Source organism: Hydrogenophaga taeniospiralis (genome assembly GCF_020510445.1).
In the GTDB taxonomy this organism is placed as follows: domain Bacteria; phylum Pseudomonadota; class Gammaproteobacteria; order Burkholderiales; family Burkholderiaceae_C; genus Hydrogenophaga.
Map to the genome: position 1 here is coordinate 3407193 of NZ_JAHBAG010000001.1, position 113594 is coordinate 3520786.

The 113594-nt window shown below is 65.4% G+C and carries 106 protein-coding genes, 2 tRNA genes and 1 pseudogene (1 of these 109 only partly in view); 47 read left to right on the forward strand and 62 right to left on the reverse strand.

Features of this window, described 5'->3' with window-relative positions; all coding sequences use genetic code 11:
- The 14 genes from KIH07_RS16275 to KIH07_RS16340 all read right to left on the reverse strand — a co-directional run.
- Positions 1–343: the start of a DMT family transporter gene (locus tag KIH07_RS16275; RefSeq protein WP_226492969.1), read on the reverse strand. The gene continues 680 nt to the left of window position 1, outside the view; 343 of the gene's 1023 nt are visible here — the first part of the coding sequence; it begins with the start codon at positions 341–343; its stop codon lies beyond the left edge, outside the window.
- Between the two features lie 66 nt (positions 344–409).
- Positions 410–2233 carry a translational GTPase TypA gene (gene typA, locus KIH07_RS16280; RefSeq protein ID WP_226492970.1) on the reverse strand — a complete coding sequence of 608 codons (1824 nt, stop codon included), beginning with the start codon at positions 2231–2233 and terminating at the stop codon, positions 410–412.
- The gene (truB, locus tag KIH07_RS16285) at positions 2230–3216 is read right to left on the reverse strand and encodes a tRNA pseudouridine(55) synthase TruB (protein ID WP_226492971.1); all 987 of its coding nucleotides are present in this window, start codon (positions 3214–3216) and stop codon (positions 2230–2232) included. The genes typA and truB overlap by 4 nt, the downstream gene beginning before the upstream one ends.
- 2 nt (positions 3217–3218) lie before the next feature.
- On the reverse strand, positions 3219–3593 hold the full coding sequence (rbfA, locus tag KIH07_RS16290) for a 30S ribosome-binding factor RbfA (protein ID WP_068168954.1): 375 nt from the start codon (positions 3591–3593) through the stop codon (positions 3219–3221).
- Between the two features lie 5 nt (positions 3594–3598).
- Positions 3599–4285, reverse strand: coding sequence for a signal peptidase I (gene lepB, locus KIH07_RS16295; protein WP_226492972.1), 687 nt, complete (start codon positions 4283–4285; stop codon positions 3599–3601).
- Between the two features lie 20 nt (positions 4286–4305).
- A complete protein-coding gene (infB, locus tag KIH07_RS16300) occupies positions 4306–7185 on the reverse strand; it encodes a translation initiation factor IF-2 (protein ID WP_226492973.1) in 2880 nt (959 codons plus the stop codon).
- Positions 7186–7216: 31 nt separating this feature from the next.
- Positions 7217–8716: a transcription termination factor NusA gene (gene nusA, locus KIH07_RS16305; protein ID WP_226492974.1), complete on the reverse strand. Its 1500-nt coding sequence runs from the start codon at positions 8714–8716 to the stop codon at positions 7217–7219.
- A gap of 79 nt (positions 8717–8795) precedes the next feature.
- The gene (gene rimP, locus KIH07_RS16310; RefSeq protein ID WP_226492975.1) at positions 8796–9386 is read right to left on the reverse strand and encodes a ribosome maturation factor RimP; all 591 of its coding nucleotides are present in this window, start codon (positions 9384–9386) and stop codon (positions 8796–8798) included.
- Positions 9387–9550: 164 nt separating this feature from the next.
- Entirely contained in the window at positions 9551–9772 is a 222-nt protein-coding gene (locus KIH07_RS16315; protein ID WP_226492976.1) for a DUF2788 domain-containing protein, read from the reverse strand.
- Positions 9773–9789: 17 nt separating this feature from the next.
- Positions 9790–10587 carry a DUF2189 domain-containing protein gene (locus KIH07_RS16320; RefSeq protein ID WP_226492977.1) on the reverse strand — a complete coding sequence of 266 codons (798 nt, stop codon included), beginning with the start codon at positions 10585–10587 and terminating at the stop codon, positions 9790–9792.
- Positions 10588–10688: 101 nt separating this feature from the next.
- Positions 10689–12374, reverse strand: coding sequence for an ABC transporter ATP-binding protein (locus KIH07_RS16325; protein WP_226492978.1), 1686 nt, complete (start codon positions 12372–12374; stop codon positions 10689–10691).
- Positions 12371–13399, reverse strand: a complete 1029-nt coding sequence (locus KIH07_RS16330; RefSeq protein WP_226492979.1) for an ABC transporter permease — start codon at positions 13397–13399, stop codon at positions 12371–12373. The genes KIH07_RS16325 and KIH07_RS16330 overlap by 4 nt, the downstream gene beginning before the upstream one ends.
- Before the next feature lie 5 nt (positions 13400–13404).
- Positions 13405–14430, reverse strand: coding sequence for a microcin C ABC transporter permease YejB (locus tag KIH07_RS16335; protein WP_226492980.1), 1026 nt, complete (start codon positions 14428–14430; stop codon positions 13405–13407).
- Positions 14431–14587: 157 nt separating this feature from the next.
- The gene (locus tag KIH07_RS16340) at positions 14588–16435 is read right to left on the reverse strand and encodes an extracellular solute-binding protein (RefSeq protein ID WP_226492981.1); all 1848 of its coding nucleotides are present in this window, start codon (positions 16433–16435) and stop codon (positions 14588–14590) included.
- A gap of 38 nt (positions 16436–16473) precedes the next feature.
- On the opposite strand from KIH07_RS16340, the gene fabI reads away from it, so the two are divergent.
- The gene (gene fabI / locus KIH07_RS16345) at positions 16474–17271 is read left to right on the forward strand and encodes an enoyl-ACP reductase FabI (protein ID WP_226492982.1); all 798 of its coding nucleotides are present in this window, start codon (positions 16474–16476) and stop codon (positions 17269–17271) included.
- 17 nt (positions 17272–17288) lie between these two features.
- Complete coding sequence (locus tag KIH07_RS16350; RefSeq protein ID WP_226492983.1) at positions 17289–18173, forward strand: DNA ligase; 885 nt, start codon at positions 17289–17291, stop codon at positions 18171–18173.
- 17 nt (positions 18174–18190) lie between these two features.
- Here KIH07_RS16350 and KIH07_RS16355 read toward each other — a convergent pair whose 3' ends face one another.
- Together KIH07_RS16355 and KIH07_RS16360 are read right to left on the reverse strand one after the other, a co-directional pair.
- Positions 18191–18406: a YdcH family protein gene (locus KIH07_RS16355; protein ID WP_226492984.1), complete on the reverse strand. Its 216-nt coding sequence runs from the start codon at positions 18404–18406 to the stop codon at positions 18191–18193.
- A gap of 37 nt (positions 18407–18443) precedes the next feature.
- Complete coding sequence (locus KIH07_RS16360; protein ID WP_226492985.1) at positions 18444–20729, reverse strand: arginine/lysine/ornithine decarboxylase; 2286 nt, start codon at positions 20727–20729, stop codon at positions 18444–18446.
- Positions 20730–20920: 191 nt separating this feature from the next.
- Here KIH07_RS16360 and KIH07_RS16365 point away from each other — a divergent pair, with 191 nt between their 5' ends.
- The 8 genes from KIH07_RS16365 to KIH07_RS16400 all read left to right on the forward strand — a co-directional run bounded on the left by KIH07_RS16365 (position 20921) and on the right by KIH07_RS16400 (position 27601).
- Positions 20921–21346 (forward strand): NfeD family protein, encoded by a 426-nt coding sequence (locus KIH07_RS16365; RefSeq protein ID WP_226492986.1) that lies wholly within the window; start codon positions 20921–20923, stop codon positions 21344–21346.
- Between the two features lie 105 nt (positions 21347–21451).
- The gene (locus KIH07_RS16370; protein ID WP_226492987.1) at positions 21452–22366 is read left to right on the forward strand and encodes an SPFH domain-containing protein; all 915 of its coding nucleotides are present in this window, start codon (positions 21452–21454) and stop codon (positions 22364–22366) included.
- Positions 22367–22410: 44 nt separating this feature from the next.
- A tRNA-Ser gene (locus KIH07_RS16375) sits at positions 22411–22500 on the forward strand.
- A gap of 105 nt (positions 22501–22605) precedes the next feature.
- Complete coding sequence (locus KIH07_RS16380) at positions 22606–24729, forward strand: hypothetical protein (RefSeq protein WP_226492988.1); 2124 nt, start codon at positions 22606–22608, stop codon at positions 24727–24729.
- Entirely contained in the window at positions 24710–25663 is a 954-nt protein-coding gene (locus KIH07_RS16385) for a UDP-glucuronic acid decarboxylase family protein (protein WP_226492989.1), read from the forward strand. The genes KIH07_RS16380 and KIH07_RS16385 overlap by 20 nt, the downstream gene beginning before the upstream one ends.
- Positions 25660–26607 (forward strand): glycosyltransferase, encoded by a 948-nt coding sequence (locus KIH07_RS16390; RefSeq protein WP_226492990.1) that lies wholly within the window; start codon positions 25660–25662, stop codon positions 26605–26607. The genes KIH07_RS16385 and KIH07_RS16390 overlap by 4 nt, the downstream gene beginning before the upstream one ends.
- Positions 26607–27008, forward strand: coding sequence for a GtrA family protein (locus KIH07_RS16395; RefSeq protein ID WP_226492991.1), 402 nt, complete (start codon positions 26607–26609; stop codon positions 27006–27008). The genes KIH07_RS16390 and KIH07_RS16395 overlap by 1 nt, the downstream gene beginning before the upstream one ends.
- Positions 27005–27601, forward strand: a complete 597-nt coding sequence (locus tag KIH07_RS16400) for a hypothetical protein (RefSeq protein WP_226492992.1) — start codon at positions 27005–27007, stop codon at positions 27599–27601. The genes KIH07_RS16395 and KIH07_RS16400 overlap by 4 nt, the downstream gene beginning before the upstream one ends.
- A 28-nt stretch (positions 27602–27629) precedes the next feature.
- On the opposite strand, the gene KIH07_RS16405 is transcribed toward KIH07_RS16400, so the two are convergent.
- Complete coding sequence (locus KIH07_RS16405; protein ID WP_226492993.1) at positions 27630–28484, reverse strand: hypothetical protein; 855 nt, start codon at positions 28482–28484, stop codon at positions 27630–27632.
- Between the two features lie 112 nt (positions 28485–28596).
- Positions 28597–29751: an acyl-CoA dehydrogenase family protein gene (locus KIH07_RS16410; RefSeq protein WP_226492994.1), complete on the reverse strand. Its 1155-nt coding sequence runs from the start codon at positions 29749–29751 to the stop codon at positions 28597–28599.
- Between the two features lie 200 nt (positions 29752–29951).
- Here KIH07_RS16410 and KIH07_RS16415 point away from each other — a divergent pair, with 200 nt between their 5' ends.
- From KIH07_RS16415 to KIH07_RS16440, 6 genes and pseudogenes are all read left to right on the forward strand, one after another.
- Positions 29952–31157, forward strand: a complete 1206-nt coding sequence (locus KIH07_RS16415; RefSeq protein WP_226492995.1) for an acetyl-CoA C-acetyltransferase — start codon at positions 29952–29954, stop codon at positions 31155–31157.
- Positions 31158–31176: 19 nt separating this feature from the next.
- Positions 31177–33336 (forward strand): 3-hydroxyacyl-CoA dehydrogenase NAD-binding domain-containing protein, encoded by a 2160-nt coding sequence (locus KIH07_RS16420; protein ID WP_226492996.1) that lies wholly within the window; start codon positions 31177–31179, stop codon positions 33334–33336.
- 119 nt (positions 33337–33455) lie between these two features.
- Positions 33456–33923, forward strand: a pseudogene (locus tag KIH07_RS16425) (GNAT family N-acetyltransferase); the annotation flags it as partial.
- The gene (locus KIH07_RS16430) at positions 33920–34819 is read left to right on the forward strand and encodes a DMT family transporter (RefSeq protein ID WP_226492997.1); all 900 of its coding nucleotides are present in this window, start codon (positions 33920–33922) and stop codon (positions 34817–34819) included. The pseudogene KIH07_RS16425 and the gene KIH07_RS16430, both read left to right, overlap by 4 nt.
- 77 nt (positions 34820–34896) lie before the next feature.
- The gene (locus KIH07_RS16435) at positions 34897–35514 is read left to right on the forward strand and encodes a chromate transporter (RefSeq protein ID WP_226492998.1); all 618 of its coding nucleotides are present in this window, start codon (positions 34897–34899) and stop codon (positions 35512–35514) included.
- Complete coding sequence (locus KIH07_RS16440; RefSeq protein ID WP_226492999.1) at positions 35511–36107, forward strand: chromate transporter; 597 nt, start codon at positions 35511–35513, stop codon at positions 36105–36107. The genes KIH07_RS16435 and KIH07_RS16440 overlap by 4 nt, the downstream gene beginning before the upstream one ends.
- Before the next feature lie 37 nt (positions 36108–36144).
- Here KIH07_RS16440 and KIH07_RS16445 read toward each other — a convergent pair whose 3' ends face one another.
- The 4 genes from KIH07_RS16445 to rlmB form a co-directional block, all read right to left on the reverse strand.
- The gene (locus KIH07_RS16445) at positions 36145–37383 is read right to left on the reverse strand and encodes a Yip1 family protein (protein ID WP_226493000.1); all 1239 of its coding nucleotides are present in this window, start codon (positions 37381–37383) and stop codon (positions 36145–36147) included.
- Positions 37384–37430: 47 nt separating this feature from the next.
- Positions 37431–37784 carry a hypothetical protein gene (locus KIH07_RS16450; RefSeq protein WP_226493001.1) on the reverse strand — a complete coding sequence of 118 codons (354 nt, stop codon included), beginning with the start codon at positions 37782–37784 and terminating at the stop codon, positions 37431–37433.
- Complete coding sequence (locus KIH07_RS16455) at positions 37785–38444, reverse strand: SIR2 family NAD-dependent protein deacylase (RefSeq protein WP_226493002.1); 660 nt, start codon at positions 38442–38444, stop codon at positions 37785–37787.
- A gap of 388 nt (positions 38445–38832) precedes the next feature.
- Entirely contained in the window at positions 38833–39579 is a 747-nt protein-coding gene (gene rlmB / locus KIH07_RS16460) for a 23S rRNA (guanosine(2251)-2'-O)-methyltransferase RlmB (protein ID WP_226493003.1), read from the reverse strand.
- 51 nt (positions 39580–39630) lie between these two features.
- Here rlmB and KIH07_RS16465 point away from each other — a divergent pair, with 51 nt between their 5' ends.
- Both KIH07_RS16465 and KIH07_RS16470 read left to right on the forward strand, forming a co-directional pair.
- Positions 39631–40002, forward strand: a complete 372-nt coding sequence (locus tag KIH07_RS16465) for a thioredoxin domain-containing protein (RefSeq protein WP_226493004.1) — start codon at positions 39631–39633, stop codon at positions 40000–40002.
- Between the two features lie 50 nt (positions 40003–40052).
- Complete coding sequence (locus tag KIH07_RS16470; RefSeq protein ID WP_226493005.1) at positions 40053–40307, forward strand: thioredoxin; 255 nt, start codon at positions 40053–40055, stop codon at positions 40305–40307.
- Positions 40308–40311: 4 nt separating this feature from the next.
- Here the strand turns inward: KIH07_RS16470 and KIH07_RS16475 are convergent, their stop codons facing one another.
- A complete protein-coding gene (locus KIH07_RS16475; RefSeq protein ID WP_226493006.1) occupies positions 40312–40998 on the reverse strand; it encodes an ABC transporter ATP-binding protein in 687 nt (228 codons plus the stop codon).
- A gap of 15 nt (positions 40999–41013) precedes the next feature.
- On the opposite strand from KIH07_RS16475, the gene KIH07_RS16480 reads away from it, so the two are divergent.
- Both KIH07_RS16480 and mnmH read left to right on the forward strand, forming a co-directional pair.
- The gene (locus KIH07_RS16480) at positions 41014–41679 is read left to right on the forward strand and encodes an arylesterase (protein ID WP_319004812.1); all 666 of its coding nucleotides are present in this window, start codon (positions 41014–41016) and stop codon (positions 41677–41679) included.
- Positions 41680–41685: 6 nt separating this feature from the next.
- Positions 41686–42762 carry a tRNA 2-selenouridine(34) synthase MnmH gene (gene mnmH / locus KIH07_RS16485; RefSeq protein WP_226493007.1) on the forward strand — a complete coding sequence of 359 codons (1077 nt, stop codon included), beginning with the start codon at positions 41686–41688 and terminating at the stop codon, positions 42760–42762.
- A gap of 46 nt (positions 42763–42808) precedes the next feature.
- On the opposite strand, the gene KIH07_RS16490 is transcribed toward mnmH, so the two are convergent.
- From KIH07_RS16490 to KIH07_RS16595, 22 genes are all read right to left on the reverse strand, one after another.
- A complete protein-coding gene (locus KIH07_RS16490) occupies positions 42809–43012 on the reverse strand; it encodes a hypothetical protein (RefSeq protein ID WP_226493008.1) in 204 nt (67 codons plus the stop codon).
- Between the two features lie 33 nt (positions 43013–43045).
- The gene (locus KIH07_RS16495; RefSeq protein ID WP_226493009.1) at positions 43046–44236 is read right to left on the reverse strand and encodes a cystathionine beta-lyase; all 1191 of its coding nucleotides are present in this window, start codon (positions 44234–44236) and stop codon (positions 43046–43048) included.
- 5 nt (positions 44237–44241) lie between these two features.
- Complete coding sequence (locus tag KIH07_RS16500) at positions 44242–44766, reverse strand: phosphoribosyltransferase (RefSeq protein WP_068168848.1); 525 nt, start codon at positions 44764–44766, stop codon at positions 44242–44244.
- Between the two features lie 100 nt (positions 44767–44866).
- Complete coding sequence (locus KIH07_RS16505; protein ID WP_413465755.1) at positions 44867–46255, reverse strand: adenylosuccinate synthase; 1389 nt, start codon at positions 46253–46255, stop codon at positions 44867–44869.
- Positions 46256–46268: 13 nt separating this feature from the next.
- Positions 46269–47435 (reverse strand): ATP phosphoribosyltransferase regulatory subunit, encoded by a 1167-nt coding sequence (locus tag KIH07_RS16510; RefSeq protein ID WP_226493010.1) that lies wholly within the window; start codon positions 47433–47435, stop codon positions 46269–46271.
- Positions 47436–47547: 112 nt separating this feature from the next.
- Complete coding sequence (locus tag KIH07_RS16515) at positions 47548–47736, reverse strand: DUF2065 domain-containing protein (RefSeq protein WP_226493011.1); 189 nt, start codon at positions 47734–47736, stop codon at positions 47548–47550.
- A gap of 12 nt (positions 47737–47748) precedes the next feature.
- A complete protein-coding gene (gene hflC, locus KIH07_RS16520; RefSeq protein WP_226493012.1) occupies positions 47749–48636 on the reverse strand; it encodes a protease modulator HflC in 888 nt (295 codons plus the stop codon).
- A 38-nt stretch (positions 48637–48674) separates the two neighbouring features.
- Entirely contained in the window at positions 48675–49994 is a 1320-nt protein-coding gene (hflK, locus tag KIH07_RS16525; protein ID WP_226494733.1) for an FtsH protease activity modulator HflK, read from the reverse strand.
- A gap of 133 nt (positions 49995–50127) precedes the next feature.
- Positions 50128–51312: a GTPase HflX gene (gene hflX, locus KIH07_RS16530; protein WP_226493013.1), complete on the reverse strand. Its 1185-nt coding sequence runs from the start codon at positions 51310–51312 to the stop codon at positions 50128–50130.
- An 81-nt stretch (positions 51313–51393) separates the two neighbouring features.
- Positions 51394–51645, reverse strand: coding sequence for an RNA chaperone Hfq (gene hfq, locus KIH07_RS16535; protein WP_413465756.1), 252 nt, complete (start codon positions 51643–51645; stop codon positions 51394–51396).
- 85 nt (positions 51646–51730) lie between these two features.
- A complete protein-coding gene (gene der, locus KIH07_RS16540) occupies positions 51731–53065 on the reverse strand; it encodes a ribosome biogenesis GTPase Der (protein WP_068168833.1) in 1335 nt (444 codons plus the stop codon).
- Positions 53066–53172: 107 nt separating this feature from the next.
- Positions 53173–54330, reverse strand: coding sequence for an outer membrane protein assembly factor BamB (gene bamB / locus KIH07_RS16545; protein ID WP_226493015.1), 1158 nt, complete (start codon positions 54328–54330; stop codon positions 53173–53175).
- On the reverse strand, positions 54327–55001 hold the full coding sequence (locus KIH07_RS16550; RefSeq protein WP_226493016.1) for a YfgM family protein: 675 nt from the start codon (positions 54999–55001) through the stop codon (positions 54327–54329). The genes bamB and KIH07_RS16550 overlap by 4 nt, the downstream gene beginning before the upstream one ends.
- 61 nt (positions 55002–55062) lie before the next feature.
- On the reverse strand, positions 55063–56376 hold the full coding sequence (hisS, locus tag KIH07_RS16555) for a histidine--tRNA ligase (protein WP_226493017.1): 1314 nt from the start codon (positions 56374–56376) through the stop codon (positions 55063–55065).
- Between the two features lie 80 nt (positions 56377–56456).
- Positions 56457–57770, reverse strand: a complete 1314-nt coding sequence (gene ispG / locus KIH07_RS16560) for a flavodoxin-dependent (E)-4-hydroxy-3-methylbut-2-enyl-diphosphate synthase (protein ID WP_413465757.1) — start codon at positions 57768–57770, stop codon at positions 56457–56459.
- Entirely contained in the window at positions 57767–58732 is a 966-nt protein-coding gene (locus KIH07_RS16565) for a RodZ domain-containing protein (RefSeq protein WP_226493019.1), read from the reverse strand. The genes ispG and KIH07_RS16565 overlap by 4 nt, the downstream gene beginning before the upstream one ends.
- Positions 58725–59585: a type IV pilus biogenesis/stability protein PilW gene (pilW, locus tag KIH07_RS16570; RefSeq protein WP_413465758.1), complete on the reverse strand. Its 861-nt coding sequence runs from the start codon at positions 59583–59585 to the stop codon at positions 58725–58727. The genes KIH07_RS16565 and pilW overlap by 8 nt, the downstream gene beginning before the upstream one ends.
- The gene (gene rlmN / locus KIH07_RS16575) at positions 59582–60733 is read right to left on the reverse strand and encodes a 23S rRNA (adenine(2503)-C(2))-methyltransferase RlmN (protein WP_226493020.1); all 1152 of its coding nucleotides are present in this window, start codon (positions 60731–60733) and stop codon (positions 59582–59584) included. Before rlmN ends, pilW begins: the two co-directional genes overlap by 4 nt.
- A 7-nt stretch (positions 60734–60740) precedes the next feature.
- Entirely contained in the window at positions 60741–61166 is a 426-nt protein-coding gene (gene ndk, locus KIH07_RS16580) for a nucleoside-diphosphate kinase (protein ID WP_068168814.1), read from the reverse strand.
- Between the two features lie 135 nt (positions 61167–61301).
- Positions 61302–62657, reverse strand: coding sequence for a pseudouridine synthase (locus tag KIH07_RS16585; protein ID WP_226493021.1), 1356 nt, complete (start codon positions 62655–62657; stop codon positions 61302–61304).
- The gene (gene scpB / locus KIH07_RS16590) at positions 62623–63348 is read right to left on the reverse strand and encodes an SMC-Scp complex subunit ScpB (RefSeq protein WP_226493022.1); all 726 of its coding nucleotides are present in this window, start codon (positions 63346–63348) and stop codon (positions 62623–62625) included. Before scpB ends, KIH07_RS16585 begins: the two co-directional genes overlap by 35 nt.
- A 212-nt stretch (positions 63349–63560) precedes the next feature.
- On the reverse strand, positions 63561–64577 hold the full coding sequence (locus tag KIH07_RS16595) for an RluA family pseudouridine synthase (protein ID WP_413465759.1): 1017 nt from the start codon (positions 64575–64577) through the stop codon (positions 63561–63563).
- 55 nt (positions 64578–64632) lie between these two features.
- Here KIH07_RS16595 and KIH07_RS16600 point away from each other — a divergent pair, with 55 nt between their 5' ends.
- On the forward strand, positions 64633–65436 hold the full coding sequence (locus KIH07_RS16600) for an outer membrane protein assembly factor BamD (protein WP_226493023.1): 804 nt from the start codon (positions 64633–64635) through the stop codon (positions 65434–65436).
- Here KIH07_RS16600 and KIH07_RS16605 read toward each other — a convergent pair.
- The gene (locus KIH07_RS16605; protein ID WP_226493024.1) at positions 65399–67429 is read right to left on the reverse strand and encodes an ATP-dependent DNA helicase; all 2031 of its coding nucleotides are present in this window, start codon (positions 67427–67429) and stop codon (positions 65399–65401) included. The genes KIH07_RS16600 and KIH07_RS16605 overlap by 38 nt on opposite strands.
- A 189-nt stretch (positions 67430–67618) precedes the next feature.
- Here KIH07_RS16605 and KIH07_RS16610 point away from each other — a divergent pair, with 189 nt between their 5' ends.
- Positions 67619–68377 carry a PP2C family protein-serine/threonine phosphatase gene (locus KIH07_RS16610; RefSeq protein ID WP_226493025.1) on the forward strand — a complete coding sequence of 253 codons (759 nt, stop codon included), beginning with the start codon at positions 67619–67621 and terminating at the stop codon, positions 68375–68377.
- Positions 68378–68407: 30 nt separating this feature from the next.
- On the opposite strand, the gene zapE is transcribed toward KIH07_RS16610, so the two are convergent.
- From zapE to KIH07_RS16645, 7 genes are all read right to left on the reverse strand, one after another.
- Positions 68408–69505 (reverse strand): cell division protein ZapE, encoded by a 1098-nt coding sequence (gene zapE, locus KIH07_RS16615; protein WP_226493026.1) that lies wholly within the window; start codon positions 69503–69505, stop codon positions 68408–68410.
- A 13-nt stretch (positions 69506–69518) separates the two neighbouring features.
- Positions 69519–70946: a dihydrolipoyl dehydrogenase gene (lpdA, locus tag KIH07_RS16620; RefSeq protein ID WP_226493027.1), complete on the reverse strand. Its 1428-nt coding sequence runs from the start codon at positions 70944–70946 to the stop codon at positions 69519–69521.
- Between the two features lie 63 nt (positions 70947–71009).
- Positions 71010–72266: a 2-oxoglutarate dehydrogenase complex dihydrolipoyllysine-residue succinyltransferase gene (gene odhB / locus KIH07_RS16625; protein WP_226493028.1), complete on the reverse strand. Its 1257-nt coding sequence runs from the start codon at positions 72264–72266 to the stop codon at positions 71010–71012.
- Between the two features lie 95 nt (positions 72267–72361).
- On the reverse strand, positions 72362–75253 hold the full coding sequence (locus tag KIH07_RS16630; protein ID WP_226493029.1) for a 2-oxoglutarate dehydrogenase E1 component: 2892 nt from the start codon (positions 75251–75253) through the stop codon (positions 72362–72364).
- Between the two features lie 261 nt (positions 75254–75514).
- A complete protein-coding gene (locus KIH07_RS16635; RefSeq protein WP_068168788.1) occupies positions 75515–75889 on the reverse strand; it encodes an ArsR/SmtB family transcription factor in 375 nt (124 codons plus the stop codon).
- 108 nt (positions 75890–75997) lie between these two features.
- Positions 75998–77899: a propionate--CoA ligase gene (locus KIH07_RS16640; RefSeq protein WP_226493030.1), complete on the reverse strand. Its 1902-nt coding sequence runs from the start codon at positions 77897–77899 to the stop codon at positions 75998–76000.
- A gap of 216 nt (positions 77900–78115) precedes the next feature.
- On the reverse strand, positions 78116–78721 hold the full coding sequence (locus tag KIH07_RS16645; RefSeq protein WP_226493031.1) for an isochorismatase family protein: 606 nt from the start codon (positions 78719–78721) through the stop codon (positions 78116–78118).
- Between the two features lie 185 nt (positions 78722–78906).
- Between KIH07_RS16645 and KIH07_RS16650 the strand changes: the two genes are divergently transcribed.
- Positions 78907–79479, forward strand: coding sequence for a C40 family peptidase (locus tag KIH07_RS16650; protein WP_226494736.1), 573 nt, complete (start codon positions 78907–78909; stop codon positions 79477–79479).
- A gap of 113 nt (positions 79480–79592) precedes the next feature.
- On the opposite strand, the gene KIH07_RS16655 is transcribed toward KIH07_RS16650, so the two are convergent.
- The 3 genes from KIH07_RS16655 to KIH07_RS16665 form a co-directional block, all read right to left on the reverse strand.
- Complete coding sequence (locus KIH07_RS16655; RefSeq protein ID WP_226493032.1) at positions 79593–80780, reverse strand: branched-chain amino acid ABC transporter substrate-binding protein; 1188 nt, start codon at positions 80778–80780, stop codon at positions 79593–79595.
- Between the two features lie 189 nt (positions 80781–80969).
- Positions 80970–81404: a DNA polymerase III subunit chi gene (locus KIH07_RS16660; RefSeq protein WP_226493033.1), complete on the reverse strand. Its 435-nt coding sequence runs from the start codon at positions 81402–81404 to the stop codon at positions 80970–80972.
- Between the two features lie 28 nt (positions 81405–81432).
- Positions 81433–82935 carry a leucyl aminopeptidase gene (locus tag KIH07_RS16665; RefSeq protein WP_226493034.1) on the reverse strand — a complete coding sequence of 501 codons (1503 nt, stop codon included), beginning with the start codon at positions 82933–82935 and terminating at the stop codon, positions 81433–81435.
- A gap of 25 nt (positions 82936–82960) precedes the next feature.
- Between KIH07_RS16665 and lptF the strand changes: the two genes are divergently transcribed.
- From lptF to KIH07_RS16690, 5 genes are all read left to right on the forward strand, one after another.
- Positions 82961–84085 (forward strand): LPS export ABC transporter permease LptF, encoded by a 1125-nt coding sequence (lptF, locus tag KIH07_RS16670; RefSeq protein WP_226493035.1) that lies wholly within the window; start codon positions 82961–82963, stop codon positions 84083–84085.
- A complete protein-coding gene (gene lptG, locus KIH07_RS16675) occupies positions 84082–85200 on the forward strand; it encodes an LPS export ABC transporter permease LptG (RefSeq protein WP_226493036.1) in 1119 nt (372 codons plus the stop codon). The genes lptF and lptG overlap by 4 nt, the downstream gene beginning before the upstream one ends.
- 11 nt (positions 85201–85211) lie before the next feature.
- Positions 85212–85568 (forward strand): sirohydrochlorin chelatase, encoded by a 357-nt coding sequence (locus KIH07_RS16680; protein WP_413465760.1) that lies wholly within the window; start codon positions 85212–85214, stop codon positions 85566–85568.
- A complete protein-coding gene (locus KIH07_RS16685; protein ID WP_226493038.1) occupies positions 85565–86509 on the forward strand; it encodes a CysB family HTH-type transcriptional regulator in 945 nt (314 codons plus the stop codon). The genes KIH07_RS16680 and KIH07_RS16685 overlap by 4 nt, the downstream gene beginning before the upstream one ends.
- Before the next feature lie 115 nt (positions 86510–86624).
- Positions 86625–87803 (forward strand): pyridoxal phosphate-dependent aminotransferase, encoded by a 1179-nt coding sequence (locus tag KIH07_RS16690; protein ID WP_226493039.1) that lies wholly within the window; start codon positions 86625–86627, stop codon positions 87801–87803.
- 41 nt (positions 87804–87844) lie between these two features.
- Here KIH07_RS16690 and KIH07_RS16695 read toward each other — a convergent pair whose 3' ends face one another.
- Both KIH07_RS16695 and hrpA read right to left on the reverse strand, forming a co-directional pair.
- On the reverse strand, positions 87845–88561 hold the full coding sequence (locus KIH07_RS16695; protein ID WP_226493040.1) for a twin-arginine translocation signal domain-containing protein: 717 nt from the start codon (positions 88559–88561) through the stop codon (positions 87845–87847).
- A 155-nt stretch (positions 88562–88716) separates the two neighbouring features.
- Positions 88717–92637, reverse strand: coding sequence for an ATP-dependent RNA helicase HrpA (gene hrpA, locus KIH07_RS16700; protein WP_226493041.1), 3921 nt, complete (start codon positions 92635–92637; stop codon positions 88717–88719).
- Between the two features lie 337 nt (positions 92638–92974).
- Here hrpA and KIH07_RS16705 point away from each other — a divergent pair, with 337 nt between their 5' ends.
- Genes KIH07_RS16705 through argA form a run of 3 tightly spaced genes read left to right on the forward strand, consistent with a single transcriptional unit; the run spans position 92975 to position 96620 of the window.
- Complete coding sequence (locus tag KIH07_RS16705) at positions 92975–93223, forward strand: hypothetical protein (RefSeq protein WP_226493042.1); 249 nt, start codon at positions 92975–92977, stop codon at positions 93221–93223.
- A gap of 2 nt (positions 93224–93225) precedes the next feature.
- Positions 93226–95223: an AAA family ATPase gene (locus KIH07_RS16710; RefSeq protein WP_226493043.1), complete on the forward strand. Its 1998-nt coding sequence runs from the start codon at positions 93226–93228 to the stop codon at positions 95221–95223.
- Between the two features lie 56 nt (positions 95224–95279).
- Positions 95280–96620 (forward strand): amino-acid N-acetyltransferase, encoded by a 1341-nt coding sequence (argA, locus tag KIH07_RS16715; RefSeq protein ID WP_226493044.1) that lies wholly within the window; start codon positions 95280–95282, stop codon positions 96618–96620.
- Between the two features lie 54 nt (positions 96621–96674).
- On the opposite strand, the gene KIH07_RS16720 is transcribed toward argA, so the two are convergent.
- The 3 genes from KIH07_RS16720 to KIH07_RS16730 form a co-directional block, all read right to left on the reverse strand.
- The gene (locus tag KIH07_RS16720; RefSeq protein ID WP_226493045.1) at positions 96675–97205 is read right to left on the reverse strand and encodes a disulfide bond formation protein B; all 531 of its coding nucleotides are present in this window, start codon (positions 97203–97205) and stop codon (positions 96675–96677) included.
- A 242-nt stretch (positions 97206–97447) separates the two neighbouring features.
- Positions 97448–98221: a ferredoxin--NADP reductase gene (locus KIH07_RS16725; RefSeq protein ID WP_226493046.1), complete on the reverse strand. Its 774-nt coding sequence runs from the start codon at positions 98219–98221 to the stop codon at positions 97448–97450.
- A gap of 208 nt (positions 98222–98429) precedes the next feature.
- Positions 98430–98894, reverse strand: a complete 465-nt coding sequence (locus tag KIH07_RS16730) for an Lrp/AsnC family transcriptional regulator (RefSeq protein ID WP_226493047.1) — start codon at positions 98892–98894, stop codon at positions 98430–98432.
- Positions 98895–99171: 277 nt separating this feature from the next.
- Between KIH07_RS16730 and KIH07_RS16735 the strand changes: the two genes are divergently transcribed.
- From KIH07_RS16735 to KIH07_RS16760, 6 genes are all read left to right on the forward strand, one after another.
- Positions 99172–99957 carry a transporter substrate-binding domain-containing protein gene (locus tag KIH07_RS16735; RefSeq protein ID WP_226493048.1) on the forward strand — a complete coding sequence of 262 codons (786 nt, stop codon included), beginning with the start codon at positions 99172–99174 and terminating at the stop codon, positions 99955–99957.
- Between the two features lie 68 nt (positions 99958–100025).
- The gene (locus KIH07_RS16740; RefSeq protein WP_226493049.1) at positions 100026–100706 is read left to right on the forward strand and encodes an ABC transporter permease; all 681 of its coding nucleotides are present in this window, start codon (positions 100026–100028) and stop codon (positions 100704–100706) included.
- Positions 100703–101404, forward strand: coding sequence for an ABC transporter permease (locus KIH07_RS16745; protein ID WP_226493050.1), 702 nt, complete (start codon positions 100703–100705; stop codon positions 101402–101404). The genes KIH07_RS16740 and KIH07_RS16745 overlap by 4 nt, the downstream gene beginning before the upstream one ends.
- A gap of 120 nt (positions 101405–101524) precedes the next feature.
- On the forward strand, positions 101525–102514 hold the full coding sequence (gene mmuM, locus KIH07_RS16750) for a homocysteine S-methyltransferase (protein ID WP_226493051.1): 990 nt from the start codon (positions 101525–101527) through the stop codon (positions 102512–102514).
- Positions 102515–102755: 241 nt separating this feature from the next.
- Positions 102756–103034, forward strand: a complete 279-nt coding sequence (locus KIH07_RS16755) for an oxidative damage protection protein (protein WP_068168709.1) — start codon at positions 102756–102758, stop codon at positions 103032–103034.
- A 45-nt stretch (positions 103035–103079) separates the two neighbouring features.
- Positions 103080–104282: an FAD-dependent oxidoreductase gene (locus KIH07_RS16760; RefSeq protein WP_226493052.1), complete on the forward strand. Its 1203-nt coding sequence runs from the start codon at positions 103080–103082 to the stop codon at positions 104280–104282.
- A gap of 24 nt (positions 104283–104306) precedes the next feature.
- On the opposite strand, the gene KIH07_RS16765 is transcribed toward KIH07_RS16760, so the two are convergent.
- Positions 104307–105116 (reverse strand): hypothetical protein, encoded by an 810-nt coding sequence (locus tag KIH07_RS16765; protein ID WP_226493053.1) that lies wholly within the window; start codon positions 105114–105116, stop codon positions 104307–104309.
- A 191-nt stretch (positions 105117–105307) separates the two neighbouring features.
- Between KIH07_RS16765 and KIH07_RS16770 the strand changes: the two genes are divergently transcribed.
- The 10 genes from KIH07_RS16770 to KIH07_RS16815 all read left to right on the forward strand — a co-directional run bounded on the left by KIH07_RS16770 (position 105308) and on the right by KIH07_RS16815 (position 113551).
- Positions 105308–106099 (forward strand): sulfite exporter TauE/SafE family protein, encoded by a 792-nt coding sequence (locus KIH07_RS16770; RefSeq protein ID WP_226493054.1) that lies wholly within the window; start codon positions 105308–105310, stop codon positions 106097–106099.
- 35 nt (positions 106100–106134) lie between these two features.
- Positions 106135–107916, forward strand: coding sequence for a nitrite/sulfite reductase (locus KIH07_RS16775; protein WP_226493055.1), 1782 nt, complete (start codon positions 106135–106137; stop codon positions 107914–107916).
- A 20-nt stretch (positions 107917–107936) separates the two neighbouring features.
- A complete protein-coding gene (locus tag KIH07_RS16780; RefSeq protein ID WP_226493056.1) occupies positions 107937–108323 on the forward strand; it encodes a DUF934 domain-containing protein in 387 nt (128 codons plus the stop codon).
- 14 nt (positions 108324–108337) lie between these two features.
- The gene (locus tag KIH07_RS16785; protein WP_226493057.1) at positions 108338–108961 is read left to right on the forward strand and encodes a phosphoadenosine phosphosulfate reductase family protein; all 624 of its coding nucleotides are present in this window, start codon (positions 108338–108340) and stop codon (positions 108959–108961) included.
- A gap of 19 nt (positions 108962–108980) precedes the next feature.
- Complete coding sequence (gene cysD / locus KIH07_RS16790; protein ID WP_226493058.1) at positions 108981–109925, forward strand: sulfate adenylyltransferase subunit CysD; 945 nt, start codon at positions 108981–108983, stop codon at positions 109923–109925.
- A gap of 137 nt (positions 109926–110062) precedes the next feature.
- Positions 110063–111385: a sulfate adenylyltransferase subunit 1 gene (locus KIH07_RS16795; protein WP_226493059.1), complete on the forward strand. Its 1323-nt coding sequence runs from the start codon at positions 110063–110065 to the stop codon at positions 111383–111385.
- A gap of 104 nt (positions 111386–111489) precedes the next feature.
- Entirely contained in the window at positions 111490–111819 is a 330-nt protein-coding gene (gene fdxA, locus KIH07_RS16800; RefSeq protein ID WP_226493060.1) for a ferredoxin FdxA, read from the forward strand.
- A 3-nt stretch (positions 111820–111822) separates the two neighbouring features.
- The gene (locus tag KIH07_RS16805) at positions 111823–112923 is read left to right on the forward strand and encodes an NAD(P)/FAD-dependent oxidoreductase (protein ID WP_226493061.1); all 1101 of its coding nucleotides are present in this window, start codon (positions 111823–111825) and stop codon (positions 112921–112923) included.
- A gap of 91 nt (positions 112924–113014) precedes the next feature.
- Positions 113015–113090, forward strand: a tRNA-Asn gene (locus KIH07_RS16810).
- 140 nt (positions 113091–113230) lie between these two features.
- Positions 113231–113551, forward strand: a complete 321-nt coding sequence (locus tag KIH07_RS16815; protein WP_226493062.1) for a hypothetical protein — start codon at positions 113231–113233, stop codon at positions 113549–113551.
- Positions 113552–113594: the final 43 nt, after the last annotated feature.

Here is a 113594-nt window from a genome sequence, read left to right on the forward strand (position 1 = left end):
GCATGAAGGCGGTGAACATCACGCTCCAGCACACGCCGGAAATCCAGAAGGACCTGGATTCCGGAATCAGGCCCCAGTGGCGCTTGAGCCAGAGGCGCCACGGCCCGGTGTCGGTGCGCTCCGGTGGCAGCAGGCCCTGGCTGCGGTCCATGTGGCGCCAGACCGGCAGGATCACCAGCAGCGAAAGTGCGGTGAAAGCGCTGCGCCAGAACGTCACTTCAAAACGCGCGGCCGATTCCAGCTGGCGCGAAACCACGCCGGCGATGGACCACATGAGGGTCACCGCCAGCATGAGGAAAACCGCCTGGGTGTGGGTCAGTCGGTTCAGGGCCTTGAAGGGCATGGTGGGTGTTGCGCAAGGGGCCCGTCACCCCACCAGGCGTTTCCGCCCGGTGGTGAAGCGTGGAGCTCAGTCGCGGCTGGCGCGCTTGCGGTCCTGCTCTTTCAGGTGGCGCTTGCGCAGACGCACGGACTTGGGCGTGATCTCCACCAGTTCGTCGTCCTCGATGAATTCCACACCGTATTCCAGGTTCAGATCGATCGGGGGCGTGATCTTGATGGCATCTTCCTTGCCGGAGACACGGAAGTTGGTCAGTTGCTTGGTGCGTGTGGCGTTGACCACCAAGTCGTTGTCACGGCTGTGGATGCCGACGATCATGCCTTCGTACACCGGATCACCGGCCTTGACGAACATGCGGCCGCGGTCGTCCAGCTTGCCCAGGGCGTAGGTGAAGATTTCACCGTCGTCCATGGAGATCAGCACGCCGTTCTTGCGGCTGGCGATGTCGCCCTTGTGCGGCTCGTAGCTGTCGAAGATGTTGGAGATCAGGCCCGAACCACGGGTCAGGTTCAGGAACTCGTTGGTGAAACCGATCAGGCCACGCGCCGGAATGCGGTACTCCAGGCGCACGCGGCCGCGGCCATCGGGTTCCATGTTCACCAGCTCACCCTTGCGCTCGCCCAGGGCCTGCATCACGCCACCCTGGTGCTGCTCTTCGATGTCGGCCGTCACCAGCTCGATAGGCTCATAGCGCACGCCATCCACGTCCCGGAACACCACACGCGGCTTGGACACGGCCAGCTCATAGCCCTCGCGGCGCATGTTTTCCAGCAGGATGGTCAGGTGCAGTTCACCACGGCCCATCACTTCGAAGATGCCGTCTTCGTCGGTTTCCTTCACCCGCAGCGCGACGTTGTGCTGCAGTTCCTTTTGCAGACGGTCCCAGATCTGGCGGCTGGTGACGTACTTGCCTTCGCGGCCGGCCAGCGGGCTGGTGTTGACGCAGAAGTTCATGGTCAGCGTCGGCTCGTCGACCTTGAGCATGGGCAGCGGTGCGGGGTTGAGCGGGTCGGTCACGGTCACGCCGATGCCGATGTCGGGAATGCCGTTGATCAGCACGATGTCGCCCGGACCGGCTTCGGTCACCTGCACACGGTCCAGCCCCTGGAACGTGAGCACCTGGTTGACACGGCCCTTGAAAGACTTGCCGTCCGGACCTTCCATGACCAGCACGTCCATCGAAGGCTTGATGGTGCCCGCGCTGATGCGGCCCACGCCGATGCGGCCCACGAAGGTCGAGAAGTCGAGCGCGGAAATCTGCAGTTGCAGCGGTGCCGCCGGGTCGCCCTGCTGGGCCGGCACGTGCTTGAGCACGGTGTTGAACAGGGCCGACATGTCCGGGCCCCACTGTTCACCGGGCGCGCCCTCTTCCAGCGAGGTCCAGCCGTTGATACCGGAGGCGTAGACCACGGGGAAGTCCAGCTGTTCGTCGTTCGCGCCGAGCTTGTCGAACAGGTCGAAGGCGGCGTTGATGACCTTGTCGGGGTTGGCGCCGGGCTTGTCCACCTTGTTGACCACCACGATGGGCTTGAGGCCCAGGGCCAGCGCCTTCTTGGTGACGAAGCGGGTCTGCGGCATCGGGCCTTCCTGGGCGTCGATCAGCAGCACCACGCCGTCCACCATGGACAGCGCGCGCTCCACTTCACCACCGAAGTCCGCGTGGCCGGGGGTGTCGACGATGTTGATGTGGGTGTCCTGCCAGCTGACCGCGCAGTTCTTGGCCAGGATGGTGATGCCGCGCTCGCGTTCGATGGCGTTGTTGTCCATCACGGTGTCGACCACTTTTTCGTGCTCGGCGAAGGTGCCGGACTGGCGCAGCAACTGGTCAACCATGGTGGTTTTTCCATGGTCAACGTGGGCGATGATGGCGATGTTGCGGATTTGTTTGCTCATGTTGCGGTTTCCAGGATTTGCTGTATTTCGATGGGGCTCAGCAGCCGCCCCGGGATCAGTTCACCACCTTGGGTGTGGCCACTGCCCAGCAGGACTGGCCTGGGCGATGGTTCGTTTTCGCGGGGTTCGGCGCCGGGCCCTGGGCCGAACACGGCCACCTGCTCCTGATCGGGCCAGTGGCCGCGGCGGCGAACGCCACTGAGAAAGCGTCCGGCGCCTTCTGCATCGAGCGCCACCGGCGTGTGCCCGCCCAGCAGGATGTCCACAGGCAAGAGCCGGGCCATGCGTTGCGCCTCGTTGTCAGCCTCCAACGCTTCGAGCGTGGTGCACCGTGATTCGTCAAACGGGCCGGTGGCGGTACGGCGCAACATGATGAGGTGCCCGCCACAGCCCAGCGCTTCGCCGATGTCTTCGCCCAGCGTGCGGATGTAGGTGCCCTTGCTGCAGCGCACGCGCAGCCGCAGCTGGGGGGCATCGCCGTGGAGTTGCATGTCGAGCAACTCCAGTTCGTGGATCACCACATGGCGTGCCTCGCGCTCGACCGTCTCGCCATCGCGGGCGTATTCGTAGAGCGGCTTGCCGTCTTTCTTCAGAGCGCTGTGCATGGGCGGCACCTGCTCGATCGGGCCGGTGAAACGGTCCAGCACCTCGACCACTTGGCCCACGCTGCAGGTCACGGGCCGGGTCTCGATCACATCGCCTTCGGCGTCCCCGGTGCGGGTTTTCACGCCCAGCCGCACGGTGGTCTCGTAGGTCTTGTCGGCATCCAGATGGAGCTGACTGAACTTGGTGGCGGCACCGAAACACAGGGGCAACACGCCGGTGGCCAGTGGGTCCAGTGTGCCGGTGTGGCCAGCTTTTTCGGCGCGCAGCAGCCATTTGGCCTTCTGCAGCGCCTGATTGCTGGAAAGACCCAGCGGTTTATCGAGCAACAGCACCCCATGCACAGGGCGCCGTTGCACCCTGGTGCTTTGGCGCTGCATGGTCAATCTCCGTCTTTGGAACGAGAGGCCACCGCCTTGGAAATCAGGGCGTTCATGTCGGCCGCGCGCTCGGTGGTGCGGTCGAACACGAAGTGCAGCGTGGGCACGGTGTGGATGTGCAGGCGTTTGAACAGGCCACTGCGCAGAAAACCGGCCGCGGTGTTCAGGCCCTGCAGGGTTTCGGCCGGATCGCCGGTGAGCAGGCTGAAAAACACCTTGGCGTGCGCGTAGTCGGGCGTGACCTCGACCGCGTTGATCGTGACCATGCCCACCCGCGGGTCCTTGAGCTCGCGCGCGATCAGCTCGGACAGATCGCGCTGGATCTGGTCGGCCACGCGGAAGCCGCGGTTGGGTGTGGAAGATTTCTTGACGGCCATGGTCTTCAGACTCCGCTTTCCAGCAGCAACCACCAGCGCTGAGCGCGGGGCACATAGAAGCGCTGCGGATTGTGCGACAGGGCCACGCGCTCGGCGCGGCCCGTGACGCGGTGGACGTCGATGAACCCGATGAAACGCGAGTCCCGGCTGTTGTCGCGGCTGTCGCCCAGCACCAGCACATGCCCTTCGGGCACCTGTACCGGGCCAAACGCGCGGAAATGGTTGAGCGACGGAATCAGCGCGGTCTCGTGCCGGCGCTGGCCGAGGCTTTCAAGCCAGACCTCGACCGACAGCGGCCCCTGTTCGGTGGGCACGGTGCGGGCGCTGTCCAGCAACGACCGCTGTTGCGCGTGGCCGTTGACGATCAGGGTGTTGTCGACCATCTCGACCGTGTCACCGCCGACCGCCACCACGCGTTTGATCAGGTTCAGACCATCGGCGGGTGAGTCGAACGTGATCACATCGCCCGCCTTGGGTTCGGCCCAGCGGGTGATGTGGGCCAGTGTGAAGGGCACGCGCAGGCTGTAGGCCAGCTTGTTCACCACGACACGATCGCCCGCCACCAAGGTGGGGTTCATGGACGAGGACGGCACGTAGTTCCAGTCGGCCACGGCCGAGCGGAACACGAGCATGAAGCCGATGAACAGCATCAGCCCCTTGTACTCTGGCCAGAAACCTTTGGACGGGCGCATGGTGTCTTGTGCTCCAGGCATCAAAGCGTGCGGGCCACTTCTTTGACTTCGAAGAACTCCAGCTGATCACCCTCGCGGATGTCGTTGTAGTTCTTGAGCTTGATACCGCACTCGAAGCCTTCCTTGACTTCGCGCACGTCGTCCTTGAGGCGCTTGAGGGTGTCGATCTCGCCGGTGTAGACCACCACGTTGTCGCGCAGCAGGCGGAAGTGGGCGTTGCGGGTGACCATGCCCGAGGTGACCATACAGCCGGCCACGGTACCGATCTTGGAGGCCACGAACACGGTGCGGATCTCGGCCGAGCCGATGACCTCTTCGCGCTTCTCCGGCGCCAGCATGCCCGACATGGCCGCCTTCAACTCGTCCACGGCGTCGTAGATGATGTTGTAGTAGCGCAGGTCAACGTCGTTGCCCTCGGCCAGCTTGCGTGCGCCCACGTCGGCGCGCACGTTGAAGCCGATGATCACCGCCTTGGAGGCGATGGCCAGGTTGACGTCGGATTCGCTGATGCCGCCGACGCCCGAGAACACCAGCTGCACCTTGACCTCGTCGGTCGAGAGCTTGAGCAGCGAGGCGCCCAGCGCTTCCTGCGAACCCTGCACGTCGGCCTTGACGATGATCGGCAGCACCTTGACTTCGCCGGCGGACATGTCGGTGAACATGTTTTCCAGCTTGGCCGCCTGTTGTTTGGCCAGCTTGGTGTTGCGGAACTTGCCGGCACGGTAGGTGGCGATCTCGCGCGCACGGCGCTCGTCGGTCATCACCATGAAATCGTCGCCGGCCTGAGGCACTTCGGACAGACCCTGGATTTCCACCGGGATGGACGGGCCGGCGGACTTGATGGTCTTGCCGTTCTCGTCGAGCATGGCGCGCACGCGGCCCGAGGTCTGACCGACCAGGATCACGTCGCCGGTCTTGAGCGTGCCGCTCTGCACCAGCACCGTGGCCACCGCGCCGCGTCCTTTGTCCAGACGTGCTTCGATCACCAGACCCTTGGCCATGGCGTCCACCGGCGCTTTGAGCTCCAGCACTTCGGCCTGCAGCAGCACCTGTTCGAGCAACGCGTCCACGCCCTCGCCGGTCTTGGCCGACACGCCCACGAAAGGCACGTCACCACCGAACTCTTCGGGCACGACCTCTTCGGACACCAGTTCCGAGCGCACCTTCTCCAGGTTGATGCCAGGCTTGTCGATCTTGGTCAACGCAACCACCATCGGCACACCCGCCGCTTTCGCGTGCTTGATGGCTTCCTTGGTCTGCGGCATGACGCCGTCGTCGGCCGCACACACCAGAATCACGATGTCGGTGGCCTGTGCACCGCGGGCCCGCATGGCGGTGAACGCCTCGTGACCCGGGGTGTCGAGGAACGAGATCACGCCGCGCGGGGTTTCCACGTGGTAGGCACCGATGTGCTGCGTGATGCCGCCGGCTTCGCCCGCGGCCACTTTGGCGCGGCGGATGTAGTCCAGCAGCGAGGTCTTGCCGTGATCGACGTGACCCATGACAGTGACGACCGGTGCCCGCGGCAGCGACTCGGCTTCGTGTTGGGAGGCGTCCTCGTCGGTGAAGGCTTCCGGGTCGTCCAGCGCGGCCACGACGGCCTTGTGGCCCAGCTCTTCCACCACGATCATGGCGGTGTCCTGGTCCAGCGGCTGGTTGATGGTGACCATCTGGCCGAGCTTCATCAACTGCTTGATGACCTCGGACGACTTCAGACTCATCTTGTGCGCCAGCTCGGCCACCGTGATGGTTTCCGGCACGTGCACTTCGATCACCTTGAACTCGGTCGGCGCCACGAAACTGCTCTGGCCTGCATCACGGCTATCGCGGTCGTTGCGACGGCCACTGCCACCGCGCGGACCACCGCGCCAGTTGGAGCGGCCGGCGCTGGTGTCGCCGCGGGTCTTGATCTCTTTCTTCTTGGCCGCATCGTCCTTCCAGGTGGAGGACAGGTTCTCGGACTTGACTTCCTTCTTCCCGGCCGCGCCCGGCGCAGCCACCGCGCCGGCCGCTGCGGGAGCGGGCTTGCCGGGCGTCCCGGCGGGCTTGTGCAAGGTGCCTTTGATGCCCGCCTTGGGGTCGGGCGTCGGCTCGGGCTTCTTGGCCACCAGGGTCTTGGCCGGGGCGGCCATCATGGCGCGGATGTTCGCGGCTTCGGCCTCGGCCTTGCGGCGACGCTCCAGCAGATCCTGGGCGCGCAGGTCCTCGGTCTTCTTGGCCTCGGCGTTTTTGTCGGCCAGCACACGGGCGGCCGATTCGCGCTCCAGCGAAGCGGTCTTGGCCTGGGTCTGCTTGGCCGCGCGTTCGGCTTGCGCAGCCTCGTCGCTGACGACGGCTTCTTCCGGCTGTGCCGCGGCGGCCAGGGCCGCCGCTTGCGCTGCCTCGGCCTCAGCCGCAGCGCGGGCCCGTTCGGCCTCGGCCTGGCGGGCCTCTTCGGCTTCGCGCTCCATGCGCTTCTGGGTCAACTCTTCTTCCTGACGGCGCAGCAACTCGGCCTGCCGGCGAGCGTCTTCCTCGCGCCGGGTCAGCTCTTCCGAATCCACCACCGGTGCAGGAGCGACCGGCTCCGCGACCGGTTCGGGCGCGGCAGCGATCTCGTCATCGCGCTTGATGAAAGTGCGCTTCTTGCGCACCTCCACCTGGATCGTGCGGGCACGTCCGGTGGCATCGGCCTGCTTGATTTCAGAGGTCGATTTCTTGACGAGGGTGATCTTCTTGCGCTCACCGCCGCCCGTGCCATGGCTGGCCTTGAGGTGGCCCAGCAACATCTGCTTGTCGGATTCGGTGACCGGATCGGTCCCGGACGTCTTGGGAACCCCGGATGCGGAGAGTTGCTCCAGCAAAACGGAGGTGGGCTTGTTCAGCTCGGCAGCCAATTCGGCGACGGTGGTACTTGTCATAGGTTCTTTTCTCCGCTGGGGCCTCCGCTGGTCAATTCGTGGATTGCGCTTCGTCACCGGTGAACCAGTGCGCGCGGGCCAGCATGATCAGCGCGGTGGCCTCTTCAGGCGTCTGTGCGGTGATGTCGGTCAACTCGTCGGTGGCCAGGTCGGCCAGTTCGTCGCGGGTGTGGATGCCCGCATCGGCGAGTTTGCCGATCAGCTCGGGGGTCACGCCTTCGAGGTCGCGCAGGTCCTGCGAGACTTCCTCGACGCTTTCTTCCCGGGCAATTTCCATGGTCAGCAGGGCATCCTTGGCGCGGGTGCGCAGCTCGTTGACCGTGTCCTCGTCAAAGGACTCGATCTCCAGCATTTCCTGCAGCGGCACGTAGGCCACTTCTTCGAGGCTGGTGAAGCCTTCCTCGATCAGGATGTCGGCGATTTCCTGGTCCACGTCCAGCTTGGCCATGAAAATCTTGCGGATGCCGTCGGCCTCTTCGGCCTGCTTCTGGGCCGACTCGTCGGCCGTCATGATGTTGATGCGCCAGCCGGTCAGCTCGGACGCCAGGCGCACGTTCTGGCCGCCGCGGCCAATGGCGATGGCGAGGTTTTCCTCGTCCACCACCACGTCCATGGCGTGGCGCTCTTCGTCGACCACGATGGACTGCACATTGGCCGGCGCCAGGGCGCCGATGACGAACTGGGCCGGGTCTTCGCTCCAGAGCACGATGTCCACGCGCTCGCCGGCGAGTTCGTTGGTCACGCCATTGACGCGAGAACCCCGCACACCCACGCAGGTGCCAATGGGGTCAATGCGCTTGTCGTTGGTGTGCACCGCGATCTTGGCGCGCGAACCGGGGTCGCGGGCGCAGGTCTTGATCTCGAGCAGGCCCTGTTCGATCTCGGGCACTTCCTGGCGGAACAGTTCGATCATGAACTCGGGCGCCGAGCGCGAGAGCAGGATCGGCGCGCCACGCAGGGTGAGGTCGACCTCCATGATCATGGCGCGCACGCGGTCCCCGGTGCGGAAATTTTCCTTGGGAATCATCTCGCCGCGCTTCAGACGCCCTTCGACACGGCCGCTTTCGACGATCAGGTCGCCCTTGTCCATGCGCTTGACGGTGCCGACGAAAATCTTGTCGCCGCGCGACATGAAGTCGTTGAGCAGCATCTCGCGCTCGGCATCGCGGATCTTCTGCAGGATCACCTGCTTGGCGGCCATGGCGCCGATACGGCCGATCGGCACGCTCTCGACCGGCTTTTCGATGTAGTCACCCTCTTCGATGTCGGCGATCTCGTCGCGCGCATCGGTCAGCAGCTCTTCGGCGTCCGGGTTCTGCAGACCGGCCTCATCGGGCACGACGAGCCAGCGACGGAAGGTCTCGTAGGCGCCGGTGTCCGGGTCCATCGCGACACGGATGTCCACATCGCCTTTGTAGAGTTTCTTGGTGGCCGAGGCCAGCGCCAGTTCCACGGCGCCCAGCACCACGTCGCGTTCGACGTTTTTCTCGCGCGAGATGGCATCGATCAGCATCAACATTTCGCGGTTCATATCACTCGCCCACCTTTCCGGATATCGTTTTCAAATTCAAAACAGTTGCTTCCATGCATTTCCACGCTGCGTGCGCCATTCAATGGGGCTCCGCCGCACCTGGGGCCTGCCGGCCCTTGAAATTCACAATGGGCGCCAACCGTGCCTGCTGGACATCGTCCAGCGCAAAGGTCAGCGCCTGCAGGGGCGGCGGCACGCGCTTCTTGCTCACGCGCTGCCCGGGCTTGGGTTCTGGCGCATCGCTCCAGACCACCTGCCACTGCACCCCATCGGCGGCGCGCTCCAGCGTGCCGCGAAATTTTTTCCGATTGGCCGAAACGTCCGTTCCCGTGGCACCGATCGGCGCTCTCAGGGTGATGTCCACCACGTGGCCAACGAAGCGGACGTAATCGATCTCGCGCTTGAGCGGCCGGTCAATGCCCGGCGACCCCACTTCCAGCCTCCGGTACTCCAGCCCCTCAACCTCCAGCAGGTACTGCAGCTGGCGGGTGATTTTCTCGCAATCTTCCACCGTCACGAAACGCTCAACCGGCGCTTCCTGCCCGTCTTGCGGGGCCTGCCATGGCCAGTCGATGGTGACCCGCAGCAAACCACTGGCGGAGCGTTCGAGGTCCACCAGGTCGTAACCCAGTCCGGTGACGGTTTGCTCTACGGTGTCTTGCCAAGCCATCTTGTGTGGTGTCTGCCCTGAGGGTTTGCGTGGAGGGAAAAGCGTTCGGCCAAAAAAAATGGGCCGGTAGTAACCCGCCCATTTGGTCGTGAAGCCGGGATTGTAACCCGTCTACTCCCCCATTGGCAAGATCACACGGCTGGCCAGGCCCCGAGGCGCCGGATTCATATCCCAAGCGCCCATTGGATGATGTTTTTGGCCAGGAAACCCAGCATGCCGAACGACAACACCAGGAAAAGAATGAAGGTTCCGAATTTGCCCGCCTTGGATTCCAGCGCCAGGTTCAACACGATGAACAGCATGTACAGAATGAACGCGCCGACACCGAAGGTCAGCCCGAATTGGGCGATCTGACCTTCGGTGTAGCCAAAAAGGGTGGTTTCCATGATGAAAGTGTTGGGATTCAGGTCGGGGTCGGCGCGGGCGCCTGGGGGGCGGGCGGGCGCTGGCTCAGATCGCAGTAGGCGTGCCAGCTGGCGTGGGCGATCACCGGGATGAGGACGATCAGGCCCAGCAGCGCCGTGAGCATGCCGATGCCGGCCAGCACGGCGATCACCAGTGCCCACAGCGCCATGGGGCCCGGATGGTTCGCCACCGCACGCCAGCTCTCGGCCACCGCCATGCTCACCGGCACCGAGGTGTCCACCAGCATCGGCAGCGCCACCACACTGGACGCATAGACCGGAGCCGCCAGCAGCGCGCCCATCAGCAACCAGACTTCAAACAGGCCAATGTCGCGCACCAGCACCACGTGGCGCAGGAAGTCGACCGGTTTCAGGATCGGTTCGGGCGACCACAGTGTGATCAGGCCCGCGGAGGTGAGCACCCAGCCGGTGCCCGCCAGCCCCAGCAGCAGGCCGAAACGCACCAGCCGGCCGTCGCCCGAGCGCCAGAGCTGGGCCACCTCGGCCATGCCCACGCAGCGACCGCTGCTGCGGGCCCGGCTGACGTGGTACAGCCCGGTGGCCAGGATGGGGGCGACGATGAGAAAGCCCGAAAACGCACCCGCGAGCCACCAGAACTGGTCGCGCGCGGCCCACAGCAGCAGCCAGCCGAAGGCCGCCAGCAGCAGGCCGTGGATCAGGCCCGGTGCCGGGTTGCGCCGCAGATCGGCCCAGCCCAGCGCCAGCCAGCGCAGGGGCGAGCGCAGGGTGACGGGGGCTGGCGAGGTGGTGGCCGGGGGGGATAGCCTGTCGTTCATGCTGATGTCCAGAAGACGGAGGGCCGGGCAAACCGCGTGTTGTAGCCGGTCGGCCCCCGTTTGAGGTTGATAAAAGTCAAGAGGCCACAGTGTGGCCCCTCTCAAGACGATGCTTGAACCAGGATGCGGGTGTAGGAATGCCCGGGCGATTCCAGCACGGTTTGCACGGGCCCTTGCTCGACCACCTGGCCGTCCTTCATGACCAGCACGTCGTGCGCCATGGCCCGGATCACGTCCACATCGTGGGTGATGAGCAGATAGCTCAGGCCGCGCTCGCGCTGCAGGCGCTGCAGCAGGCCCAGCACCTGCTTCTGCACCGTCACATCCAGCGCACTGGTCGGCTCGTCGAGCACCAGCAAGCGCGGCCCCACGATCAGCGCGCGCGCGATGGCCAGGCGCTGGCGCTGGCCACCGGAAAACTCGTGCGGGTAGCGCTGCAGCCAGTCGCTGCCGTGGCGCGGATCGTCCACCAGGCCCACGTCGGCCAACGCGACCACCACCCGCTCCCGCCGCTGGGCGGCAGTGAGTTGCGGCTGGTGCACCAGCAGACCCTCCCCCACGATCTGCTCGATCGTCATGCGCGGCGAGAGCGATGAAAACGGGTCCTGGAACACCACCTGGATGCGCTGTCGCAGGGCGCGGGCCTGCCCCGCACGCAAGGCCTCGGGCCAGCCCTGCCCCGTCACGGCCAGCTCGCCGCCGTGCGGCAGCAGGCCCAGCACCGCCAGGGCCAGCGTGGACTTGCCGGAGCCGGATTCACCGATCACCCCCAGGGTCTGGCCGGGCGCGATGTCCAGGTCGGCGCCCTGCACCGCCACGAACTCGCCTTTTCTGAACCAGCCGCGCACCCCCGGCAAGGGCACGGGGTACCCCACCCGCAGCCCCCGCGCCCGCAACACCGGCTCCGCCGCTGCCTGGGCCGTGGCCGCCACGTCGCGCTCGGGTTTGCTGGCCAGCAGCCTGCGGGTGTAGGCGTGCTGCGGCGCGCCGAACACCTCGGCCACGCTCCCCTGCTCCACCAGATGGCCGCGCTCCATCACCGCCACGCGGTCGGCGAACCGACGCACCAGATTCAGATCGTGGGTGATCAGCAACACCGCCATGCCGTGCTGGCGCTGCAGATCGGCCAGCAGGTCGAGGATCTGGCCGCGCAGACTCACGTCGAGCGCGGTGGTGGGCTCGTCGGCCAGCAGCAGCTTCGGACTGCTGGCCAGCGCCATGGCGATCATGGCGCGCTGGCGCTGGCCGCCACTGAGTTGGTGCGGGAAGGCGTTGGCACGCCGCGCCGGCTCGGGAATGCCGGTGGAGGCCAGCAACTCGACCGTGGCCGCCAGCGCCTGCCTGGGCGTGAGGCCCTTCTTGAGCTGCAGCACCTCGCCGATCTGGTCGCCCACGGTGTAGAGCGGGTTGAGCGCGGTCATGGGTTCCTGGAAGATGATGGCCACCTCGTCGCCACGCACGCCGCGCAACTGGTGTTCGCTCATCCGCAGCAGATCGCGCCCTTGCAGCAGCGCCGAGCCGCTGACCTCGGCGTTGTGCACCAGGCGCAGCAGCGAAAGCGCCGAAACCGTCTTGCCCGAGCCGGACTCTCCCACCAGGGCCAGCTTTTCGCCGGCCCGGATGGAGAAATCGATGCCGTGCACGACTTCCTGGCCACCGAACGCCACACGCAAACCTTTGACGTCGAGCAGCGCAGGGCCGAGCCCCGCCGCCGGGCCGCCCCAAGGCGGGGCTGCCCCCTCAGGGGGCCGCGAACCACGCGCAGCGGGGAGCGTGGGGGCGCTCATTGGTCGGCCTTGCGTGGATCGAGCGCATCGCGCAACGCGTCGCCCATGAAGGTCAGCAGCAGCAGCGTGATCACCAGCACGGCGAAGGTGGACATGGAGATCCACCAGGCGTCGATGTTGTTCTTGCCCTGGCTGAGCAGCTCGCCCAGCGACGGCGTGCCCGGCGGCACGCCCAGACCCAGGAAATCCAGCGACGTGAGCGCCAGGATGGCGGCGCTCATGCGGAACGGCAAGAAGGTCACGACCGGCGTGAGGCTGTTGGGCAAGACATGGCGCCAGATGATCTGCCAGTTCGACAGGCCCAGGGCACGGGCGGCCCGCACGTAGTCGAGCTGGCGATTGCGCAGGAATTCCGCGCGCACATAGTCCGACAGACCCATCCAGCCAAACAGGCTCAGCAGGATCAGCAACAGGCTGAGGCTGGGCGCGAACACGGCGGAGAAGATGATGAGCAGGTAAAGCTCGGGCATGGAGCCCCAGATTTCGATGAAACGCTGGAACGCCAGGTCGGTCTTGCCACCAAAGAAGCCCTGGATGGCCCCCGTGACCACCCCCAGCGCCACACCGATGGCGGTGAGTGCCAGTCCAAACAGCACGCTGACGCGAAAACCGTAGATCAATTGGGCCAGCAGGTCGCGCCCGCGGTCGTCGGTGCCAAACAGGTTGTCGCGGGTGGGCGATGAGGGGTTGGGCTCTTTCGCGAAGTAGTTGAGTGTCTTCGGGCCATAGGGGTTGGGCGCGTAGAGCGCCCAGTTGTCGCCCCGGCTCAGTTGTTCGCGAATGAAGGGGTCCAGGTAATCGGTGGTGGTTTCGAAGTCGCCCCCGAACACGGTTTCCGGATAGTCGCGCACCATGGGAAAGTAGGTTTGCCCCTCGTAGCGCACGAGCAACGGCCGGTCGTTGGACAACAGCTCGGCGAACAGGCTGGCCACCACCAGCACGCAAAAGATCACCAGACTCCAGTAACCCAGGCGGTTGCGTTTGAAGCGCTGCCAGGCGCGGCGGGAGGGGGAAGCGGCGGCCATTTCGCTCAATCAAACTTGACGCGCGGGTCCACCCACACGTAGCAGAGATCGGAAACCAGCTTGGTCACCAGCCCGATCAGCGTGAAGAAGAACAGCGTTCCCAGCACCACGGGGTAGTCGCGCCGGATCACGCTCTCGTAGCTCAGCAGGCCCAGACCGTCCAGCGAGAACAGGGTCTCGATCAGCAGCGAGCCGGCGAAAAACGCACCGATGAAGGCCGACGGAAAGCCGGTGACGATGGGAATGAGCGCGTTGCGAAAGATGTGCTTCCACAGCACCTGGCGCTCGCTCAGGCCCTTGGCGCGTGCCGTCACCACATACTGTTTGCGGATTTCCTCCAGGAAGGCGTTCTTGGTCAACATGGCCGTGACCGCGAAACTGCCCAGCACCATGGCCGTCACCGGCAGGGTGATGTGCCAGAGGTAGTCCACGATGCGCGCCCCCCAGCTGAGCTCCTCCCAGTTGGACGAGGTGAGGCCGCGCAGCGGAAACCACTGCAATTGCCCGCCAAAGATCACCAGCAGCGCCACACCCAGCACAAAACCGGGGATCGCGTAGCCCACCAGCACCAGCAGCGTGGTGACCAGATCGAAGCGCGAACCGGCCCGCACCGCCTTCGCCACCCCCAGCGGCACGGCCACCAGGTAGCTGATGAAGAAGGTCCACAGGCCCAGACTGATCGACACCGGCAGCTTTTCGATGATGAGTTCCGACACCGCCTTGTTCTGGAAGAAACTGGTGCCCAGGTCAAACCGCGCGAACTGCCCCAGCATCTGAACGAAGCGCTGGTGGGCCGGCTTGTCAAAGCCGTACAGCGCCTTGATCTGCTCCAGCCGCTGCGGGTCCACGCCCTGGGCGCCGCGGTACACCGAGCCCCCTTCGGCGCCGCCGCCCCGCCCGGTGCGCGCCTCGGCCAGGTACTGGTCCACCGGCCCGCCGGGCACGAACTGGATCACCACGAAGGTGAGCAACAGGACCCCGAACAGCGTCGGGATCATGAGCAGGAGGCGTTTGAGGATGTAGACCCACATGGTCAGTTTGTAACCGATGACGGGCCTGCACCAGCAGTTTTCCGGAGCGCGTCACGCCCGCCGGGAACGCCGCGGAACCGCCCTTCGACAAGCTCTGGCCGGGTCGCTGGCGTTGCTCCCTCGTGGGGGTGACGTGCAAAACGCGGCGCGGGGGTGATCACCGCTTGCTCCACCAGGTATCGATCGCCCAGGTTTCCCCGGCGGCGTAAGGCGGCATGTCTTTCGGTCGCTCCAGCCGCCAGGCGTTGTAGACCATGCGGTGGGTGGTCGCGGACCACTGCGGGATCAGGTAGTGGCTGTGGCTGATGACGCGGTCCAGCGCCCGGCAGGCGGCCAGGAACTCCGGCTTCGAGCGGGCGTTGGTCATGCGCGCGATGAGGGTGTCCACCGCCGGGTTGTTCACGCCGGCGAAGTTGCCGGAGTCTTCGGTTTTTGCGGCCTGGCTACCGAACAGGTCGGCGTATTCGGCGCCGGGGTTGTGCGTGCCGCCGAAGGCGATGGAGATGATGTCGAAGTCGAAACCGCGCAGCCGCTGCTGGTACAGCGCGAAATCCACGGGCCGGAACTTCAGTTGAATGCCGAGCTTTTCGAGGTTGCGCGCCCAGGGCATGACCACCCGGACCCCGGTTTCGGCGCTGTCCAGGTACTCCAGCACCATGGCCTGTCCCTGCGCGTTGCGCAGCTGCCCCCCCTGCACGGTCCAGCCCGCCTCACGCAACAGCGCCTGGGCGCGGCGCAGGTTGGACCGCAGCGAATGCCCGCCATCGGTGCGCGGCGGGGTGTACATGGGCCCGAAGGCCGCCGCAGGCAATTGAGCGCGCCAACGCTGCATGAGCGCCAGTTCATCCGGCCCGGGCTCCCCGGTGGGCGAACAGTCGGTGTTGCCGAACAGACCCTGCACCCGCTGGTAGGAGCCGTAGAACATCTGGCGGTTCATCCACTCGTAGTCCATCGCCAGCCCCAGCGCCTCGCGCACGCGGATGTCGGCGAGCAGCGGACGGCGGGTGTTGAGCACATAGCTCTGGAAACCCATGGGCAGGCGGTGGTTGAACTCGGCCTTGACCAGTTCGCCGGTGTTGAAGCGTTTGCCGCTGACCCGGCGCGCCCAGTCGCCGGCCGAGAAGAAGCGCATCAGATCGAACTCGCCCGCCTTCAGCGCTTCCAGCCGCGCGGTGTTGTCCTTGTAGATCTTGACCGTGATGCGGTCGAAGTTGGCGGTGCCCCGACGCACCGGCAGGTCGCGCGCCCAGTAGGCCGGGTCGCGCACGTAGGTAATGTCCTTGCCGAACTGCACCGGGCCGATCCTGTAGGGGCCACTGCCGATGGGCAGGTCCATCACCACCTGGTCGAAGGTCTTGCGTTGACCGGTTTTGGGATCCTTGGTATCGCCCCAGGCGCGGCTGAACACCGGCAGCCCGCCCACGGTGAGCGGCAGTTCGCGGTTGGGCTTCTTGAAACGGTAGCGCACGGTGCGCTCGTCCAGCACATCCAGCCCGGCCACGTCCTCAAGGATGGTCTTGTAGGCGGGCGAGGTGTATGGCCCCATCAGGGTGTCAAAGCTGTGTTTCACATCGGCGGCCAGCACCGGGTCACCGTTGTGGAAACGGGCCTCGCGCCGCAGGCGGAAGGTGACCGACAGGCCGTCGCTGGCCGCGCTCACGTCTTCGGCCAGCAGGCCGTAGCCGGCCCCGGTTTCGTCCAGCGAGCCGGTCAGAAGCGTGTCGAACATCAGGTCCGACAGATAGGCCGGCGCATTGCCGCGCAAGGTGAACGGGTTGTACTTGTCGAAAGTCGATACCCGCAGATTGCTCACCAGCCGCAGCTCACCGCCTTTGGGTGCGGCCGGATTCACATAGGCGAAATGCGCGAACCCATCCGGGTACTTCAAATCACCCCACAGGGCATAACCGTGTGCCGCCCAGGCGCCCGGGCTGAACCACAACGCCACGGCGGCCGCGCACAAGCTGAACCAGCGTGAACGAAGGCGGAGGCGGAAAAAGCGCATGCGACAATTCTGCTGGAAATTTCTCTGGAGTTTGAGCAATGGGTTTTCTCGCTGGCAAGAAACTGCTGATCACGGGTGTGCTGTCCAACCGCTCCATCGCTTACGGCGTCGCCAAAGCCTGCCACGCGCAAGGTGCCGAGCTCGCGTTCAGCTACGTGGGTGAGCGTTTCAAGGACCGCATCACCGAGTTCGCGGCCGAATTCGACTCCCAGCTGATTTTCGATTGCGACGTGAGCGACGACGCGCAGATCGACCGGATGTTCGCCGATCTGGCGCAGGCCTGGCCCAGGTTCGACGGCTTCGTGCACAGCATCGGTTTCGCTCCACGCGAAGCCATCGCCGGTGATTTTCTCGACGGCCTGTCGCGCGAGAACTTCCGCGTCGCCCACGACATCAGCGCCTACAGCTTCCCAGCCATGGCCAAGGCGGCCCTGCCCTACCTCAACGACCGCGCCGCCCTGCTCACGCTGAGCTACCTGGGCGCCCTGCGCATCATTCCCCACTACAACACCATGGGCCTGGCCAAGGCCAGCCTGGAAGCCTCGGTGCGCTACCTGGCCGAATCGCTGGGACCGCGGGGCATGCGCGTCAACGGCATCAGCGCCGGCCCGATCAAGACCCTGGCCGCCAGCGGCATCAAGGACTTCGGCAAGCTGCTGGGCATGGTCGCGGCCGCCTCGCCCCTGCGCCGCAACATCACCATCGACGACGTGGGCAACGTGGCCGCCTTCCTCCTGTCCGATCTGGCCTCGGGCGTCACGGCCGAGATCACCTATGTGGATGGCGGCTTCAGCCAGACCGCAGGCGCCAGCCGCGACAGCGAACCGGTGGCCTGAGCACCGCTCGCCCCCCGATGCTTCGCCGCCGGCCGTTTCTAGCGCTGCTGGGCGCCGCCTTGGCAGCGCCGCGCTGGGCCGCGGCCAAAGACCAACCCGCGCTCATGCTGGCCGGGGTGTACCGGCCCGGCGTGCGGCTCGACGCCTATTGGGTCAGTGAAAAATACGATGGGTTGCGGGGCTATTGGGACGGCCAGCGGCTGCTGACCCGTGGTGGCGAAGTGGTGCAGACGCCCGCCTGGTTCACCGCGGGCTGGCCGGCCCAGCCCATGGACGGCGAGCTCTGGGCCGGTCGGGGCCGGTTCGAGCAGACGATGTCCACCGTGCGGCAGCAGACACCCGACGACGAGGCCTGGCGCGCGATCCGTTTCATGGTGTTTGACTTGCCCGCGCACCCGGGCACCTTCTCGGAACGGCTGCAGGCCTACCGGCAGCAAGTGGCGCGACTGGGCCAAGCCTGGGTGCAGGCGGTGCCGCAGGAGCGGGTGGGCAGCCACGCGGCCCTGATGGCCCGGCTGGACCGCGTGGTGCGCGACGGGGGCGAGGGTTTGATGCTGCACCGCGGCGATTCGCTCTACCGCGGCGTTCGCAGCGACGATCTGCTCAAGCTCAAGACCCACGAAGACGCCGAGGCCCAAGTCGTGGCCCACCTGCCGGGCCGGGGCAAATACGCGGGTCTCATGGGGGCCTTGCTGGTGCAGACCCCCGACGGTCGGCGCTTCCGCCTGGGCTCCGGGTTCAGCGATGCCCAGCGCCGCCACCCACCGGCGGTGGGCGCCTGGGTCACGTACCGTTTTCGGGGTCTGCACGAGAGCGGGTTGCCCCGCTTTGCCAGTTTTGCGCGTGTGCGCGAAGGCCTGGATCTGAACGCGCCGGACGGTGCGGCGGCTCAGCGGCCCTGAGCCAGGGCCTTGGGTGCTCAGGAATCGGCCTGACGCAGCAGACCGTAGATCTGGTCCTTGAGCATCAGCTTTTCCTTTTTCAACGCTTCAATCTGGATCTGCGTGGCAGGCTCGATGTGCGCTTCCATATTTCGGATGGTCTGGTCCAGTGCATTGTGTTTGTCGAACAGGCGTGTGAAGTGAACATCGTGGCTCTTGAGCCTTGAGATCAGTTCTCGGTATTCTGGAAACATGGGTGCTCCTTGCTGAACCGGGTTGGAAAAGCACAGGTTACCCCGCCTTCACGCAATCGGCAAAGTAGTGCTTGCGCCCATCGTCGCCCACCACCTCCACCAGGCCGTGGATGTCGGTTTCGAAGCCCGGGCACTGGGTGTTGAACTCGCGCGCGAACTTCAGGTAGTCCACGATCTTCTTGTTGAAGACCTCGCCCGGGATCAGCAGCGGGATGCCGGGCGGGTACGGCGTGACCAGGCTGGTGGTGATGCGGCCTTCGAGCTCGTCGATCGGCACCCGCTCGGTGGTGCGGTGCGCGATGTGCGCGAAGGCGTCGCTGGGCTTCATGGCGGGCGTGAGGTCGCTCAGGTACATCTCGGTGGTCAGGCGCGCGATGTCGTAGCGCGCGTACAGCGCGTGCACGTGCTGGCACAGGTCGCGCAGCCCCATCTGTTCGTAGCGCGGATGTTTCTGGCAGAACTCGGGCAGGATGCGCCACATGGGCTGGTTCTTGGCGTAGTCGTCCTTGAACTGCTGCAGCGCGGTCAGCAAGGTGTTCCAGCGGCCCTTGGTGATGCCGATGGTGAACATGATGAAGAAGCTGTAGAGCCCGGTCTTTTCCACCACCACGCCGTGCTCGGCCAGGAACTTGGTGACGATGGAGGCGGGAATGCCGGTGGTCTCGAAGCGGCCGTCCAGGTTCAGGCCCGGCGTGACGATGGTGGCCTTGATCGGGTCGAGCATGTTGAAGCCCGGCGCCATGTCGCCGAAGCCGTGCCAGTCCTTGGCCGTGGCCTGCGAGCCCGACGGGTCGGGGTTGAGCACCCAGTCGGTCGCTTCGCCCATGCCCTCATCGGCCAGATCGTCCGGGCCCCAGACCTGGAACCACCAGTCGTCCTGGCCAAACTCGGCGTCGATCTTGCGCATGGCGCGGCGGAAGTCCAGCGCTTCGAAAATGCTCTCTTCGACCAGCGCCTTGCCCCCGGGCGGCTCCATCATGGCCGCGGCCACGTCGCAGCTGGCGATGATCGCGTACTGTGGGCTGGTGCTGGTGTGCATCAGGTAGGCCTCGTTGAAGAGGTGGCGGTCGAGCTTGACGTGCTGCGAGTCCTGCACCAGCACGTGGCTGGCCTGGCTGATGCCGGCCAGCAGCTTGTGGATGGACTGCGTGGCGTACACCACCGACTCCATCGGGCGCGCCCGCTTCTTGCCCATGGCGTGGAAATTGCCGTAGAACGGGTGGAACGCCGCGTGCGGCAGCCAGGCCTCGTCAAAGTGCAGGTTGGCCACGTAGCCATCGAGCATCTGCTTGATGGCCTCGGTGTTGTAGAGCACGCCGTCGTAGGTGGACTGGGTGAGCGTGAGCACGCGCGGCTTCACGGTATCGGCATCGACACCCGCGAGCAGCGGGTTGGCGCGGATCTTGGCCTTGATCGCATCGATCTCGAATTCGCTCTGCGGGATCGGGCCGATGATGCCGTAGTGGTTGCGCGTGGGTTTCAGAAAGACGGGGATCGCGCCCGTCATGATGATGCTGTGCAGGATGGATTTGTGGCAGTTGCGGTCCACCACCACCACATCACCCGGCGCCACCGTGTGGTGCCAGACCATCTTGTTGCTGGTGCTGGTGCCGTTGGTGACGAAGAAGCAGTGGTCGGCGTTGAAGATGCGCGCTGCGTTGCGCTCGCTCGCACCGATCGCGCCGTTGTGGTCCAGCAGCTGGCCCAGCTCTTCCACCGCGTTGCAGACGTCGGCGCGCAGCATGTTTTCGCCGAAGAACTGGTGGAACATCTGGCCCACCGGGCTCTTCAGGAACGCCACGCCACCCGAATGCCCCGGGCAGTGCCACGAATAGGAACCGTCCTCGGCGTAGTCCAGCAGCGCCTTGAAGAACGGCGGCTGGATGCCTTCGAGGTAGCTCTTGGCCTCCCGGATGATGTGACGCGCCACGAACTCCGGCGTGTCCTCGAACATGTGGATGAAGCCGTGCAGCTCGCGCAGGATGTCGTTGGGCAGGTGGCGGCTGGTCTTGGTTTCGCCGTAGATGTAGATCGGCACGTCGGCGTTCTTGCGGCGAACCTCTTCGATGAAGTTGCGCAGGTTCAGCACCACCGGATCGAGATCGTCCCCGTGGCTGAACTCTTCGTCGTCGATGGAGAGGATGAACGCGCTGGCCCGGCTCTGCTGCTGGGCGAACTGGCTCATGTCGCCGTAGCTGGTGACCCCGACCACTTCGAAGCCCTCGGTTTCGATCGCCTGCGCCAGCGCGCGAATGCCCAGACCCGAGGTGTTCTCGGAGCGGAAGTCCTCGTCGATGATGACGATGGGAAAACGGAATTTCATGGCAATCTCCAGCCGCAGGACGACTCTCGGGTTCAAAAGAAACTAGGCAGGCGCGAAGTGTACGGAAAACAGGGGCGGCGCCCTGGGGCGCCCGGCCTTTTGGCGCAGAATGTGGCGCTGGTTACACAAACGTTTCGCCGTGGCCCGGGCCTGCGGCGATGTCATGTCTTTTTGATCGGGCGGTGGTATTCATGTCGGATTCAACCCTTTGGTGGCTGCTGGCCGGTTCCACGGTGGCGCTGGAGCTGTTCACGGGCACGTTCTACCTGCTGATGCTGGCCGTGGGCATGGTCGCCGCCGCCCTGGTGGCCCACACCGGCGCCGGAACCGCGACCCAGCTGATCACCGCCGCGGTGGTCGGGTCGGCCGCCGTGGTGGGCTGGTATCTGATCAAGCGGCGCAGCCCGGCCGACCCATCGGTGCGCGCCATGCGCAGCGTGAACCTGGATGTGGGCGAGGTGCTGCAGATCGAAGAATGGCAGGCCGACGGCACCGCCCTGGTGAAGTACCGGGGCGCGCAATGGACCGTGATCCAGCGCCCGGGCAACGCGGCGGTGCCGGGCGCCTACCGGGTGGCCGAGCTGGTGGGCAACCGCCTGCTGGTGGAAAAGGTCTGAGAGGCCGAGGCGGCCGCTGGCGGCGCAGCCGCAGCCCATTCTTCAAACCCGCGCACAACTGCGCTACCCTCCCCCCCTCCTCAACTTTTCACAAAGCGACAAGTCATGGAAATTGCCGTCATCCTGTTCGTCATCGCCGCGATCTTCATCACCCGCTCGATCAAGGTCGTGCCCCAGCAGAACGCCTGGGTGGTTGAACGCCTGGGCAAGTACCACTCTTCCCTGGCGCCCGGCCTGAACCTCCTCGTGCCCTTCGTCGACAAAGTGGCCTACAAGCACAGCCTGAAGGAAATCCCGCTGGACGTGCCCAGCCAGGTCTGCATCACGCGCGACAACACCCAGCTGCAGGTGGACGGCATCCTGTACTTCCAGGTCACCGACCCGATGCGCGCCAGCTACGGCTCGTCCAACTACATCATCGCCGTCACCCAGTTGGCGCAGACGTCGCTGCGCTCGGTCATCGGCAAGCTCGAACTCGACAAGACCTTCGAAGAGCGTGACATCATCAACGCCCAGGTGGTGCACGCCATCGACGAGGCCGCGCTTAACTGGGGCGTGAAGGTGCTGCGCTATGAAATCAAGGACCTCACACCGCCCAAGGAAATCCTGCTGGCCATGCAGGCGCAGATCACCGCCGAGCGCGAGAAGCGGGCCCTGATCGCCGCCTCCGAAGGCCGCCGCCAGGAGCAGATCAACATCGCGACCGGCGAGCGCGAGGCCTTCATCGCCCGCTCCGAGGGTGAAAAGCAGGCCGCCATCAACAACGCCCAGGGCGAGGCCGCGGCCATCACCGCAGTGGCCGACGCCACCGCACAGGCCATCGAACGCATCGCCACCGCCATCCGCCAGCCCGGCGGTGAGCAGGCGGTGCAGCTCAAAGTGGCCGAACGCGCCGTCGATGCCTATGGCAAGGTCGCCGCGGACGCCACCACCACCCTCATCATTCCCGGCAACATGACCGAGGTCGCGGGCCTGATCGGCTCGGCGATGAAGATGATCGGCACCGGCAAAGCGGCCTGATGCCAAAAACAGGCCTCGCCGCCTGCTACAATGCAAGGCTTCGCGGAGAGGTGGATGAGCGGTTTAAGTCGCACGCCTGGAAAGCGTGTGTGGGCTAATCCCCACCGCGGGTTCGAATCCCGCCCTCTCCGCCAGTGACATTGCAAAAAGCGCCTTTCGAGGCGCTTTTTTGCATCATGGCTCGAACGAGGGGATGCTCCGCCACGATGGCGTACCGGGGTTGACCTGATAATCAGAACATGTCAATGCGCATCAGGGCCTTTTTTTTGAAAGCGGTACTTCCGAGTCTGGTGGTATCGCTTTTTTATTTGTTCAGCCACCTTCTTGGCCACACCCTGGGCATTCAGTTCGAACTGTTTTCAGAGAAATCCGGCGCTGTTTCCATCCATCACACCGTCCGGAGTGATCAATTCAGCGGCAAGGATGTCATTGTCGTCAAGACGTACCCGAATCGCTGGCGCTCGGTGCGCTTCCAAGTGTTCAGCCTGGCCAGCATCAAGGCCATACGAATGGGTCTGTCGAAAGGAAGTTCTGGAATCAAGATCAGAAATTTCCGCCTGATCAATGAACGGCAAAATCGGCAGTTAAACCTGACCGATGAGCTCGCGCACACGGCATCTCATGATTTGACGGTGACAAGCGCGGGCGAAGAGGAAGCTTTGTTGACCGTGAATGGCAGTGATCCATACATCACCCTGCCGATTGAAAAAAAATTCTTCTCCTATGCATGGAGCGAAATACTCAGCAATGTATTTGCCGTGTTCTTGCCGTGCCTGGTTCTTTTTGCAGCAATTCATCTTTGGTTTGAAATTCGGAAACCAACCACCACAGAGGGCTCTGCCGCATCCCGTTTTCGAGGTGGGTGGTTGAGTGCTTCAATTGCAATCTGCCTCATTTTGACCGGTCTGTCCGCATACAGAATATCGACCACTCCAATCCGCGGAGACGCTTCAGAGAATTTGGCTATTGCCTTCAATCTTTACAAGAATGACACTTTTTCTCACCTGATCGAGGAAAACCCCAGCCCGACAAATTTCAGAGAGCCCATACCACCATTGGTCACGGCCATTTATCTGACGATGCTGGATGGATATTTCGGCGATTTCGAATACCATGACTTGCTGGAAGGCAGCCTGACCTACTCGGTCAAACTCGTTAATCTTTTCTGGATTTTCTGGGGCCTTCTGGCTGTGTTTCTGGTTGCGGAAATGGCGTCAAAAAGCCCCTCCGTCGGCTTGGCGTCGGTGTTTCTTTCCCATGTTTTCTTTTTTAATTGTCCATTGTGGATTGACACGCTTTACACCGAACTTCCAGCGGCCGCCCTGCTGGCCTGGGTGGCCTACCTGAGCATGCTATCGATCACGCACAAGTCCAGGGTGATCAAAGTGCTGCTGGGGCTGTTGGTGGGATTGTTGATTCTGACAAAGGGCATCTTTCTTTACGCTTTTGCATTCATTATTTCAGTGCTGATACTTCTGTCAATGCAGCCCAGGGGTCAAGCTCGGGAGAGGCTGCTCGGCGTTGCAATGATTGCCATCGCTTGCGTCGTTTCCCTTGCTCCATGGGCCTGGAGAAACCACACGGTCCTTGGATCTCCAACGGTGTCCACCATGCGCGGGGGAGGTGTTATCTACTATCGTTCCATGCTCAATGAAATGAATGGAGATGAGGTCAAAGGCACATACTACTTGAATGGCCCATACCTCTACAGACTCATCGCTGATCGGATTGGATGGGGCCCGGTCAGAGGAGATTTCGATTTGGGGGGGCGGTGGGCTCGCCTGAACATTGGCCCATCCAGGTTTCAGGAGTCGGATCGGGTGGCGAGGCTTGGCGGGCACCCGGAGGCAACGATCAGCTTCCACCAAAAAGCCTCGGCGGTATTCGTAGAGAAAATCAATAGATACAAAGAAATCAATGAAAAAACTCCCGAGTTGATGGCCGACAAGGAAATGGGGCGAGAGGGCATGCACAGCATACTGACCCATCTGGACCGCCATCTCATGATGAGCATTCCATTTTTTTGGCAAGGCTTCTGGAGCTTCGCGCATGATGCAGGCATCCCGTTTCTTACCAGTCGGGTGGCGTTCGAAAATCTCATCAATTTCGTCAATGCCATTGCCGGAATTTCTGTCCTCTACCTCTTCACCGCTGGGATCCGCCGAAAAAACTGGTCGCAGCTGTTGGTTGTTGTCCCGGTTGTGGTGACATGGGTTTTTTATACGGCGGTTTCTCAAAATCTGCCCCGCTTCTTTGCTCCAACCCATCCGCTGATGCTGGTGGCTTTGGTCCTGATGGTTCACAGGTTTTCTGGGGCCGGCAATTACTTTCTGGAACGTTCTCATGCGCAATACAAATCGTAAACGTGTCCTCGTTACCGGTGGCGCCGGCTTTCTGGGCTCCCATCTGTGTGATCGCCTGCTGGCCGAGGGCAACGACGTTCTGTGCGTGGACAACTTCTACAGCGGCGCCAAGGACAACGTGGCGCACCTGATGGGCAACCCGCATTTCGAGCTGATGCGCCACGACGTGACCTTCCCGCTCTATGTGGAGGTGGATGAGATCTACAACCTGGCCTGTCCCGCCTCGCCGGTGCACTACCAGTGGGACCCGGTGCAGACCACCAAGACCAGCGTGCACGGCGCCATCAACATGCTGGGTCTGGCCAAGCGCACCAAGGCCCGCATCTTCCAGGCATCCACCAGCGAGGTGTATGGCGACCCGGAAATCCATCCGCAGCAGGAAAGCTATTGGGGCCGGGTCAACCCGATCGGCATCCGCTCCTGCTACGACGAGGGCAAGCGTTGCGCCGAAACCCTGTTCTTCGACTACCACCGGCAGCACCAGGTGGACATCAAGGTCGCTCGCATCTTCAACACCTACGGCCCGCGCATGCACCCCAACGACGGGCGCGTGGTCAGCAACTTCATCGTGCAGGCGCTGCGTGGCGAAGACATCACCATCTACGGCGATGGCTCGCAGACGCGCAGCTTCTGTTATGTGGACGACCTGATCGAGGGCTTCACCCGCCTGATGGCCAGCGATGCCGGGGTGACGGGCCCCGTCAACATGGGCAACCCCCACGAGTTCACCATCCGCGAGCTGGCCGAAGCGGTGTTGAAGAAGGTCGGTGGCGGCTCCCGGCTGGTGTTCAAACCGCTGCCGCAGGACGACCCCAAGCAGCGCCAGCCCGACATCACCCTGGCCAGGTCCGTGCTGAACTGGGAGCCCCAGGTCCAGCTGGACGCAGGTCTGGACAAGACCATCCACTACTTTCGCCGCCGCCTCGCCGAATGAGCACACCAAAGCACCCCATCATCGTCGTGACCCCGGTCTATGAAGACCGGGAAGCCAGCGGCCGCCTGTTTCAGGAGCTGGCCGGCCAGTTCGACCGCGAGGTCTTCGTGATCGCGGTGGACGATGGCTCGGTGAAGCAGCCGCTGACCATCGACAGCCTGCGCGGCGCCGGCATCGACGGCGTGATCCTCAAACTGCGCCGCAACGTGGGCCACCAGCGCGCCATCGCGATCGGTCTGGGCTATGCGTCCGAGTTCGTCCAGCCCCACCAGCGTGTGGTGGTCATGGACTCCGACGGCGAGGACCTGCCCTCGACCATCCCGCCCCTGCTCGCGGCGCTGCGGAGCGACGACGTGGACGTGGTGGTCGCCCGGCGCAAGAGCCGCGTAGAAACCCTGCGCTTCAAGGCCTTCTACGCCGTCTACAAGCGCTTCTTCCGCCTGATGACGGGCCGGGCCATCAGCTTCGGCAACTTCATGGCGATCAAGCCCCACGCGCTCCGGCGCCTGGTCGCCATGCAGGAGCTGAACATCCACGTGGCCGGTGCGGTTCTGGCGTCCAAACTGCGCACCGAGGCCTGCTCCCTGGATCGCGGCCCCCGCTACGCCGGCCACTCCAAGATGAACTTCGTGGGCCTGACGCTGCACGGCTTCAAGGCCCTGATGGTGTTTGCCGAGGACGTGCTGGTGCGGGTGGGCATCGCCTGCGCCGTGATTGCGGCCTTGTCGGTGATCAGCACCTTCGCCGCGGTTGCCCTCAAGCTGCTCGGGTTCTCCACACCCGGCTGGTTCTCGCTGGTGCTGGGCATTCTGGTGCTCATGTTCCTGCAGACCGGCGCGCTGGCGCTCATGACGCTGATGCTGACCGGCGTGGTGCGCGGTGGCACGGTGACCACGGCGATCGCCTACCGCGATTTCGTGGAACAGATCCTGGAAACCGACTGATGGTGCAGGACCTGGCCCGGCGGCACGGCGGCGAGATGCTGCGCTACGCCTTCAACGGACTGCTGGCCACCGCGGTGCACTACGCGGTGCTCACCTACAACCTGGAGGTGCTTCGTTTTGCCTCCGCCGGGTTGGCCAACCTCTGCGCCGCGGTGGCCGGCATCGCGGTGTCGTTTCTCGGCAGCCGCTACTTCGTCTTCGGGCGCAGCGGCGAAGCGCTGCTCGGGCAGGCGCTGAAGTTCAGTGGCCTGTATGGGCTGATCGCCATCGTTCACGGCGGTGTGCTGATGGTGTGGACGGACTGGCTCGGGTTGGACTACCGCCTGGGCTTTGTGCTGGCCACCGCCCTGCAAATCGCCCTGAGTTATCTCGGCAACAAGTTTCTGGTGTTCAAAAAATGAAATTCCTGCGCGCGCTCGTCGCCACGGTGCTGTTTCTGGCTCTGTTGGTCGTGGTCTATCTGCTGCACATCCGCTTCCTGGCCATCGACGTGGTGTTTTACGCAGCCATCGCCGACGGCATCATCGCGGCCCTCGCCACCGGCGCGCTGGTGTTCGCCCTGGGCTACTTCCGGCCGCTGGGCGGGTTCGAGAAGCTGCAGCTGGTGGTGATCTGGCTGCTGACGGGCTACTGCCTCGCCATCTCCGTGCCAACCGTGATCGACCGCTCCCTGTCGTTCTACATCCTGGAAAAGATCCAGCAGCGCGGTGGCGGCATCCAGCACCAGCGCTTCGCCGAGGTCTTCACCCAGGAGTACATGAACGAGCACCGCCTGGTCGATGTGCGCCTGACCGAGCAACTGGCGTCCGGAACCATCGTGATCCAGAACGGCTGCGTCAAGCTCACCGACAAGGGCCAGCGCATCGCCCGCGCGGGGCGCTACTTCCGGCAGCATTTCCTGCCCAAGAAGCGCCTGCTCATGGGCGAGTACTCGCCGGACCTGACCGACCCTTTCCGCAACAGTGCGACTGCCGTTGACTACCAGTGCCGTTGAGCCGGCGCGGGCCTGACCCGGCCCCGATTCAGCGGGCCGCCGTCTCGTCGACCTGAATGGCCAGGCCCCACCCCCCCGTGTTGTCTCCCAGCGCATCGTCGTTCACGCAGAACTCCAGCGGGCCGTTCGCGTTCACCACGAACTCCGTCCGCTGCGCCTGACCCTGCACCAGTTGCACCTGTCCGGCCACCGGATTCACGACGCGCAACACCAGCGAATGGCGCCGCATCGTGGGGAACGGAAAGGCCCCGCTGACAGGGCCGGCATTGCCCTCCGGACCATTGATGCAGCCGTTGAACAGGCAACCGAAATTCATGTCGCTGTTGGATGGCAGCTCATCGATGATGACCCGGCTACCGATGCGCAGATCGACCATATCCGGCAGGCTGTTGCAGGGCTTGCCCAGTTTCGCCCCCATCGCCAGAATGAAGGCGGCGTTGTGCCGGATCGACCCGTCCGACTGCTTCGTGGCGTGCATCAGGTGAAAAGGGAACCGGGCTTCGCCCACACAGTTGGCCACCGAGTAGGCATGCACCTGTTTTGGCCCTGGCCAGCTGTGGATCATCTGGCCCGCCGAGGGGCGCGAGTAGCGGTGGTCCATGCCGATCCAGGTCCTGGAAGTGGTCGCGGCGAAGTCACCCGCCCTGTTCTGCGAGAAGCCGTCGCCCCAGTTGACACCGATCGTTCCACAGGTACCGTGCCCCTGGATCGCGAACGAATATTGCTGTGTGTTCGACAGCCCGCACACATTGCTCGCCGCGTCGCACTCCAACCGGTGGCCGGTGACCAAACCCAGGCCTGTGATGCCGTGACCGCACCCTGACAGGACCCCGCCGACCACCAACGCGGACACGCCGCCCATGCGTTTGAACCAGGCTTTCATGTTGTTCCTCCAGACGTTGGTACAAAACCCCCTCGGGTACTTTGCGCCCCAAGTTCAAGGCAGTCCACCCCCGCCTGGGGGACGAGGCCCAAGGGGATCCCGGGCCGAATCGTCAACGCGCACCCAGCCCCATGCCGCGCGAGATCACCTCTTTCATGATCTCGTTGGTGCCGCCGTAGATGCGCTGCACACGCGCATCCGCATAGGCTCGGGTGATCGGGTATTCCCACATGTAGCCGTAGCCGCCGTGCAGCTGCACGCACTCGTCCATCACCTTGCACTGCAGGTCGCTGCACCAGTACTTGGCCATGCTGGCGGTCGCGGTGTCGAGCTTGTCCACCGCCACCAGCTCGCAGCACTTGTCCACGAACACGCGCGCCACCTGCACCTCGGTCTGCAGCTCGGCCAACGTGTAGCGGGTGTTCTGGTAGCTCGCGACCGGCTGGCCGAAGACCTTGCGGTCTTTCACGTACGCCACCGTCCAGTCAATGGCGGCCTGCGCCGCCGCCACCGCGCCGATGGCGATCTGCAGCCGTTCCCAGGGCAGTTGTTCCATGAGGCAGATGAAGCCCCTGCCCTCGCCCCCCAGCAGGTTCTCGGCGGGCACGCTGACGTTGTCGAAGAACAGCTCCGACGTGTCCTGCGCCTTCATGCCCAGCTTCTTCAGGCGCTTTCCCTTGCTGAAACCCGGCATGCCCTGCTCCACCAGCAGCAGGCTGGTGCCCTTGGCGCCGGCGGCCGGGTCGGTCTTGGCGACCACGATCACCAGATCGGCGTGCCAGCCGTTGGTGATGAAGGTCTTGCTGCCGTTGAGCAGGTAGCTGCCGTCCGGTTGTTGGATGGCCGTGGTCTTCACGCCCTGCAGGTCGCTGCCGGCGGCGGGTTCGCTCATCGCAATGGCGCCCACCATCTCGCCCGTGGCCAGCAACGGCAGGTACTTCTGCTTCTGCGCCTCGGTGCCGTAGTGCAGGATGTACGGCGCCACGATCTCGCTGTGCAGACCGAAGCCGATGCCGCTGACCCCGGCGCGTGCGATCTCCTCCATCTGCGCCACCGAGTACAGCTTGTCGGCCCCGGCCCCGCCATACGCCTCCGGCATGGTCATGCAGAGAAAGCCGTTCTCACCGGCCTTGCGCCAGACGGCACGGTCCACATAGCCCTGCTCTTCCCAGCCCCCGTGAAAAGGGGCGATCTCCTTTTCCACGAAGCGGCGAAAGCTGTCGCGGAAGGCTTCGTGGTCGGTGTTGAACAGGGTGCGGTCGATCATGGGGTGCTCTTGGGTGCTGGGGTTGCCGTGGGTATCGGAAAGCGCGGCAATGTGCATGATGGCGTGGTGTCGCTGGTTGGACGGCGGCACCACCATTTTCACAAAGCATTTGCTTGGCAAAAGTCTATACTGATCCGCAGGAACCGCAAATCACCTTTCGGCGGGCGTGTGGCCCGGCCCGTCAACCTGGAGACAAGCCCATGAGCGAAGCATTCGTATTCGACGCCATCCGCACCCCACGCGGCAAGGGCAAGAAGGACGGCAGCCTGTACGAGGTCAAGCCAGTCAACCTGCTGGCCGGCCTGCTGCGCGAGCTGCAACACCGCAACCACCTGGACACCTCGGCGGTGGACGACGTGGTGATGGGCGTGGTCTCGCCCATCGGTGAGCAAGGCTCGGTGCTGCCCAAGGTGGCCGCGCTCAAGGCCGGCTGGGACTGGCGCTGCTCGGGCGTGCAGCTCAACCGCTTCTGTGCCTCGGGCCTGGAGGCTGTGAACATGGCCGCCATGAAGGTGAAGAGCGGTTGGGAAGACCTGGTCGTGGCCGGCGGTGTGGAGAGCATGAGCCGCGTGCCGATCGGCTCCGACGGCGGCGCCTGGGCGCAGGACCCGGAGACCAACAGCGCCACGCTGTTCGTGCCGCAAGGCATCGGCGCCGACCTGATTGCCACGCTCGACGGCTTCACGCGCGAGGACGTGGATGCCTTCGCGCTCGAATCGCAGAAGCGCGCCGCGGCCGCCCGCGCAGCCGGGCATTTCCAGCACTCGGTGGTGCCGGTGAAAGATCCTTTGGGCCAGATCATCCTGGCGGTGGACGAGTTCATCAAACCGCACACCACCATGGCGGGTCTGGCCGGTCTGAAGCCCGCCTTCGATCAGCTTGGCGTCATGGGCTTCGATGCGGTGGCGCTGCAGCGCTACCCGCAGGTGGAGCGCATCCACCACGTGCACCACGCCGGCAATTCGTCGGGCATCGTGGACGGCGCGGCGGCCCTGCTGATCGGCAGCGAGGCCGCGGGCAAGACCCACAGCTTCACGCCGCGCGCGCGCATCGTGTCAGTGGCGCTCTCGGGCGCGGACCCGACCATCATGCTCACCGGCCCCATGCCGGCGGCGCGCAAGGCGCTGGCCAAGGCCGGCCTCACCATCGACCAGATCGACCTGTTCGAGGTGAACGAAGCCTTTGCCGCCGTGCCCATGCGCTTCATGCGTGAGATGGGCGTGCCGCACGAGAAGCTGAACGTGAACGGTGGCGCGATCGCGCTGGGCCATCCGCTGGGTGCCACCGGCGCGATGATTTTGAACACGCTGATCGACGAGCTGCACCGGAGAAAGCTCAGGTATGGCCTGGCGACCCTTTGCGTGGGTGGCGGCATGGGCATCGCCACGATCGTTGAACGCATCTGAACCGAGCGGGGACACCAACATGATCACCAAGACCATCCGCTATCAACTCGCCAATGGCATCGCCACCATCACCTTCGACGAACAGGACTCCCCCGTCAACACCATGTGCCTGCAGTGGCAGGACGATCTGGACGCTGTGACCACCCAAGTGCTCAAGGACCGCGAGCAGATCAAAGGCATCGTGTTGGCCTCGGCCAAGAGCACCTTCTTTGCCGGTGCCGACCTCAAGGGCGTGATGCGCTCGACCGCCGCCGACGGCCACCGCATGTTCACCGAAATCGAGCGCATCAAGCGCAATTTCCGCAAGCTGGAAACGCTGGGCGTGCCGGTGGTGAGCTGCCTCAACGGTGCCGCGCTCGGTGGCGGCTGGGAGGTGGCGCTGGTGGGCCACCACCGCATCGCGCTCAACAACCCCAAGGTGCAGTTTGGCCTGCCCGAGATCACGCTGGGGTTGATTCCCGGCGGCGGTGGCATCACCAAGATGACCCGACTGCTGGGCCTGGTGGCCGCGCAGCCCTACATCCTGGAGAGCAAGCTCTTCGGACCCGAAGAGGGTTTGAAAATTGGCGCGATCCACGAGCTGGTGACCGCGCCCGAAGAGCTGCTGCCGCGCGCGCTGGCCCACATCGAAGCCTCGCAGGGCAAGCCCGAGGCCTGCCAGCACCCCTGGGACCGCAAGGACTACAAGATGCACGGCGGCACGCCAAGCCACCCCAAGATCGCGGCCATGCTGAGCGTGGCGCCCGCGGTGCTGAAGCAGAAGACGCGCGGTCTCTACCCCGCGCCCGAGGCCGCGCTGGCCGCGATGGTCGAAGGCGCCATGGTGGACTTCGACACCGCCATGCGCATCGAGAGCCGCTACCTCGCCGGGCTCATGACCGGCCCGGTGGCCCGGAACATGATCAACACCTTCTTTTTCAACATGAACGCCATCAAGGCCGGCCAGAGCCGACCGAAGGACGTGCCGCGCTACAAGCCGCAGAAGGTGGGGCTGCTGGGCGCCGGCATGATGGGCTCGGGCATCGCCTATGCCCAGGCCAGCCGCGGCATCGCCACCGTGCTGAAGGACGTGAGCATGGAAGCCGCCAACAAGGGCAAGGCCAACAGCCTGAAGGTGACGCAGCCGCGCGTGGACAAAGGCCGCATGAGCGCGGCCGAACAGCAGGCGCTGCTGGCGCGCATCACGCCCACCGCGAGCACCGCCGACCTGCGGGGCTGCGACCTGATCATCGAGGCGGTGTTCGAGCACCGCGAACTCAAGGCGGCGGTCACGCACGAGTCCGAGCCCATGCTGGCCGAAGGCGGTTTCTTCGCCAGCAACACCTCCACCCTGCCCATCACCAGCCTGGCCAAGGCGAGCGCGCGGCCACAGAAGTTCGTCGGCATCCACTTCTTCAGCCCGGTGGACAAGATGAAGCTGGTGGAGATCATCCGCGGCAAAGAGACCGACGACGAAACCATCGCCCGCGCCTACGACTATGTGCAGGCGCTGGGCAAGCTGCCGATCGTGGTGAACGACGCGCGCGGCTTCTACACCAGCCGCACCTTCGGCACCTTCGTGATGGAGGGGGCGGCCATGTTGGGCGAAGGCATTCCGGCGCCGGTGATCGAAAACGCCGCCATGCAGGCCGGCATGCCGGTGGGGCCGCTGGCCGTGCTGGACGAGACCGCGCTCTCGCTATCGGTGCACGTGCTGGAACAGACCCGTGCCGACTATGCCGAAGAAGGCCGCCACTACGACACCACGCCGGGCGAACACCTGGTTGAACAGATGGTCAAACAGCACCACCGCGGCGGCCGTGCGGCGGGCGGTGGTTTCTACGACTACCCCGCCGGGCAGAAGAAAACCCTCTGGCCCCAGCTCAAGACCCTGTTCGAAAGGCCCGGTGTTGCGTGGGACCTGCAGGACGTGAAGGACCGCCTGCTCTACCGCCAGGCGGTGGAGACGGCGCGCTGCCTGGCCGAAGGCGTGCTCACCAGCGTGCACGACGGCAACATCGGCTCCATCTTCGGCATCGGTTTCCCGGCCTGGACCGGCGGCGCGCTGCAGTTCATCTACGGCATGGGCATTGAGGCGTTCGAGAAACGCTGCGCCGCACTGGCGGCGAAGTTCGGCCCGGGTTTTGCGCTGAGCGACGCCACCAAGGCCGCGATCCGCCAGCACCAGCCGGTGTACTGAACGCCTTCCCGACCAGCGACGAAGCGAGCCACGTCAACGGCACGGTGATCGAAGTTTCTGGCGGCATGTCGGTCTGAATCGGTCTGAATATGGAAGCACATCTTTCCTCCGGCGCCCACCTGCGCGACCCGCGCCCGGGCGACATGGGCTGGGTGATCCAGCAGCATGGCGAGCTCTACTGGCGCGAATACGGCTGGAACGCCGAGTTCGAGGCAATGGTGGCCGGCATCGTGGCCGGCATGATGAAGCGCCACGACCCAACCTGGGAGCGCGGCTGGATCGCCGAGCTCGACGGCGAGCGCGTGGGCTCGGCCTTTGTGGTGCGCAAGAGCAAGACCGTGGCCCAGCTGCGCCTGCTGATCCTCACGCCCGCGGCGCGCGGCCTGGGTCTGGGCGGGCGGCTGACCGACGAGTGCATCGCCTTCGCGCGCGCCAAGGGCTACCGCAAGATGGTGCTCTGGACCAACCACAACCTTGAGGCCGCGCGCGCCATTTATGCCAAACGTGGCTTCGCCCTGGTGGACAGCGAGGCACACCACAGTTACGGGCGCGACCAGGTGGGTGAGCACTGGGAACTCCCCCTGTGAACCTGGCCCTGCTGGCGGCCGCGGCCACCGGCGTGCAGGTGGGTGCGACCATCGTCGCCTCGCGCTACGTGGTGGCCGAGGTGCCGCCGCTCACACTGGCCCTGCTGCGTTACGCCATCGGTTTCCTGAGCCTGCTGCCCTTCGTGTGGCGACCGCTGCGGGCGCACCCCTGGCCGGCGGGCACCGCCCGACCACCGGGCCGCGACCTGCTGGCCATGGCCGCGCTGGGCGTGGGCCAGTTCGCCCTGCTCATCGCCTTGCTCAACCTCGGCCTGCAGCACGTCGGCGCGGCCCGCGCGGCGCTGATCTTCAGCCTGTTCCCCCTGCTCACCCTGCTGCTCGCGGGCGCGCTGGGGCAGGAACACATCACGCCGGGCCTGCTCACGGGCGTGGGGTTGTCGATCGCCGGGGTGGGGCTGTCGCTCTGGCCGCGGCTGGCGAGCGGCGGCACCGGCCACTGGTGGGGTGAAGCCGCGGTGCTGGGCAGCGCACTCACCGGCGCGGTGTGCAGCGTGCTCTACCGCCCCTACCTGCGCCGCTACCCCACGGTGCCGGTGTCGGCCCTGGCCATGGGCGTCTCGGTGCTGTGTCTCGCGTTGCTGGCCCTGCTCGAACACTGGCCGCAGCGCGTGGGAACCCTGGCTCTGGGCACCTGGGCGGTGGTGGCCTTCATCGGCCTGTCCAGCGGCGCCGGCTACTTCGCCTGGCTGTACGCGCTCAAGCACGAATCGCCCACCCGCGTCACGGTGTTTCTCGCGCTCAACCCGGTCACGGCGGCGTTGCTGGGTGCCGCGTTGCTGGATGAACCCGTCGACGGATTCGCGCTCGGCGCCCTGGTGCTGATCGCGCAGGGCCTGTGGCTGGCCACGCGGCCCGTCAGACCGCGCCCGCGCTGACATCCCCATCCGATGCGGGCCTGCGCGCAATACCACGACAGCCCCTGGGGCCAGAACGGGCGCCCGATAATCGGGCCATGCCCGCCCCAGCGAACACCCTCACCCCGGCCATCGACGCCGCCCCCAACCACCCCCGATCCAAAACCGACCTCTTCATGTCCTTCACCTGGCTGGCCCTGCAGGGCTTTGGCGGCGTGCTGGCGGTGGTGCAGCGCGAGCTGGTGGAGAAAAAACGCTGGATGACGCGCGAACAGTTCGTGGAAGACTGGGCCGTGGCGCAGATCATGCCGGGCCCCAACGTGGTCAACCTCTCGATGATGATCGGCGGGCGCTATTTCGGTCTGCCGGGCGCACTCGCGGCGCTCGCGGGCATGCTGGCCGCACCGCTGGTGATCGTGCTGCTGCTGGCCGCGCTCTACGGCAGCGTGGCCGACAGCGCCACCGCACAAGGCGCGCTGCGCGGCATGGGTGCGGTGGCCGCCGGGCTCATCACCGCCACCGGCATCAAGCTGATCGCCGCGCTTGGCAAGAACGCCATGGGCATCGGGGTGTGCATCGCCCTGGCGGTGCTCACCTTCGTGGCGATCGCCCTGCTGCGCTGGCCGCTGGCCTGGGTGCTGCTGGGCCTGGGCGGTGCGGCCTGCTTGTGGGCGTATCGGGTGCTGGGCCAGCGCCCAAACGGGGAGGCTCCATGAGCATGGCCCCCACGCTGACGAACTGGACCGACCTGTTCCTGCATTTCGCCTCGCTCTCGCTGCTGGCGGTGGGCGGCGCCATCACCACCGCGCCCGACATGCACCGCTACCTGGTGGGCGAACAGGGCTGGCTGAGCGAGGCGCAGTTCACCTCGTCGATCGCGCTGTCGCAGGCCGCGCCCGGCCCGAACGTGCTGTTCGTTGCCCTGCTGGGCTGGAACGTGGGACTCAACGCCGGTGGCGGCCCGTCGGCTGGCTGGCTCGCCTGGGCGCTGGCGCTGCTGGGTGTGCTGGTGACGCTGGTGGCGATCATGCTGCCCTCGTCCATCCTCACCTACACCGCCACCCAGTGGGGCCACCGCAACCGCGAGCTGCGCGCGGTGCGCGCCTTCAAGGCGGGCATGGCGCCCATCGTGATCGCGCTGCTGATCGCCACCGGCTGGCTGCTCAGCGCGGCCCACAACCAGCCGGCGCGCGACTGGCCACTGTGGTTGCTGACGGCCGCCGCTGCCGTGCTGGTGTGGCGCACCCAAATACACCTGCTGTGGCTGATCGGTGCCGGCGCGGTGCTGGGGGCGCTGGGTCTGGTCTGAGAGGCTGAGCGCCCGAGGCGCTCGGGCCGAGCCGGGCTTATTTCTGGCGCTGCAAGCCCGCCATGCCCTTGGTGTCCAGGGCCGCCACGGCGCCGCGCACGGCATCCATGTCGAGGTTGTTGCCACTGACTTCAACCATCACGCCGTTGGGCAGCATCAGGGCCATCTCGGCACTGCTGCCGTCCTTGCGGTATTCCTCTTTGATGGACACGCCGTCCTTCTGGTAGATGCGCTCCACCTCTTCCTGGGTTTCGCGGTTGACCGTGGACTGGGCCCAGGCGCCCATGGCCATCGCCAGGGCGGGCACGGCGCCGATGTCCTGCACCTTGACTTCCAGGACGCGATCATCCTTTTCGTATTCGGCCGTGACGCTGGTGAAGTTCATGCCCATGGCGTTGTCGGACCGCGCTTCGAGCGTGTTGCGGCTCAGTCCCGCAAGCGAGGCCGGCACATAGCCCTGCAGCACATCGGGCGCGAAGGGCTTGCCGCCCTTCCCGCCCAGGGCCGCGCCCATCATTTCGTTCATGGCCTGGCCGGCCGCGGCGCTGTCGCCTCGGGCCTGAGCCTCTTCCATCTTCTTGCTCGCCGCTTCCATCTTTTTGCTGGCCTCTTCGAGCTTGGCCGTGTCCAGGGTGATCTCGGTGCCCGGCAGCTTGATGCTGACGTCGCCGGCGTCCGGGCGCCCACCACCCATCATGTAGCCCGGCCCGCCACCGCTGAACAATGCGCTGGCCGCGCCCAGGATGATCCCCGCGACAATGCCGCAGACCACCACCACGGCGGTGTACACCGCCGCCTTCTCCTTGGGCGCCTTCATCAGCACGGGGATGCCGGTGTAGACCAGATAGATGGAGTACAGCGCTGCGAGCAGCCCCAGCACCGCCAGCATGGGAATCAGGCTGAAGATGCCGCCCACCATGCCGGCGGTGGAGCCGAAGGCGATCAGCTTGAGCGCGTTGAGCTGGTTCTTTTCACCCTGGAAGCTGGGTGCCAGGGCGTTGGTGATCATGGCCAGCACGTAGATCATGACCAGCGAGAGCACGTAGCCCACCACCATGTTGCCCAGCCCGGCCAGGATCGGCACCCGAAAGCTCATGCCCATGGCACCGGCGCCCACCAGGCTCATGCCGATGAAGCCGGCCACGGCGGGAATCGCCGCGAGGTAGATCAGGTAGTTCTTGTAGATGCCCTGGGCATCGGTGGATTCCTGTTCGATGACCGGCCAGGTCTCCACCGGTTTGAGCAGGATGGCTTGCACGCGTTCGACGATGTTCATGGGTCACTCCTTGAAATGAAAGGACGGCTGCCTGAATGAAACCAGCTTCAGCGCGGGTTCTCGAAGAACACGGCGTTGGTGTAGTCGCTGATCTCGAAATAGACCTTCTTCTCGCCCGGATCGGCCTGCATGTTCAGGTTCTCGTCGAGCACGCCGTACCCATAGCGGTAGGCGCGGGGGGTGTTGTCGTCGGTGCCGAGCGCGGTGCTGATCTTGTCGATCCGCAGGAAGCGGCGCACCACCTTGTCGCCGGCATAGACCTCGAGCACGCCGTTGGTGCCGGTCCAGTTCTGGATCTCCCGACTGAACTTGTTCTGCTGCTCCTGGGTACAAGCCGCCGCAAGCAAGGCGACGCTCAGGACGGCGGCCAACCCGGCGCGTTGTGCAGATGTGCTCGTCATTCAATCCTCCAGCAGTGTTGGCAGGCATTGTGCCGCAGGTTCGTGCAGGCACAAGTCGGCCACGGCGTCCAGTTCGGTTGCCTCGGGGTTGATCACCACCACCCGGGCGCCGCGCCGGTGCGCGGTGTGCGCCAGGCCTGCGGCCGGGTAGACCACGCCCGAGGTGCCGATAACCAGCATCAGGTCGCAGCCGTTCGCGGCTTTTTGCGCCGCGTCCAGCGCGGGCAGCGGCAGCATTTCGCCAAACCAGACCACGGCCGGGCGCCGCAGGTTGCCACAGGTCGGGCAACGGGGCGGACGCCCCGTCTCCACGAACTCGGGGTGGCAACAGTCGCGCGGCATGTCCAGCCAACGGTCGTCGGCCAGGTTGCCGTGCAGGGCGATCGCGTCGGCGCTCCCCGCGCGCTGGTGCAGGCCGTCCACGTTCTGCGTGATGAGGGTGAGTCGGCCCGGGTGCCGCTGCTGAAAGGCCGCGAGCGCCCGGTGGCCGGCGTTGGGTTCTACGTTGGCAACCATGTCGCGACGGAACTGGTACCAGTCCCAGACGCGGCGCGGGTGGGCACGAAACGCGTCCTCGGTGGCCAGGTCTTCGGGTTTGAACCGTGCCCACAGCCCGGTCTGCGCGTCGCGAAACGTGGGCACGCCGGACTCGGCGCTCACTGGAGTACCTTCGCCCTGCGGGCTGCGGGCTGCGGGCTGCGGGCTGCGGGCTGCGGTGCGAGCTTGCTTGGGAACGGCCCGGCGCGGCGCTCATGCCCGCGCCGGTGAGTACCGCGATGTGGTTTGCGCTCCCGATCCACTGGCGAACCACTTGCGCAACGGACATGTCAGCCCTGCGGTGCGAAAGAGCAACTGTTCCAGGTGCGAGGGGATGCACCAGCCCAGGCCAGCACGGGGCCGGCTTTGCCGGACCGCTGCGGGCGCCCCCTGGAGGGGGCTGAGGGTCGCGGCTCCGAGCCTGCCCGCGCAGGCTTGGACGGCCCGAAGAAGCATCGACTCTGGCGATGCTGCGGCCTGCAGGGCACGCCGAAGGCGGCGCAGGGGTGATTCATCCCGTTCTTTGGCGCAACGCTTCGTAAAGACAGACGCCGCTGGCCACCGACACGTTGAGGCTCTCCACCGCGCCGCGCATCGGGATGCTGACCAGTTCGTCGCAGGTCTTGCGCGTGAGCTGGCGCATGCCCTCGCCCTCGGCGCCCAGCACCAGGGCCACCGGGCCTTTGAGGTCCACCTGGTACAGCGTTTTGGGGGCGTCATCGCTGGTACCGATGATCCAGATGTTGCGCTCCTTGAGTTCGCCCAGGGTGCGCGCCAGGTTGGTCACCATGAAGTACGGCATGGTTTCGGCCGCGCCGCTGGCCACCTTGGCCACGGTGGCGTTGATGCCGGCCGCGTGGTCCTTGGGTGCGATCACCGCGTGCGCGCCCGCGCCGTCGGCCACGCGCAGGCAGGCGCCCAGGTTGTGCGGATCGGTGATGCCGTCGAGCACCAGCAGCAATGGCGCCACGCCGTCGGCTTCCAGCTTCTCCAGCAACTCGTCGAGCGAATGCGCCTGGGGCAGCGCTTCGACCCGCGCGGCCACACCTTGGTGGCCGTGGCTGCCGGCGAGCTTGGCGATGCGCAGGCCGTCGGCCTCGATGAGCCGCGCGTTGGCTTCCCGGGCGCGCTCCAGGAACTGGCGCATGCGCGCGTCGCGCCGCGTCGGCTCGAAGTAGATTTCAATGATGGATTGCGGCGCGGTTTTCAGGCGCACGCCCACGGCGTGAAAGCCGAACAACACTTTGGGAGAAGACATCGCCCGATTATCGACGCAGCCGCCCGGGCCAAGGCCTGCGAGAATCCCGGCATGCCCAGCAACCCGTCTGAAACCCCCGAAACCCTGTCGGCCGTCTGCCTGTGCGCCGAATGGTGCAGCACCTGCCGCGACTGGCACGCCGTGGTCGAACAGGCGGCGCACGAGTTCAAGGACGTGCGCTGGCGCTGGCTGGACATCGAAGACGAGGCCGATCTGCTGGACGAACTCGACATCGACATCGAGACCTTCCCCACCATGCTGCTGGCGCGCGGCGATCAGGTGCTGTTCTTTGGCCCGATTCCCGCCCAGGCCGAGGTGCTGGCGCGGCTGGTCAGCACACTGCAAGGCGGCTCGGCGAGCGCGCCGGGCCTGACCGAACAGGTCGCCACCCTCTGGCAGCGGCTGCGCGGTCGGGCAACCTGATACTTCAGAGCACCGCTTCCAGATCGGCCACCTGCCCGGCTTCGATGGTGATGCGCCGCTCGCAGCGCTGGGTGGACATCGAAGACGAGGCCGATCTGCTGGACGAACTCGACATCGACATCGAGACCTTCCCCACCATGCTGCTGGCGCGCGGCGATCAGGTGCTGTTCTTTGGCCCGATTCCCGCCCAGGCCGAGGTGCTGGCGCGGCTGGTCAGCACACTGCAAGGCGGCTCGGCGAGCGCGCCGGGCCTGACCGAACAGGTCGCCACCCTCTGGCAGCGGCTGCGCGGTCGGGCAACCTGATACTTCAGAGCACCGCTTCCAGATCGGCCACCTGCCCGGCTTCGATGGTGATGCGCCGCTCGCAGCGCTGGGCGATGGCGCGGTCGTGCGTGACCAGCACCAGCGTGGTGCCCTGCTCGCGATTCAGATCGAACATCAGCTCCATGATCTTGCCGCCGGTGGCGAAGTCCAGGCTGCCGGTGGGTTCGTCGGCCAGCAGCACGGCGGGCTGCACCACAAAGGCACGCGCGAGCGCAACACGCTGCTGCTCCCCGCCCGACAGCACCTTGGGGTAGCTGGCGAGCCGCTCGCCCAGCCCCACCCGCTGCAACATGGCGGTGGCCGCGGCACGGGCGTCGCGCCGCCCGGCGAGTTCCAGCGGCAGCATCACGTTTTCCAGCGCGGTGAGGTTGCCCAGCAGCTGGAAGCTCTGGAACACAAAGCCCACCTTCTGCGCCCGCAGGGCGGCGCGCTGGTCTTCGTCGAGCGCGAACAGATCGACGCCATCGATGTGAACTGTGCCGCTGCTGGGCGTATCCAACCCGGCCACAATGGACAGCAGCGTGCTCTTGCCCGACCCGGACGCGCCCACGATGGCCGCGGTTTCCCCCTTGTTCAGGGTGAAATCGATATCGCGCAAAATCGTCAGGGATCCCGTGGAGTCGACCACCGACTTGAACACGTGCTGCACGGCAATCATCACTTCGGACATGGAAGGGCTCTCAAGTTGAATCGACGTCACTTTAACGCGCTGGGCCTGCTGGCCGCGGCAACGGGGTCTATCGGGAGCGCGTTGGCGCAGGCCGCGGCCAGCACCGCCAGCGACGCAGCGCCCGTCGTCCTGGTGGTGGGCGACTCGCTGAGCGCCGAATACGGCCTGCGACGCGGCAGCGGTTGGGTGGCCTTGCTGGCGCAGCGCCTGAGCAGCCAGAAGATGAACGCCCGTGTGGTCAACGCCGGTGTCAGCGCCGACACCAGCTCGGGCGGACGCTCTCGCCTGCCCGCCCTGCTGCGGCAACACCAACCGGCGGTGGTGGTCATCGAGCTCGGCGCCAACGATGCGTTGCGGGGTCTGCCGCTGTCCGTCACGCGCGACAACCTGCGCAGCATGGTGCGCCTGTCGCGCGAAGCCGGCGCACGGGTGCTGCTGGTGGGCATGGAAATGCCGCCCAACTATGGCGAGCGCTACGCGCAGGAGTTCCGCGAGGTGTTCACCCAGGTGGCGCGCGAGGAAAAGACCGCGCTCGTTCCCTTCCTGCTCAAAGGCGTGGCCGATCTCGAGGACCCCACCAAGCTGTTCCAGAGCGACCGCATGCACCCCAACGAGAGCGCCCAGCCCACGTTGCTGGCCAATGTGTGGCCGGCGCTGACCCCGCTGCTGCCGAAACGATAATCGGGCATGCCCGTTCACACCCTGCCCGCCGCCGAAGCCCTGGCCCGACTCGACAGCTTCGACACCGTCATAGACGCCCGCACCGAAGACGAACACGCGCTCGACCACGTGCCCGGGGCCATCAACTGGCCCACGCTCAACAACCAGGAGCGCATCGACATCGGCACGATGTACAAACAGGTCAACCCGTTTGAGGCCAAAAAGCGCGGCGCTGCGCTGTCCGCGCGCAACATCGCGGCCCACATTGAGCGCGAGGTGATCGACAAGCCGCGCAACTGGAAACCGCTGGTGTACTGCTGGCGCGGCGGCAACCGCAGCGGAGCCCTGGCCACCATCCTGGGCGCGATCGGTTTTCACGTCACGCTGATCGAAGGCGGCTACAAGGCCTGGCGCGCGGCCCTGGTCGAATCGATCCCGGCGCTCGCCACCCGCCTGCACTACCGCGTGGTCTGCGGCCCCACCGGCAGTGGCAAGACGCGCCTGCTGCAGGCGCTCGCCGCCCAGGGCGCACAGGTGCTCGACCTGGAGGCGCTGGCCAGCCACCGCAGCTCGGTGCTGGGCCACATCCCCGGGCAGGAACAACCCAGCCAGAAACGCTTCGACAGCCTGATATGGGACGCACTGCGGCACTTTGATCCGGCGCGTCCGGTGTATGTGGAGAGCGAGAGCAAGAAGGTGGGCAATGTGCGCGTGCCCGATGCGTTGATCGAGGCCATGCGCGAGAGCCCCTGCATCGACCTGCAGCTGTCAGACCCCGAGCGGGTGGCGCTGCTGCTGGAAGACTACGATTTTTTCGTGAAAGACAGCGATCATTTCTGCCACCGCCTGCAAGCCCTGGCCGAGCTGCGCGGCAAGGCGGTGGTGTCGACCTGGATCGAAAAAGTCCAGCAGGGACACACGCCAGAGGTGGTGCTCGAACTCCTGACCCAGCACTACGACCCGATGTACGCGCAGTCGATCGCGCGCAACTTCAAACGTTACGGCGAGGCCCTGCCCTGTGTGCTGCGCGACCGTTCGGCCGAGGCACTGGCCGATGCCGCGCGCGGGCTGCTCACCGCCGAACCCACCGCATCGCCGGCCTGATCGAGCACCGGTCGCCGCTCGGTGGGCGTGACGGGTCGGCGCGCCTTCAGTCGGCCGAGGTCGATCCTTCGCCGGCCGCGGGTGCCGCGTCGCCAGGGCCAGGGCCGGTGTTGTCCTCGCCCGGCCCTTCGGGCGCGTCGGAATCGCTGTGGTGCTTGCCAGCGGCCTTGGCTTTGAGCTTCTCTTCCTTCTTTTTCTTCTTGGCGAGCTCGCGCTGGCGTTTTTCGTATCCGTAGTTGGGAGTGGCCAAAGCAGTCTTTCGGGTGGGTGGGTTGAAGGGATGTCAGGCGTTGAGTGTGGCAATCGCCTGTGCCAGATCGGCACGCAGGTCGTCCACGGCCTCCAGGCCGACGGCAAAGCGCACCAGGCCGCCCTTGTGGGGCCAGGCTGCGGTGCGGATAGCGGACAGGTTGTAGGGCGCGCACAGGCTGATGGGACCGGCCCAACTCCAGCCCAGCTTGAACAAACGCAGGCTGTCACAGAAAGCGTCGATCTGCGTCTGGCTGAAGCGTTCATCAAACACCACGCTGAACAGGCACGCGGCCGCCTTGGCGTCGCGCCGCCAAGCTTCGTGGCCGGGTGAGCCGGGCAAGGCCGGGTGCAGCACCTGCACCACCCCGTCCTGCTGTTGCATCCAGGTGGCGAGTTCGCGCGCGCTGGCGTCTTGAGCGTGGTAGCGCAGCGCCATGCTGTTGAGGCCGCGCAGCACGAGCTCGGCATCGTTGCCGCTCACGCCCAGGCCGAGCCGCATGTGGCACAGCAGGACCTGCTGGTGCAGCGCCTCGTCGCGCGTGACGACGGCCCCCATGAGCACGTCGGCGCCGCCACTGGGGTATTTGGTCAGTGCCTGCATGGACACGTCCACCCCCAGTTCGAAGGCGTTGAACGCGATGCCCGCACCCCAGGTGTTGTCCAGCGCCGTGAGGATGGGCCGTTCAGCGCCACGCCCCTGGTTCGCCGAGCGCACCACGGCGACCAGCGCGGGGATGTCGGGAAACTCCAGCGTGATCGAACCCGGTGCCTCCAGCCACACCAGGCGCGTGGCCGGGCCGATCTTGGTGGCCAGATCGGCGGCATCGAGCGGGTCGTAGTAGCGGTGCGTGATGCCCCAGGCGGCCAGTTCCCCGGCAGCAAAGGTCTTGCCGGGGCCGTAGGCGTTGTCGGGCATCAACAGTTCATCGCCCTGGCGCAGAAAGGCCATGTCCACCAGCGACAGGGCCGACAGGCCGCTGGGCGCGAGCACGCAGTGGCGCCCGCCTTCCACGGTGGCGATGCGCTCTTCCAGAATGAACGTGGTGGGCGTGCCGTGCAGGCCGTAGGTATAGCCGCTCTTGTCTTTCCACTCTTGCGTGCGCAAGGCCTGCACGTTGGGGAAGATGACGGTGGACGCCTTGTGAACGCCAGGCGCGACGGCGTCGAAGCCCTCGGGTGGGCGATAAGGATGGTGGATCAGTTGGGTGGAAAGCTCGCTCATTCCGATCAGAGCTTCCATTTTTCGAGCAGTTGCGCCGGACGCATAGCGTCGTACCCCTCGAAGGGCTGATGAATCCAGGGGTTGGTGGGCAGGAACTCCACCGAATAATCGGGCGTGAACGTGGACAGCTGCTTGGTCCAGATCACGGCGCTGCGCAACTCGGTGATGGGGGCGTAGTTGTTCTTCAGCATCCCGATCACCGCCTTGAGCGTGTGACCCGAATCGGCCAGATCGTCCACCAGCAGCACCTTGCCGGCGATCTCGCCTTTGGGCGTGGTGATGTAGCGCGCGATGTCCAGATTGCCCTGCTGCGTGCCGGCGTTGGCGCGGTAGGAACTGGTCGACATGATGGCCAACGGCACGTCAAAAATGCGCGAGAGGATGTCGCCCGGGCGCATGCCCCCACGCGCCAGGCACAGGATGGTGTCGAACTGCCAGCCCGACTGATACACCTTGAGCGCCAGCTTCTCGATCAGGTTGTGGTACTCGTCGTACGAGACGTAGAGGTGTTTGCCGTCTTCGGTCAGCATGGGGTCTCCGGGGGTGAGGGACTGGCAGGATTTTGCACGAAGCCGGGGTCCGCCGGGCCATCGGCCCTGCCGGCACCCACGGCGGATGGCAGGCGGTCGCTCACCCGTGGTACGGGTGGTGCACCAGGATCGTGTGGTCGCGGTCCGGACTGGTCGAGACGATGTGGATCGGCACCCCGGTGGTTTCCTGGATGCGTTGCAGATACCGCTGCGCATTCACCGGCAGGTCTTCGTAACGCGTTGCACCGACCGACGAATCGCTCCAGCCGGGCAGGGTTTCGTAGATCGGGGTGCAGCGCGCGATCTCGTCGGCGCCCATGGGCAGGATGTCGATGGTCTGGCCATCGAGTTCGTAGCCGGTGCACAGCTTGAGCTCGGTCAGACCGTCCAGCACGTCCAGCTTGGTGATGCACAGACCGGAGAGACCATTGACCTGGGCCGAGCGCTTGAGCAGCGCGGCATCGAACCAGCCACAACGGCGGCTGCGACCCGTGGTCACGCCCTTTTCCGCACCCACCGTGGCCATGTGCCAGCCGGGCGTGCCCTCTTTTTCCCATTCCAGTTCGGTGGGGAACGGACCGCCGCCCACCCGGGTGCAATAGGCCTTGGTGATGCCCAGCACGTAGTGCAGCAGACCCGGGCCCACGCCGGAACCCGCCGCGGCATTGCCCGCCACGCAGTTGCTGGAGGTGACGAAGGGATAGGTGCCGTGGTCGATGTCCAGCAGCGTGCCCTGCGCGCCCTCGAACAGCAGGTTCGCGCCGGCCTTGTGCGCCGCGTTGAGCTCGCTCGACACGTCGGCGATCATGGGTTTGAGCCGCTCAGCCTGCTCCATGGCCTCGGCGAACACGGGCTCGAACTGGATCGCGCCGTCCCGCATGTAGGCAGCGATCTTTTCATCCCAGACCATGTCGGCCGAGTGCAGATAGCTGGTGAGCAGGTGGTTGTGCAGATCGAGCAGTTCGCGCAGTTTGGCGGCGAAACGCTCGGGGTATTTCAGGTCCTGCACGCGCAGCGCGCGGCGCGCGATCTTGTCTTCGTAGGCCGGGCCGATGCCACGGCCCGTGGTGCCGATCTTCTCGGTGCCGGCCTTCACCTTGGCGGCCTCGCGCGCGATGTCGATGGCCGCATGGAACGGCAGGATCAGCGGACAGCCTTCGCTGACGCGCAGGCGCGAGCGCACCTCTACACCGGCCTTCTCCAGCCCGGCGATTTCCTCGAACAGCTTGCCCACCGAGAGCACCACGCCGTTGCCGATGTAGCACTTCACACCCGCGCGCATGATGCCGCTGGGGATGAGGTGCAGCGCGGTCTTCACGCCATTGATCACCAGCGTGTGACCCGCGTTGTGGCCGCCCTGGAAGCGCACCACGCCGGTGGCGGTCTCGGTCAGCCAGTCGACCAGTTTGCCTTTGCCCTCGTCGCCCCACTGGGTGCCGACCACCACCACGTTGCGCCCGGGTACCACGGCGCTGTTGCTGTTCATCATCTGCTGTTTCCGGTTAAAGAGTCTTCACAGTCCAGGCCCCGGCATGCACCGGGTCGGACACCAGTTCGCGGTCGCACCGGAACTCATCCACTTCGTGTTCGTGGCCAGGCAAGGCACACACCACCGTGTGGCCCTCGCCGCGCAGCCGGGCAATGGCTTCGCGCAGCGAGGCATCCATGCCCCACGGCGCACGAATGGCGGCCACCAGCGGGCGCGGCGCAACGGCCGACACCAGCTCCTTGAGGTCAAGGCTGAAGCCCACCGCCGGGCGCTTGCGGCCGAACACCGCGCCGACCTCGTCGTAGCGCCCGCCGCGGGCCAGCTCGGCGGGCTCACCCCGCACGTCCCTGGCGAACAGCGCGAAGCGCATGCCGGTGTAGTAGGCATAGCCACGCAGGTCGGCCAGGTCGATGGACACCTCGACATCGGGCGTGTGCGCGGCCAGCCAGGCCAGGCTGTCGAGCGCTACGTGCAAGGCGGGCGATGGCGACAGGCCCCGCCGGGCCTCTTCCAGCACGGCGACGCCACCGAACAACCGCGGCAGAGCGCACAGGTCGTTGCGCACACGCTCAGGCAAGTCCGCGGCCAGCGCGCGCAACTCTGCCACGTCCTTGGCGGCCAGCGCGGCATGGATCTGCGCGGTGCGGTGGCCGTCCAGCGGCACGGGCGCGAGCACGGCGTCGATCACACGCACATCGGCCAGATCGAGCAACAGGCCGGTCACACCCGCACTGCGTAGGCAAGCCTGGGCCAATTCAAGGGTTTCAAGATCGGCTTCGAGTCCAGCGTGGCCGTAGATTTCGGCGCCGAACTGCAATGGCTCACGACTGGCCAGCGGGCGGTCGATGCGGGTGTGCACGACGGGGCCACAGTAGCTCAGGCGGGCCACGCCCTGGCGGTTGAGCAGGTGCGCGTCGATGCGGGCAACCTGCGGCGTGCTGTCGGCGCGCAGGCCGAGCGTGCGGCCCGAGAGCTGGTCAACCAACTTGAAGGTCTGAAGATCGAGCGCTTCACCGGTGCCCGTGAGCAACGATTCCAGGTGCTCCAGCAACGGCGGCATGACCAGCTCGTAGCCATAGCCACGCGCTGTGTCCAGCAACCCCCTGCGGAGTTCTTCGATGTGGCGAGCCTCGGAAGGCAGGACATCGGCAATGTGATCCGGGAGGACCCAGGCAGACATGGGCATTTTCGGGAGCTGTTAAAAACGTGATTTTACCGGGGTCGGAAACGGCATTCCGACCTTGCCGGACGTTGGCCTCAGTGGCCGGGTCTGGCGCCCGACAACCAGGGTCTCAAATCAGCCACCACCAGAGCAGCATGCCGGCGAGCAGACTGAGCAGGCCAAAGAAGCGCAGCTGGCCATCCTGAAGCTTGAGGATCTCACTGAACATGCGCCGCCAGACGCCCGGCGCGAAGAAGGGCAGCAGGCCCTCGAAGATCAACACCAGGGCCAGAGCGAGCCAGAACGCGTCGGCGGACACGCGCAACGCCCTTCAACGGGCCACGTCGCTGCTTCGCAGAGCCTTGAAGAAGTCCGAGGAAGGGTCGATCACCATCACGTCGGACTTGCTGGCGAAACTGGCCTTGTAGGCTTCCAGACTGCGGTAGAACTGGGCGAACGCCGGATCACGGCCGAAGGCTTCGCCGAAAGCGGCGGCGGCCTTGGCATCGCCCTCGCCTTTGATGAGCTGCGCGGCCCGGTAGGCCTGGGACACGATCACCTCACGCTGGCGGTCGGCATCGGCCCGGATCTTTTCGCCTTCGGCAAAACCGGTGGACCGCAGCTCATTGGCGACACGCTTGCGTTCGGCTTCCATGCGCTGATAGACCGACAGCGTGATGCTCTCGGCGTAGTCCACGCGGGTGATGCGGACATCCACCACGTCCATGCCCCAGGGCTTGTCGGCTCCCCGCACAGCGGCAAGCACCTCGCGCTTGACATCGTCCATGAGCTGCTCGCGGCGGGACGACAGCAGCTCGTTGAGCGTGCGCTTGTTGACCTCTTGCTGAAACGAGTTGCGCACCACTCGGTTGAGCTGCAAGGCCCCAGCACGCTCGTTGACGCCGACGTTGCGGATGTACTGCTGAGGATCGCTGATGCGCCAGCGCACGTACCAGTCGATCACCACGCGCTGCTTCTCGGCCGTCAGCGTGGGCTCGGTATCGGTGCTCTCCAGCGTGAGCAGGCGCTTGTCGATGTAGGACACGTTCTGGAACGGCGGGGGCAACTTGAAGTTGAGCCCCGGCTCGGTGACCACCTGCTTGATCTGTCCGAGCTGGAACACGACGCCGAACTGACGTTGGTCCACGACGAACAGCATGGAACTGGCGATCGCCAGCGCCACGATAAAGGAGGTGAGGATGAAACCCAGTTTGTTCATTTGCTTTGCTCTCTAGTCACTCGTACCCGGCCGCCGGCTCAGCGGCTCTCACGCTCGCGCGAGCGCGCGGCGTTGTCCTGGCTGCGGGACGTGGGTACGGACGACGGAATCGTCGGGCTGGACGTGGGCGCCGGGCTGGGAGCGGCGACCGGAGCCTGTGCAGCCATTTGCATGATCTTGTCCAGCGGCAGATACAGCAGATTCGATCCCGACTTGGAGTCCACCATCACCTTGGTCACATTGCTGTAGATTTCCTGCATGGCATCGACGTACATGCGCTCGCGGGTGACCTGTGGCGCCTTCTGGTACTCGGCCAGCACCGAGCGGAAACGTTGCGAATCACCCTCGGCCTGCGCCACGATCCGGGCCCGGTAGCCTTCGGCCTCTTCGGTCAGTCGGGAAGCCGCGCCGCGGGCCCGTGGCACCACATCGTTGGCATAGGCCTCTGCCTCGTTCTTGGCACGCTCACGCTCCTGGCCGGCTTTCAGCACGTCGTCGAATGAAGCCTGCACCTGCTCGGGGGGACGCACGCCACCCTGTTGCAGGTTGATGCCCACAACCTCGATGCCCACCTTGTAGCGGTCCAGAATGGACTGCATGAGGACCCGCACACGGGGCGCGATCTGGTCGCGCTCCTCGGCCAGGGCTGCGTCCATACGCATCTTGCCAACGACCTCGCGCACGGCCGTTTCGGCGGCTTTGACCACCGCGGCATCCGGGTCGCGGCTCTCGAACAGGAAGGCTCGCGCATCGTTCAAGCGGTACTGGACCGCGAACTTGATCTCGACAATGTTCTGATCGATGGTCAGCATCGCCGAATCGCGCAGGCCCGTGGCCGGCAACACGTTGTCGCCGCCCACGTCCACCGAGCGGATCTGCGTGACAAACACCGTCTCGTGACGCTGGATCGGATAAGGCAGACGCCAGTTGAAACCGGCGCCGACCGAGCTGTGGTATTTCCCGAACTGGGTGATGACGGCCTGCTGGCCTTCCTGCACGATGAAAAAGCCCGTGCCAAGCCAGATCAGGGCCACCACGCCAACGATCAGACCAGCGCCAATGCCTGTGCTCTTGGGACTCGGATTGAAACCGGGCATTCCCCCGCCACCCGAACCGTTGCCGCCTCCCTGCCCACCACGACCACCCTTGCCGCCCAGCAAGCCGCCGAGCTTGCGGTTGAAATCGCGCCAGAGTTCATCCAGGTCGGGAGGGCCCTGATTGGGGCCCTGACCGCGCGGTGGCTTCTGCTGAGGGCGGTCCTCGGTATCGCGTCCCGACTCCGACTCGTTTTGCGGCTTGTCACCGCCACGCGAGGCGTCGTCACCACGCCCCCAGCGGGGATCGTTGAGGTTGAACATGCCCAACAGGACACGCCAGCCGCGCCGGTTTTTGCCGTGAACGCCGGCCTCAACGCCACGCTCGGGTGATTGCAGATTCACATCCATGTGTTGCCAATTTCTTTTCGAATCAAAACCACGACATTGTGCCCAATCAGGGCAGCACATTTTCGATGCTGAGGGTCTCCCCCGGGGTATTCGGATCAAGAACGCCCGCCTGCGACATCACGCGACCCGCGAGCAACGAGCGCAACTCTGGCAATCCTTCGCCGGTCCGGGCGCTCACGTAGATACGAGGCACAGAGGCGCCGTCCAGTTCCATCGCGTCACTTCTCAGGTGCGGAACAGCCGCCGGATCCATGGCGTCGAGCTTGTTGAACACCAGAATCTGCGGCACCTGATCCGCGCCAATGTCCTTGAGCACCCCCAACACCGAGGCGATCTGCTCCAGATGCGACGGATTGGACGCATCCACCACATGCAGCAAGAGATCGGCGTCGGTCGCTTCCTGCAACGTGGCGGCAAATGCATCAACCAGGCCGTGAGGCAGGTCGCGGATGAAGCCCACGGTATCCGACAACGAGACCGAACGCCCGGCCTCGCCCAGATACAACTGACGGGTGGTGGTATCGAGTGTTGCAAACAGCTGGTCGGCGGCATAGGCCCGGGCCTTGACCAGCCCATTGAACAAGGATGATTTGCCCGCATTGGTGTAACCCACGAGCGAGATCGAGAAGGTGTCGCGGCGTTCGCGCTGGCGGCGCTGGGTGGCGCGCTGCTTTTTGACCTTTTCCAGCCGCTCCTTGGTGCGCTTGATGGCTTCCCCAATCATGCGCCGGTCCAGTTCGATCTGGGTTTCGCCTGGACCACCGCGCATGCCAATGCCGCCACTTTGCCGCTCCAGGTGCGACCAGCGGCGCACCAGCCGGGTCGACAGGTATTGCAGCCGCGCAAGCTCCACCTGCAGCTTGCCTTCGTGGCTGCGTGCGCGTTGGGCAAAGATTTCGAGGATCAGCAGCGTCCGGTCGTTGACCGGCATGCCGAGGTGGCGCTCCAGATTGCGCTGTTGCGCCGGGCTCAATGACTGGTCGAACAAGATTTCCGCTGCGCCGGAAGACTGGGCCAGCATCTTGATCTCGTCGGCTTTACCGGACCCGATAAAAAGGGCCGGATCGGGTGCACGCCGTTTGCAGGTGACACGGTCGGCCACCCGATAGCCGGCCGTCTGGGCCAGCAGGCCGAGCTCTTCGAGCGCGGCGTCAAAATGGGGCAACCCGAAATCCACCCCCACCAGAATGACCGATGGCGTGGCGTTGCGGGAGGGATCAGGCGGGTTCAAATCAGTTCAACCGGCCTTCGGCGCTGCAAGCGACCACGCAGCCCAAGGCCGCCCGATCGCCTGCAGGATTCAGGGTGTGAATCAAGAAGCAGTGGACTCGTCCGCACCAGCGGCGGAAAACTGCACCGGACGGCCCGGCACGATGGTGGAAATGGCATGCTTGTAAACCATTTGCGTCACCGTGTTGCGCAGCAACACGACGTACTGGTCAAACGATTCGATTTGACCCTGAAGCTTGATGCCGTTGACCAGATAGATCGACACGGGAACGTGTTCCCGGCGAAGCTGGTTCAGAAAAGGGTCTTGCAAGAGCTGGCCTTTGTTATTGCTCACGATATGCTCCGTGTTCAAAAAAAGTTAATGAGGTGTGCACCATACCACAGCCCTGCCCCCTGCACGAGGCTTCGCGCAGGAGTGCTCACTCCTTGAAGGGGTTGGTCGAGGTCTTGAATTCGATGCGCAGTGGCGTGCCCACCAAATCGAACGCCTTGCGAAAACGGCCTTCCAGGAAGCGCTTGTAGGCGTCGGGCACGTGTTCCAGCGAGTTGCCATGAATCACGATCACCGGCGGGTTCATTCCGCCTTGGTGGGCGTAACGCATTTTGGGACGGAACATGCCACTGCGCTGCGGTGCCTGGAACGCCACCGCTTCCAGCAGCAGGCGCGTCAGCACGGGCGTGGACATCTTGCGCATGGCCGAGGCATGCGCCTGAGCGATGGATTTCCACACCGGCCCCAGTCCCTGGCGCTTCTTGGCCGAGATCAGGTGCAGCGAGGCGAATTTGAGAAACGCCAGCCGGGTCTCGATCTGGCGTTCGATCTGTTCGCGCTGGTAGGCATCGACCGCGTCCCATTTGTTGATGGCCAGCACCACGGCACGCCCACTTTCAAGGATGTAACCCGCGATGTGCGCGTCCTGGTCGGTCACACCCTGCGTGGCGTCGAGCAGCAGCAGGACCACATGGGCGTTTTCGATCGCTTGCAGGGTCTTGACCACCGAAAACTTCTCGATGGCCTCGAACACCTTGCCCTTGCGGCGCAGGCCAGCCGTGTCGATCAACTCGTATTTCTGGCCCTCGCGCTCGAACGGCACCGAAATGGCGTCGCGCGTGGTGCCCGGCAGGTCAAACGCCACCAGGCGCTCTTCGCCCAGCCAGACATTGATCAGGGTGGACTTGCCCACGTTGGGGCGACCGGCGACCGCCAGCCGGATCACCCCGGTTTCGACCTCCGGCTCCTCGTCGTCCAGATCGGGCAACCCAGGAATGGCCTCCAGCGCGGTTTCCAGCATGGAACGCACGCCCTGCCCATGGGCACTGGACACCGGCAGCACTTCGCCCAGGCCGAGTTCAAAAAACTCGACCAGTTGCAGCCCCTGGGTCATGCCTTCGGCCTTGTTGGCCACCAGCACCGTGGGTTTGCCCAGGCGTCGCAGGTATTGGGCGATTTCGTGGTCCTGTGCACTGATGCCGGCACGCGCATCCACGACAAAGATCACCACGTCCGACTCGGCCACGGCCTGCCGGGTCTGCTTGGCCATCTCGCGGTAGATGCCCTCGCTGGCGTCGGGTTCAAAGCCGCCGGTATCGATCACGATGTACTCGCGCTTGCCCAGGCGGCCATTGCCATAGTGGCGGTCACGGGTGAGTCCGGCAAAGTCGGCCACGATGGCGTCGCGTGAACTCGTCAGGCGGTTGAACAGGGTGGACTTGCCCACATTGGGGCGTCCCACCAGAGCGATGACGGGTTTCACGAAACAGTACCTTTCAATTGCATGGACCAGAACACGGTCCCTATCCCTGGTCTGACCAGGGCCCAGTCATTCCCGGCGCGACCCGGTGAACGACTGGTGTCGCATCTTCACTGGGGGCGCCAGGCGTACACGCCACCCTTGCGCGTCTGCACCACCATGACCTGCCCGGCCAGCACGGGAGCGGCGATCACGGGAGATCCGTCGGTGGACAAACGGGTCATTTCACTGCCGTCCTCGCGCGAGAGCAGGTGCACCAGGCCTGTGCTGTCGCCCACGGCAAGCACGCGGCCGACCGACAGGGGGGCCGTCAGGTCACGGTATTTCAGGCGGCTGGACTCCCAGGCTTGCTCGCCGGACGCCCGCTGCCAAGCCAGCAACCGGCCGTCCGCTTCGCTGCCGAAGACCAGTTTGTCATCGCCATGAACCCCGGTCTTGCCTTGGGCGGGTTTGGACCAGACCACGCCACCGCGGCTGGTATCCACGCAGCCCACGGCCGAGCCGTAGGCACGTGTGCAGACGCTGCTGCCCAGGCGGCTGACCGGCCCCACCAGATCCACCAGACGTTCCACCTCGTTGGTCCCGCGCGCAGTGGTCACCGGGGCTTCCCAGCGGATGGCGCCATTGAGGGGATTCAGCCCCGTGAGCCGGCCGGACAAACCGACCACCAGGGTGTCATCCACCGCGAGCAACACGCCCGACTGGCGCAACACCAGCGGCTCTCCTGGGCGCGCCTGGTTCCACAAGCGGGCACCGGTTTGCGCGTCGAACGCCGTCACGGCGCGGTCGGCGGTCAGGACGAACACGCGTGCACCGGCCACGAGAGGCGCCGTGAAGGAGCGCGCAGGCAGGCGCACGCGCCAGCTGACACGGCCTTCGGCGATGGCCACCAATTCGTTGTCCTGCGTGATCACGGCGGCCGTCTGACCATCGGAGCCCACGCCGGCAGAAACCGGCGTGCCCAGGTTCAGGCGCCAGAGGTCCTGCCCCGTGTTTGCATCCAGCGCCACCACCGTGCCTTCCCCACCGGTCAGGAACACGCGCGCACCGACCACCATGGGGGTCACCATCGAGCTGGTCGGGCCGACCTGCGCTGTCCATGCCAGCTTCGCTGCCAGAAGCGCGGCCACCGGTGGCAACTCAGCCGGTTTGGGCTTCTCCGGGCTGGACGAGCAGGCGGACAGCCCCAGGGCGGACGCGATCGCCAGGACGATCAACGCCCGGGCGCCATGACCTGTGGGCAGATTCAAGAGGGGACGACGTTTCAAGGGGAGGCCTCCGTGGCGGGGGACAGTGTGGACACATCCACACCCAGTGAAGCGAGCTTGACTTCAACCAGCTTGCGGTATTCAAAACGCCCACCCAAAGCGCGCCAGGCGTTCTGGTACTGGGTTTTGGCGTCGTCGGTCTTGCCCTGGGCCAGGTAGACATCGCCCCGGCGATCGGCCGCCAATGGCTCGAAGGCCTTGGGGAACGGTGCTTCCAGGGTCTTGAGCGCCTGGTCATGGGCCTTGGCCTCCAGGTCCAGCGCGGCCAGACGCAACCGCGCCACGGCCTGGTACGACCCGTCCGACGATTTTTCGACCACCCAGGACAGGGCGGCGCGCGCGCCATCGGCCTTGCCCGCTTCAAAAAGCGTCTTGCCGGCAAGCAACGCACCCTGCGCCGCGAAGGTGGTGCCCGCGAAGCGGTCTTTCATTTCGGTCAGAGCGCGCTCGATCCGGTCCGCGTCGCGCGCGACGGCGGCCCGTTCGATCTCGTCGTACAGCGCCGCGGCCTTGGTGGCCTGGCTGCGTTGCCAGTAGTTCCAGCCGTTCCATGCGGCCATGGAACCGAAGACAACAATCAACACCCAGGTGATGAGGTTGCCGTACTGAGCCCAGAAATGTTTGATCTGATCGAGCTGTTCCTGCTCTTCAAGGTCGAGGTGTTTGGCCATGTGGGATATGCAAATGCGGTTCGGACGATTGTAGGCGGCGCGCCTGGATGGATGGAGGTGCTCAAAGGCTGCGCAGTATGGCGCACCATGCCAAGGGGTCGGCCAGGGGCTGCAGCGACTGCGCCGTCACCGCTGCCGATGGGTTTCCGTCGGTGCCGGGCGCGCGCAGAGGCTTGAGCGACACCATGCCCTGCGCCAGTTCATCGGCCCCAAAGATCAGGGCAAACCGCGCGCCGCTGGCGTCGGCCTTCTTGAACTGCGACTTCATGCTGCCCATGCCTTCGGCTCCCCCGGCGTGCATGAGCACGCTCACGCCCTGCTGGCGCAGCACGCGCAGCAATGCCATGGCTTGCGGCAGAGCGGCCGCATCGGGCACCACCGCGTAGGCGTCGGGCGCCGGTTGTTCGGACAAGCGGCCCTGCTCTTTCAACAACTCCAGGATGCGCTCCATGCCCAGCGCCCAGCCCACGGCCGGTGCTGCCTTGCCACCGATCTGCTCGAACAGGCCGTCGTAGCGGCCGCCGGCGCAGACCGTGCCTTGCGATCCCAGTTGCGTGGTCACGAACTCAAACACGCTGAGGTTGTAGTAGTCCATGCCACGCACCAGGCGCGGGTTGATGCGGTACGCGATCCCTTGCGCGTCCAGCAGAGCGCGCAGGCGGTTGAAGTGGTCCAGCGACTCGGCCCCCAGATGGTCCATGAGACGTGGCGCCGCGTTGACCACGTCCTGCATGGCGGGGTTCTTGGTGTCCAGGATGCGCAGCGGGTTGCTGTGCAGCCGGCGCTTCGCGTCCTCATCGAGCCGATCGGCGTGCGCCTCCAGGTGGGCAATGAGCGCCTGGCGGTGGGCCAGACGCTCGGCTGGCTGGCCCAGGCTGTTGATTTCCAGTTCGATGCCGGACAGACCCAGCTCGGCCCAGAGGTCACAAGCCAGCACGATCAGTTCGGCGTCCACGTCCGGGCCGGCAAAACCCAGCGCCTCGGCGCCGAATTGGTGGAACTGGCGGTAACGCCCGCGCTGCGGCCGCTCGTGGCGGAACATCGGGCCCATGTAATACAGGCGCTTGCCACCGTCGTACAGCATCGAGTGCTCCAGAGCGGCACGCACCACGCCCGCGGTGTTCTCGGGGCGCAGGGTGAGCTGTTCGCCATTGAGCCGGTCTTCGAAGGAGTACATCTCCTTTTCGACGATGTCGGTCACCTCGCCCAGGCCGCGCACGAACAGCGCGGTCGGTTCCACGATAGGGGTGCGCACGTTGCGATAGCCGTAGCGCTGCATGAGCGAGCGCAAGCGGTCTTCGAGCCACTCCCAGTGCGCGGACACGGGCGGGGCGATGTCGTTCATGCCTTTGACGGCGCTCAGTTTTTCAGCCATGGGTGATGCTCAGAGGGAGAGATGAACCGGCGGAACGCGGCATCCGCCGGCCCGCCGTGTACAAGCCGCGCAGCGGCCAATCAGGAACCGGATCCGTACCGCTTCTCGATGTAGTTTTCGACAATCTGCTGGAACTCGCGCGCGATGCCCTCGCCGCGCAGCGTCAATGCTTTTTCCCCGTCGATGTAAACCGGGGCGGACGGCGCTTCGCCGGTCCCCGGCAGACTGATGCCGATGTCGGCGTGTTTGCTCTCGCCCGGTCCGTTGACGATGCAGCCCATCACGGCAACCTTGAGGTTTTCCACCCCGGTGTAGCGGGCGCGCCAAAGCGGCATGGAGCCGCGCAGGAAGTCGTCGATTTGTTTGGCCAGCTCCTGGAACGTGGTGCTGGTCGTGCGACCGCAGCCCGGGCAGGCGGTCACGCTGGGCACGAAAGCGCGCATGCCAAGCGCCTGCAGTATCTCGGACGCGATCACCACCTCCTGCGTGCGCGATTCGCCCGGCTGGGGCGTGAGGGAAACGCGGATGGTGTCGCCAATGCCCTGCTGCAGCAGCACCGATAGCGCCGCCGCGGAAGCCACGGCACCCTTGGTGCCCATGCCCGCTTCGGTCAGCCCCAGGTGCAGCGCATGGTCGCAACGCTGGGCCAGCGCCTGGTACACCGCGATCAGGTCCTGCACGCTGCTCACCTTGCAGGACAACAGGATGTTGTTGCCATTCAGGCCAATGTCCTGCGCCCGGTGCGCCGAGTCGAGCGCGGACGTGATCAGGGCTTCGTACATCACCTGGCGGGTGTCCCAAGGCTGGGCACGCCGGGCGTTTTGGTCCATCAGCCGGGCCAGCAGGTCCTGGTCGAGGCTGCCCCAGTTCACGCCAATGCGGATGGCCTTGTCGTGGCGCGCCGCGATCTCAACCATCTGGGCGAACTGCCGGTCGCCCTTCTCGCCACGCCCCACGTTGCCCGGATTGATGCGGTATTTGGACAAGGCCTCGGCACACGCCGGGTGATCGCTGAGCAGGCGGTGACCGTTGTAGTGGAAGTCGCCGATCAGGGGTACGTTCACCCCCATGCGGTCCAGCTGCTCGCGAATGTGCGGCACGGCCTTGGCGGCTTCGTCGTTGTTGACCGTGATGCGCACCAGTTCGGAGCCGGCCAGCGCCAGTTCCTTGACCTGGATCGCGGTGCCGATGGCGTCCGCGGTATCGGTGTTCGTCATGGACTGCACCCGCACCGGCGCATCGCCCCCCACGGTCACGCGATGCGTGCCCCAAGCGACCACGGCCTGCCGGGTCTGGCGCGCGCGCGCCGCGGTCAGCGCGATGGGCGGGGATTCGGTATCGGGTGTCCGGCTGCTCGTGGCCGGGCGGACGGCGGTGTCGGTGGTCATGCTCATTTCACCTCGAAGCGGGCCACGCTGTTGCGCGCATAGGGTGTCACATCGAACGGGCGCCCGCGCACCGTGACCTGGGCTGCGTCAGCACGCCCCAGCACCACCGAATACGGCGGGGCTGCGGAGAAATCCATCACGTCACCGGCCTTGAGCATGCGTTGCACCACGACTTTGCCCGAACCGTTGACCACCTGCAGCCAGGAATCCCCCGTGGCGGCAATGCTCAGCAGGCTGCCGGGTGCGGGTGCTGTGGATGGGGTGGCCGGCGCCGACGAACCGACCACCGGTTCCGGGTCGGTGGCTGCACTGGAGGGCTCGGTAGCAGGAACTTGCGGCAAAGACGCGCCAGCGGGAGGCGGAACCTCGGGCGCCCCAGAAGGCGCCCGCGGCGTGTCGACAGCAGCAGGTGCGACGACATTGCCATCGGTCACGGGCTCCCCGGTGGCGGCGGCACCCGCCGATTCTCCGCCCGTGGTCGGCGCCTCGATACCGGGGCCACCCGATGTCAACAGCCTGGTATCGAGCTCTGGCAGGAACGCCAGCACCAGCGTCGCGAGCAGCAGCACCAACGCGGCCAGCACCGCCGGACGCAACAGCCAGCGCAGGGGACCACCCACCTGGGCATCGTTGGGTGTCTTGAAGGGGGCGTTGATCGCGGGGCTCGGCGTGCCCAGTTGGGGCGCGTGTCCGAGCGGAATCTGCGACAGGACAATCGCAGGATCGATCTTGAGATGGCGGCTGGCGCTTGAAGCCAACGCCCGGGCAAACGTCATGTCGGGCAGTTCGTCGTAGCGCCCGGCTTCCAGTGCCTCGAGTTTTTTGACGGGCACCTTCAACGCCGCGGCCAGCGCAGCGATGTGCAAGCCCGCGGCCTCGCGGGCCTGCCGAAGAAAGACCGGCGAGCTCACCGCCGGCTCCTCCATCTGCGCCACGCCATCGGCGCCATGGGACCACTGCTCACTCATCGAAAGATCCTCGCTGGTAAGCCGCCCACTCGCGAGACTGCGGATAACGGCGTGAGAGCTGCTGGGCCAGCTGCTTGACCGCATCGTCGTTGCGCAAGTGGCGCTCCAGCTTGATACCCAACCAGAGCGTTTCGGCGTTGGCCAGCTCGGAGTTGTTCACCCGCCGGACGATGAACTGGGCCCGGGTATGTTCGCCCCGGCGAAACAGCAGCGATGCCAGGTTGTAGCCCACGTAGGGGTTGCCCGGATCGAGCTCGTAGGAACGGGCAAAACTGCCTTCGGCTTCCGGGAGGCGCCCCATGCGGAGTTCACACGTGCCCTTGAGCATCAAAGTCTTGGCCTGGCCGCTGTAGATCGGACTGGCCAGTGCTTGCGTGAACGACTGGATCGCTTCGGTATGACGGCCCTGATTGCAGGCAAACCAGCCGAAGTTGTGCAGGGCATCCGGGTCCTTCGGGTTGATCTGCAAGGCCCGCTTGAAGCTGTCTTCGGCTTGGCGCGCGTCGTTGAGCCGCATATAGACCAGGCCACGCAGCACATAGGCGGGACCATAGGTCGGGTCGGCCGCCAGCGATTGTTTGATTTCGTCAAGAGCGACCGAGGTCTGCCCTTGCTCAAAATAGTTGGAGGCCAGCTCCAGACGGATGCGCGCGCGCTTGCGGGTTTCAGGCTCGTCCGACTCGGTGATGGGCTCGGCCGTGGTGGACGTGGCCGATGCGGGCGGGGTGGCACACCCCTGCAACACCGCCATGGCCAACAGCATCGGCACAAGCAGGGCCACCCAGGCGTTGCGCCGGGTCCATCCTTTCGCAAAACCATGCCCGTCGGAACCGAATCGAAGTACTGGTGTCATGCCTGTTTTTCCTTGGCTGTGTGCACAAACCGGATGGGTTGCTCGGTCTGCTGCCGACGCTGCGACAGACGGCTTGCCGCATTGGTGCGGTCCAGCACATCTCCCGCAAGCTGGCCGCAGGCGGCATCGATGTCGTCGCCACGCGTCTTGCGCACCGTGGTAACGATCCCGCCATCGTTGAGGATCTTGCCGAAATGCAGCACCACCGAGCGGGGTGAACACTTCAGACCCGAATCGGGGAACGGATTGAACGGGATCAGGTTGATTTTGCACGGAACCCCTCGGCCCCCATGGCCCTTGAGCAAGGCCAGCAACTGCCGGGCGTGCTCAGGCTGGTCGTTCACCCCATCGAGCATGCAGTACTCGAAGGTGATGAAGTCGCGAGGTGCTGTCGGCAGATAGCGCAGGCAGGCGTCGAGCAGTTCGGCAATCGGGTACTTGCGGTTGAGTGGCACCAATGCATCGCGCAGGGCATCGTTGGGCGCGTGCAGCGACACGGCCAGGGCCACCGGACAGTCCTGGGCCAGGCGGTCGATCATGGGCACCACACCCGATGTGGACACCGTCACGCGGCGGCGTGAGAGGCCATAGCCGTGGTCGTCCAACATCACACGCAGCGCCGGGACGAGCGCACCGTAGTTCTGCAGCGGCTCACCCATGCCCATCATCACCACGTTGGTGATCACGCGCTCTGTCTTGCCCAGGTGCTGGCGCAAAAACCGCTCGGCATGCCAGAGCTGGGCCAGGATTTCACCCGTGGTGAGGTTGCGCGAAAAACCCTGGTGACCGGTGGAGCAGAAACGGCAGCCGACGGCGCAGCCGGCCTGGGAAGAAATGCACAGGGTGCCTCGATCGTCTTCGGGAATGAACACGGTTTCCACCGCGTTGCCATCTCCCACGTCGAACAGCCATTTGATGGTGCCGTCGGCCGAGTCCTGGCGCGAGAGCACCGGCAGGCCCGTGATGGCGCAGACCGAAGGCAGCTTCTCGCGCAGGCTGCGCGCGAGGTCGGTCATCTCATCGAAGCCCGACGCCCCTTTTTGATGAATCCAGCGAAACAGCTGAACGGCGCGAAAACGCTTTTCGCCCAGCTGTTCGCAAAAGGCGGCCAAGCCTTCCAGATCGAAGTCGAGCAGGTTGGCCGTCATGACATGATCAACGCGAATAGACGTTCATGCCGGCGAAGAAAAACGCCACTTCGGCGGCGGCCGTTTCGGGCGCGTCGGAGCCGTGCACGGCGTTGGCGTCGATGCTGTCAGCGAAGTCGGCGCGAATGGTGCCGGCGGCGGCTTTCTTCGGATCGGTCGCGCCCATCAGGTCGCGGTTCTTGGCGATGGCGCCTTCGCCTTCGAGGGCCTGGATCATCACAGGGCCGGAGATCATGAAATCGACCAGATCCTTGAAGAAAGGACGCTCTTTATGCACAGCGTAAAAAGCTTCGGCTTCACCACGCGAGAGGTGGGCCATGCGGGCGGCCACGACCTTCAGGCCGGCGGCTTCAAAACGGGCGTAGATCTGGCCGATGACGTTCTTGGCGACGGCGTCGGGTTTGATGATCGAGAGGGTGCGTTCGATGGCCATATATATCCTTGGGTTTTGTTGGGTAATTCGTGATATTTGCGATGTCCCGCAAAGCTTTTGATTCTACAACGGGCGTCCGGTTTCCAGCCCCTGCGCGACCGGGCCGCAACAGAATCGGGCCGACGAGACACAGGCTCAGCGACCGCCCTGGCGACCGCCGCCGCGGCGGCGTCCAGCACCGCCGGCCGGACCGCCCCGGCCGCCGTCCTGCTCGCGCTGGCGCTGCAAGGCGTCTTGACCGATGTAGCCAAACGAGGTCTTCATGGGATCGGGCTGGGACGGCTTGCCACCCTGCCCTTTGGGCCCACCCTTGCCACCGCGGGCATTCGGACCAGTTCCTGGCGCGCCGGTGCCGTCCGGTGCCCAGAGGCTGCGCCCCCGGCGTGCACCCGGCGGCGGCGCGTCACCGCGGCTGCCGGCCGGGTTGCCATAGGTCTTGCCACCCTTGTTGCCGGCCTTGCCCCGGTTGGCGGGGTGGCGGCCCACAGGGCGGACTGCGCGATCGCCCTCACCGGCAGCGGCGTGCATGCCCGCCGCGGCGGTGAGCCGGTCGATGTCGCGCTGGTCGAGCTCGATCCACACGCCGCGCTTGAGACCGCGCGGCAGCATCATGGCGCCGTAGCGGATGCGGATCAAGCGGCTGACCGCATGGCCCACCGCCTCGAACATGCGGCGCACCTCGCGGTTGCGGCCTTCACCAATCGTGACCCGGTACCAGCAATTGGCGCCCTCGCCACCACCGTCTTCGATGCTGGCGAACTGCGCCACGCCGTCGTCGAGCCGCACACCGTCGAGCAGGCGCTGCTTTTCGTCGTTGGACAAGGCCCCGAGCACGCGCACCGCGTATTCTCGCTGCAGGCCAAACCGCGGGTGCATCAGGCGGTTCGCCAGCTCTCCCGAGTCCGTCAGCAACAACAGGCCTTCGGTGTTGATGTCGAGCCGGCCGACCGACTGCCATTTGCCCTGGTACAGGCGTGGCAAACGGCGGAACACCGTGGGGCGGTTCTGCGGGTCGTCGTGCGACACCACTTCACCCGCGGGCTTGTGATACGCCAGCACGCGCGGCGGCGGCGGCGTCATGCGCACACGCACCGGCTTGCCGTTGACCTTGATCACGTCGCCGTACTGGATGCGCTGGCCTATGTGGGCAGGCTCGCCATTGACCGAAATGCGCCCTTCCAGGATCAATTGCTCCATCTCCAGCCGCGAACCCATGCCCGCCTGCGCCAACACCTTGTGCAGCTTGGGCGATTCGGCCTCGGGCGCGAGCACGCGCTTGGTGGGCAATGGCAGGTCTTTTTCCTGCTCGGCGTCAAAAGCACCGCTGACCACGTCGTCAAAACGCAGCGCTTCGGGTTCGGCGGATCGCCGCGCCGGGGCTGCAGACACGGACGGGCTGGCTGCGGGTACGGGCTGCTGCACCGCGTCGTCCGTGGAAGGACCCTCGGGTACCAACTCAGGCGGGTTGTGTGGGGGTGGCACCGGTGTCATGGTTGTCCTGTGGGAAGGCTTCCAGCGGCAATTCGCTGGTGGGGCCGGGGGCGGGAGCGGAGCGCTTGGCGTCGGCCGCGGGAACGGTCTCTGCCGTGGTTTCGGTGTCTTCGTCCGGGGGTTGCAGACTGACCGAAAGGGATTCGAAATCGAGCCGGTCCAGCGCCGACTCCTGCACATCGCTGCCTTCGAGCGGCGGCAACTGGTCGAGCGACGATATCCCCAGATCGTCAAGGAACTGGCGCGTGGTGGCGAAGAGCGCCGGTCGGCCCACGGTCTCGCGGTGACCGATCACCTCCACCCATCCGCGGTCTTCCAGTTGTTTGAGAATCAACGAATTGATGGTCACACCCCGGATGTCTTCCATGTCACCGCGCGTCACGGGCTGGCGGTAGGCGATGATGGCCAGCGTTTCCAACGTCGCACGCGTGTACCTGGGCGGTTTTTCTGGATGCAGACGGTCCAGATAAGGACGAAGTTCCGGCCGGCTCTGGAAACGCCAGCCGCTGGCCACTTGGACCAGCTCCACGCCACGCCCGGTCCAGTCCAGCTGCAGGTCGGCCAGCAGGGTCTTGAGCGCGTCGGGGGAGACTTCCATGTCGAAGAGAACGCTCAACTCCCGCACGGTCAGCGGTTGGGGCGCGCAAATCAAAGCCGTCTCAAGGACGCGCTTGGCATCCGTGGTGTTCATTGTCGTGTCTGTCTGTAACCGGCATCCAGCCCGGGCGGGATGTCCATGAGAACAAGGTCGGCATGGCCTGCAAACGCTCCATCGTGGATGGAGCCAAGCGGCCTCAGCATCGGGATTTCAGGCACCTCGTCCCGCATGGGGACCATCAGGGCCATCGGAAGCTGTGGCAGAAACCGGGCCCGCTTCGGGCCACTGCGCAGACTGGCGTGGCATCACCCCAGTTGGCTTTCATTGTAATGGAGACCGGTCTCGGTCAGCAGTTGCAGGAAATCCGCTGGCGGGGGAATCAGGAAATCGAGCGCCTGGCCCTGCGTGGGGTGCAGCAGGCGCAGCCGCGTCGCGTGCAGTGCCTGGCGCGCCATTCCCCACAAAGGCTTGCCGCCATACAGGGTGTCGCCGACAAGGGGGTGCCCCAGCCAGGCCATGTGCACACGGATCTGGTGCGTCCGACCGGTGTGCAGTTTGCAGGCGACCAGGCAGGCCTGCTCCGTCCCATCGAGCAGGCGCATGGTGGTCTGGGCCGGCTTGCCCGTGGTGGACTCGGGCCGCACCACCGCCATGCGCAACCGGTTGTGCACATCGCGGCCGATCGGCTGATCGACGGCCTGCTCGGCCGCCCCCTGCCAGCGCCCGTGTGCCAGCGCCAGGTACTGCCGGTTGACCTCGCGGGCGGCGATGGCGCGCACCAGCGCCTCGACCGCCTGCCGACTCTTGCCCACCAGCATCAACCCCGACGTGTCCTTGTCCAGCCGGTGCACGATGCCCGCGCGGGGCAGGCTGGCTGCCGCGGCGTGGTGGGCCAGCAAGCCGTTGAGCAAGGTTCCGCTCCAGTGGCCCGCCGCCGGATGCACCACCAGCCCAGCTGGCTTGTTGATCACCAGCAGGTCGGCGTCTTCAAACACCACCTCCAGCGCCATGGGTTGCGGCACAAAGGCCATCGCCTGCTGGGTGGGGCGCAGTTCCACCTGCAGGCGGTCGCCCACGGCGATGCGGGCCGCGGCCTTGTGGACCGGCGCGCCTCGCAGCCACACCGCGCCGTCGGCCATGAGCTGCTGCAGGTAGGAGCGGGAGAACTCGGGAATGAGCCGGGCCAAGGCACGGTCAATGCGCCAGCCGTGCATGTCGGCCGGGACCTCGCACAAGCGGGTCTCGACCTCCACCACATCGTCGCCGGCGGCGAGCGTCTCGAGGTCTTCCGCAGACACGGAACGGCTTTGCACACCCCCCATCGATATAATTTCCGTTGCCAAGACCTGTCTTCCCGTTGTTAAAGGTGTGCGTGTGATGCTTTCGTTCAGATTATCTGCTGTGTCACTGTGCGCGCTGGGCGCCGCAGTCGCCCTCTCGGGCTGCACCAGCACGCCAGTGGACAACACCGTGGGCTGGAGCCCCAACAAGATATACACCGAGGCGAAGGACGAGCGCGACGCGGGCAACTTCGACAAGGCCGTGACGCTGTACGAGAAGCTCGAAGGCCGTGCCGCAGGAACCCCTCTGGCCCAGCAGGCCCAGCTCGACAAGGCCTATACCCAGTACAAGGCCGGCGAACAGGCGCAGGCCCTGGCCACTCTGGACCGCTTCCTGCGCCTGCATCCGGCCAGCCCCGCCCTGGACTACGCGTACTACCTCAAGGGTCTGGTCAACTTCAACGACAACCTGGGGCTGTTCGGCTCCCTCGCTCGGCAGGACCTGTCCGAGCGCGACCAGAAGGCGGCCAAGGAGTCGTTCGAGTCTTTCCGCGAAGTGGTGAGCCGGTACCCGGATTCGCGCTACACGCCCGATGCCCGCACCCGCATGACCTACATCGTCAATTCGCTGGCGCAGTACGAAGTGCACGTCGCGCGTTATTACTACCAGCGGGGCGCCTATCTGGCCGCGATCAACCGCGCCCAGACCGCGTTGACCGATTACACCGACGCGCCGGCGCTCGAAGAAGCCTTGTTCATCCTGGTGCGCTCCTACGACGCGCTGGGCATGGCGCAGCTGCGCGACGACGCTCGCCGCGTGATGGAGAACAGCTATCCGAAGAGCGAGTACCTCTCGCGCGGGTTCAAGAGCGCGAGTGACCCGTGGTGGAAAGTCTGGTGAACGCCAGTTCATCCAGGCTCACCATCAGTTCCTCTTCGTCCACCAGCCGCCGCATGGGCGGCAATGCGCCCAGCAGGCGCTGACCATAAGAGCGGGTCAACAGGCGGCGATCCCCGATCACCAGCACGCCGCGATCGCTTTCCGATCGGATCAACCGCCCAGCCCCTTGCTTGAGCGCCAGCGCCGCCTGCGGCAGGTAGCAGGCGCTGAACGCGCTCTCACCGTGGCGTTCGAGCTGGCGGGCCCGGGCTTCGATCAGTGGATCGTCGGGCGGGGGAAACGGCAGCTTGTCGATCACCAGCAGCTGCAACACGTCGCCCGCGAGATCAACCCCCTCCCAAAACGAAGCCGACGCCACCAGCACCGCGCCCTGCGGTGAAGCCTCGGCAGCGCGAAACCGGGCCAACAAGGCCCGCTTGGACCCATGCCCCTGGGCCAGCACCTGCATGGGTTCACAGCGCCCTTCGGACACCAGCGCCTGGAGTTGCGCGGCCATGCGGCTGGCCGCCCGCAGCGTGGTGGTGAGCACGAGCGTGCGGCCGCCCAGGCGCGATGCCCAGCGCGCCACCGCACGCGACAGCTCGGGCGTGTGATCCGGGTCGGCGGGCTCGGGCAGGTCGTGCGGGACGTACAAGGCCGCCTGCGCCATGTGGTCGAACGGACTCGGTACGAGCAGGGTGCGCAGGTCCGCCCGTGCCCGCAGCCCCAACGGGCCCGTGAACGTATCCAGTGTTTCGTCGCTGCCCAGCGTGGCCGAGGTGAACACCCAGCTGCGCCCATCCTGCCGGTCCCCCATGAGTTGTCGAAAGTGGGCCGATGCATCGAGCGGCGCACAAACCAGCTTCCAGGCAGCGCCCGAGCCCCAATCCACCCAGCGCACCAGCGCCCCATCGGCATCGGATGCGCTGGGCGCCGTCAGGCGAGTCCAGTCGGCCTGCAGGGCCTGTGCCCGCTCCCACAGGCGCTGCATGTCGGCCGACGCACCGGCGGTCGCTTCGAGCGCCTCGACGGCGGCCGACAAGGCCGCGGCCACACCAGCCACACCACGTGCCCAATGCGCCGCATCCACGCCCTCAGGGGTTCTGAGCGGCCAGCGGCTGCGCGAAACCCCGTGGTCCGCCGGGCGCGAGGGTTGCGGGAACGCCCGTGCCGCCTGCTCCAGACCCAGCGCCAGATGGCTCCATGGCCGCTGGCCCCTGGCCCACCGCGGCCCCTGGCTGGACAGATCGCGTGCGAGGTCCCGCACCTGGCCCGATCCGAGCGCAAGACCCGAAAACCCGATCCCTGTCTGGTTGAGTTGATGGGCTTCGTCGAACACCACCACCTCCGCCCTCGGCAAGAGCTCGGCCACGCCGGACTCCCGGACCTGCTGGTCGGCAAAAAACAGGTGGTGGTTGATCACCACCCAGTCGGCCTGGAGCGCTTCGCGCCGGGCCCGGTTGACATGGCAATCGGCATGGCGCGGGCAGACGCCTCCCAGGCAGTTTTCGCGGGTCGAGCTGATCAGCGGCCACAGCGGCGAGCGCTCGTCGGGCCCAGGCAACTCGGCCAGATCCCCGCTGCGGGAAGCCATCGCCCAGCGATGCACATGCTCCAGACCTGCGGTAAGCGCGGGATCGTGACGCACCGAGGGCGCCGGAGCGGTACGGGCCTGATCCAGGCGATGGACGCACACATAGCTGGAACGGCCCTTGAGCAAGGCAACCCGCACCGGAAGCCCCAGCGCATGGCTCACGGCGGGGATGTCGCGCCCGAACAGTTGGTCCTGCAGCGCCTGGGTGGCGGTGGACAACACGGCATGACGACCACTGAGCAACAGCGGCACCAGGTAGGCAAAGGTCTTGCCCACACCGGTGCCTGCCTCCACCGCCAGGGCCGAACCCGATTCCACCGCCTCGGCCACGGCAAGCGCCATGTCCAGCTGTCCCTGGCGCGGCCGCAGGTCGGCCTGCCCGGCAAAGGCGCGCACCACGGCGGTCTCAAGTGGGGTCAATCCAGCTCCGTCCAGAACATCACACCGCCCTCGGTGGAATACAAGCAACACACGCCATCGCATGACCCGTGCGCAGGAGGCCAAGGCCCGAGTTTTGATGATAGGCTCTCGCCGTGTAGGCATTCATGGTTACCATTGATACACCCGCTGACCCATCCGCCCCACTGTCCTGTCGTTCGACCCACACACATGTCCAAAGGCTACCGCATACACGCATCGACCGGGATTCACCGAGGCGACCGCGACTACCAGCAGGATCAGGTGTGCCTGCTGCACCACCAGCGCCAAAGCGGCTGCTTGCTGGCGGTGGTGGCCGACGGCATGGGGGGGCGCAGCGGCGGGCGCAAGGCATCCGATCAGGTGATGCTGACCGCTCGCCAGCTGTTCGAACGCTACGACCCGGACACCGACGACGCCTCCGCCATGCTGCGTCAGGTCGTGGAAGAGTCGCACCTGGTGATCAAGCTCACGGCCGTCTCGGCCGAACAGGAACCCCACAGCACCATCGCAGCGTTTCTGATCAACCCGGCTGGCGACTGCCACTGGATACACGCCGGTGACTCGCGCATCTACCACTTCCGCAACGGCAAGATGGTGTTCCGCACCATGGACCACTCCTACGTTCAGACCCTGGTCAACCAGGGCGAAATCAGCGAAGAGGAAGCGCTGGACCACCCGCACTCCAACATCCTGATGGGCTGCCTGGGCACTGAGAACGACCCACCGGTGGACATTCACGTCGTGCAGCACCTGAGCCCGGGCGATGCGCTCATGGCCTGCAGCGACGGGGTCTGGCACTATTTCACCCCGGAAGAGCTCTCCAGCACCATTGCCATGCTGTCGCCGCGCGAGGCCTGCGAGTTCCTGATCCAGAAGGCGCGCTCGCGCGCCAAGGGCATGGGCGACAACCTGTCGATCGCCATCGTCAAGATGGATCCGCTGTCCTGAACGCGGCTCGGGCCTGCCGGCCCGATGGTCTCAGGTCAGACCGGTATCTACCAGCCGGTGCTCCAGCGCCAGAAACTCCGCCGACTGCATCTCGGCAAGCCGCGACACCGTGCGCGGAAACTCGTGCGCCATCGGCCCCTCGGTGTAGAGTTGCTCGGGCGGCACAGCGGCCGACATCACCAGCTTGACACGCCGGTCGTACAACACGTCCACCAGCCAGGTGAAACGCCGTGCTTCCGAGGCCTGGCGTACCGACATCTGCGGCACGTTGGACAGCAGAACCGTGTGGTACTGCGAGGCGATTTCCAGGTAATCGTTCTGCGAACGCGGGCCGCCGCATAGGGTGCGGAAATCGAACCAGATCACGCCACCGGCGCGCCGCAGGGCCTGGATCTGGCGCGCCTCGATCTGCATGACCGGGTCCTGGTCACCCATCTCCGCCAGTTGACCAAAGGTCTGCGCCATCGCGGCATCGGCCTTCGGCCCCAGCGGGCAGTGGTAGAGCTGGACGTGGGTCAGCGTGCGTTGACGGTAGTCGGTGCCGTTGTCCACGCTGAGGACTTCCAGCTTCTGCTTGAGCAGTTCGATGGCCGGCAGAATGCGGTCGCGGTGCAGACCGTCCGGGTACAGGCCGTCGGGATGGAAGTTGGAGGTGGTGACGAAACCCACACCCGCCTTGAACAGCGCATCCAGCAGGCGATGCAGGATCATGGCGTCGGTCACGTCCGCCACGTGGAACTCGTCGAAACAGATCAGCTTGTAGCGCTTGGCGATGCGCGCGCCGAGCTCGTCCAGCGGGTTGACCGTGCCCTGCAGGTCGCGCAGCTCGCGGTGCACCTCGCGCATGAACTCGTGAAAGTGCAGCCGCGTCTTGCGACGGATGGGGACCGCGTTGTAGAAGCAGTCCATCAGGAAGCTCTTGCCCCGCCCCACCCCGCCGAACATGTAGACCCCGCGCGGGACCTCCGGGTTGACGAACATCTTCTTCAGCGCGTTGGAGCGGCGCTGCTTGTACGTCGCCCACTCGGAGGCACACCGCTCCAGCGCGTCGATGGCGCGCTGCTGGGCAGGGTCGGTGGTGTAGCCGCGCTCCTTGAGCGCAGCCTCGTAGGTGCTGCGGACCGACAAGGGCGAACCCGGGTCAGAAGTTCAGCGTGCGCTTGTCAACGGCCAAGGCCGCTTCCTTGGTCGCTTCCGACAGCGAAGGGTGTGCATGGCAGATGCGGGCAATGTCTTCGGCGCTGGCCTTGAACTCCATGGCCACCACGGCTTCGGAGATCAGTTCGGAAGCCATCGGACCCACGATGTGCACGCCCAGGATCTCGTCCGTCGCCGCGTCGGCCAGGAACTTGACCATGCCGGTCGTGTCACCGAGCGCGCGGGCGCGGCCGTTCGCGAGGAACGGGAAGGTGCCCGCCTTGTAGGCCACGCCGTCCGCCTTGAGCTGCTGCTCGGTGCGGCCGACCCAGGCGATTTCCGGGCTGGTGTAGATAACCCAGGGGATGGTGTTGAAGTTGACGTGCCCGTGCTGGCCGGCGATGCGCTCGGCCACGGCCACACCCTCTTCTTCCGCCTTGTGCGCGAGCATGGGGCCACGCACCACGTCGCCCACCGCCCAGACACCCGGCAGGTTGGTCTTGCACTCGGCGTCCACCACGATGGCGCCACGCTCGTCCAGCGCCAAGCCCACAGCCTCGGCATTCAGACCGATGGTGTTGGGCACGCGGCCAATCGAGACGATCAGCTTGTCAGCGTCCAGCGTCAGGGCCTCGCCTTTGGCGTTGGTGTAGGCCACGCTCACACCCTTCTTGCCGGTCTTGATCTCGCCAACGGTCACGCCGAGTTCGATCTTCAGGCCCTGCTTGTCGAAGGCCTTCTTGGCTTCCTTGGCGATCTGCTCGTCCACCGCGCCCAGGAAGGTCGGCAGACCTTCAAGGATGGTCACGTCCGCGCCCAGACGGCGCCAGACCGAGCCCATTTCAAGGCCGATCACGCCGGAGCCGATCAAGGCCAGCTTCTTGGGCACGGCGCCGATGCGCAGCGCGCCATCGTTGGACAGCACATTCTCTTCATCGAACGGCGTGCCCGGCAGCGCACGGGCGTTGGAGCCCGTGGCCACAATGACCTGCTTGCCCAGCAGCGTCTCGGGCTTGTCGCCGCTCACCTGGACTTCGTAGCCACCTTCCGCGGCCTTCACGAACGAACCGCGGCCGTGGAAGAACGTCACCTTGTTCTTCTTGAACAGGTAGAGGATGCCGTCGTTGTTCTGCTTCACGACAGCATCCTTGCGACCCACCATCTTGGCCACGTCCATCGTGACCTTGCCGGTGCTGATGCCGTGGTCGGCGAAGTGGTGGTTGGCGTGTTCGAAATGCTCGCTGGACTGCAGCAGCGCCTTGGACGGGATGCAGCCCACGTTGGTGCAGGTGCCACCCGGGGCCGGGCCGCCAACGGCGTTTTTCCACTCGTCGATACACGCGACCTTGAAGCCCAGCTGGGCGGCGCGGATGGCGGCGATGTAGCCGCCGGGGCCGGCGCCGATCACGACGACGTCAAATGCTTGAGACATGATTGTTCCTGAATGGGGTTGGACAAACGCCCCCGAAGGGGCGTCTGCAATGTCGCTGTTCGATCAGATGTCGAAGAGCAAACGGGCGGGATCTTCCAGCGCTTCCTTCATGGCCACCAGGCCCAGCACGGCTTCGCGGCCGTCGATGATGCGGTGGTCGTAGGACATGGCGAAGTAGTTCATCGGGCGCACCACCACCTGGCCGTTTTCCACCATGGCGCGGTCCTTGGTGGCGTGCACACCCAGGATGGCCGACTGCGGCGGGTTGATGATGGGGGTGGACATCATCGAACCGAAGGTGCCGCCGTTGGAGATGGAGAAGGTGCCACCGGTCATGTCGTCGATGCCCAGCTTGCCGTCCTTGGCCTTCTGGCCGAATTCGGCGATCTTCTTCTCGATCTCGGCGAAGCTCATCTGGTCGGCGTTGCGCAGGATGGGCACCACCAGACCGCGGGGCGAGCCGACGGCGATACCGATGTCGAAGTAGCCGTGGTACACGATGTCGTTGCCGTCCACCGAGGCGTTGAGGATCGGGAACTTCTTGAGGGCGTGCACGGCGGCCTTGACAAAGAAGCTCATGAAGCCGAGCTTGACACCATGTTCTTTCTCGAAACGCTCCTGCATGCGCTTGCGCATCTCCATGACCGGAGCCATGTTGATTTCGTTGAACGTGGTCAGGATGGCGTTGGTCGATTGCGACTGCAGCAGACGCTCGGCCACACGGGCACGCAGACGGGTCATGGGCACGCGCTCTTCGGGGCGGTCACCGAGATCGGGGGCAACCATGGCCACCTGCGGCAGCACCTTGGTGGGTGCGCCGGTGGGGATGGCCGCCGGTGCGGCCACGGCGGCCTTGGGTGCCGCGGCACCGGACGCCACAGCCGCCAGCACATCGCCCTTGGTCACTCGACCGTCCTTGCCACTGCCCGCCACCGAGCTGGCGGCCAGGTTGTTGTCGGCCAGCAGCTTGGCGGCCGCGGGCATGGCCACACCGGCCTTGGACTGCGATGCAGCCGCTGCGGGCGCGGCGACCGCAGGTGCGGCGGCCACGGCGGCCGGCGCCGCAGCGCCAGCCACGGCAGCGGTGTCGATGCGCGCGATGAGCTGATCGGCCGCCACGGTAGCGCCGTCGCCCTGCAGGATTTCCACCAGCACGCCGGCGGCGGGCGCCGGGCACTCCAGCACCACCTTGTCGGTCTCGATCTCGATCAGGATCTCATCAACCGCAACGGCTTCACCGACTTTTTTCTTCCACTGCAGCAGGGTGGCCTCGGCCACCGACTCGGAGAGCTGCGGAACTTTGACTTCTACGATTGCCATGTGTCTTCTACCTTGATTTTTTGCGTGGGACGTGAGGGATGCGGCGCGCGTGCCCTTCAAGGGCGGCCGCGCGGCGCACCAGCGTCATACCCGGGTTATTTGCTGAGGATGTAGCCTTTGAGCTTGCCAAAAGCGGCATCGATCAGGGTCTTCTGCTGCTCCTGGTGCAGGTGGGCGTAGCCCACCGCCGGCGAAGCCGAGGCGGCCCGTCCGGCGTAACCGAGCTTCTGCCCATCGAGCATGTTCTCGTGGATGTAGTGCTGCACGAAGAACCAGGCGCCCTGGTTCTGCGGCTCATCCTGGCACCACACCATCTCGGTGGCGTTGGGGTACTTCTTGACCTCGGCGCCAAACACCTTGTGCGGGAACGGGTAGAGCTGCTCGACACGCAGAATGGCCACGTCATCCGAGCCGCGCTCTTCGCGCTTCTTGACCAGGTCGTAGTACACCTTGCCCGAGCAGCAGATGATGCGTTTGACCTTCTCGGCCTTCTTCACCACATCGGCGCTCTGCTCCGGAATGACGGTCTGGAAACTGCCTTTGGTGAACTCGGACAGCGGCGAGGTGGCGTCCTTGTTGCGCAGCAACGACTTGGGCGTGAAGATGATCAACGGCTTGCGCAGACTGCGGATCATCTGGCGGCGCAGCACATGGAAGATCTGGCTGGCCGTGGTGGGCTGCACGATCTGCATGTTGGTGTCGGCCGCCATCTGCATGAAGCGCTCCAGGCGTGCCGAGCTGTGCTCCGGACCCTGGCCTTCGTAGCCGTGCGGCAGCATGAGCGTGATGCCATTGACACGGCCCCACTTGACCTCACCGGAAGCGATGAACTGGTCGATCACCACCTGGGCGCCGTTGGCGAAATCGCCAAACTGGGCTTCCCAGATCACCAGGGTGTTGGGGTCGTTGGAGGCGTAGCCATATTCGTAGCCCAGCACCGCCTCTTCGGACAGGATGGAGTCGATGACCACGAACGGTGCCTGGTTGTCGGCCACGTTCTGCAATGGGGTGTAGGTGCCGGTGTCCCACTTTTCACGGTTCTGGTCGTGGATCACGGCGTGGCGGTGCGTGAAGGTGCCGCGACCACAGTCTTCGCCCGACAGACGCACCGGGTAGCCACTGGCCACCAGGGAGGCGAACGCCATGTGCTCGCCCATGCCCCAGTCCACCGGGATGTCCCCACGGCCCATGGCCGCGCGGTCGGCATACACCTTTTTCACCAGCTGGTGCGGGGTCACGGTATCGGGGATGTTCGTCAGGCGATCGGACAGTCGCTTCCACTCGGCCATGGGGATGGCGGTGTCGCAGCTGTCGGTCCACTTCTTGCCCAGGAACGGGCTCCAGTCCACCGCGTACTTGCTCTTGAAGTTCGTGAGCACCGGGTCCACCGTGTGACGGCCCGCGTCCAGCGCCGCGCGATAGGCCTTGGCCATGTCGTCGCCCAGCGACTCGCCCAACCCTTGGGCGGCCAGCTTGTCGGCGTACAGCTTGCGCGTGCCGGGGTGGGCGCTGATCTTCTTGTACATCAGCGGCTGGGTCAGGCTCGGCGTGTCCTGCTCGTTGTGGCCCAGCTTGCGGAAACAGATGATGTCCACGACCACGTCCTTGCGGAAGGTCATGCGGTACTCCAGCGCGAGCTGCATGCACAGCACCACGGCCTCGGGATCGTCACCGTTGACGTGCAGCACGGGCGCTTCGACACCCTTGACGATGTCGGTGCAATACAGCGTGGAACGCAGGTCGCGCGGGTCGGAGGTGGTGAAACCGATCTGGTTGTTGATGATCAGGTGCACCGTACCGCCGGTGGTGTAACCACGGGTGGCGGCCAGCGCCAGGGTTTCCTGGTTCACGCCCTGTCCGGCAAAGGCGGCGTCACCGTGCACCAGCACCGGCAGCACCTGCTTGCCCTGGGGGTCACCACGGCGGTCCATGCGGGCGCGCACCGAACCTTCCACCACCGGGTTCACGATCTCCAGATGCGAAGGGTTGAAGGCCAGCGACAGGTGAACCGGGCCGCCAGAGGTGGTCACGTCCGAACTGAAACCCTGGTGGTACTTCACGTCACCAGCGGGCAGCTCTTCAGGGGCGGTGTGGTCGAATTCGGCGAACAGGTCCTTGGGCATCTTGCCCAGGGTGTTCACCAGCACGTTCAGGCGGCCGCGGTGGGCCATGCCGATCACGATCTCCTGCACGCCTTGCGCGCCGGCCTGCTGGATCAACTCGTCCATGGCGGCGATGAAGCTCTCACCACCTTCGAGCGAGAAGCGCTTCTGACCCACATATTTGGTGTGCAGAAAACGTTCCAGGCCTTCCGCCGCGGTCAGGCGATCGAGAATATGCTTTTTCTTCTCGGCATTGAAAGAAGGTTTGCTGCGGATTGTTTCCAGCTTTTCCTGCCACCAGCGCTTCTGCGTCTGGTCGCTGATGTACATGTACTCAGCACCCACGGTGGCGCAATAGGTTTCGCGCAAGGCATTGAGCAGGTCCCGCAGGGACATGACTTCCTTGCCGAAGAAGGTATTGCTGGTGTTGAACACGGTCTCGAAATCGGCATCGGAGAAGCCGTAGAACGAGGGATCGAGTTCAGGAATGCGGTCGCGCTCGGTGCGCTTGAGCGGATCCAGATCGGCCCAACGGGAGCCGACGTTGCGGTAGGCCGCGATCAGTTGCTGGACGGCGACGCGCTTGCGGCCCAGATCGGAATCGGCGCCAGCGGCCACGACGACCTTGGTGCCCCCTTGCTTGGCACGCTCGGCAAAGGCGTTGATGACGGGCAGGTGCGGCACATCGCGGGCATCGGTGCCGTCGACGGCGGGCACGTGCTGCAATGCATCGAAGTAACTGCGCCAGTTGTCCGGCACGCTACCCGGGTTGTCCAGGTAGTTCTCATACATCTCTTCCACGTACGGCGCGTTGCCGCCGAAGAGGTACGAGTTGCTTTTGTAGGCAACATAGACGTTGCCCCCGTTCGCTTGGGTATCGCTCATAAATCCGCTGACCTCCGTTTCCCTTGAGGAAACATTAGCTGGTTAAAAAAACCTTCCGCGACACGGCTGGACCGTTTGGCGGATGCGACAGTGACTGTGGAAGGACCTGACTGCAGCCCGCGATTGTGCCACTTTGAGCAAGGCCCAGGGGAAATGAAGTCATCGGCCGGGGCATCTTCCGGCGAAATAGGCACGGGGGTGTTGCGCCACCGCGAAGCGACGGCCCCGTCAAAGGGGCGTCTCAGAACGTGTTTGCGATCTTCAGGACGCCACGCGGGGCGAGAGGCGCTCGGACGCCGGGACCGAACTGGGTTCGTCCATTTCAATGGCGATCTGTGTGCAGACCGTGCGGCACAACGTGACGGCCTTTTCGCTTTGCACGCGGTAGATCACCTGCGTGCCGTCCTTGCGCTTGGCCAGCACCCCTGCCCGGTACAGCAGGTTCAGATGCTGTGAAAGATTGGGCTGTGTGGTGTCGATCTCCTGCAGCAGCTGCGACACGGATTTTTCCTTGTCGCACAGTGCACTCAGGATGCGCAGCCGCATTGGCGTGGCCAACACGCCGAACAGTTCGGCGGCGAGCTCGAACACCCGGACCTTTTCCACATTGGCATCGGATTCGATCATTTGTTCCATGGCAGACCACACTTTTGTCAATATAAGCATGGATCATACTTAGAAAGCCCGCCGACAACCAAGTGGTTTTGTCGGACATTGACCCAGGAGCCAATGCCCGGCCGACGGTCAAGCCAGCAGGTCTTTGATTTGCTGCAGCGCTGCCGGATCGTCCATGGTGGTGAGATCCCCTGGATCGCGCCCTTCGCAGACCGCCTGGATGGCGCGACGCAACAGCTTGCCGCTGCGCGTCTTGGGCAGGATCGACACAAAACGCACACGTGCGGGGCGTGCCACGGCACCGAGCTGCTCATCCACCAGCTTCATGACCTCGCCTTCGAGCTTGAGCCGAGCCGCGTCGTCCGTGAGCAGGGACGCGTCTTTCACCACAGCGAACGCCATCGCGACCTGGCCTTTGAGCTGGTCGGCGACACCGACCACGGCCACCTCGGCGATGCGTGGGTGGCTGGAGATGCTCTCTTCGATCTCGCGGGTGCCCAGGCGGTGGCCGGCCACGTTGATCACGTCGTCGGTGCGGCCCAGGATGAAGTAGTAGCCATCGGCGTCGCGGATGCCCCAGTCAAAGGTGCTGTAGACCATCTTGCCCGGTACGCTGGACCAGTAGGTCTTGACGAAGCGCTCGTCGTCGCCCCAGATGGTCTGCATGCAGCCGGGCGGCAGCGGGCCCTCCACGGCCACGACCCCCTTCTGGTTGGCGCCTTTGAGTTCCTCGCCGGTCTGGTCGTCGAGCAGCTTGACGTCGTAGCCATAGACGGCCTTGCCCGGCGAGCCGAACTTGCTCGGCGCCGGCTCCACGCCATTGCAGATGGCCAGAATCGGCCAGCCGGTCTCGGTCTGCCAGTAGTTGTCCACGATGGGTTTGCCCAGTTCGCCCGAAATCCATTGGGCCGTGGGCTCGTCCAGCGGCTCACCGGCGAGGAACAGCGCCTTGAGGCTGGAGATGTCGTATTTCTTGATGAAGGACGGGTCGTATTTCTTGAGCACACGAACCGCCGTCGGCGCGCTGAACATCACCGACACCTTGTACTTCTCCACCAGGCTCCACCAGATGCCGGCGTCGGGCCGGATCGGCAGACCCTCGTACATGATGGTCGCCATGCCGCCGATCAGCGGGCCGTAGATGATGTAGCTGTGGCCCACCACCCAGCCGATGTCGCTGGTGGAGAAATAGGTCTCGCCCGGCTCGCCCATGTAGATGTGCTTCATCGACGCTGCCAGCGCCACGGCGTAGCCGCCGGTGTCGCGTTGCACGCCCTTGGGTTTGCCGGTGGTGCCGCTGGTGTAGAGCGTGTAGCTGGGGTGCGTGGCGTCCACCCATTCGCAAGGCACCACCGTGTCCATGTGTTTTGCCCGCTCGGCGGCGTAGTCCACGTCGCGCCCTTCGACAGCGTCAAACGCAGCCAGACCGCGGTCGACCATCACCACCTTTTCCGGCTTGTGGGCCGAGAGTCTGATGGCTTCGTCGAGCAGCGGCTTGTACTCCACCACTTTGCCGCCGCGCGAGCCGGCGTCGGCACTGACGATGACCACCGGCGAAGCATCTTCGATGCGGCTGGCCAGCGAATGGCTGGCAAAGCCACCAAACACCACCGAGTGGACGGCACCCACGCGCGCGCAGGCCAGCATGGCAAACGCGGCCTGGGGGATCATGGGCATGTAGATCAGGACGCGGTCACCCTTCTTCACCCCCTGCGCCTGCAGGATGGCCGCCATGCGCTGAACCTCTGCGTGCAGCTCGCGAAAGCTGTAGGTCTTTTCTGTGTCGGTTTCGGTGGACACAAAGATCAGCGCGTTCTGATCGGCACGGTCCTTCAGGTGGCGATCCACCGCGTTGTGGCACAGGTTGGTCAGACCACCCTCGAACCACCGGGCAAACGGCGGGTTGTCGTAGTTACAGACCTGCTCAAAGGGCTTGTGCCAGTCCACCAGCCGGGCTTGCTCGGCCCAGAACGCATCGCGTTCTTCAATGGAGCGGCGGTGAAATTCGGTGTAGCCCAGTGGATTGCTCATGGGAGGCTCCTGCGCGGTGGTGTTGTGAGATGGCCGACATCGGCCGCCCGACAGATGCCAGACAACCGAAATTGAATTCATAATTATGAATCTCAGACTTGCGGAAGCCTGACATTTTGTCGACCCGACCCACAAGCCTCCCCTCATGCGTTGTATCCCAGCCAATGCGGGCCACCAGCGCGGCCACCCAGCCCTCCCGCCAACGCACTCCTGCCCCTACTTGATCAGCGCCTGAACGTCTCGAAATGCCGGGTGCTCGGCCGTGCGTAGCCACTCGAAAGCCACCATCTCGGCGGTCACCAGCTCGACGCCAGCACCGGCCAGGCGGTCAAAGGCGGCGTCGCGGTTGCGTTCGGTGCGCGAACCACACGCATCTGTCACGACCCAGACATCGAACTCCAACTCGACCAACTCCAGGGCGGTCTGCAGCAGACAGACATGGGCCTCACAACCCGCCAGCACGATGGCGGCACGGTCAGGAACCGGGGCGGCAACAGGCTTTTGCAGGTGCTTGGGCAGGCTGCGCGCGTTGCCGCCACCCGAGCGCACGGGGGGTCTCAGCCAATCAGCCAGCCCCTCAGACACGGCGCCAAAGTGCATTTTTGGCAGCGTCTTCTGACACAACGCACGCAACTCCGGCGGGTTGGACCCAAGCTTCTCGGGGTTTTGCTCCGTGCCCCATACGGGCACATGCAGCATCCGCGCCCATTGGGCCAACCGCGAAGCGTTCGCAAGCACCTCGGCACCCTCAAAAATGGCAGGCATCAGGCGGGCCTGGTAGTCCACCAGCACCAATTGGGAATCTGCGGCGTCCAGCAACATGGCAATCTTTCTTGGGTTCAGACAACGAAATGGCGATTTTCGCAGGTCGCTGCGCCGGCGGCTTCGAACGCAGAACAGACCACCCTGCCCCGTTGCAGGCGACCCCGGCAAAATGCAGAAAAATCAAAGCGTTGCATGCTGCACTTCACTTGACTTCTCTTTGCAACACCGATACCCTGCGTGCGATGAAACGCCTGATACCCGTCATTGCGCTGAGTTGTGCCGCCGCGGTGCACGCCCAGCCGTCCGAGGGGGCGTATGAAGACATGGATGCCCTGCTGGCCGAAAAAGGCGTCATGGCGCGATTGGGCGAGCAAATCCAGCAAGCGCGTGAATCGGTGAGTGAAAAGGCCTCCGGCCTGGTCATCAATGCGATGGGCTTTCTGGGTGTGCCTTACAAATACGGTGGCAACTCCGCAGAAACCGGTTTTGACTGCAGCGGATTCGTGCGTGCCGTCTTCGAACAGTCGGTGGGAAAGGTGCTGCCACGCCGCGCCGATGAACAGGCGGCCGCCACCCAGGCGATTGATCGAAATGAGCTCAAGCCGGGCGATCTCGTCTTTTTCAACACCATGAAGCGCGCCTTCAGCCATGTGGGTATTTACATGGGTGACGGCAAATTCATCCACGCGCCGCGCACCGGCTCACAGGTGCGGGTGGAAGACATGCGCCTGGCCTATTGGCAAACCCGCTTCAACGGCGCTCGCCGGGTCCCGCTGGCCAGCGCTGACGCATCAGCCGCCAGCCCCCTGCGCTGAATCCGACGACATCGAGGCACCATCCAAAACCCAAAAGAAAAGCCACCGCAAGCGGTGGCTTTTCTTTTGGAGAGCGAGACCCGATCGAGATCGAACCCCGCTCTCAACCGGGATCAGCGGATCACGGCGATGGTGGTGCGTGCGCCACCCTTGTAGGTCATCAGCGTCAGGGCGCCGTTCTTGATGTCGCCCTTTTCGTCGAACTCGATGTTGCCGGTCACACCCTTGTAGTTCGTGGCTTTCAGCGCAGGCAGGTACTTGGCCGGATCGGCCGAGCCAGCGGTGACCATGGCATTGGCCATGACCTTCACAGCGTCATACACATAGGGCGCGTACACCTGCACGTCGGCACCGAACTTCGCCTTGAAGTCAGCGCGGAACTTGTCCATGCCAGCCTTCTGCTCGCCTTCGACGCCACCGGCTTCAGCGCAATAGACTTGCTCGTCGGCCATGCCGTCGGCAGCCAGCTTGGGCAGCTCGCTCGAGCAGATGCCGTCGCCGCCCATGAACTTGGCGTTGATGCCCAGCTGCTTCATTTGCTTGAGCATCGGGCCGGCCACGGCGTCCATGCCGCCGAAGAACACCACGTCAGGCTTCTTGGCCTTCAGGGTGGTCAGGATGGCGTTGAAGTCGGTGGCTTTGTCGTTGGTGAACTCGCGGCCCACGACGGTGCCGCCAGCAGCAGCGACGCCTTTTTCGAATTCGTCGGCCACACCTTGGCCGTAGGCCGTGCGGTCGTCGATCACGGCAACGGTCTTGGCCTTGAGCGTTTCCACAGCGTACTTGCCGAGGGTGCCGCCCAGGTGCACGTCGTCAGCCACCATGCGGAACACGCCAGCGTAGCCCTGACGGGTGTACTTGGGGTTGGTTGCCGAGGGCGAAATCTGGGGAATACCTGCGTCGTTGTAAATCTGCGAAGCGGGGATGGTCGTGCCCGAGTTCAGGTGACCGATCACGCCAGCCACTTTGGCGTCCACCAGCTTGGTGGCAGCAGCGGTGCCCTGCTTGGGATCGGCCGCATCGTCTTCAGCCAGCAGTTCAAACTTGGCGGGTGCACCACCAATGGTCAAACCGGCGGCATTCAGCTCCTCGATTGCCATCTTTGCGCCGTTTTCATTGTCCTTGCCAAGGTGGGCAATAGCGCCACTGGTGGGACCGACGTGACCAATCTTGATGACCTGAGCGTCAGCCGCAGGAGCCGCAGCCGGCGCCTCGACCGGTGCTGCAGCCTCTTCTTTTTTGCCGCAAGCGGCCAAGGCGACGGCCGCAGCGATGACGGCCAGTTTGATGTTCAGTTGCATAGGTATCCTCGGAAAGGAATGAAAGTTGAAATGCGGAGGGAACTTTTTTCTCCACATCCATAAAGATACTCTAAAAACCTAGAGGATTTCAGTGGATGATCGAACAGCGCCTGGGTTCGAGGGTTTGCCCGACGTCGAATCAGGTCAATGAATGCGGCATTAGTACCACGCATACCCAATCCGGGCAACTCAATCACCGGTGGCCAATTGAAGATCGTGTCGCTGGGGCTCGATACCCAGCGCCTTGTACTGCCGCCAGCGTTCGCGCGCGTGGAGGCGATCATCGCCGCCAAGGGTCACCACTTCGATCACGCGGGCAAATTGATCGAAATGCGCGGGCATCCCCGTGCACAGATTGACAAGCACCCCTGCGTTGACTGCCTCGGGGACATGGGAACCGATGTGGATGGGCGAGCGCGCGCGCACATGGGCAGGATCTCCGGGATGGCAGTGCGGGATGAATTCGCCCTGCGCCATGGTCCAGAGCGCAGCATCCAGCGCCTTCACGGAACCTTCGTCGGTCAGTACGACCACGCTGGCCCCCTTGAGATAGGCCTTGCGCAGCAATCTACAGGCATAACCCAGCTTGTCGGGCGCATTGAAATGAAAAGCCACTTCGGTCATGGCGCGGTCTTCCGAGCGCTGGAACCAATCAGGCCTTGCGCACGCGCTTGCCGGCGGTTTTCTTCGCCGCCGCGGAAATCGGCCTGCTGGCTTCGTCCATCAGGTAACGCAGCAACAAGGGCACGGGCCGCCCGGTCGACCCTTTGGCTGTCCCGCTCTTCCAGGCGGTGCCAGCGATGTCCAGGTGGGCCCATGGCAAATCCGCCGTGAACTTCTGAAGGAATTTGGCCGCCGTGATGGCGCCGCCGGCCCGGCCGGCAACGTTGCCCATGTCGGCGAAATGGGACTTCAGCCCCTCGGCATACTCGTCGTCCAGCGGCATGCGCCAGCAAGGGTCCAGGGAGGCCTCACCGGCCTGCTGCAGGGCCGTGGCCAGGTCGTCGCGCGCCGAGAACAGGCCCGAGCGCACGGCACCGAGTGCGATCACGCAGGCACCGGTGAGTGTGGCGATGTCGATCACGCTGCGGGGCTTGAAACGCGCCGCGTAGGTGAGCGCGTCGCACAGGATCAGGCGTCCCTCGGCGTCGGTGTTGAGGATTTCGATGGTCTGCCCGCTCATGCTGGTGACCACGTCGCCGGGCTTCACCGCCTGACCATCGGGCATGTTTTCACAGGTGGGGATCAGGCCCACCACGTTGATGGCCGGGCGCAACTCGGCCAGTGCGGCGAACGTGCCCAACACACTGGCTGCGCCACCCATGTCGAATTTCATCTCGTCCATTTCGGCGGCCGGTTTGATGGAAATGCCACCCGTATCGAACGTGATGCCCTTGCCCACCAACACCACCGGCGCGCTGGATTTGGCCGCGCCGCTGTAATGCAGGGTGATGAAACGCAGCGGCTCCACCGAGCCCTTGGCGACCGCCATGAAGGCGCCCATGCCCAGCGCCGCCACTTGCCTCGGGCCCAGCACCTCGGTCTTGATGCCGGGTTTGCGCCCGAGTTTTCGCGCGGCGTCGGCCAGCATGCTGGGTGTGGCGTGGTTGGCCGGCCGGTTGGCCCATTCCTTGGCCCATTCCACCCCGATCACCAGGGCTTTGCCTTCGTCGAAACCGGATCGGGCCGCCGCCACCTGCGACACGCCCACGACGACGAGTTGCAAAGCCCGTGCCTTGGCCGAGGGTTTGGTGGTCGTGTAGCTGTAGCTGGCCTCGGCACAGGCCTGCATGGCCAAGCTCACGCCGTCGGCGTCGTTGCCCAGCAAACCAAGCAGGAGACCCAGCTTCTTGATGCCGGGCTGTTTGAGCACGGCCATGCCTGCGCTCACCGCCTTGCGCACCGCGGCGGGTTTGCCGTCGCCAGCGCGCACCAGCACCAGCCGGGGGGCCTTGACCCCCTGAACCCGGTAGCATGAGAGCACCTTGCCGACACCCGCCTCCAGATCTCCCCGTTGTGTGGCCTCGGCGATCAGGTCGGTCAGAGGCCCCGGCAATGCGGCCCCACTTGAGGCGTCCGGGACCAGCACCAGCAGCGCGTCGGCGGCCAGCTGGGCGGCCTGCTCGGGAGAAAACGATTTGAGTTCAAAGTCCATAATTGCGGTTTCCTGATTGCGTTCGATGTTATTCCATTCCTCCATTCGCAAAGAGCTGGCACGCAGTTTCGGGGCCACGCTGGTGGTTCTGTTCACCATCGTCTTGACCATGCTGCTGATCCGCACCCTGGGCTTGGCCTCGCGCGGCAGCGTCAACCCCGAAGAGATCATGCTGGTGCTGGGCTACACGGTGCTGGGGCGCATGCCCACCATCCTGACGCTGGCACTCTTCGTGGCCATCGTTTCAACCCTGTCACGCATGTACCGCGACAGCGAAATGATCATCTGGTTCTCCAGTGGCCGTTCGCTCGGCGGCTTCCTCTCGCCGGTGCTGCGCTTTTCCTGGCCGGTGCTGCTGGTGATCATGCTGATGGTGCTGTTCGTCTGGCCCTGGGCCAACCAGCAGACCGACAGCCTGCGTGACCGCTTCGAGCGCCGCGGCGACCTGGAGCGCATTGCCCCGGGCCAGTTCCAGGAGTCCTCCAATGGGCGACGCGTTTTCTTCATCGACAAGGACACCGCCGATGGCACGGAGGGTCGAAACGTGTTCATCTCCAGCACCGAAGACGATGGGAGGGAGAGCGTGGTTTCGGCGAGCTCCGGCCGCATTGAATGGGAGGGCGAGCGGCAGTTCCTGATGCTCAAGAAGGGGCAGCGGCTGGAAAGCAGTGCAAAAAAGAATGGACAGCTCAAGGTGAGTGAGTTTGAACAGTACGGTGCCCAGATCGGTGCCTCGTCCGTCCTGACGGGCAGCAGCCAGGCGCTCAAGTCGCGCCCGAGCTGGGAGCTGATCCAGAACAGCAACGCCGCCAACCTGGGTGAGCTCGGCTGGCGCATCGGCGTGGGCCTGACCGCGCTGAACCTGGTGTTCCTCGCGCTGGCGGCCACGACCAGCAACCCGCGGGCGGGACGAGGCGGCAACCTGATGTTCACCCTGTTCGCCTTTGTCGTGTATTTCAACCTGCTCAACGTCGGCCAGCGTTGGGTGACTTCCGGTCAGCTCAGCCTGGGCACCCTGCTGTTCATGCTGCACGGCGTGGTGTTCATCTCGATCCTGCTGTGGCTGGTCAAGCGGCACCACAATCTGAGCTTCAGGGGGTGGATCAACAGCCGTCGGCTGCAACAGTCCGAACCACAGGCTGCTCTATGAAAACCATCAAGCGCCTGATCTATGGCGAGATATTCACGGCCGTGGGCTTTGTTCTGCTGGCCTTTCTGTCGCTGTTCTTTTTCTTCGACTTTGTCGATGAACTGGCCTCCATCGGGAAGCCCTCGCGGCTCGAACCGAACCTGATCTACGAAATGCGGCACGCGATGCTGTATGTGGCGCTGCTGATGCCCAGCCGGCTCTACGAGCTGCTGCCCATCTCGGTGTTGATCGGCTCGGTGGCCGTGCTGGCCCGGCTGGCCCACAGCTCCGAATACACCATCCTGCGCACCAGCGGCCTCGGGCCCTGGCGGGCCCTGAGAACCCTGCTCGGCCTCGGCCTGGTGTTCGTCATACTGACCCTCGCGGTTGGAGACTATGTGGCACCCCTGTCCGACCGGACCGCCCAGTTGCTCAAGGCCCGCTATCAGGGCCGCATCAGCATTGGTCAGACCGGCGCCTGGCTCAAGGAGCGCCAGACCTACAGCAACTTCTCGGTCAATGTCGGCTCCATGTCGGCGCAGGGGGTGCTGTCCGGCATCCGCATTTTCGAGTTCGACAACCAGGGGTATCTGGTGTCCACGCTGCAGGCGCAAAGTGGCCGAATCGAGAAAGACGATTCCTGGACGCTCCACAAAGTCCAGCGCCGCGAGTTCGATACCGCGGGACTGAAATCGGCCCGCATCAACCACAGCACGCTGAAAACCCTGCGCTGGCCCAGTAGCATCAGCGCCGAGATGGTGTCGACGGCGCTGCTCAGACCCGAACGCATGCGCACCGCGGATCTCTTCGCCTACATCCAGCACCTGGAGGCCAACGGCCAGTCCGCCCAGCGCTACGAAATCGAGTTCTGGCGCAAGGTGTTCTACCCGCTGAGTTGCCTGGTCATGGTGGTGCTGGCCCTGCCCTTCGCCTACCTGCATTTCCGCGCCGGCGGCATCACCGGCTATGTGTTTCTCGGGGTGATGATCGGCATCAGTTTCTTCCTGCTCAACAACGTGTTTGGCTACATCGGCAACCTCAACCAGTGGCGCCCATGGCTGGCCGCGGCATCGCCTGCGTTGATCTACTCGGTGATGTCGCTGGGCGCGTTCGGCTGGCTGGTGCTCAGACGATGACGGCGCGTGGCGTGATTGTGTTTGCCCACGGCTCGCGCGACCCGCTCTGGCGCGATCCGGTGGAAGCGGTGGCGGCCCGGATCGCCCAGACCGCTCCGGCGGTGGCCGTCAGTTGCGCCTACCTGGAGCTGTGCGAACCCGATCTGCACCAGGCGGCCGACCGCCTGGCGGCCGCTGGTGCCCGCCATGTGCGTGTGCTGCCCCTGTTTTTCGGCATGGGCAAACACGCACGCGAAGACCTGCCGGTGCTCATGCAAGAGCTCGCCCAGGCACACCCGCAGGTGCGGTTCGAGCTGCTGCCCACCGCGGGCGAAGACCCTCGGCTCACGGCGCTGCTGGCCCAGATTGCCCTGGAGACCCCCGCATGAACCTGCACCAGTTCCGTTTCGTGCAGGAAGCGGTGCGCCGCAACCTGAACCTGACCGAAGCCGCTAAGGCCCTGCACACCTCGCAACCCGGCGTCTCCAAGGCCATCATCGAGCTGGAGGACGAACTCGGCATCGAGATCTTTGCGCGCCACGGCAAACGCATCAAACGCGTGACCGAACCCGGTGTGCAGGTGCTCAAAAGCATTGAGATCATCCTGCGCGAGGTCAACAACCTCAAGCGCATCGGCGAGCAGTATTCGGCGCAGGACAGCGGCACGCTCTCCATCGCCACCACCCACACCCAGGCGCGCTACGTGCTGCCCGGGCCGGTGGCGGCGCTGCGCCAGGCCTACCCAAAGGTGGCGATCAGCCTGCACCAGGGGTCGCCCGACCAGGTGGCCCGGATGCTGATGGAAGAAGTGGCCGAGATCGGCATGGCCACCGAGTCGCTGTTGAACTACCCCGAGCTCGTCACCCTGCCCTGCTACGAATGGCAGCATGTGCTGGTGTTCCCGTTCGACCACCCCCTGCTGGAGCGCGAGCGCATCACGCTCGAAGACCTGGCGCTGCTGCCGCTGATCACCTACCACCCGAGCTACACCGGACGGACCCGCATCGACCAGGCCTTTGCGCTGCGCCACCTGCAGCCCAACATCGTGCTGGAAGCGATCGACTCCGACGTGATCAAGACCTATGTGAAGCTCGGCATGGGCGTGGGCATCGTGGCTGAGATGGCCATGCAGGGCGAGAACGCCACGCCCGATCTGGTGGCGCGCCCTGCCGCCCAGCTGTTTGGCCACAACCTGGCGCGCGTGGCCTTCAAGCGCGGCACCTACCTGCGCCATTTCGTGCTGCGCTTCGCCGAACTGCTGAGCGACCGGCTCTCGCGCGACCTGATCCTGCGAGCCATGAGCGGCACGCCGGACGACTATGAGTTGTGATTCCCCCCGCGCCGCGCCTAAGGGCGCGTCACCCCCCAGGGGGCAACACCAGCGGCCTGGCCAAGCCAGTTCCGCGGTGTTCTGGCCGGGGCTACCTTGATCTCCGGACATTGATATGCCATTCCCAGTCCCCCACACCCCCGCCCTCACCACCCGCCTGCCCAAGGTCGGCACGACCATCTTCACCGTCATGTCGGCGCTGGCGGCCGAGACGGGTGCGGTCAACCTCGGTCAGGGTTTCCCAGACTTCGACTGCGACCCGGCGCTGGTGGATGCCGTTACACAGGCCATGCGGGCCGGGCACAACCAGTACCCGCCCATGCCCGGCGTGCCGGCGCTGCGCCAGGCCGTGGCCGCCAAGATGCAGGCGCTGTACGGGCTGGCCTGTGACCCGAACACCGAGATCACGGTCACAGCAGGCGCCACCCAGGCCATCCTGACCGCCATCCTGGCCGTGGTGCACCCGGGCGACGAGGTGATCGTGCTCGAACCCTGTTACGACAGCTACGTGCCGAACATCGAGCTCGCGGGCGGCGTGGCGGTGCGCGTGCCGCTCACGCCGGGCAGCTTCCGGCCCGACTTCGACCGCATTGCCGCCGCGATCACGCCGCGCACCCGCGCACTGATGATCAACAGCCCGCACAACCCCAGCGGCATGGTCTGGAGCGCGGCCGACATGCAGCGCCTGCAGGATCTGCTGGCGCCCACCGATGTGCTGCTGATCAGCGACGAGGTCTACGAGCACATGGTGTTCGACGGCCAGCAGCACCAGAGTGCGGCGCGTTTCCCCGGCCTGGCGGCGCGTGCCTTCATCGTCAGCAGCTTCGGCAAGACCTACCACGTCACCGGCTGGAAGGTCGGCACCGTGGTGGCGCCCGCGGCGATGACGGCCGAATTCCGCAAGGTGCACCAGTTCAACGTGTTCACGGTGAACACGCCCATGCAGCACGCGCTGGCGACCTACATGGTCGACCCGGCGCCCTACCTGGAACTGTCGGCCTTCTACCAGCGCAAGCGCGACCTGTTCCGTGAAGGGCTGGCATCGACCCGGTTGCGTCTGCTGCCCGGTGAAGGCACCTATTTCCAGTGTGTGGACATCTCCGCCCTGGCCGTGCCCGAGCGCGAACTGCCCGAAGCCGAGTTCTGCCAGTGGCTCACGCGCGAGATCGGTGTGGCAGCGATCCCGCTCTCGGCCTTCTACGGCAACGGATTCGATCAGAAAGTGATCCGATTCTGTTTCGCGAAGAAAGACGACACGCTGCGCGAAGCACTCAAGCGGCTGGCACGGCTTTGAACGCGGCTTGAAATCCGCGCCCCGATGCAACGCCGTGTCGCTCAGCAGCGCACGGCGTTCTTGCAGAAGCGGTCCAGCTCGCGCACCGCGCTGCGCCCCGTCACCGGCTGACGCGCCTTCGGGCCGACCTCCAGGCTCAGCTTCATCTCGTACTTCTTGAAGAACTGGTCAAACAGCTCCCCGCCCAGGGTGCCGGTGGCGGTCAGGGTATCGAGCCGGGCATCGTGCTCCAGCAGCACCGCGCACAGGGGTTGTTCGGCCGGGCCCCTCATCACCCGGGCGCCGTGCACCGGGTCGTACTGGCTGTGGTCGGCACAGCAGTGGATCAGGTCGTTGCCCTTGCTCGGTGTCTGCGGGTTCAGTGCGGCGCCCTTGCGAAAGCTGATGAAACTCAGCTCTCGGGTCGGGTACACCAACTGGTGGGCGCAGATGGCGGAAAACGCCACCAGGCTGCGCGCCGGGCCGACACCGCCGGGCCACTGGTAGGCCTGCTGGTCACGGGTGCGCAGCACCGTGGGCATGGCGGGCTTGCCCAGATCGAGCAGGAACACCGGTGTGGCCTCGAACGGGTAGTGAAACACATAGTTGGTCTGGGCCTGGAGGCTGGCGGCCTTGAGCGGATCGCCGAACTCATCCACCAGCAGCACGCGACCGTGGGTCCGGGGTCGGGCATCCAGTGCCCAGGCGCCGCCGGTCAGGGTGGTGGCGAGTGCGCCTGTGCCCAGTGCACAGCCTTCCACGAACTTGCGTCGATCCATGAACAGTCCTCCATGAAACGACCAGCCCCGCCCGGGGCCGGAACACCCTGCAGTGAAGCGCATTCGGGAGCGCACTGTCAACCATGCCCCTGGCGCGGCATGGGCCAGGATTTCAGGCCCCGGGGTGCCATGGCGCCCGCTCCGGGCGCGTCGGCTCAGGTGTTCAGCTGCGCCCAGGCTTTGTCCAGCCGCTTCACGCTCACCGGTTGTGGCGTGCGCAACTCCTGCGCGAAGAAGCTCACGCGCAGCTCTTCGAGCAGCCAGCGCAGCTCCTGCAGGCGGGCGTCCTGCACGCCCTTGCGCTCGGCCACCATGCGCCAGAAGCGCTGGTCCTGTGGGCGCAGCTCGGCGAACTTGGCGGCATCGCGCGCCGGGTCGGCACGCAGCTTGTCCAGCCGAAGCTGCACGGCCTTGAGGTAACGCGGAAAGTGCTGCAGCTGCGCATAAGGCGTGGTCAGCAAGAAGCGTTTGGGCACCAGGCGCTGCAGCTGCTGGCCGATGTCGGTCGCCACGTCGGCGGGCGGGCGGCTGTCTTTGAGCTTGCGCGCGGCGGCAGCGTATTCGGTGAGGATCAGGCCGGCGTTGCGGGCGATTTCGGAGGAAATCAGCGTCAAGCGGCCCCGGCCCTCGTCCACCCGTTTCTTGAACGCGGGCTCGTCGGTGGGCAGCGGGTCGGCCAGGAAGGCGCGGTCCAGCGCGAGTTCGATGATCTGGCTGCGCAGCTCTTCCAGCGTGCCGCCGCCCGACCCGCTGTCGGTCTTGCCGACCTGCATGTAGGCCGTGGCCATGGTCATCAAGCCGGGCAGGTTCTTCTCCAGGTACTTCAGCGCGTCTTTGATCTGCAGCGCGAACAGGCGGCGCAGGCCCTCGCGGTGGCGCGCCATCGCGACCTCGGGCTCGTCGAACACTTCGATGCCGACCGCGTCGCTCAGGTCCATCAGCGCTGGGAAACCGATCAGCGTCTGCCCGCCTTTGCGGATTTCCATCAGCTCGGGCAGTTCGCCGAAGTCCCAGCTGGTGTGGCGCTGGGTGGCGCTGGCAGCAGGGGTTGCGGGCGCATCTGCCGTGACGCGGCGCCCACCGCCCGCACTGGCGGGCGCTGGAGTCGCTTTGAGCTCTGGCGGTGCCGGTCGAAGACTCTCCAGCTTCAAGGACGCCAGCGCCTGGAAGGCACCACGCGCCTGGCCGCCCAGTTCGGCCTTCAGCGCGGCGAGGCTGCGGCCCTGGCCGAGCTGGCGGCCGTGTTCGTCCACCACGCGCAGGTGCATGAAGTGGTGGGCGCTCAGCATGTCCACCTTGATGTCGTTGCGCACGATGTCGAGTTGCGTCGCCTCGCGCACCAGTTTCAGCAGCGCGTCCATCAGGTTGCCAGCGCCGAAGACCGCGGGCTCGGTGAGCGTGGCGGCGAAGCGCTCGGCGGTGGCCGGCAGCGGCACCAGGCGCGAACGCGGGCGTTGGTGCAGGGTCTTGAGCAACGCCAGCAGCTTGTCTTTCAGCATGCCGGGCACCAGCCAGTCGCAGCGGTCTTCGCTGACCTGGTTGAGCGCAAAGATCGGCACCGTGACACTCAAACCATCGCGCGGGTCGCCGGGCTCGTGCAGGTAGGTGCAGGCGCAGTCCACGCCGCCCAGACGCAGCGTTTTCGGAAACGCCTGCGTGGTGATGCCGGCCGCCTCGTGGCGCATCAATTCCTCGCGCGTGAGCAGCAAGAGCTTGGGGTTGAGCTTGACCGCGCTCTGGTACCAGCGCTCGAAGCCCGCGCCGTTGCACACGTCGGCGGGCAGTTGCTGGTCGTAGAAGGCGTAGATCAGCTCGTCGTCCACCAGCACGTCCTGCCGGCGCGACTTGTGCTCCAGCTCCGCCACCTGCTTCACCAGCTTCTGGTTCGCGGCCAGGAACGGCAGGCGCGTCTCCCACTCACCCGCCACCAGCGCCTCGCGGATGAAGATCTCGCGCGCGCCCGCCGGGTCCACCCGGCCATAGTCGGTGCGGCGGTTGTGATAGACCACCAGGCCGTAGAGCGTGGCACGCTCCAGCGCCGAGACGCGCGCCGCCTTTTTCTCCCAGTGCGGGTCGAGCAACTGCTTCTTGATCAGATGGCCTCCCACCTGTTCCAGCCAGGTCGGTTCGATCGCAGCGATGCCGCGGCCGAACAGGCGCGTGGTCTCCACCAGCTCGGCACAGACGATCCAGCGCCCGGGCTTCTTGCTCAGGTTGGCGCCCGGGTGCCGGTAGAACTTGATGCCGCGCGCGCCCAGGTACCAGTCTTCGGCCTCGTTCTTCTGGCCGATGTTGCCCAGCAGGCCCGAGAGCATGGCCAGGTGCAGCTGCTCGTAGGAAGCGGGCTGGGTGTTGAGCTGCCACTTGTGTTCGACCACCACCGTGTGCAGCTGGGTGTGGATGTCGCGCCATTCGCGCACGCGGCGCACGTTGATGAAGTTTTCGCGCAGCAGGTTTTCGTACTGGCGGTGGCTGAGCTTGTGGTCCTTGCCGTGACCGCCCTTGGTATCGTCCAGCCACTTCCAGAGCTTGAGCGTGCCGCTGAACTCGCTCTTCTCATCGTCGAACTTGGCATGCGCCTGGTCGGCCTGGGCCTGCTTGTCCATGGGCCGGTCGCGCACGTCCTGCACACTCAGGGCCGAAGCGATCACCATCACCTCGTCGAGCGCGCCGCGCTGCTGCGCCTCCAGGATCATGCGGCCCACGCGCGGGTCCAGCGGCAGGCGCGAGAGCGTCTGGCCGATGGGCGTGAGCTCGTTGGCTTCGTCCACCGCACCCAGTTCGGACAGCAGTTGGTAGCCGTCCACGATGGCGCGCTTTTGCGGTGCCTCGATGAAGGCGAAGTCTTCCACCGCGCCCAGTCGGAGGGCCTTCATGCGCAGGATCACACCCGCGAGCGAGCTGCGCAGGATCTCGGGGTCGGTGAAGGCCGGCCGGCCGTTGAAGCCGGCTTCGTCGTACAGCCGGATGCAGATGCCGTCGGCCACGCGGCCGCAGCGGCCCGCGCGCTGGTTGGCTGCCGCCCGGCTGATGGGCTCGACCATCAGCTGCTCGACCTTCTGGCGGAAGCTGTAGCGCTTGACGCGCGCCGTGCCGGCGTCGATCACGTAGCGGATGCCTGGCACGGTGAGCGAAGTTTCGGCCACGTTGGTCGAGAGCACGATGCGCCGACCGCTGTGGTCCTGGAAGATGCGGTCCTGCTCGACCTGCGAGAGCCGTGCGAACAGCGGCAGCACCTCGGCGTTGCGCAGCACCGGCTGGTGGCTGAGGTGCTTGCGCAGGTGGTCGGCCGCTTCGCGGATCTCGCGCTCGCCGGGCAGGAAAACGAGAATGTCGCCCCCCTGCGGGCCGCGCCAGAGCTCGTCCACCGCGTCGGTGATGGCGTTGTTCAGGTCGTAGTCGCGGCTTTCCTCGAACGGGCGCCAGCGCACCTCCACCGGGAAGGTGCGGCCCGAGACCATGAGCACCGGGGCCGGGCCCTTTTTTGAGGCGAAGTAATCGGCAAACCGTTGCGCGTCGATGGTGGCCGAGGTCACCACCACCTTCAGGTCGGGCCGGCGCGGCAGCAGTTGGCGCAGGTAGCCGAGCAGGAAGTCGATATTGAGCGACCGCTCGTGCGCCTCGTCGATGATGATGGTGTCGTAGGCGCGCAGGTCCGGGTCGGTCTGCGTCTCGGCCAGCAGGATGCCGTCGGTCATGAGCTTGACCGAGGCGTCTTTCGAGAGCCGGTCCTGGAACCGCACCTTGAAACCCACCACCTCGCCCAGGGGGGTCTTCAGCTCCTCGGCGATGCGCTTGGCCACGCTGGAGGCCGCGATGCGGCGCGGCTGGGTGTGGCCGATCAGCTGCGGGCGCTGGCCCGGTTTCGCATTGAGCTTGCCGCGCCCCATCTGCAGCGCGATCTTGGGCAACTGCGTGGTCTTGCCGGAACCAGTTTCGCCGCAGACGATGACCACCTGGTGCTCACGCATGGCCGCCTCGATCTCGTGCCGACGGGCCGATACGGGCAAGGACTCGGGAAAGTGAATGGCGGGCAACGTACGCGCCGGCAGAGGCGCCGTATCGGAAGAAGACATAGGTGGCGATTATCGGCAGTGGATGGGCGCTGCACGCCCGCAGCTTGTGCGTTTCTTGCGACACATCGGGGCTGTTTTGGGCCTTCAGCGTTGCCAAGGCGCGCCGGTGTCGACACAATTCGCAGCTTCGCCAGATGGCCCGCACCGATTCCGGTCCGCCATCTCCACCGACTCTCTGGAGGTCACCGCCATGTCTGCCTTGTTCGATTCCCCCGCCTGACCACAGTCCACCGCCCCGGCTGGACTGTGTGCACACATTCCAGCCACGGCCCTGGCGCGAACAAGCGCACTCCAAGAGCCCTGGCATTCGCCGGGGTTTTTTGTTTCTGGAGTGCACATGAGTGCCCAAAAACCGTCGCGCGCCTTTGCGCAAGGCGACATCAAGAAGCTGCGTCGCATGAAGCAGCCCCTCGTGCTCAAGCTGGAAGCCTCCGGCTCGCCGCGCAACCCGGTGGCCGCTGCTCTGGCCCGCCGCAGCCTGTCCAGCGCTGCCGGCAAACACATACGAACCCATGCGGCTCAACGCCGCGCTGACAAGGTGGCGCTGCAAAAGGCACTGCCCCTGTCGAACCGAAATCTCGATTGAATATGCATACCCATACCTCACCGCGCGGCCCCCGAGAAGGGCTCCGTGACACCCTGGCACAGCGTCAACAGCGCATCGAACAGGCCAGGCTCCAGTTGAAGACCGAACTCATCGGCATCGACGACGTGATTGATCGCGTGATGGAAGCCGTTCGTGCCTGGTACGTCCTGCCCCAGCTGTGCAACCGACCGGTCATCGTCTGCCTCTGGGGCCTGACCGGCACCGGGAAAACCCAGCTCACCCGCCGCCTGGCGCAGTTGCTGGGCTTTTACGACCGCTTTGTGGAAGTGCAGATGGACGGCTTCAGCAATGGCGCGGGCTTTCGCAGCTCGACCATCTCCGGCATGCTGGAGAACTCGGGCATTCATGAAGGCGAACCCGGCATCCTCGTGCTGGATGAATTCCAGCGTTTCCGCACCATCGACCGCAAGGGCGACGACGCCAAGGTGGAGCGCTACCAGGACGTCTGGGCTCTGCTGTCGGATGGCCGCCTGCCGCCACCGCTGAGCGCCCTCGGCGCCATCGAACGCAAACTGGCCGAAGCCGGCTACGAGGCCGAGCGCGAGGAAGACGAGGGCAACGAGCGCGCGGGCAAGAAGCCCTACCGCTACCGCCTCGACGCCTGGGACGCTCAGGAACTCAAGCGTATGCTCAAGCTGAAAGAGCCGCTGGTGGAGATCATGCAATGGCCCACCGAGCAGGTGCATGCGCTGGTGGCGCGCTTTCAGCAGTCCAGCCAGGCCTGGGAAACCGACTACAGCCAGTTGCTGGTGTTCGTCTGCGGCAACCTGGACGAGATGTACCAGGAGACCGCGCAGCGGGTCCAGGACTGCGACACCGACGCGGACATCTTTCACCGCTTGACCCAGCGGCTTTCCCTGATCGACGTGAAGCGCGCCCTGGGCGAACGCTTCAAGCCCGAACAGATCGCCCGGCTCGGCAACGAACACGTGATTTACCCGTCGCTCAGCAAAAGCACCTACGAGCGGCTGATCCGGGACCTGTGCACCCGCTACACCCAGGAAGTGTTCGCGCAGACCGGCGTGCAGCTGGTGCCGGAGCAGGATGTGCTAGATGAGCTCTACGCCAACGCGGTGTTTCCGGCGCAAGGCACACGGCCGCTGTTTTCTTCGGTGCACGCCATCCTGAGCGCCAATCTGGTCAAGGCGGCACTGTGGGTGCTGGAGCGGGATTTTGAGCGAACCCAGGTGTTTGCCATCGCGCTGGACCCTGGCAAGCGCCACCTGGTGGTGAAGGCGAGCGCCGCCCCGGACGCGCCACAGACCCGGCTAGCCGTGAACTTCGAGCTCAACCGCATCAAGCAGCGCGCCAACGCCGACTTTCGCGCCCTGCTGGCGGTGCACGAAGCCGGTCACGGACTGATGTACTGCCTGCTGTTTGGCCAGGCACCACAGGAGATCAAGATCAACTTGGCGTCTTTCGAAGGCGGCTACAACAGCTATGTGGGCCTGAAGGTGATCACGCGGCAGAACCTGCTGGATCGCATCTGCGTCAGCCTGGCCGGGCGCGTGGCCGAGAGCCTGGTGTTTGGCGACATGGCCTGCACCACCGGTGCCGAGCACGACTACCGCCAGGCCACCGAAGTGGCCTCCCGGTACGTCCGCCTGCACGGCTTCGGCGAGCGCATCAGCCACACCGACGTCACCGTGGACATGGACAACCATGTGAACACCGACATCGCGCCGAGCAACGCCGCCATCGAGTCCTTGCTGCAGACCCAGTACGACCGGGCCCGGTCGCTGCTGAGCGGCCACCATGCCGCCCTCTCTGCCCTCGTCCAGGCCTTGCTGAGCCACGGCATGCTGGCGCCCGACGATGTGCGCGGTCTGCTGCGACCGCACCACATCACCGTGGGCCACGCGGGCCAGACCACGCATGACGCGCTGGTGCTGGAGCCGTATGCCCGCAAACTGGCCGAATTCGGCGGCGACGCACGGAATCACCCGCGGCATGAAGGTGAGCCCCTCGGATGCTTATGATCACGCACTGGTCTTGACGACCGATCCACACGCCCTGCCCCTTCGCGACCGAGCCCATGTCCAACGTTTTCAACTTCACCTTCGTGCCCTGGTTCCGCTCGGTCGCGCCCTATATCCACAAACACCGCGGCAACACGCTGGTGGTGGGCATTGCCGGGGAGGCCATCGCGGCCGGTAAGCTGCCCCTGATCGCGCAAGACCTCGCGCTGATCCAGAGCATGGGGGTGCAGATCGTGCTGGTGCATGGCTTTCGCCCGCAGGTGAACGAGCAGCTTCAGGCCAAAGGTCATGCCGCGAAGTACTCCCACGGCATGCGCATCACCGACTCCGTCGCGTTGGATTGCGCACAGGAAGCCGCGGGCCAGCTGCGCTACGAGATCGAGGCCGCCTTCAGCCAGGGCCTGCCCAACACCCCCATGGCCGGCGCCACGGTGCGCGTGATCTCGGGCAACTTCATCACCGCGCGCCCGGTGGGCCTGATCGATGGGGTGGACTTCATCCACTCCGGCCTGGTGCGCAAGGTGGACACCGAAGGCATCCAGCGCACGCTGGACATGGGCGCCATGGTGCTGCTCTCGCCCTTCGGCTTTTCACCCACCGGCGAGGCCTTCAACCTCACCATGGAAGACGTGGCCACCTCCATCGCCGTGGCGCTGCAGGCCGACAAGCTGATGTTCCTGACCGAGGTGCCCGGTATCCGCGTGGACGCGGCCGACCCGGAAAGCGAAATCGACACCGAGCTGCCGCTGGCCGACGCGAAAAAGATGCTCGCCGCCCTGCCGTCGCCTACACAGCCGACCGACACGGCCTTCTACCTGCAGCACTGCATCCGCGCCTGCGAAGGCGGCGTGGAGCGCAGCCACATCCTGCCGTTCGCGGTGGACGGCGCGCTGCTGCTGGAGATCTACACCCACGACGGCATCGGCACCATGGTGGTGGACGAAAAACTGGAGAGCGTGCGCGAGGCCACCATGGACGACGTGAGCGGCATCGTGGCGCTGATCGAACCGTTCGAGAAAGACGGCACCCTGGTCAAGCGCGACCGCACCGAGATCGAACGCGACGCCGGCAACTACACCATCATCGAGCACGACGGCGTGATCTTCGGCTGCGCCGCGCTCTACCCCTACCCCGAGGCCCGCACCGGCGAGATGGCCGCGCTCACCGTGTCGCCCGACACGCAGAGCCAGGGCGACGGCGAGCGCCTGCTCAAGCGCATCGAAACCCGCGCCAAGGCCCAGGGGCTGCAGAGCATCTTCGTGCTCACCACGCGCACCATGCACTGGTTCCTCAAGCGCGGCTTCGTGCAGGTCAACCCGGACTGGCTGCCCGAGGCGCGCAAGCGCAAATACAACTGGGACCGCAAGAGCCAGGTGCTGGTGAAAAAGCTGGGGTGACCGCCACAGCACGCGGCGGCCCGATCGGGCTGCCTGCGTGAGGCTTTCGTTGACTCAGGCGCTGGCGGGTGCGCGGCGCACCAGCAGCAGCACGGCCAGCAGCGCGATCAGCGAGAAGCAGAGAAACGACCAGTTGGCGATCGTCAGGCCCAGGAAGGTCCAGTCGATGGCCGAACAGTCACCGCTGCCCTTGAAGATCATGGGAATCGCCCGCTTGAGCGGAAACGATTCGATCATTCCGAAAAAGTCGCGCCCGCAGCTCAGTATCTCGGGCGGGTTCCACTGCAGCCAGCTCTGGCGCGCGGCCACGAAAGCCCCCGAAACCGCCAGCAAGCCCATCAGGCCGGCACCCACCGTGTGCGCGCCGCGACCGGGCAGCGCGGCCGTGACGGCCGCCACCAGCGCCACCAGCACCAGCGCATAACGCTGCACGATGCACATGGGGCAGGGCTCCAGCCCCACCACATGCTGCAGGTACAGGCCAAAAGCGAGCAGGCCGATGCACCCCAGGGCAATCAGCGCGAGCAGGCGGCGGGGAAAACGCTCGATGAGTTCGAGGACCTGGGTCGGTAGAGCGGATGACAAATCGGTGTCCTTGCAGGAAAACGCGGGGCCTTGTGCGGAGAACGGCGAGTGTCTCACCGTCCTTGAAACCCGACGCCCTGATGTGTTGCGCAGGAATCCGCGCCTCGATCAGGGGGTCGTGCCCGCGGGTTGATTGCACTCCACCATCAAGAGTTCCGGCCGCGCGTTCAGAAGATTGAGCACAAGGGCGTGGTCTTCATCTCCTGGCGCACCTGCCGAGCCCCACGCCCCGCCAACCGCGTTCAACTGCCAGCGAACGCGCGCTCGATCACGAAGGCACCGGGGCGGCTGGTGTTGCCTTCCTCGAAACCGTTCTTCTCGGCCAGGGCCTTGAGGTCGCGCAGCATTTCAGGGCTGCCGCAGATCATGATGCGGTCGTGCGCCGGGTCCAGCCGGGGCAGGCCCAGGTCTTTCGCCAAGGTACCGTTGTCCAGCAGATTCGGGATGCGCCCCTGGTGGATGAAGGGCTCGCGGGTGACGGTCGGGTAATACAGGAACTGCTTCTCGACCATTTCGCCCAGGAACTCGTCGTGCTTGAGCGTCTGGCTGAGGAACTCGCGGTAGGCCAGCTCCTTGACCTCGCGCACGCCGTGCACCAGCACCACCTGCTCGAAGCGCTCGTAGGTGTCGGGGTCGCGGATCACGCTCAGGAACGGCGCCAGCCCGGTGCCGGTGGCCAGCAGGTACAGGCGTTTGCCCGGCAGCAGGTAGTCGATCAGCAGGGTGCCGGTGGGCTTGCGGCCGACGACGATGCTGTCACCGACCTGGATGTGCTGCAGGCGCGAGGTCAGCGGGCCGTCGGGCACCTTGATGCTCAGGAACTCCAGGTGTTCGGCGTAGTTGGGGCTGGCGATGCTGTAGGCGCGCAGCAGCGGCTTGTCGTTCACCCGCAGGCCGATCATGGTGAAGTGACCGTTGGAGAAGCGCAGCGCCGGGTCGCGCGTGGTGGTGAAACTGAACAGGCGGTCGGTCCAGTGATGCACGCTCAGGACGCGCTCTTCAAGAAATGCACTCATGGGATCGTGTGACTCCGGGCAAAAGGAATACGAAACAAGCCATGAAAATGCCGGCCGACACCCAGGGCATCGGCCGGCAGCACATGACTGCAAGCGGTACGGGATCGGATCGAACCGGGGGCGACACACCACCGCGGGGAAACGATCAACAAAACCTGTGGATTGTAAAACGCCCGCCAGGCGAACTCGGTACAAACCCGAATGGGCCCTATTCCAGCGGCACGTACAGCCCCACCTTCATCGCGTCGATGACGACGTGCGTGGTCATGCGGACCACCTGGGGCACCTCGGCCATCAGCCGGGCCGCGAGCGCGTCATAGGCTTTCACGTCGCGCGCCACGACCACCATCATGATGTCGAAGCTGCCGGTCACGTAGTAGACCTGCTGCACCGCCGGTTCGGTCTGTGCCCACAGGCGAATGCGCGGCAGCGCCTCGTAGTTGTCCTTGATCTCCAGCCCGGCCAGGAAGCTCATGGTGTGGCCCACCGCCTGCGGGTTCACCACCGCCACCTCGGCACTGATGGTTTTGTCCTGGCGCATGCGGCGCAAGCGCCGCTGGACGGCGGAAGCCGAGAGGCCCACCGCCTCCGCGATGACCTCGGCATTGAGCTGGCAGTCCTTCTGGACCAGGTCCAGGATTTTCCGGTCAAAAACGTCCAGTTCGGTGTCCATGCGGCGATTCTAGGCACTGCGCCAGTGCGTCGCCGCCACGCGGCCGGGCGGCCCCAATCGCCGCCATCCCGCGCGCACAGGGCGTTTTTTGCCGCCCGGCCGCAACCCAGGCGCGGATACTTGCGCCACTTTTTGCGCTGAAAAAAGACCTTCGGGCCGTGGCAGTGCAAGCCCGGCCGCATGCCGATGGGCCTGAGCACCGCACGCCACCCCCGTGGGTCCTGCACCCTCCCCCTTCTGTCCGTCGGTGATCCGACTTTTTTCTGGAGATAACAACGTGAGCCGTTCCCTGTTGAGTTGCCTTGTGGCCGGTGTGATGTCCTTCGCCGGGGCCGCGCACGCCGAGGACGTGGTGCGCATCGGCACCCTGTCGGACTACGCGCCGTTCGAGTACCGCGACGCCAAGGGCGAACTCAAGGGCATGGAGATCGAGCTGGCCAAGACCATGTGCAAACACATCCAGGCCAAGTGCGAATACGTGACGATGGACTTCGACGCCCTGATCCCGGCGCTCAAGGCCAGGAAGATCGACGCCGTGCTGGCCCAGATGTCGATCACCGACGAGCGCAAGAAGGTGGTGGACTTCACCGACCTGTTCACCCTGGCCCCGGTGCAGTACGTCGCCAAGACCGGCTCGGGCATCACCGAGGACCCGGCCACGCTGCGCGGCAAGACCGTCGGCATCTACAGCGGCTCCAGCCACGAGACCTACCTGAAGAAGCGCCTGCCCAAGAGCCAGTCGGGCATCGCCATCAAGGCCTACCCCTCGCAAGACCCGATCTGGCTCGACCTGGAGGCGGGCCGCGTGCAGGCCGCGCTGACCGACACCACGGTGGCCCACGAGTGGCTGGAGAAAACCGGCAAGGCCAAGGGTTTCGCACTCGCAGGCAAGCCGCTGAACGACGTGGCGATGTTCGGCGAAGGCACCGGCATCGCCGTGCGCAAGGGCGACCCGCTGCGCGCGCGCCTGAACACCGCGATCAAACAGGTGCTGACCGACGGCAGCTTCGCGGCCGAGAACAAGAAGGTGTTTCCCTTCAGCATCGCGCCCGCGCTGAAGTAAGCTGGCGCCCCCCGGGACCAGGCCGTCCGGCAGGGTGGCCTGGTTTTCCTGTTTTTGCGGGATGGTGAATGGACGATTTGTGGCTGTACGCCGGTCAGTTGCTGGAGGGTGCGTGGGTCACCGTGCAACTGGCCCTGTCTTCGCTGGTGGTGGGTCTGGCCCTCGGGCTGGTGCTCGCGGCCGGCGGCCTGAGCGGTCGCACGCTGCTGCGACGCGCCGTGCGGCTGTGCACGGGCCTGCTGCGCGGCATTCCCGAGTTCCTGATCGTGCTGGTCTGTTACTTCGGGCTGTCCAACCTGATCAACAACCACTTCGACGGCGCGGTGGAGATCAGTCCGTTTGCCGCAGGCGTCTTCGCCCTGTCCATCGTGTTCGCGGCCTACGCCAGCGAGGTGTTTCGCGGCAGCTTCGCGGCCATCCCCCGGGGGCAGATCGAAGCGGCGCAGGCCTTCGGGCTCACGTCCACCCAGACCTTCTTCGCCGTGCGGCTGCCCCAGGCCTGGCGCATCGCCCTGCCCAGCCTCGGCAACCTGTGGCAGTCGCTGCTGAAAGACACCTCGCTGGTGTCCGTGGTCGGGCTGGAAGACCTGCTCAAGAAGTCCAACATGGCGGCCCAGGCCATGCACCAGCCGTTCCTGTTCTTCCTGGCGGCGGCGGCCGTGTACTTCGTGTTCCTGCACGCCTCGCAGCCGGTCTTTGCCTGGCTGGAGCGCCGGGCCGGGCGGGGCTTTGAAGCGAGGGCGGCTTGAACTTCGCCCCCATCGAAGACTGGCTGGAGCTGCCCGCCGACAGCGTGCTGGAGGTGTGGGAAGGCCTGGTGATCACCCTGCAGCTGCTGTGCGGCTCGGTGCTGTTGGCCTTTGCGCTTGCGCTGCCCCTGGCGCTCGCGGCCACCTCCGGCAGGGCCTGGCCGGAGCGGCTGGCGCGCGGCTACAGCGCGGCGTTTCGCGGCACGCCCCTGCTGGTGCAGCTGTTCATCCTGTACTACGGGGTGAGCCAGTTCGAAGCCGTGCGCCAATCGCCCGCCTGGTGGCTGCTGGAAGACGCGTTCTATTGCGGCCTGCTCGCGCTGAGCCTGAACCTGGCGGCCTACATGGCCGAAGACCTGCGCGCCGGCATCCTGGCGGTGCCCGTCGGCGAAAAGGAAGCTGCCCTGGCCATGGGCATGAGCCCGTTCCAGTGCTACCGCTGGATCGTGCTGCCCGCGGCCTGGCGGATCGCCACGCCGGCCCTGGGCAACGAGGTGATCGCCCAGCTCAAGGCCACGGCCCTGGTGAGCACCATCACCGTGCTCGACCTCACCGGTGTCGCTCGCCGGCTGTCGAACGCCTCGTACACCACCGATGCGCTGGTGATAGCCGGGGTTGTGTACGCGGCCATCACGCTGGTGGTGGTGTTGGCCGTGCGGCGGATCGAGCGGCGCTTCGGCCCGGCCGGCCGCCGGTAGCCGGCCCGCGCGGGCCTGGGCGAGGACGCCGTTTTCAGGCAATTCCACCGTTTCTTCGCGGCCCGAAACCCGGCCCCATGGCTACGCTCTGTGAACGTGTTCCATCCCTCCTCCCGACCCATGACGCCCACCCCTGAACCCACGTCCCCCCTGCAAACCGCGCTGGCCGAACAGGGCCTGTTCGTGCTCGACGGCGCGCTGGCCACCGAACTGGAACGCCGTGGCGCCGATCTGCTGGATCCGCTGTGGTCCGCCAAGCTGCTGATCGAACAGCCCGATCTGATCCGGCAAGTGCACCTGGACTACTTCCTCGCCGGCGCCGACGTGGCCACCACCGCCAGCTACCAGGCGACGTTTGAGGCCTTCGCAAGGCGCGGCCTGAGCCACGACCAGGCGGCCGACCTGATGCGGCGCTCGGTGAGCCTGGCCTGCGAGGCCCGGGACGCCTTCTGGGCCGAGTCCGCCCACCGCGTGGGCCGCCGCCGGCCCCTGGTGGCGGCGTCCATCGGGCCCTACGGCGCCATGCTGGCCGACGGCTCCGAGTACCGGGGCTACCAGGGCATCTCGCGCCAGGCGCTGGCCGACTTCCACCGGCCACGCCTGCAGGTGCTGGCCCACGCGGGTGCCGATCTGCTGGCCTGCGAGACCATTCCCTGCCTCGATGAAGCGCTGGCGATCGCGGGCCTGCTGCCCGAGTTTCCCGGCGTGATGGCCTGGCTCAGCTTTTCCTGCCGCGACGGCGCGCACAACTGCCAGGGCGAGCCCTTCGCCGACTGCGTGGCGCAGCTCGACGCCCTGCCCCAGATCGCCGCGGTGGGCGTGAACTGCACCGCGCCCGAGTTCATTGAATCGCTGGTGGCGCTGGCCCGTTCGCACACCACCAAACCCATCGTGGTCTACCCCAACTCGGGCGAACACTACGATGCGGTCGACAAGGTCTGGCACGGTGAAGGCCCGGCACACGACTTCGCCGCCCAGGCCATGCGCTGGCACGGTCGCGGCGCGCGGCTCATCGGCGGCTGCTGCCGCACGGGCCCGGACGACATCCGCGCCATCAAACAGGCCGCCGTGGCCTGCGGTGCGTTGATCGAAGCCAGCGCGACCCGCTGAGCGGCGCACGAGACCTTGAGCAAGGTCAGGAACTGCGGCGCAAAAGCGCTCAGACCCGACCCTGCCAGGGCCGCGGTGAACAAACGTTGATAAAGTGTCGGGGTGCTTGCATGACATTTTTCTCCGTTGGATGAACGAGCAACGGAGCGGATCATGGGAGCGAGGGGTGACAGCTGGAACGACGACGTTTCTCGGTTGTTGATCACCCAAACACCTGTACCCAATTCCCAAGGACATCAACATGGCACGCACCGTCAACTGCATCAAGCTCGGCAAGGAAGCCGAGGGCCTGGACTTTCCGCCCTACCCCGGTGAACTGGGCAAGCGCCTGTACGAGAACGTGAGCAAGGAAGCCTGGGCCGCCTGGCTCAAGCACCAGACCATGCTGCTCAACGAAAACCGCCTGAACCTGGCCGACGCGCGCGCTCGCCAGTACCTGGCCCGGCAGATGGAAAAGCACTTCTTTGGCGAAGGCGCCGACGCAGCCGCCGGCTACGTTCCCCCGTCCGATGCGGCTTGAGGCCCGCGACACGCCTGAAATCGCACCCGCCTGCGGGTTTCCCCCTTGACTGAAACCGTTCGCCACGCGCTGGTGATCGGCGCCGGCCTGGCCGGCGCCGCGCTGTGCGCAGCCCTGGCCCGGCGCGGCTGGCGCGTCACGCTGCTGGACGCAGCCAGCGGCCCGGCGCAGGCCGCGTCGGCCTTGCCCGTGGGCATGTTGAGCCCCCACGTGACCCGTGCACCCACGCCGCTGTCGCGCCTGTGCGAGCTGGGTGTGCCCGACATGCGCGCCGAACTGGAGCGGTTGGTGCCACAGGGCCAGGGCTGGCAGGCCTGCGAGGTGGACAACCTCGGGCACGACCCTGGGCGCTGGCCCGCTGCGCTGGTGCGCCCTGCGGCGCTGGTGCAAGCCTGGCTGGAGGAAACCCGGCGCCTGGGCGCGCTCATCACCCGGTGGAACGCCCAGGTGACTGGGCTGCGCCGGGTGCCCGGGGCGAACCACGACACATCGGACTCCGAGCCTGCCGACTGGCAGGCGCTGGACGCCAGCGGCCAGGTATTGGCCCAGGCGCCGGTGGTGGTGGTCGCTGCGGCGTTTGGCAGCTTCGCCCTGCTGACGGCGTCGGCCGACCTGATGAACGCCGACGCCCTGCCGCTGCGCCCGGTCAAGGGGCAGATGAGCCTGGCCGCCCTGCACGACGCGCCACTGGCCGAACGCCCGCAGCGCGACAACGGCGTGTTCGTGCCGGTGTACGAAGACAGTGGGCTGCCCCCACAGTGGCCCGCGCGGATCTGGGCCATGGGATCGACCTACGAACGCGGCGACAACAGCAGCCACCTGAGCGACGCGGCCCACGAGCGCAATGCCCAAAGCCTGCAGGCGATCAACGCGGCGGCCGCGCAGCGCCTGCGCGAAGCGCAGGCCGGCACTGAACTGATGGGATGGGCGCAGGTGCGCTGCGCCTCGCTGGACCGGCTGCCCGTGATGGGGGCGGTGCCCCAACTGGGCGCGCTGCAAGCCCGGATGGCGCAGGCCGGTGCACGGCGTGGCCGTGTCCCGCTGGCCGACACACCGCGCTGGCCGGGTCTGTTCGTGCTGAGCGCCCTGGGCTCGCGTGGGCTGACCCTGTCGCACTGGTGTGCCACGCGGCTGGCGGCGCAGATCGACGCAAGCCAGGCGGAACTGCCCCCGGTGGACGAAGACCTGCTCAAGGCGCTCGACCCAGCCCGCTTTGCCTGGCGGCAGGCGCGCCGACAAGCCGCCTGAAGACCGGATTTCCCCTGGCGGCGTCTAGAGCCGTTCCACCCACTGCGAGAATTCGCGGGGTTGCAGGGGCCGCGCCAGCAGCGCATGGATGCCAGCCCGCCGGGTATCGCGCTTGACCCGGTGGCGGCTCCACCAGGTGGCCAGCGGGCTGGCGTGTTCACTGATTCCCATGACCAGCGCCTGGGGGTTCTTGTCCGCAAACAGCCGCGCCAGCGCCCACACGTCGAGTTGATGCTCGTCCAGATTGAAGACCCCGCAGCTGTAGCGATTGCGCCGCAACAACGCCACCGCGGTTTCGGTGCTGCTGACCTCGTCGGCCTCGGCCACACCCGCCTGGGCCAGCCGCGAGCACAGGTGCTTGCGCTCCTGCGGGTCCATTCCCACCAGGAGCGCGCGCTTGGCCGTCGGCGCCGGTTCGTCCAGCTCCACGTCCAGCGGCGCCGGTGAGCTGACGTCCAGATCGAGATACCCGGAATCCGCCTGCCGGGCGGCAAACACCGCGTCCAGGTCGTTGAGCACGCTGGCCCATTGGATCGGGCGCTGCAACACCCGCCAGGCGTGGGCCGGCGCGCCGGGGCCGACCCAGATCAGGCGCTGACCAGGCGGCATCTCCTTGGCGTGGGACAGCACGGCCTCGGCGCTCTCACCGTCCACCAGTGCCACGTCGGCGATCCGGTTGGCCTCCGGGGATACCTCCGCACCGGGGGCGATGAGTGGAACCCAGGGCGCATAGGACAACTCGCGCTCTTCCGACAAGCGAAACACGGTATTGAGGGCATGCCGCTCCACGTCGGAGAAACCGACCACGCTCACAAAGATGCGTTGCTTGTGCATGGCGCCCATGTTACGCCGGAGCACAAACGGCTTGCACCAGAAAGAACCGGGTTCGCATGGCCTTGAAAATGTGTTTACGGTCCCCTTGGGGCCTGTCCCACATCGCGATCCATTCCCTTATTCCAATCAGGAATATATGAAGAACGAAAAAATCGTTTGCAATATAAGCGAGCAACCTTAAAGTCGCGCCCATGCCCGAATTCGCCATCATCTTTGCCGGCTTTGCCGTGGGACTCATCGTCGGATTGACCGGCGTGGGCGGCGGTTCGCTGATGACTCCGATCCTGATCTTCTTCTTCGGGATCAAGCCCTACCTGGCCGTGGGCACCGACCTGCTGTTCGCCGCCGTCACCAAGGCCGGCGGCACGGTGAGCCTGGCGCGCCAGCGCCTGGTGCCCTGGCGCGTGGTGGGCCAGCTCTGCGCCGGCAGCCTGCCGGCCGCCCTGATTACCTTGACGGTGTTGCACCGCCTCGGCCCGGCCAGCCCCACGGTACAGGCGCTCATGACCAACACCCTGGGTGTGGCCCTGCTGCTGACCGCCGCCGCCATGCTGTACAAGGCCGCCCGCGGCAAACAGCTGCCGCGCAACCTGCCCGAAGGCCAGTTGCAGAATGCCACGCACGCCCGCCACTGGAGCCTGCCGGTGCTGTTCGGCGCCGTTATCGGCACCCTGGTCACGCTCACCTCGGTGGGCGCGGGTGCCATCGGCGTCTCGGTGCTGCTGATCCTGTTCCCGCTGCTGCCGCTGCCGCGCATCGTGGCGGCCGACATCGCCTACGCCGTGCCGCTCACGTTGGTGGCCGGCCTGGGCCACGCCAGCCTGGGTTCGGTGGACTGGCCGCTGTTGGCCCAGCTGCTGGCCGGCTCGTTGCCCGGCATCTGGCTCGGCACCCGCCTGATGCGCCACACCCCTGAGCGCCTGGTGCGTTCGGTGCTCTCGCTGCTGCTGGCCTATGCCGGCACCAAGCTGATCGCTTTCTGATACCTGATACCTGATACCCATATCCCACGAAGCCCATGTACCAGTATTCCGACTTTGACCGCCAGTTCGTCCAGCAGCGCGCTGCCCAGTTCCGCGATCAACTCGAACGCTCGCAGGCCGGCACGCTGCTGGGCGACGAGTTCAAGCCGCTGCGGCTGCAAAACGGCTGGTACATCCAGCGCTTCGCGCCCATGCTGCGTGTGGCCGTGCCTTATGGCGAAATCTCCAGCGCCCAGCTGCGCGTGCTGGCGAAGATCGCCCGCGACTACGACCACAAGGAAGACCACGATGTGTCCAAGGCCAACGCGGCCCTGGCCGACGTGCCCACCCTGCCCGACCGCTGCGGCCACTTCACCACGCGCCAGAACGTGCAGTACAACTGGATCCCCCTGCATCGCGCGGCCGACGTGATGGACCTGCTGGCCAGTGTGAACATGCACGGCATCCAGACCAGCGGCAACTGCATCCGCAACATCACCACCGACGCGCTCGCCGGCATCGCCGTGGACGAGGTGGCCGACCCGCGCCCCTTCGCCGAGATCATGCGCCAGTGGAGCACGCTGCATCCCGAGTTCGCTTTCCTGCCACGCAAGTTCAAGATCGCCATCACCGGCGCCCGCGAAGACCGCGCCGCCACGCCCTGGCACGACGTCGGCCTGCGCCTCTTGCGCAACGTGGACGGCGACCTGGGCTTCCAGGTGCGCGTGGGCGGCGGCATGGGCCGCACCCCGATCATTGGCACGGTGATCCGTGAGTTCCTGCCCTGGAACCAGATCCTCAACTACCTCGAAGCCGTGGTGCGCGCCTACAACCGCTTTGGCCGCCGCGACAACATCTACAAGGCCCGCATCAAGATCCTGGTGAAAGCCGAGGGCCAGGCCTTCACCGACCAGGTCGAAGCCGAGTACAGCGACATCATCGAAAAAGACGGCGCCCCCCACACCATCACCCAGGCCGAACTGGACCGCGTGAGCGCCTTCTTCGTGCAGCCCGAGCTGCGCTGCGACCGCAAGAGCGCCGACGCGAAGATCGCGCACATCCTCAAGGCCGCGGCCGAAGACGACGTGGAGTTCAGCCGCTGGCTCACGCAGAACGTGAAGCCGCACCAGAACCCCGATCTGCGCGCCGTCACGCTGTCGTTCAAGCGTCTGGGCTCGGCCCCAGGCGATGCCAGCGCGGAGCAACTGGAACGAGCCGCCGACCTGGCCGACCGCTTCTCGGCCGGCGAAGCCCGCGTGACGCACGAACAGAACCTGCTGCTGCCCTGGGTCAGCTGCGACCAGTTGCCCGAGCTGTGGCGCGAAGCGCGCCGCCTGGGCCTGGCCAAGCCCAACATCGGTCTGCTGAGCGACATGATCGCCTGCCCCGGCGGCGACTTCTGCGACCTGGCCAACGCCCGCTCGCTGCCCATTGCCCAGGCCCTGCTGGCGCGCTACCAGGATCTGGACGAGCTGCACGATCTGGGTGAAATCGACCTGCACATCAGCGGCTGCATCAACAGCTGCGGCCACCACCACAGCGGCCACATCGGCATCCTTGGCGTCGACAAGGACGGCCAGGAGTGGTACCAGGTGACCCTGGGCGGCTCGGACGGCACACGCCTGTCGGGCGAGGCCACGCCGGGCAAGGTGATCGGCCCGTCTTTTGCCGCCAATGAAATGACGGACGTGATCGAGGCCCTGCTCACCACCTACCGCGCGGAGCGCCAGTCGGGCGAAACCTTCGTCCAGACCGTCAAGCGCGTCGGTATCGACCCCTTCAAGACCGCCGCCAACGCGGTGCGCGTGGCCACCGCCCGCACACCCGTTGCCGCCTGAGCCCAGCATCCGAGACCCGCATGAAACCCACGCTCCAACTCTTCAAGGCACAGACCTTCGTCACCGACGAGGCCAACACCCTGACGCTGGCCAACGACGCCGATCCGCGCGACGCCGATCTGAACGGCATCACCACCGTCGTGCTGCAGTTCCCGAAGTTCACCGATGGTCGCGCCTTCAGCCAGGCTTTTCTGCTGCGCCGCCGCCTCGGCTTTGCCGGTGACATCCGCGCCACCGGCGATGTGCTGATCGACCAACTGGCGCAGATGCAGCGCAGCGGCTTCAGCCAGGCCGTGCTGCGCGACGACCAGGACCTGGAACACGGTCGCAAGCTGCTGGCCCACTACCCCGCCTTCTACCAGGGCGATGCGGTGGACACGCAACCGCACTTTGCCGTCGTGGCCTGAACGGAGCACACCACATGATTTCCAACGACATCGCACGCGTCAACGCTGAACTCGGCCGCAGCGCTCCCGAACTGGTGAACTGGGCCCTGGGCCTGGGGCAGCCCGCCATCGTCACCACCAACTTCCGCCCTTTCGAGGCCGTCATCCTGCATCTGGTCACGCGCGTGAAGCCCGATGTGCCGGTCATCTGGATGGACAACGGCTACAACACCGAAGCCACCTACCGCTTCGCCGACGAAGTCACTCGGCAACTCAAACTGAACCTGCACATCTACCTGCCACGCCGCTCGCGCGCGCACCGCGAGGCCGTGGACGGCGCGACCCCTGCGCTGGACGATCCGCGCCACGCAGCCTTCACCGAAGAAGTCAAGCTGGAGCCCTTTGCCCGAGCCCTGCGCGAGACGGCGCCCAAGGTCTGGTTCACCGCGCTGCGGGCTACCGACACCGCGGTGCGCGCCCAGATGGACCCGGTGAGCATCAACCCCGACGGCCTGATCAAGGTCGCGCCGCTGCTGCACTGGTCTTCCAAAGAGCTGTACCAATACTGCGAAACCCACGGCCTGCCCAACAACTTCGACTACGTGGACCCGACCAAGGGCGAAGACAACCGCGAGTGCGGCCTGCACCTGGCCCACTGATCAGGACACAAGAACCATCATGAACGCCCGTACCGAATCTGCCGTGCTGCAATCCGCCGAACACCACCTGAGCAACGCCCACCTGGACGCGCTCGAAGAAGAAACCATCTTCATCCTGCGTGAGGTGGCCGCCGCTTTCGAGCGCCCCACCCTGCTGTTCTCGGGCGGCAAGGACTCGCTGGTGATGCTGCGCTGCGCCGAAAAAGCCTTTGGTGTCGGCCGCATTCCCTACCCGCTGCTGATGATCGACACCGGCCACAACTTCCCCGAAGTGACCGACTTCCGCGACCGCCGCGCCGCCGAGCTGCAGGCCGAGCTGATCGTGCGCAACGTCGAGGACTCCATGAAGCGCGGCACCGTGCGCCTGGCCCACCCGGGCGAGAGCCGCAACGTGCACCAGTCGGTCACCCTGCTCGAAGCGATCGAAGAATTCCGCTTCGACGCGCTGATCGGCGGCGCGCGCCGCGACGAAGAAAAGGCCCGCGCCAAGGAGCGCATCTTTTCGCACCGCGACAGCTTCGGCCAGTGGCAGCCCAAGGCCCAGCGCCCCGAGCTCTGGACGCTCTTCAACACCCGTCTGGCCCCGGGCGAGCACTTCCGCGTGTTCCCCATCAGCAACTGGACCGAGCTCGACGTGTGGCAATACATCGAGCGCGAGAACATCGCCCTGCCTTCCATCTACTACACGCACAAACGCGAAGTGGTGGACCGCCGCGGCCTGCTGGTCCCCGTGACCGAGCTGACCCCGCCGAAAGACGGCGAAACGGTGCAGGTGCGCGACGTGCGTTTCCGCACCGTGGGCGACATCACCTGCACCTGCCCGGTGGAGAGCCTGGCCGCCACGGCCGGTGACATCGTCATCGAGACACTGGCCGCCGACGTGAGCGAACGTGGCGCGACGCGCATGGATGACAAAACGTCGGACGCTTCGATGGAGAAACGGAAAAAAGACGGGTATTTCTGACCCACCCCCGCGCCGCGCCTAAAGGCGCGTCACCCCCTCAAGGGGGCGGCGCTAGCGGCCCGGCAAAGCCGGTACCGCGGCGCCCTTGGATGGGGACACTTCCTCCGGCTGCATTGCTTATTCGTAACGAAATTGATATGAACACCAACACCTCCGTTCGGGCTGAGCCTGTCGAAGCCCTCGCACAAGACACCCGCCCCGCCCTGAAGTTCATCACCTGTGGTTCGGTGGACGATGGCAAGAGCACGCTGATCGGCCGCCTGCTGGTGGACAGCAAAGCCGTGCTGCAGGACCACCTGGCCGGTGTGCAGCGCCAGGGCGAAACCGACCTCGCACTGTTGACCGACGGCCTGTCGGCCGAGCGCGAACAGGGCATCACCATCGACGTGGCCTACCGCTACTTCAACACCGAAACCCGCAAGTTCATCATCGGCGACGCGCCGGGCCATGAGCAGTACACGCGCAACATGGTGACCGCTGCGTCCGCCGCGGATGCGGCCGTGGTGCTGGTGGACGCCACCAAACTCGACTGGCAGGACGCCGGCCTCAAGCTCCTGGTGCAGACCCGTCGCCACTCGCTGCTGCTCAAGCTGCTGCGCGTGCCGTCCATCGTGTTCGCGGTCAACAAGCTCGACGCCGTTGCCGACAGCGCGCTCGCGTTCGCCCACATCAGCGCCGCGCTGACCGCATTCGCGGCCGACGCCGACATCACCGTCACGGCCACCGTGCCGGTCTCGGCGCTCAAAGGCTGGAACGTGGTGGACCCCGCGTCCGACGCCGCCTGGTGTGGCTACAACGGACCCACGCTGCTGGACATCCTGGAACACCTGCCGGTGACCGCGGCCGACACCGCGCTGCCGTTCGCGTTCCCGGTGCAGTGGGTCGAGAAGTTCTCGTCGTCTTCCGACACCAGCCAGGGCCGCCGCGTCTTCTGGGGCCGCGTGGCCACCGGCGGTGTGATGCCCGGCCAGCCCGTCAGGGTGATGCCCAGTGGGCAGACCGCCACCGTGGCCCAGGTGCTCAACCATGCACGCAATCCGAAGAACGTGCAGGCGGGTCACAGCGCCGGCATCGTGCTGGACCGCGAGGTCGACGTGTCGCGTGGCGACTGGCTGCTGGCCGCCGACGGGGAAGGCGCTGCGCTCGAAGCCAGCCGCGAGATCCGCGCCACCGTGGCCTGGATGGACGACGAGACCCTGGTCGCAGGCCGCGTCTACTGGGCGTTGCACGGCCACCGCTGGGTCAAGGCCAAGGTCAAGCGCATCGTGCACAAGCTCGACATCAACACCCTGGCCGAAGAAGATGCGACCCAACTGGAGCCCAACGCCATCGGTCACATCGAACTGACCCTGCAGGAACCCCTCGTCACCCTGCCCTTTGCCCGGTCGCGTGCGCTCGGTTCGCTGGTCCTGGTGGACACGGCCAGCCACAAGACCTCGGGCGCTTTGCTGGTGAACTGACCCGGTTCCGCCACTATTAACTTATGTCAAGGCAAGGGACTTGACCAGGCCTTAACCTCTGGGAAACCCTAAAATCCAGGGTTTACCGTTATCTCACCATCACCATGACCCACGTCGTCACCGAATCCTGCATCCGCTGCAAATACACCGATTGTGTGGATGTCTGCCCTGTGGACTGTTTTCGCGAAGGTCCGAACTTTCTGACCATCGACCCCGACGAGTGCATCGACTGCGCAGTGTGCATTCCGGAATGCCCGGTGAGCGCCATCTACGCTGAAGAGGATCTGCCGAAAGACCAGGTGCACATGACCGAACTCAATGCCGAACTGGCCCGGTTGCCAGGTTGGAAGAGCATCACCAAGCGCAAGGACCCGCTGCCCGATGCCGAGGAATGGAAAGACCGGACAGGCAAACTGCCTGAACTGTTGCGCTGAAGAATGGAACCCAAACTGAACCAAGAAGTGATGGCCACCGCTGCCGCGCACGACGGACCGATCGAAAGCGACGCCGTCATCGTTGGCGCGGGTCCGGTGGGCCTGTTCCAGGTGTTTGAACTGGGCCTGCTTGAAATCAAGGCGCATGTGATCGACTCGCTGGCCTACCCCGGTGGCCAGCCGGTGGAGCTGTACCCCGACAAGCCCATCTACGACATCCCGGCGGTCCCGGTCTGCACCGGCCAGGAACTGACCGATGCCCTGCTCAAGCAGATCGAGCCTTTTGGCGCGACCTTCCACTTGGGGCAGGAAGTCACCACGGTTCAGAAGCAGGAAGACGGCCGTTTCTTCGTTGAGACGTCCAAGGGAACGAAATTCCTGACCAAGACCATCTTCATCGCCGCCGGTGTGGGCGCCTTCCAGCCCCGCACGCTCAAGGTCGACGGACTGGAACGTTTCGAAGGTTCGCAGCTTTTCTACCGCGTGAAGAACCCAGCCGACTTCGCCGGCAAAAACCTCGTCGTGGTCGGCGGTGGCGACTCGGCACTCGACTGGACGCTGAACTTCGTGGCCGAGGGCCCAAACAAAGCCGAGAGTGTGATCCTGATCCACCGCCGCGACGGTTTCAAGGCCGCCCCGGCCAATGTGGCCAAGATGAAAGAGCTGTGCGATGCCTATGAGATGCAGTTCATCGTGGGCCAGGTCACGGGCTACGAAGAGAAAGACGGCAAGCTCACCGGCGTCAAAGTGACCGGTGCCGATGGCGTGACCCGCGTGGTGCCACTGGACATGTTGCTGGTGTTCTTCGGTCTGAGCCCCAAACTCGGCCCGATTGCCGAATGGGGCCTGGAGATCGAGCGCAAACAGCTCGTGGTCGACACCGAGAAGTTTTCCACCAGCATCCCCGGCATCTTCGCCGTGGGCGACATCAATACCTACCCCGGCAAGAAGAAGCTCATCCTCTCGGGTTTTCACGAATGCGCACTGGCGGCCTTTGGCGCGGTGCCGTTCATCTTCCCCGAGAAGAAGGTCTTCCTGCAGTACACCACCACGAGCCCGAAACTCCACAAGGTGCTGGGCGTCGAATCGCCTGTGTTTGACTGAGCCTCGCCATCGCTGGATGCGGCGACATTTTTTTGACAAAAATGCACCGCCCTCGGAAAACGGCAAAAATCACACTATAATTTGAGGCTGTTCCCTGATAGCTCAGTCGGTAGAGCGACGGACTGTTAATCCGCAGGTCCCTGGTTCGAGTCCAGGTCGGGGAGCCAGAAATTCCGAACAGAATCAAGCACTTAGGCCAACCGGTCTAAGTGCTTTTTTCTTGCCTGTTGGAAGGTTTATTGGAAGCTTTCCAATATCCAGTGGTTCCCTGCGTTGGAAATGCGGCCATGCAGGCAGAATGCCAGCCATGCACTACCGCGTAGAGATCCAGCGCCAGGCCGGCCGCAAGCTGGCCGAGCCCATCGTGGTGCACGGCCAGCTTGCCAGCTACGTGCGAGCGTTCGGTCAGCGATCCGTGGTGATGCTGCAGCTCACCGACACCGGGTCGGTGCACAACCACCCCTCTCTTTACAACCCCATGCTGACCAAAGCCACGCACGAGGGCCTGCAGTTTTCGGGGATTGAGCACACGGGTGACGGCGCCTGGGTGGCTCAGTCATGGTGGTGTGCGTTCAGCACGGCCGAGGCCGCCACTGCGGCGCACGGGTCGGACCGGCCGGCTCGATGAACCAAAACACAAAAAAGCCCGCCGACCCCGAGGGGCCGGCGGG

Bases quoted from the DNA above. Each gene is read 5' to 3' on its own strand.
- typA (WP_226492970.1), bottom strand. From the start codon at position 2,233: ATGAGCAAACAAATCCGCAACATCGCCATCATCGCCCACGTTGACCAT.
- truB (WP_226492971.1), bottom strand. From the start codon at position 3,216: ATGCAGCGCCAAAGCACCAGGGTGCAACGGCGCCCTGTGCATGGGGTG.
- rbfA (WP_068168954.1), bottom strand. From the start codon at position 3,593: ATGGCCGTCAAGAAATCTTCCACACCCAACCGCGGCTTCCGCGTGGCC.
- lepB (WP_226492972.1), bottom strand. From the start codon at position 4,285: ATGCGCCCGTCCAAAGGTTTCTGGCCAGAGTACAAGGGGCTGATGCTG.
- infB (WP_226492973.1), bottom strand. From the start codon at position 7,185: ATGACAAGTACCACCGTCGCCGAATTGGCTGCCGAGCTGAACAAGCCC.
- nusA (WP_226492974.1), bottom strand. From the start codon at position 8,716: ATGAACCGCGAAATGTTGATGCTGATCGATGCCATCTCGCGCGAGAAA.
- rimP (WP_226492975.1), bottom strand. From the start codon at position 9,386: ATGGCTTGGCAAGACACCGTAGAGCAAACCGTCACCGGACTGGGTTAC.
- KIH07_RS16315 (WP_226492976.1), bottom strand. From the start codon at position 9,772: ATGGAAACCACCCTTTTTGGCTACACCGAAGGTCAGATCGCCCAATTC.
- KIH07_RS16320 (WP_226492977.1), bottom strand. From the start codon at position 10,587: ATGAACGACAGGCTATCCCCCCCGGCCACCACCTCGCCAGCCCCCGTC.
- KIH07_RS16325 (WP_226492978.1), bottom strand. From the start codon at position 12,374: ATGAGCGCCCCCACGCTCCCCGCTGCGCGTGGTTCGCGGCCCCCTGAG.
- KIH07_RS16330 (WP_226492979.1), bottom strand. From the start codon at position 13,399: ATGGCCGCCGCTTCCCCCTCCCGCCGCGCCTGGCAGCGCTTCAAACGC.
- KIH07_RS16335 (WP_226492980.1), bottom strand. From the start codon at position 14,430: ATGTGGGTCTACATCCTCAAACGCCTCCTGCTCATGATCCCGACGCTG.
- KIH07_RS16340 (WP_226492981.1), bottom strand. From the start codon at position 16,435: ATGCGCTTTTTCCGCCTCCGCCTTCGTTCACGCTGGTTCAGCTTGTGC.
- fabI (WP_226492982.1), top strand. From the start codon at position 16,474: ATGGGTTTTCTCGCTGGCAAGAAACTGCTGATCACGGGTGTGCTGTCC.
- KIH07_RS16350 (WP_226492983.1), top strand. From the start codon at position 17,289: ATGCTTCGCCGCCGGCCGTTTCTAGCGCTGCTGGGCGCCGCCTTGGCA.
- KIH07_RS16355 (WP_226492984.1), bottom strand. From the start codon at position 18,406: ATGTTTCCAGAATACCGAGAACTGATCTCAAGGCTCAAGAGCCACGAT.
- KIH07_RS16360 (WP_226492985.1), bottom strand. From the start codon at position 20,729: ATGAAATTCCGTTTTCCCATCGTCATCATCGACGAGGACTTCCGCTCC.
- KIH07_RS16365 (WP_226492986.1), top strand. From the start codon at position 20,921: ATGTCGGATTCAACCCTTTGGTGGCTGCTGGCCGGTTCCACGGTGGCG.
- KIH07_RS16370 (WP_226492987.1), top strand. From the start codon at position 21,452: ATGGAAATTGCCGTCATCCTGTTCGTCATCGCCGCGATCTTCATCACC.
- KIH07_RS16380 (WP_226492988.1), top strand. From the start codon at position 22,606: ATGTCAATGCGCATCAGGGCCTTTTTTTTGAAAGCGGTACTTCCGAGT.
- KIH07_RS16385 (WP_226492989.1), top strand. From the start codon at position 24,710: ATGCGCAATACAAATCGTAAACGTGTCCTCGTTACCGGTGGCGCCGGC.
- KIH07_RS16390 (WP_226492990.1), top strand. From the start codon at position 25,660: ATGAGCACACCAAAGCACCCCATCATCGTCGTGACCCCGGTCTATGAA.
- KIH07_RS16395 (WP_226492991.1), top strand. From the start codon at position 26,607: ATGGTGCAGGACCTGGCCCGGCGGCACGGCGGCGAGATGCTGCGCTAC.
- KIH07_RS16400 (WP_226492992.1), top strand. From the start codon at position 27,005: ATGAAATTCCTGCGCGCGCTCGTCGCCACGGTGCTGTTTCTGGCTCTG.
- KIH07_RS16405 (WP_226492993.1), bottom strand. From the start codon at position 28,484: ATGAAAGCCTGGTTCAAACGCATGGGCGGCGTGTCCGCGTTGGTGGTC.
- KIH07_RS16410 (WP_226492994.1), bottom strand. From the start codon at position 29,751: ATGATCGACCGCACCCTGTTCAACACCGACCACGAAGCCTTCCGCGAC.
- KIH07_RS16415 (WP_226492995.1), top strand. From the start codon at position 29,952: ATGAGCGAAGCATTCGTATTCGACGCCATCCGCACCCCACGCGGCAAG.
- KIH07_RS16420 (WP_226492996.1), top strand. From the start codon at position 31,177: ATGATCACCAAGACCATCCGCTATCAACTCGCCAATGGCATCGCCACC.
- KIH07_RS16435 (WP_226492998.1), top strand. From the start codon at position 34,897: ATGCCCGCCCCAGCGAACACCCTCACCCCGGCCATCGACGCCGCCCCC.
- KIH07_RS16440 (WP_226492999.1), top strand. From the start codon at position 35,511: ATGAGCATGGCCCCCACGCTGACGAACTGGACCGACCTGTTCCTGCAT.
- KIH07_RS16445 (WP_226493000.1), bottom strand. From the start codon at position 37,383: ATGAACATCGTCGAACGCGTGCAAGCCATCCTGCTCAAACCGGTGGAG.
- KIH07_RS16450 (WP_226493001.1), bottom strand. From the start codon at position 37,784: ATGACGAGCACATCTGCACAACGCGCCGGGTTGGCCGCCGTCCTGAGC.
- rlmB (WP_226493003.1), bottom strand. From the start codon at position 39,579: ATGTCTTCTCCCAAAGTGTTGTTCGGCTTTCACGCCGTGGGCGTGCGC.
- KIH07_RS16465 (WP_226493004.1), top strand. From the start codon at position 39,631: ATGCCCAGCAACCCGTCTGAAACCCCCGAAACCCTGTCGGCCGTCTGC.
- KIH07_RS16470 (WP_226493005.1), top strand. From the start codon at position 40,053: ATGCGCCGCTCGCAGCGCTGGGTGGACATCGAAGACGAGGCCGATCTG.
- KIH07_RS16475 (WP_226493006.1), bottom strand. From the start codon at position 40,998: ATGTCCGAAGTGATGATTGCCGTGCAGCACGTGTTCAAGTCGGTGGTC.
- mnmH (WP_226493007.1), top strand. From the start codon at position 41,686: ATGCCCGTTCACACCCTGCCCGCCGCCGAAGCCCTGGCCCGACTCGAC.
- KIH07_RS16495 (WP_226493009.1), bottom strand. From the start codon at position 44,236: ATGAGCGAGCTTTCCACCCAACTGATCCACCATCCTTATCGCCCACCC.
- KIH07_RS16500 (WP_068168848.1), bottom strand. From the start codon at position 44,766: ATGCTGACCGAAGACGGCAAACACCTCTACGTCTCGTACGACGAGTAC.
- KIH07_RS16505 (WP_413465755.1), bottom strand. From the start codon at position 46,255: ATGATGAACAGCAACAGCGCCGTGGTACCCGGGCGCAACGTGGTGGTG.
- KIH07_RS16510 (WP_226493010.1), bottom strand. From the start codon at position 47,435: ATGTCTGCCTGGGTCCTCCCGGATCACATTGCCGATGTCCTGCCTTCC.
- hflC (WP_226493012.1), bottom strand. From the start codon at position 48,636: ATGAACAAACTGGGTTTCATCCTCACCTCCTTTATCGTGGCGCTGGCG.
- hflK (WP_226494733.1), bottom strand. From the start codon at position 49,994: ATGTTCAACCTCAACGATCCCCGCTGGGGGCGTGGTGACGACGCCTCG.
- KIH07_RS16550 (WP_226493016.1), bottom strand. From the start codon at position 55,001: ATGGCCAAACACCTCGACCTTGAAGAGCAGGAACAGCTCGATCAGATC.
- hisS (WP_226493017.1), bottom strand. From the start codon at position 56,376: ATGGCTGAAAAACTGAGCGCCGTCAAAGGCATGAACGACATCGCCCCG.
- ispG (WP_413465757.1), bottom strand. From the start codon at position 57,770: ATGAGCATGACCACCGACACCGCCGTCCGCCCGGCCACGAGCAGCCGG.
- KIH07_RS16565 (WP_226493019.1), bottom strand. From the start codon at position 58,732: ATGAGTGAGCAGTGGTCCCATGGCGCCGATGGCGTGGCGCAGATGGAG.
- pilW (WP_413465758.1), bottom strand. From the start codon at position 59,585: ATGACACCAGTACTTCGATTCGGTTCCGACGGGCATGGTTTTGCGAAA.
- rlmN (WP_226493020.1), bottom strand. From the start codon at position 60,733: ATGACGGCCAACCTGCTCGACTTCGATCTGGAAGGCTTGGCCGCCTTT.
- ndk (WP_068168814.1), bottom strand. From the start codon at position 61,166: ATGGCCATCGAACGCACCCTCTCGATCATCAAACCCGACGCCGTCGCC.
- KIH07_RS16585 (WP_226493021.1), bottom strand. From the start codon at position 62,657: ATGACACCGGTGCCACCCCCACACAACCCGCCTGAGTTGGTACCCGAG.
- scpB (WP_226493022.1), bottom strand. From the start codon at position 63,348: ATGAACACCACGGATGCCAAGCGCGTCCTTGAGACGGCTTTGATTTGC.
- KIH07_RS16595 (WP_413465759.1), bottom strand. From the start codon at position 64,577: ATGGGGGGTGTGCAAAGCCGTTCCGTGTCTGCGGAAGACCTCGAGACG.
- KIH07_RS16600 (WP_226493023.1), top strand. From the start codon at position 64,633: ATGCTTTCGTTCAGATTATCTGCTGTGTCACTGTGCGCGCTGGGCGCC.
- KIH07_RS16610 (WP_226493025.1), top strand. From the start codon at position 67,619: ATGTCCAAAGGCTACCGCATACACGCATCGACCGGGATTCACCGAGGC.
- lpdA (WP_226493027.1), bottom strand. From the start codon at position 70,946: ATGTCTCAAGCATTTGACGTCGTCGTGATCGGCGCCGGCCCCGGCGGC.
- odhB (WP_226493028.1), bottom strand. From the start codon at position 72,266: ATGGCAATCGTAGAAGTCAAAGTTCCGCAGCTCTCCGAGTCGGTGGCC.
- KIH07_RS16630 (WP_226493029.1), bottom strand. From the start codon at position 75,253: ATGAGCGATACCCAAGCGAACGGGGGCAACGTCTATGTTGCCTACAAA.
- KIH07_RS16635 (WP_068168788.1), bottom strand. From the start codon at position 75,889: ATGGAACAAATGATCGAATCCGATGCCAATGTGGAAAAGGTCCGGGTG.
- KIH07_RS16640 (WP_226493030.1), bottom strand. From the start codon at position 77,899: ATGAGCAATCCACTGGGCTACACCGAATTTCACCGCCGCTCCATTGAA.
- KIH07_RS16645 (WP_226493031.1), bottom strand. From the start codon at position 78,721: ATGTTGCTGGACGCCGCAGATTCCCAATTGGTGCTGGTGGACTACCAG.
- KIH07_RS16650 (WP_226494736.1), top strand. From the start codon at position 78,907: ATGAAACGCCTGATACCCGTCATTGCGCTGAGTTGTGCCGCCGCGGTG.
- KIH07_RS16655 (WP_226493032.1), bottom strand. From the start codon at position 80,780: ATGCAACTGAACATCAAACTGGCCGTCATCGCTGCGGCCGTCGCCTTG.
- KIH07_RS16660 (WP_226493033.1), bottom strand. From the start codon at position 81,404: ATGACCGAAGTGGCTTTTCATTTCAATGCGCCCGACAAGCTGGGTTAT.
- KIH07_RS16665 (WP_226493034.1), bottom strand. From the start codon at position 82,935: ATGGACTTTGAACTCAAATCGTTTTCTCCCGAGCAGGCCGCCCAGCTG.
- lptF (WP_226493035.1), top strand. From the start codon at position 82,961: ATGTTATTCCATTCCTCCATTCGCAAAGAGCTGGCACGCAGTTTCGGG.
- lptG (WP_226493036.1), top strand. From the start codon at position 84,082: ATGAAAACCATCAAGCGCCTGATCTATGGCGAGATATTCACGGCCGTG.
- KIH07_RS16685 (WP_226493038.1), top strand. From the start codon at position 85,565: ATGAACCTGCACCAGTTCCGTTTCGTGCAGGAAGCGGTGCGCCGCAAC.
- KIH07_RS16690 (WP_226493039.1), top strand. From the start codon at position 86,625: ATGCCATTCCCAGTCCCCCACACCCCCGCCCTCACCACCCGCCTGCCC.
- KIH07_RS16695 (WP_226493040.1), bottom strand. From the start codon at position 88,561: ATGGATCGACGCAAGTTCGTGGAAGGCTGTGCACTGGGCACAGGCGCA.
- hrpA (WP_226493041.1), bottom strand. From the start codon at position 92,637: ATGTCTTCTTCCGATACGGCGCCTCTGCCGGCGCGTACGTTGCCCGCC.
- KIH07_RS16705 (WP_226493042.1), top strand. From the start codon at position 92,975: ATGAGTGCCCAAAAACCGTCGCGCGCCTTTGCGCAAGGCGACATCAAG.
- KIH07_RS16710 (WP_226493043.1), top strand. From the start codon at position 93,226: ATGCATACCCATACCTCACCGCGCGGCCCCCGAGAAGGGCTCCGTGAC.
- argA (WP_226493044.1), top strand. From the start codon at position 95,280: ATGTCCAACGTTTTCAACTTCACCTTCGTGCCCTGGTTCCGCTCGGTC.
- KIH07_RS16725 (WP_226493046.1), bottom strand. From the start codon at position 98,221: ATGAGTGCATTTCTTGAAGAGCGCGTCCTGAGCGTGCATCACTGGACC.
- KIH07_RS16730 (WP_226493047.1), bottom strand. From the start codon at position 98,894: ATGGACACCGAACTGGACGTTTTTGACCGGAAAATCCTGGACCTGGTC.
- KIH07_RS16740 (WP_226493049.1), top strand. From the start codon at position 100,026: ATGGACGATTTGTGGCTGTACGCCGGTCAGTTGCTGGAGGGTGCGTGG.
- mmuM (WP_226493051.1), top strand. From the start codon at position 101,525: ATGACGCCCACCCCTGAACCCACGTCCCCCCTGCAAACCGCGCTGGCC.
- KIH07_RS16755 (WP_068168709.1), top strand. From the start codon at position 102,756: ATGGCACGCACCGTCAACTGCATCAAGCTCGGCAAGGAAGCCGAGGGC.
- KIH07_RS16765 (WP_226493053.1), bottom strand. From the start codon at position 105,116: ATGCACAAGCAACGCATCTTTGTGAGCGTGGTCGGTTTCTCCGACGTG.
- KIH07_RS16770 (WP_226493054.1), top strand. From the start codon at position 105,308: ATGCCCGAATTCGCCATCATCTTTGCCGGCTTTGCCGTGGGACTCATC.
- KIH07_RS16775 (WP_226493055.1), top strand. From the start codon at position 106,135: ATGTACCAGTATTCCGACTTTGACCGCCAGTTCGTCCAGCAGCGCGCT.
- KIH07_RS16780 (WP_226493056.1), top strand. From the start codon at position 107,937: ATGAAACCCACGCTCCAACTCTTCAAGGCACAGACCTTCGTCACCGAC.
- KIH07_RS16785 (WP_226493057.1), top strand. From the start codon at position 108,338: ATGATTTCCAACGACATCGCACGCGTCAACGCTGAACTCGGCCGCAGC.
- cysD (WP_226493058.1), top strand. From the start codon at position 108,981: ATGAACGCCCGTACCGAATCTGCCGTGCTGCAATCCGCCGAACACCAC.
- KIH07_RS16795 (WP_226493059.1), top strand. From the start codon at position 110,063: ATGAACACCAACACCTCCGTTCGGGCTGAGCCTGTCGAAGCCCTCGCA.
- fdxA (WP_226493060.1), top strand. From the start codon at position 111,490: ATGACCCACGTCGTCACCGAATCCTGCATCCGCTGCAAATACACCGAT.
- KIH07_RS16805 (WP_226493061.1), top strand. From the start codon at position 111,823: ATGGAACCCAAACTGAACCAAGAAGTGATGGCCACCGCTGCCGCGCAC.
- KIH07_RS16815 (WP_226493062.1), top strand. From the start codon at position 113,231: ATGCACTACCGCGTAGAGATCCAGCGCCAGGCCGGCCGCAAGCTGGCC.